Source organism: Methylobacterium jeotgali (genome assembly GCF_022179345.1).
GTDB lineage: Bacteria > Pseudomonadota > Alphaproteobacteria > Rhizobiales > Beijerinckiaceae > Methylobacterium > Methylobacterium jeotgali.
This window is the reverse complement of sequence record NZ_BPQR01000022.1, coordinates 1-111,206: the sequence shown is the minus strand read 5'-3', so window position 1 is coordinate 111,206 and position 111,206 is coordinate 1. Positions and strand designations below refer to the sequence as shown.

The following is a 111,206-nucleotide window of genomic DNA, read 5'->3' as shown; positions in this document are numbered from 1 at the left end:
GACGCGGCGGGTTTCTCTCCGGCGACCGGAGCCCCGGCGTCGAGGGGCCTCGCCTCGTAGCCGGCCGCCGCCACCGCCGCGACGAGATCGGCGACCGCGACGGCGCCTCCGAGCGCGGTGACGCGCACCCGCTCCGCGGCGAGGTTGACGGCGGCCCCGACGACGCCGGGCACCGCGCCGAGCGCCCGCTCGACGCGGCCGGCACAGGAGGCGCAGGTCATGCCCGCGACGGCGAGGTCGTGGGTCTCGGTCGGGACGGCGTAGCCCGCCTCCTCGACAGCGGACGCGATCGCGGCGGCGGGAAGCCCCACAGGCGCGATCAGGCTCGCGCGCTGCGCGGCGAGGTTCACCGCCACCTCCCGCACGCCGGGCAGCCCGGCCAGCGCCCGCTCGATGCGTCCCGCGCAGGCGGCGCAGCTCATGCCCTCGATCGGAAGGCGCAGGCGGCCTGCGTCCTCGGGGGCGGCGGTGTCGTCACGGTCCGGCAGGGCCGAAGGGTCGGGGTCTCGCAACATGCCGCGTGAGATGGAGCTTCCCATCATGGGAAGGTCAAGGGGGTGGGAACCGGCACGGACCGGCGCCGTTTGACGCCGCACGCCCTCGAAGGCGCGACGAGAGAGAGGCGGAGGCGGCATGACGCAGCGGGAGATCAAGGAACCGCGCCCGCCGGAGCTGCTGCCGCCGTGGCGGAGAGAGGCCCGTGTCGCCCTGCAGCAGGAGGCCCGCGCCTTCGCCCGCGACACCGTGCTGCCGCTCGCCGACCGGCTCGACCGGGAGAAGGCCGAGATGCCCCGCTCGCTGATCGAGGCGATGGCGGAAAAGGGCTGGTTCGGCATCACCATCCCCAGGGAGCATGGCGGCCTCGGGCTCGGCGTATTCGAGTATTGCCTCGTCTCGGAGGAGCTCGCCCGGGCCTGGCTTTCGGTCGGCAGCATCCTCGCCCGCGGGCAGGGGCTCGGCACGCAGACTCTGGACGAGGAGCGCCGCCGCACGCTTCTCGCCAAGTCCGCCCGCGGAAAATGGATCGGCGCCATCGCGCTGTCCGAGCCCGGCGCCGGCTCCGACCTCGCCGGCGTCGAGACGCGGGCCGTGCGCGAGGGCGACGCCTGGGTGCTCACGGGCACCAAGCGCTGGGCGGGCTTCGCGCTCGCGGCCGACTTCGTCGAGGTCCTCGCCCGCACCCGCGACCCGGAGCCCGGAGAACCGCGCTCGGCGGGGCTCGAGCCCTTCCTCGTGGTCAAGGAGCCCGGCACCTTCCCCGTCGGCATGACCGGGCACCCGATCGACAAGATCGGCTATCACGGCTTCCTCACCTGGCAGCTCGAACTCGACGGGGTGCGGGTGCCCGAGAGCGACCGCCTCACCGGGCTCTACGGCGACGAGGGCGCGGACGCGGATTCCGGCGGCTTCGCCTCGGTGCAGCGGGGCCTCAACATCGCCCGCGTCCATACCGCGGCCCGCGCCGTCGGCGTCGCCCGCGCGGCGGTCGAGGACACCCAGGCCTACCTTCAGGAGCGGGAGCAGTTCGGCCACCCGATCGGCGACTTCCAGGCTCTGCGCTTCGCGCTGGCCGACATGGCGGCGGAGGTGGCTCAAGCCCGCGCCTTCTGGCAGCAGGTCGCCCACCTGCTCGACCAGGGCGAGCCGGCCGAGAGCGAATCCGCGATGGTGAAGCTGCTCGCCACCGAGATGGCGGTGCGGGTGACGAACCAGGCGATGCAGCTCCACGGCGGCAACGGCTACACCACCGAGCGCCGGGTCGAGCGATACTGGCGCGACGCGCGGCTGACGACGATCTTCGAGGGCACCAGCGAGATCCAGCGCCGCATCGTCAGCGACCGGATGCTGCCGCGCTCCTGAGCCCAAGCCTGCGGCATTCCGGTCGTCACAGACCGGCGAGCCCGCGCAATTTGAACGATCCGCGGAACGGGCTCTGAAAGGTTCGCGCGCAATCTGAATTCAAGGCGCATTCCCGACCGGGACGATGCCGTCACCGAAACCGAACGCCGTCCGCGAGGCGGACCGGCATGCTCGCAGAGGAATCCGCCACCGATGCAGGACCGCCGAGCCGCGCCGCGCCATCGCGTCGACGAGAGCGCCGTCATCGCCGTCGACGAGCACCGCTCGATCGCCTGTCTCGTCTACGATATCTCCGCCAGCGGGGTGCGGCTGACCATGCCCGACACCTCGGACGTGCCGGAGACCTTCCTCCTCTCCTCCCGCCATCTCGCCGACGCCCGCGTCTGCGTGGCGGTCTGGCGCACGGCCGAGGAGATCGGCGCCGCCTTCGAGCGGCCGGCCGCCTAAGGATCGCGGCCCTTACCGGGGCCTTGCGAGCACCCGGTAGAACCCGTCAGGATCGTCGCCCCCGCCGGCCCGCGCGGCGGCGAGCGCCGCGACGATGCGGGGCGCCACCGGCAGGCGGTAGTGCAGGGCGTCCCAGTAGTTGGCGTCCCGCGTCGTGACCGGGGAGGGGACACGGAAATCGACCACGCCCGCCCCCCGCGCCCGGCCGATCGCGGCGACCCGTGCCTTGCAGTCGGCCTCGCGGGCGGCCCGCTTCGAGCCCGGCACGGGCTGCGCGGCGACGTGCACGGGCATGAAGGCGACGAGGCGCAGCGTCTCTTCCGGCAGCGCGGCGAGCAGCTCGTCGAGCCAGCCGAGCGCCGGCATGGCCTCGCCCTGCGGCGCGGCCTCCGTCTCGGCCGGCGGAGCGTCCTCGACGGCGCTGCCGCCGCCATGGATATGGGCGGCCGCGCGGGCGGCGTCGTAGGCCGCCTCCGGCGGCGTGAAGACGCCGTAGCCGTCCGCCCGCAGCCGGGGCTTCTCGAGTCCGAGCCGGGCGAGCAGCACGCGGCCCGCCACGGTCAGCGCCTGCCAGTTCGCCTGGCGCAGCACGCCGAAGGAGGGATCCGGCTCGTAGAGCCAGGGCGGGAAGGGGCGGAACGTCGTGCGCCGCCGGTCGGCGTCGGCGTCGCACCAGGTGGCGTCGAGGGCGAACAGCACCGCCTTCGCCGGGCCCTGCCGCAGGAAGAGCCGGGCGAGGCTCGCCTGCTCCCAGGGCGTCGCGGCGTTCATGGCGAGGTTGGCGAAGCGGTGCTCGAAGGCCGCGTCGAGGTCGCGCGGATCGAGCAGGCGCGCGGTGGAGGTGCCGAACACCGCCGCGTCGTAGGCGCCCGAGCGCACCACCTGGGGGTACATGAAGCGCTGGTTGCCATCCATGAGCGGGCCCGGCATCCGCCCCGGCGCCGCCCGCAGGCCATAGGGATCGAGCAGCGCGATCCCCGCCACCGCCGCGAGTCCGAGAACGAGCGCGAGCCCGAGGAACCCCGCGCAGAAGCACCGCCAGGCATCGCTCCCCGGCGCCCCGGCGCGAGCCGGGTGCTCCGGGGCGGACAGGACCGAACGAGGCAGGCCGGGCGCAGGCATCGCCGACGGCTATAGGCCCGCAGCCGCCGGAACGGGAGGGCCCGCGCGCCCCTCCGCCCCGCCTCCGCGGCGCCCGCGCGCGATTGACCGCGGCAGGCCGCTCACCTATGCCAGCCCCGCCGTCCGGACGCGCCCAGAGCGCTTCCCCACCGGCACTCCGCCGGCTCCCGGCGCGAGCGCGTAGCTCAGTTGGTAGAGCAACGGACTTTTAATCTGTAGGTCCTGGGTTCGAGTCCCAGCGCGCTCACCAATCCTTTCAATGACTTAGCTCATACGCGAGAAATCGTATCAGGAGTCGTGTCCGCATTGCGTCCGCATTTCATGAGAGGATTACACTGAGGCTCGTTTGGAACAGGACGTTATGGGGCGCGCTTCTCCGGTTCAGGCGCGCCTCCCATGGCCTCCTTCCGCGCGGCAGATAGGGACGGCAGCGCGAAGGTCCCTTGAAGGCTCGATAGGGTGTTGGCTGGCCCATAGAGGGTGAGCCGGCTGCCATCTCTGAGAGCGAATCGGAACCTACCAGCCTCCGGGGGTACGAAAGGCTTCAGCCACTCGCCGTAGGTCCCAGCCGGGATCACCAAGCAGTCCTTCGTGCTGTCGACCCACCGACGATCCTGCTGCTTGAAGGCGTCGATCGCCTCCTTTGCCAGCCACGGCGTCGCGCACGCCGGCATCTCGGCCACGGTTAGAATGAGGGGGTAGCCCGACGCCGTCAGGATCGCATCGCTCATGTCCAATCGGAGGCCGAAATCATAGGCCAGTTTGGGCTGCGCATCGTAAGGCGCAGGCATGATGTAGGCCCAGGGCGAAACGGGCTCGACCGATCCGGCGGTTGGCTTTCCCGTCGGCTCGTTGCCCGCTGCTGAACGACCGTTCGATCCACTACCGCCTTCGGGAGGTATCAAAGTTCCCAGCGACGCTAGCGCGATGATCGCGGCCAAGGTGCCGAGAACCCAGTGACGAGTGGCCATGTAGCTACTGTTCCGACCGGCAGGCCAAGCCGAGTTACGATAGTGGCCCTTCTTCGTATTGAGATTACGGAAGGTTGCAAGTGAATTACCGTACACCGCAAACCCGTAAGTATCTTCCATGAACGATGCGTGGCGTTGGTTCTAGAGCAGCCCTTGGAGGGCTGAATGGCCGATCTGCGCATACGCTTCGGGCGATTGGTGGCGGCTCACCGGCGGCGGCTCAGCCTGACGCAAGAGGCTCTTGCCGAGCGAGCCGGCATCAGTGTGGACATGGTCTCGAAGATAGAGGTCGGGGCCACTGGGGCACGCTTCCCGATGATCGAGCGCCTTGCGGAGGCTCTTTCGATCGATCCCGCCGAACTCTTCACCACGGAAGTAAGCGGCGGGCGCCTGCGTGACGAGCGCTTCAGCGCCATCACGACCCAGCTCGCACGCCTGCCGAATCATGATCTGATCTGGATACAGGGCGTGATCGACGCTGCGCTCCGCCCGCGTGGATAACCAACGCAATCGAACTGGGTCAAAAACTGCTCATTATCGTGCAATTAACTGCACAGAAGCAGATCTGGCGTAAGGGAACGCTAGAAGCCCGCTGTACGAATCTTAGCGTGACCCTGAGCGCTCACCCTTCACACGCCATTGGCGAGCGAGCGATAGTCCGAGCGATCCATGAGCTAGACAGCCCCGCCTCGGACCTTCCTGCATGCCCCATCCGACACTCTCGCCGGAACAACTTATTGAGGTCGTTGTGGATCTGGCACGAGAGCCTAGACGCTTCTACGAGTTGGCCCTCCGGCTCCGCGAGCTCCACGATCAGGATCAGGCTGCCTTCAATGCGGCTATCCGAGACCGTTCGATCCGTCGAAGGCGGGCGTACGAGCTTCTGCGAATCGCGAACGCTTTTGCCGACGCGGGTTTGGCGGTGGAGCGGTTGGAGGCGATCGGCTGGACCAAGCTTGCCCTCGTCGCCAAGCGTCTTTCCGACCTTGAATCGAAGGGTGAGGGCGGGATGCAGATCGAAAGTTACATCGATCTGGCAGAAAGGCACACGGTTCACGAACTCCCTGCCCGCCTCGCGATGATGGTTGAGCCTCTGAACACCCGGCTTGTATCACTCTGGCTGACTCCAGAGGAGTACGAGGTGTATCGAGTGAGCATGATCGCGCATGGTGCTACGGCGCATGGCAAGGGGCTCAGCGGCCAGGAAGCTGCCCTCATGAAGCTCCTCAGCGAGGCAAGTTCAAAGACCTGAATTGACCCTTTGCGGTCCTCGTGTATCGCAAAATCGAAGGTCTGCTTTACATTCCTAAGCCGGCACTATTCACGGCGACAGGAACTCGACGGGCGGTCGGATCGCGGAGCGGGATCAAGCCTTTTGACCGGTCAATTGCTCGACTTGGATAAAGTGCCCCCTCAGCCAATCGCGCAGGTACCGCCGGAAGGCGGCCGTCCTTGGGGCGTAGTGGATCAAGCGCCGCAACCATTCGAGCCAGTCCTCTCGCCGGCCCCGGAGGAATGCTTCGAACACCAAGCCCGTCGCCGCTTTCCTTCTCAGGATGGGTAGGTCGCCGTCGTAGTCCCAAACTGCCTTGAGGAACTCGACGACCACCATGAGGTGGGAGGTCATCTCCGCGCCGCTCCCCCCGATATACCTCAGGGCAGCCTTGAGGCGGTACAGCCGGTCGTCGTCCTGCCGGCAGATCTCATGGAGGGCATCGCCCTTGAGCGACACGAAGGAATGCTGACGGACCGCCAGCCCGACCACGGCCGTGCCATAGGCGGCCATAGGCAGCACACCAGTCTCGGCCGCGGTCATCAAGACCACCTGCATCCAGACGCCTTCGCACCCGGTCGCCGCCGTGGCCCAGGAACGGTAGCGTGCATCGTCCGAGAGCAGGGGCACACCGTGCTCTTGCGCGAGGAAGGCTGCGTCGAGGAAGCTCGAACCGGCCATCTCAAGCATGGTGTCGGCGACTTCGGACGTCTTGTCCGGAACCAGGACCGAGTGAATCTCGCACGCTGCGACGATCTTGTCCCGCCCCGCCTCAAGCACCGCGATCTGAGAGCGGAGGAAGTCGTCGTCGACCTCATCGCGGTAGAATTGGCCCTCATGCCAGGACATCGTCATCTGGCGATGGCCGATGCCCTGACGCTGCTTCTCGATCATGCGCTCGATCATGTGGATGCAGGATGCAGGAGCGTGCAGCGTTCCGAACCAAGACCTCAGCCTCGGCAGCAGGTCCATCTCCGCGGCGACCCACGCCGTATAGGGATCCAAGACCGCGCCGCGCCCGCGCGCCGCCAGGGCCATAGCGCAGGCCGCCTCTCGTTCTTTGCCGTCGCCCGTGCAGGTGGTGACGTCTGCGCCGAGCGTCCTCACGTACTGCGCAAAGCCGACCGGATCGCCCCCGAGCGCACGGGCCACCACTGTCAGTGGCAGATGCTGATCGACGTAGAGCCTGGCGGTTCGCTCGTTATGCTCCGCAGACCTTCGCACCATCGCCAGCGCCGCCGAGACGTCACCTTCCGGCATGGTGAACCGCGACAGTCCCGGCGTGCCGGGGAACCGGATCTCGAACTCGTCGATGATCTGATGGTGGAGCTGAAGGTACTTTCCGTGGACCGACGCGACCGTCCAGGTCTCGGGGTCGGCTCCCATTTTCGGGATCTCGAACGTATCGCCCTGTCGCTTGCCTGTGACGAGCCTCGCGATGGGGCTGCCCGGCGTCTCAACCGGAATGCCGAAGAACTCGGGTCCTTCGTCGATGGCAAAGGACCGACGTGCCCCCATAGGTCCTTCGAGCGCGACGAACGCGCCCAGGCCGGCCTCCTTCATCCGGAAGCCCGGTCCCCCATTCCGGAGAAGCCCGAGGCCGACGTACCCCAGGGAGACATCGGCGCGGTCGGGGTGCTTCCTGACGAGGTCATAAGCCGCTGCGTAAGCGTCCTCTCGATTCCCGGCCGCGGCGACCTGCGCGATCAGCATCATCGCATGCTCGGGCGCTCCCTTCATGCGTTCGAGCGGTACCGACCTCAGGAGCTTGCGAGCGGCCTTCGCCTGACCGGAGCGCCGCATCGCCTCGACAAGACGCAACGTCACGTAGGTATCGTCTTCCTCGGCGGCGCGCAGGCGACGCAGCAGGGCAAGCGCATCGGGCACCTTGTCGAGATCGAGCAAGACGCTGGCATGGGCCCGCGCCATCTCATGGCTCGACCGGACCGTCGCCGGCAGGCTCTCGAAGAAACGTAGGTTCCTGGGACGATGAGGCCGCTCGTTCGCGTGCGCGATGGCGAGCCACGCGTTCTCCCGCTCGTATCCCTGGGCCGGCACGTGGCCGTCCAGCAGCTCGATGATATCGGACGGGGTGCCGAGATCACGGGCGAGGCTTGCCACCATCAGCCGGCCGGCCATGTGCGTGTCGGCATCTACGCAAGCGAGCGCGTCCCTATAGGCGCGCTCGGCCAACGCGACGTTGCCGGTCTCGGTCGCGACGCGAGAAACGAGCACGAGCGCTCGCGGGCTATGGGCGAATTCGGTCACGAGATCTTCGAGGACTGGCGCGTCCGCCGATCGTGCTCTCACCTCCGCCAAGCGGCATATGGCGTCGACCACCGGTCGCTCGAAGTCCGGAACGTTCGCGACCGAGAAGCGCTCGGCTGCCAGATCCCATCGTCCGTCCTGCACGTGGATGTAGCCGGCATGGAAGGCCAAATTGGCGTCGTTGGGAAGGCGGTCGATCAGGCGGCGCCCGAGTTCCATATCGCCGTACGAGAGTGCGACCATGACTGCGTTCAGAAGCACATCGTGCTCCGCGAAACCGGCATCCGCAATCCGCGTCGCCCTCTCGACCGCCCTCTCGCCATCGTTGAGGATGTGGTGGGCGATCATGGCACCCACGAGCGCCTCGACGCCATTCTCGAAGCGGCTCCGCAGGCTGAACTGTCTGGCCGTCCAATGCGCGTCGAGCACCTCGACGGCGAACTGAAGCCGCCGACGCTGGTCCTCGGTCGGCAGGTGGGTACGCTGTACGCGCTCGTCGCGGCTGATCTCGTCGAGATCCGCGAGGGCGAAAACGAACGCCAGATGCTTCGAACTCGGGAACAGTTCCAAGCCCCGCCGGGCCAACCCCCACCATACAGGGCGGTCTTCGCGCCCGCGATGGAAGGCAATTTCCCCGGCGGCCACCTCTTCGCACCCGCGGATGCCTTCCGGGACATCGGCGAGTGGATGTTCGATCTCGGGGAGTTGGACGGCAAACTGAGGCAGGTAGGAGGCGAGGGTCTTGTTCGTCGGGTCCCGTCGCAACTCCTCAGCAGCATAGTCATAAGCGGCGCGCGCCTTGCCGCGCACGAAATAGGCGAGCGCGCGGTTTGCCACGGCACGCTGGTCCGTGGGTGCCTCGTCGAAAGCATCGAGCAGCCACCGACTGGCGCTCTCGCCGTCGTCGAGCGCGAGGTGCCGATGACCGATGTTCGCTTTCACGCGGAAGCGGATCGCGCCGCTGGCGGAGACCGGAAGCTCCTCAAGCAGTTCCTGGAACCCCCGTAGGGCCACGTTCGGATCAACCTCGGCGGCTTGGTCACGGAGCCGGTCGATCCGCTTGTCGAAAAACTCTTCTAGCGGGTCCGACGACGGCGGTCCGTCGCTCGGGGTGATGATAGATATGCTGGGCGGTGCACCGACCCGCATCTTCTCCGCGACCAACGTAGCGAAGACATCAAGATCGACTGCCACCGACGCGTAGGTCGGCGAGCTGCCGGGCAAAGCGAAGAAGGTATCGCGCCCGGAACTTGAATTGATCGAGGTGTTATTGACGACCTGTTCGGACGTTCGATGCGGCGCGCCGTGTGGATTCCACGGCGCGCCACTCAGTTTCCCGAGCGGTTGCCCGGATCCATCTTGACGTTGCTGAACGTGAAGTCGCCGTCCGACCGGGATCGGACGCCGATTTCCCGTGCATCCTCGACGTTGTCGATCAGCACGCTGCCGCCGACGTCGAGGTCCAGCGCGATCCTCGCGTGCGCGATGGTTTCGCGGGCGGCCCCGTCCTGGCGCATCGCGTCCAAGAAGGTCTGCAACACAGGCTGAAGCTCCTCGGCCTCGTCAGGCCGGAGGTCAGGAATGGCCAGCGCCAGTTCCGCCTTGCCTTCGTCCCGGGTCTCGGCAGCCTCCAACTTCTGCGTCGCCTTGGCCGCGCGGCGCCCGAACAGGTCTCCAACCTTCCCCTTCAGGGCCTGATAGGCGTCCTTGGTCATCTCCTTCACGGTCGCATCGGCGACCAGCCTGCCCCCTGCGATCAGGGCCGTACTCAGCAGCGACACGTCTAGCGACATCGGGCGTGATCCATCCCAAAACTAAGAACAAAATAGGCACGAATCACTTTGGCGGAAAGCCCTGGACGTCCTGATGGGGTGGCGTCGAGAAACGTGTGGCGTAATCGCGCTTTGCTTCACGCTGCTGACGTACCTCGACATCCATGGCCAATGCCAGACGGCGGAAGGCATCTGAGTTGCCTTGGCTCCGGTACCATTGCTACCACTAGGTGGCCGCAAGCCCGCGCTTCCCGAACCTCGCGAGAGGATGCGCTCCGGCGTCGCCATGCACCGCCGTCGCGAACGTCGTTCAGCGGCCGGTTGAGACAGGCGGTGCCTGATTTCGTGCGAGCCTCGCACGCCGGACACCGCCTGATTTTGCTTCAGCCGAATCACAACATGTTGTGGCCGCCCAGGTTCATACGGACTGCAAGTCTGTCCGACTTTGGCTCAAGAGCCAAACTATGTGCGGCCAAAAATGATGGTCCGCAAATGGCGTGAAGCTGCAACAGTTATCTACGGTGATCGATCGCGATTTGGCTTGGAGACTCACAACAAGATACCGGCCGGATTTTCAACGAATATTTCGCCAATTCTTATGTAGTGGGCAAGCATGGCATCTGATGCGTGTCCGGTTTGCGCTCGAATCTTCCACGACGGCACTCCTATCTGAGCGGCACTCGTCGCGAAGCCGGCCCTCAGGCTGTGACCGGAGTAGGAGTTTGGATCGATGCCGACGGCAGCAACCCGCCGTTTGACGATCACCGACACGGCCTCCCCTGACAGCCTCTCCGCACCCACGCTCCCGCCGCGCGTGATCGGCGAGAACAGCGGCCCGCGCGTTCTGCAGGATAGCGTGATCCATCGATCGAGCGCCTGAACAGGGCCGTGACGGGTCCGACCATGTGGGATGCCGACGCGGCGTCCCTCTCCAGCCTGATCCGTCTTCGATCGGCGAAGGTGGATGACGATGCCCTGACGCACGGGCTCGATGTCGGCATGGTCCAGCCCGACCAGCTCAGAACGGCGGAACCCGCCCGCGAAGCCGATCAGCAAGAGGGCACGGTCCCGGACATCCCTCGTGGCCGTACCCATCCCGTCGAGGACTGCAAACAGTTCCTCCCGTAGGAGGGGCTTGGCCTCCTTGCGAGGAACGCTCCTCGATCGGCGAATGCCCCTGAGTGTCGCCCGCACGATCTCATCGCTGACGGGCGTCGGCGCTCCGATCGCCGCATGCGCCTTTGTGATGCTCGCCAAGCGCCGCTTTAATGTGGCGATGCGGAGCGTCCCGGCACAATCAGCAAGGTAGCGTGCGACTGTCTCGGCGGAGGAGGGGATCACCCCACCCCAGCCGGCGAAGTGATCAATATCAGAAAGGTAGGCTCTCCGGGTGTTCGGAGAGAGGCTGAGCCGGACGAATTTGGAGACCTGATCAGGTGCAGTCATGCAATTAATTGCACGGACCTGTGTGCAATTATCGTCAATGGCCAAGCTTCGATCGGCCGGCTGGGAAGGCTCCGATAAGAGAGGGTTATCCGGGGTAATCGCGACGGGGACGCGCATCAGCGTGTCTCCCCGCCTGCCATCGACGCGGCGTACAGGCGGCCACGGATCTCGTTGAGGTGATCGAGGTTCGCCCGGATCGCATCGACCAGTGGCACCACTCCCGCTTGAGGCACGCCCTCGCGCATAAGGTCGTTCTCCATGCCGAGGGCTTCGAGCGCCTCCGACTGGTCCCAGGTGAGCCGACGCGTGATCGGAGTGGCATCGGCGTAGAAGGCCGCGACCCACGCCGTCTGGCGGTGGCGGAATTCGGGGACGTGGTGCTCCAGGCAGGTCCGCACCGCCTCGTTCTCCCGAGACAGGAGCGTGATCGCGCGCTTGCCGATGCGGGTGTGCTTGTCGAAGGCATAGGCGGGGATCTCGCCCAGCATCGGCGAAGGGGCGGTGTGGGTCTCGCGAACGCTGGGGTGCTCGCCACCAAAGGCCGACAGCCAGATCAAGGGCACCATCAAGGTGATGGGCTCGCGTGTGCGAAGGGCCGCCGTGCGGGTCACTGCTGCGAGCCGGTCCGGGACGCCGAGCAGCCGGAAGGCGTTGATGAGCCCTGACAGGTCACCCCGACCGACGCGCTTCTCGCCGGTCCACTCGATCCCTGAGGCATACCATGCCGCGGTGGCCCGAACCGGCAGAGGCACACTCTCGTCCATGACCATGCCGATGCGATCGGCGACCGTCCGGCTCCCGATGGTCTCGCGGGCCTCCTCCAGCGAGGGATGATTGCGAGCCGAGCAGATCAGGTAGTCCGACGAGCGGTCCTTCGTTGCCAGTGCCAGACGACGGGCCAACCAGACAGCGACCTGGGCGTCGGAACCGGCTTTGGCGCGCAGGTCCTTGTCCGTCCCGAAGGCGACCACATCAGCGAGCGCTTCGACGCAACCCGCCCCGACGTCCTCGAAGGCGATGACCATGAAGCGGCGCCAGATGGTCGAGCCTCGCAGATCGAGGAGGGTGAGCGCGGCCCGAGCAGCGAGATCGGCATCCCCCCGGCGGATGGCCTTCTGCAGGAGGCTGCTGACGAGCCAGTGATCAACGGCGAGAGGTCGAACCGCATCTGAGGCAGAAGAGCCCACCAACGGCAGGGCATGAGGGATCATGAGTGATGTCACGATGTTCTCCCGGCATAGGCGGGGAGAACCGGACCATCCGATCCCTAGATCGATACTAACTTGTTGCCCTGGTTATGCAATTTTTGCTCTCAACACACCTGGAAGCGGATGTGGCAGCCTTGGACGGCAATGACCGAGAAGGATGGCTTCCTGCCGTTCAGCTTCTGGACAGTAAGCGCATGGAAGCGGACCTCGCTTGCCGGCCCGCATGCCCGCTCTCAGCGCTTCACAAAGCCGATGTCGGCGGCCACCGCGCTCAGCCGATCCGGCTCGCGCTCCTTCCGCTCGCTGTAGCGGTCGACCAAGTCATCGGCCCGCTCGCGGGTCAGGAGCGTGAACTTCATCAGCTCCTCGCACACGTCCACGACCCGGTCGTAGAGCGGCCCCGGCTTCATCCGGCCGGCGTCGTCGAACTCCTTGTAGGCCATCGGCACGGACGACTGGTTCGGGATGGTGATCATCCGCATCCAGCGGCCGAGCAGGCGCAGGCTGTTCACCGCGTTGAAGCTCTGCGAGCCGCCGGAGACCTGCATCACGGCAAGGGTGCGCCCCTGGGTCGGCCGGACAGAGCCCTCGGACAGGGGCAGCCAGTCGATCTGGCTCTTCATCACGCCGGTCATGTTGCCGTGCCGCTCGGGGCTGACCCAGACCTGCCCCTCGGACCAGATCGACAGCTCCCGCAGCTCCTGCACCTTCGGGTGGTCGGCGGTGCTGTCGTCCGGCAACGGCAGGCCGTGCGCATCGTAGATCCGCACCTCGCCGCCCATCGCCTCCAGCAGGCGCGCCGCCTCGTGGGCCAGGAAGCGGCTGAACGAGCGCTCGCGCAGGGAGCCGTAGAGGATCAGGAACCGGGGCGCGTGGGTGAACGGCGCTGCCGCCCGCACGCCTTCGCGGGTCGGCACCACGAAGTGCGCCGGGCTCAGGTTCGGCAGGCCATCGGCGAAGGGCAGGGCGGGCTTGTCCAAGGGGCGGCTTTCTAATACGTTCAAGCAGTAATTTGAAGATTGTATCGCAAATGCACGAACCGCAAGCCCTCGCAGCGTTCGCGGCCCTCGCGCAGGAGCATCGCCTGCGCCTGGTGCGATCGCTCGTGACCGCCGGGCCGGACGGCATGGCCTCGGGCGTGCTGGCCGAGGCGGTCGGCGTCTCGGCCGCCATCGTGTCCCATCACCTCAAGGAACTGAGCCACGCCGGGCTGGTCGCCTCGCGGCGCGAAGGCCGCTCGATCATCTACAGCGCCGCCTACCCGGTGCTGTCCGACCTGATCGCCTTCCTCATGCGCGACTGCTGCCAGGGCCGCCCGGAAGTCTGTGCCCCGGCGATGGCGGCGCTGGCCACGTGCTGCCCCCCAAACGGAGAGACCGCCCATGCCTGAGCCGTTCGATGTCGTGATCTACCACAATCCCGAGTGCGGCACGTCCCGCAACACCCTGGCGATGATCCGCAACGCCGGCGTCGAGCCGCATGTGGTCGAGTACCTGAAGACCCCGCCGAGCCGGGCGCTGCTGGTGCAGCTCCTCGCCCGCGCCGGCCTGGGCACCCGCGACGTGCTGCGGGAGAAGGGAACGCCATTCGCTGAGCTAGGCTTGGGCGACCCGGCGCTGACCGATGCGCAGCTTCTGGACGCCATCGAGGCGCACCCGATCCTCATCAACCGCCCGCTGGTCGTCTCGCCCAAGGGCGTGCGCCTGTGCCGGCCGTCCGAAGCCGTGCTGGACCTCCTGCCGGTGCAGCAGGGCGAGTTCGTCAAGGAGGACGGCGAGCGGGTGGTGGACGAGCACGGCCGCCGCGTCGCCACCGCCTGAGCCGCACGCCTGCCAACAAGAAGAAACCGCCCGGATGCTCGCCCTCGCCCTCTTCTTCGTCACCCTCGTGTTCGTCATCTGGCAGCCCAAGGGCCTGGGGATCGGGTGGAGCGCCCTGGCCGGCGCGGGCGTCGCCCTCGCCACGGGCGTGATCCATCCGGGCGACATCCCGGTGGTCTGGCACATCGTCTGGGACGCCACCTTCACGTTCGTGGCGCTCATCGTCATCTCGCTGCTGCTGGACGAGGCCGGGTTCTTCCATTGGGCCGCCCTGCACATCGCCCGTTGGGGCGGCGGCCGGGGCCGGCGGCTGTTCCCACTGGTGATCCTGCTCGGCGCGGCCATCGCCGCCGTGTTTGCCAACGACGGCGCGGCGCTGCTGCTCACCCCCATCGTGCTGGCAATCCTGCTCCGGCTCGACTTCAAGCCGGCGGCGTCCCTGGCCTTCATCGTCGCCTGCGGGTTCGTGGCCGACTCGACCTCCCTGCCGCTGGTGATCTCCAACCTCGTCAACATCGTCTCGGCGAACTTCTTCGACGTGACGTTTGGACGGTACGCGGCCGTGATGGTGCCGGTGAACCTCGTCTCCCTGGCGGCGACCCTGCTGGTGCTGTGGGCCTACTTCCGGCGCGACGTGCCGGCGGCCTACCCCGTGGAGGCCCTGGAACGCCCGGCCGAGGCCATCCGCGACCCGCTGGTGTTCCGGGCGGCGTTCCCGCTGCTGGGCGTGCTCCTGCTCGCCTACCTCGTGACCGCGCCGTTCGGGGTGCCGGTGTCGGCCGTCACCTGTGCCGGCGCGGCGGTGCTCCTGCTGCTCGCCAACCGGGGTGGGACCATCCCGATCCGCAAGGTGCTGACCGGAGCCCCCTGGCAGATCGTCCTGTTCAGCCTCGGCATGTACCTGGTGGTCTACGGCCTCCGGAACGCCGGCCTGACTGACGAGCTGGCGAAGAGCCTGACCTGGCTCGCCTTGCACGGCCCGTGGGTCGCCACCGTCGGCACCGGCTTCGCCGCCGCGATCCTGTCGTCCGTCATGAACAACATGCCGAGCGTCCTGATCGGGGCGCTCTCGATCCAGCAGGCGCCGGACCTGTCGCCGCTGACCCACGAGCTGATGCTCTACGCCAACGTGATCGGCTGCGACCTCGGGCCGAAGTTCACGCCGATCGGCAGCCTCGCCACGCTGCTCTGGTTGCACGTCCTCGACAGCAAGGGCCAGAGGATCACCTGGGGCCAGTACATGAAGGTCGGGCTGGTCATCACCCCGCCGGTGCTGCTGGTCACGCTGCTGGCGCTCGCAGCCTGGCTGCCGCTGCTCGGAACCCGGTAGGCGGCCCGTGTCCGAGGCCCGGCGCTGGCCGGTGATCTCCGCCCTCGGCGTGGTGCAGATCCTTACCTGGGGATCGTCCTTCTATCTGCCGGCGGTCCTCGCCGGCCCTGTCGCGGAAAGCACAAGCTGGCCGCTTGCCGGGGTGGTCGGCGGCCTGTCCCTGGGCCTGCTGGTCGCCGCGTTCGCCTCGCCGCATGTCGGCGCCGCGATCCACCGTCACGGCGGCCGCCCGGTGCTGGCGCTGGCGGCACTCCTGCTCGCGGCCGGGCTGACCATGCTAGCCCTCGCCCCGGTCCTGCCGGTCTACCTCGCCGGCTGGCTGCTGCTCGGCCTCGGTATGGGCTGCGGGCTGTACGATCCGGCGTTCGCCACTCTCGGCCGGCTCTACGGCGCGGAAGCGCGGCCGGCGATCACGTCGCTGACCCTGTGGGGCGGGTTCGCGAGCACCGTGTGCTGGCCCCTCTCGGCGTTCCTGGTCGCGCATGTCGGGTGGCGTGGCGCCTGCCTGGCCTACGCAGGACTGCACCTCGCGGTCACCCTCCCACTGGTGCTGCTGCTGATCCCGACGGCCCCTGCGCTGCCGGCGGCGACGGGTCACCACCCGGCCGACACCGGACCGCTGTCCGGCGCGGAAAGGCGGGCGTTCCTCCTGTTCGCCGGGGTGCTGATCCTCGGCGGCGCGATCATGTCGCTGGTGTCGGTGCACCTGCTGACGCTCCTGCAGGCGCGGGGCGTCGCGCTGGCGTCGGCCGTCTCCTACGGGGCGCTGATCGGTCCGGCACAGGTCGGCGCCCGCATTGTGGAGATGTCGTTCAAGGGCCAGCACCATCCGTTGTGGACGCTGACCGCCGCCCTGGGTCTGGTCGCCCTCGGCTTGGTGCTGCTCGCCTTTGGCCTCCCCGGTGTGGGGGTCTGGCTGGTGCTCTACGGCGGCGGCAACGGGATCTATTCGATTGCGCGAGGGACGGTGCCCCTGGCCCTGTTTGGCCCCGTGCGCTACCCGCTTGTGGTCGGCCGCTTGGCCCGGCCGGGGCTGATCGCGCAGGCGCTCGCCCCGCCAGCCGGCGCGTTCGTGCTAACCCACGCCAGCCCGAATGCCCTGTGGTGGCTGTTGCTCGCCCTAAGCCTCGCCAACCTCGGCCTCGTCGGATCGCTCTGGCGGGCGCGATAGCTGATCTTACCGCGTCATTCGCCCCGACCTCTGATCTGAGCCTTCCGCTGGCGAGTGGCGAACGACCGCTTTCAGGAAGGCCAAGCGCCTCTCCGAAAGTCCGGCATGGGTCGATAGCAGGCGATGATGCGAGGTCCGCTTCCGTGCTAGCCCTCGGCACAGAAACTAGGCGCTTCCCCGCCATTAGTGCAATTAATTGCACGATCAGATGCGACAGTTTCGAGGGGTCGGTAGACCCGTGTGGAAGGCATTCACATAATTTCAGGCCTGGCGCCGCCTCACAAGCTGGTCGATGTCCGTCCCCAACACCAACGCGATGCGATCGAGGACGGCAATGGTGGGATTCCGCTTCCCGCGCTCGACGCCGCTGAGATAGGTCTGATGGACCTGAGCCAGATGCGCGAGTTCCTCCTGCGAGAGGCCGCGCTCCCGCCGGGCGTTCTGCAGATTCAGGCCGACACGGACCCGCACATCCATGAGGCCATGGGCGCGAGCGGACCGATTGCCTCCATAGACTATGAGTCATAAACGTCAGCGCCGATCACGACGACGCGGGCTGTTGACGGAGCGTCGTTCTGGAGGACGCCCAACATGTCACTCGCCTCCCGACATGCTGTCCCGACGCTGCTTCGTGATGAGGGTCCCGCCCAGCCCCTCCAGCGGGTCATGCTCGGAAAGGACGTGGAGAGCGGAGACCGGCGCGAGGCCTTCATCCAGGACCTGATCCACCGCCATCCCGAGGTCATCCCCATCACGGAGATCGAGCCCGCCTTCTCGCCGCTCATCTCGATCTGCCGCGAGCTGCCCACCTCGGCAGGCTTCCTCGACAACCTCTGGCTGACCCCGAGCGGAGGCATCGTCCTCGGTGAGGCCAAGCTCTTCCGGAACCCGGAGGCGCGGCGGGAGGTGATCGCGCAGGCCCTCGACTACGCCCGCGCCATCGGGTCATGGCATTACGACGACCTGGAGCAAGCCGCTCGAAAAGCGGCCCGGCGTCCCGATCTCTGTCTCTGGGACATGGTCCGGGACAGTTCCGACCTCGATGAGGCGTCCTTCGTTGACGCCGTCGAACGGCGACTGCGTCAGAGCCGGTTCCTCGTGCTGATCATCGGTGATGGAATCCAGGAAGGCGTCGAGGCGCTGACCAACCACCTTCAGCTCCACGCAGGCCTGCATGTGGGCTTGGCCCTCGTCGATCTCTCGATCTGGAATATCGGAGAGGGGCTTCTCGTTGTCCCCCGCATCCCCCTTCGTACGTTGCTCGTCGAGCGCGGGATCGTCCTCTTCGCACCCGACGCGGGGGTACAGATTCAAGCGCCGACCCGGATGGGCACCGCCGAGAAGGGTACCTCACCGAAACCCTACACAGCCTCGGAGCCGGAGTTCTACGAGCAGCTCGACCAGCGTCGCCCCGGTCTTTCCGCCAAGCTGCGGCCCTTCCTCGACGGCTTGGTCGAGCTCGGCGTGACCCCTGAGTTTCGGCGATCGGTCGTCCTTCGCTGGCAGGCAGGGCCCGACATCACGGGCTCCCTCGGCTACGTCGACATCGATGGCCGGGGTTGGTTCGGAGATGCCTGGAACACGGCAGTGAGGCTTGGGCAACGGGAGGCCGGAGACCACTACCTTCAGACCCTCGCGGGCTTGATCGGCGGCTCTGTGCGTCGGTACGACAAGAGCGCTCCCCGCGTGCTCGGCCCGGATGGCAAGGTCGTGGATGTCGATCCGCTTCTGGACCGGGCTCCCGCATGGCAGAAAGCCATGACCCAGCTCGTCACGACCTTAACCGAGGTATCGTAGGCGCCCCTTCGGTTCCGGATGTGACCTTAATTGCAGTACGGCGAAGCTTGCCGCTGAACGCACTCAGCGGTCTCAAGGCTTGAAGGCTGTGAGACGGGATTCCTCTACGATCTCCTGCCAGTGCTCCCAGAGATCAGCGGGTTGCCACCAGGGCTGGGGGTGGGACTTGAGATAGGCTCGGTACTTGAGCCGTCGCTCCTTGGGGAGCAGCGCAAGGGCTGCCGTTAGGCCTCTCACCTGAACGCTGTCCCCGAACATGGCCCATTCCCAGGTTTTCATACCGGGCGCTGGCGGCGGGAGGGGCTTCGTCATCACAAGGCCCGCAAAGGGGTTGGCGAGCTTGGCGAGGTCAGCCAGGCCGTGGAACTCGGGGTTCCTGAGCCGACGTTCAATGCGGATTTTGGTCGGACCTGTCCATTTTTGCTTCTTCGTCAGACGTTTGGCTTTGACGTTGTAGATAGAGGTCTGATTTCCCTTCTTCCCGAGATGGATGGTTTGAGCATGCCCATCGACACCCCAAGTCGTGCTGGTGAGGCCTTGCTTAGGGAGACACAGTAAATCTCCGATCCTTACGCCCGTGACATCCACCGCAACATCGATGCGTGTGACATGCCCATTAGTCACCACGTACTCCCAGCCATCCGGTACGACGCTATCCATGTAAGCGCCGAATTCAACGAAACCATCCTCCCCTAGCTTGCGCGGGTTGAACTCCAGACGGATCAGCTCTGCCTTTCCGTTGTGGCCACGGTACTGGATCAGAGGGCGAGCAGCGGTGCTATCTAGGTGGACGAACCTTGCGTCCTGGTACCCCTTGGATGCCTCAGGACCTGCCTTATTGAAGGTCCCCTTGTCATAGAAGGCAACCCATAGGGCGTTGTGGATGTCTACGGCCTCGGCTTCACTGGCAGGCTTCACCACAATGCTGATCTTGTCGATGAAGGGGTCTGACACCGTGATGGGTGCAGCAACCTTCCCCTCTAGCAATTCGGGTGACAGGATGGTTTTCGACCCAGTTTCTTTCTTGTTAGAAGCGCCTTTGGGGACGATCTTGACCGGCATCCTGCCTAACCCTGCGTTGCCACGCCCGACCGACCATAACGGTCGGAACAGCTCGAAGCGGATGGGCAATCTGGACCTTACCGTTAGGCACGGTGTTGCCCCATCAACGCTGTCGGTCTTGTAGGCGAGGGTGCTTCTCCTCCTGAGCCAAGAGCCATGTCTCAATGGCACTCACGCGGTAGCGGACCTGACGGCCGATGAGGATCCGCGGTGGTCCGACGCGGAGAAGATGCCAACGGTCGAGCGTTCGTGCGGACACTCCCAGCAGTCGCGCTGCCGCGCTTCGGTCCACGAGTTCGGAGAACAGTTCTCTTTGCTGAAGAACACCAATCTGCACCATGACCATCGCCTCTTTGACCACATCGAATGGCCGTCGGGCGTTGGACACGGAGGGCCAGCCCGACGGGATTACCCGTCGTCGCCGTAGCCCTCCTTGGCTTCGGTCGAGAAATGCACAACATCGTGCGGCTAAGCCCGACGTCCGGCAGTCACTCAACCAGTGGCGTGAACATAAGCTGAGATTATGCCTCCGCTTTGTCAACCCATGTCCTAAAAAATGTACCAAGCGGCACCAGATGCCTGCTCTTGACTGTGCAATTAATTGCACAAAGTTGAAATTGCATGGGCTGACTGAAAGCGTATCTCGGTCTCAGTTGGACTGGTGGCCGGGCACACCCATCATGCTACTGCCAAGGCGCTCCACTGCAGCGCGCTGAGGCTCATCGAACAGGTGGGCATATCGCATTGTCGTCTGCGCCTGCGTGTGGCCAAGCAGGCTCCCGATCAGCGGTAGATTGGCCCCGTCCGACACAAGCGTGGACGCGAATGTATGACGAAGATCATGGAGGCGCACGCCGTCGATCTGGGCGTCCTGGCAGACTGAGGCCCAGAAGCGCTTGATGTCGGTGATAGAGGTCTCGCAGTCGCGCCCTGGGAAAACCACGGTGGAGCTTGGTGCGTCGGCGCGGCGCTCCCGTAGCATCTCGAGAGCCGGGCTTGAGAGCGGCACACGATGCAGTCGACGCTGCTTCGTGCTGGCCGAAGGCTTGGTCCACACGCCTTCGACGAGATCGAACTGCGCCCAGGTAGCAGACAACACTTCCATGCGCCGCGCTCCAGTGAGCAGCAGGAGCACAGCATCGGCAGCTGTACGGTTCGAGTGCTCGACGAGCTGTCTGAGCAGACGCTGAAGTTCGTATGCAGTCAGATACCGCTGCCGTGCCTCCTCTGGGTTTCGCCTGACGCCCTTGGCGGGGTTGGTAGTGACGATCTCCCACTTGAGGGCAAGGGAGAACATCTTGGACAGGAGCGCAAGCACGCGATTGGCGCGGTAGGGGGTCAACTGCGACAGGGTCCGGTGTAGGTCCTCAACGTCAGCGTATCTGACGCTGGCCGCTTTGGCGCTGCCGAGCCGAGGCAGGATGATTGTGCGTAGGATGCTCTTGTCGTCCCGCTGCGACGCAGGGCTCTTACTCGGTAGATGGCGCTCCTCATACAGGGCGGCCAACTCGCGCATGGAAAGGGCAGCTCTATCCTCATGCCGACGAGCCATGGGATCTTCGCCGACATCGATCCGCCGCTTCAGCGTTTCCGCCCGCTTGCGAGCGGCTGCCGCCGACCACTCCGGGTAGCGCCCAATGGTCAGGCGTCTTTCGGTGCCACCTGCTCGGTAATTGAGAATGAAAGCACGTGCACCTGCCGCAGTGACGCGCAGTCCGAAGCCCTTGAGGTCCGCATCATATGTGATGGTCTGACCGGATGGAGGTAGAGGAGCACCCTTCGCGAACGTCTCAGTGATCCGTCTTGCGAATGTAGCCATGTCCGCACTGTGTCCGCACAGAAAGGAGTAGCGAGTGACTTTCTATGGCTATCTATGTCGGCGCCCGTCGATGAGAAAGCCGTTTTCTGTCAAAACTTTAATGCCTAACTCTTTGCCGAGCAAGGGATGGCAAGTTTATCCGTCTACGTCCTTTTAATCTGTAGGTCCTGGGTTCGAGTCCCAGCGCGCTCACCATCTAACCTATTGCAGATGTTAGACGATTTTTGTCGGTGCGCAGGCTTACATCCACGCCGCCGATTGCTCGTAAGCACCTCGTAAGCAGTTGCTCGCCTTTCCCCTCACCACACACTCTTTCACGGTGTCGCCCCACCGACGATCCGGCTGTTTGAAAGCGTCGATCGCCTCTTTCGCGAGCCATGGTGTCGCGCACGCCGGCATCTCGGCGACGGTCAGGATCAGGGGCAGCCTGACGCTGTCAGGGGGGCATCGCTCATGTCCGATCGGACGCCGAAATCCAAGGCCAGTTTGGGCTGGGCATCGTAGGGCGCCAGCATGATTTTGATCCGCCCCCACGGGAGTGGTCCGCCCTTTAGTATGGCTTTCGAGCTCGGAGGACGGGTCGATGTCGAGGAAGCGGCCCAAGCCCTGAGGAGATTGTCGCCAAGCTGCGATAAGCGGACGTGCTGATCGGCCAAGGTATGAGGGTGGCGGAACCGGACCATCCGATCCCTGGATCGAAACTAACTTGTTGCCAATATTAGGCAATTTTAGATCGCAATAAAACTTCGTTCCGCGGTTCATCCGCCTGCCTGCAACAGCTCGGCTTGCCGACGTCACCGAGGCTCCGCCTTGCGCCCGACGTGGGGCGGCATCGAGAAGGCGAGGGTATAACGGAATCCGTCGGGGTCGTAGGCGAGCTCGGTCTCGGCATCGAGGTTGTGCCTCATCATCTCGTCGAGCACCTGCGTGCCGAATCCGCGATGGGACGGCGGGGCGACGCCGGTCAGGCCCGTCTCCTTCCAAAGAATCCGCAGGATCGGGTCCGGTGCACCGTCTTCGAGACGCCAGGACACGTCGATGCGACCCTCCGAGCCCGTTCCGGCGCCGTGCTCGACTGCGTTGACCGCGAGCTCGTGGATGGCGAGCCCGAGGGTCTGCGCCGTTCGGGTCTGGAGCAGGATATCGGGGCCGCTCAGCCGCAGCCGCTGCCCTTCGTGCAGGGTATAGGTCACGAGTTCGTCCGCGAAGGCGGTGTGAAGGTCGACCTCGCCGCTGCGGTCGATGGCGCCGTGCATGCGCACGAGGGACAGGAGCCGATCTTCGAGATGGGCCGCATAGACCGCGGCCTCGGGACGAAATCCGGCCGAGCGCCGGATGATCTCGCGCAGCAGCCCGAGCGTTGCGCGCAGCCGATGGCGCAGCTCGGCCGGCGCGTCGTGCCGTTCGAGCAGCCGGCGCAACCGGGCGTTGTCGGCCTCGAGCCAGGCATTGCGTGCCGCCATGGCGGTCGGGGTCTCGGCTGGCATCATGGCATCCTCGCTGCCGGATGGTCGGCCCGCACATCCCTCCAACCGCTGCGAGCGAACGGCGTTCAGCCGTTGCAATCCTTACGCTGATCCAGGTGGAAGTAGACAGGATCGAAGACGGCGAGGTTGCGCAGTGCTTCAGGGTCGCGGATCGTGAGCTGCTTGCGCTGCAGCTCGATGAGCCCGGCCGCGCGCAATTCCATGAGCGTCCGGTTGATGTGTACGGCCGTGAGGCCCATCGCGTCGGCGAGCTGGCTCTGGATCAGCGGCAGCTCGAAGCCGGTCTCGTCCGCAAGGCCAACGAGGGCGAGGCGCAGACGAAGCTCGCAGATGAAGTGGGCCAGACGCTCCGCCGCGAGGCGACGGCCGAAGCTCACGGTCTGCTCGTGCTGCATCGCGCTCTGGAGGAGCATGTCCCACCAGAGCGCCTCCTCGATACGGGCGTTGGCGCGGGCCAGCGCGCGCATCTCGTCCGGCCGTATGCGCGCGTAGCGAATGGCGGTGATGGCGCCTAGCGAGTGATCCATGAAGTGGGGCAGGATGCCGTAGGGCTCGCAGAGATCGCCCGGCAGGAACAGGGCAATGATCTGGCGACGGCCGTCGTCGAGTTGCTTGTAGCGGCAGGCCCAGCCCTCGAGGATCAGGGTCAGGGTATGGGGCGGATCGCCCTCCATCAGGATGTCATGGTGCGCTTGCGCGACATGAACGGGCCGCGCCAGCTGGTCGAGGAGCAGAGCGTCCTCTTCGGTCAGGCACGCGCCATGGCGCAGCTTCTGCACAAACGGGCTGGTCATTGGCCCGCTTGTCGACATCGGCAGTGAATTCGATGCAATAACCTATGTGAATTTCGTTTCCCGCAGCACCTTGGCTCAGCCCGTTCGAGGTCAATGGTCGCCAAGTTCGCCATGACACATATGTCCCGTTCCGCTCCATATTGCCATATCAACTGTGCCTAAGTCTGTAGCCGGAACAAGCATCGCGGCGTTGCTGTTTGCCCCGCAACGGCCTGGACGGTAACACCTATTCATGAGCAACCGGGACATCATCGTGATCGGCGGCTCGGCCGGCTCGCTCCCGCCCCTGCGCGCCATCCTCGGGAGCCTGCCGGCGGACCTGCCGGCCGCGGTCCTCGTCGTCCTGCACATGCCCAGCCAGGGCTCGGGGATCGTCGCGACCCTGGCCGGAAGCGGAAGCGCGCTGCCCGTGCGTCAGGCGGAGGACGGCATGGCCATCGAGCCGGGCCGCATCTACACCGCCGCCCCCGACCACCACCTTCTCATCCACGACCGTCAGATCGTGCTGGGGCACGGTCCGCGCGAGAACCTGACGCGTCCCGCCATCGATCCCCTGTTCCGCGCCGCGGCGGTGAATCACGGGCCGCGGGTCATCGGCGTGATCCTGAGCGGCCTTCTCTCCGACGGGGCGGCGGGCCTCAACGCGGTCCAGCGCTGCGGCGGCTTCACGCTGGTCCAGGACCCTGCCGACGCCGCCTCCCCCGACATGCCGCGGCGCGCGATGGAGGCGACGATGGTCGACCTCTGCGTTCCGGGAGCCAAGATCGGCCCGACCCTCGTCGACCTCGCGCACGAGCGCCCCGGCGCGCAGGTCCCGGTTCCGCCCGAGCTCTCCCTCGAGATCGACATCGCCGCCGGCGGCCGGATCAACACGGCGGTCCTGAGCCGCTTCGCGCAGCCCGCGGCGCTCACCTGCCCGAGCTGCGGCGGCGTCCTGTCCCGCGTCAAGGTCGGCGAGCCGCTCCGCTTCCGCTGCCAGGTCGGTCACGCCTTCACCGCCGACGTCCTCGCCTCCGAGCAGGAGAGCCGGGTCGACGAGGCGATCCGCGTCGCGCTGCGCATCATCGAGGAGCGCGCCGAGCTCGTGCATCGCATGGCCGAGGACGGCCGCCACAGCGGCCGCCGCGCCGTGGCGGAGATGTACGACGCGCGGGCCATGGAGTACCGGGAGTACGCCGACACCCTCCGCCGCGCGGTGCTCCGCTCCATAGCGCCGAAGGCGCCCGTGGAGGATAAGGAGGACTAGCGGGACGGTCCAGGGACGGCGATCACGCGGCGCAAGGGATCGGCGGAGAACGAGAGTGGCAAAGAAGCCGGGCCAGGACGACCACGGCAGCGCCGCGGCCATCGTCGCCCTCTGCGCCTCCGGTGCGAGCACGCGCTCCCTCGAAGCGCTTCTCCGACTCCTTCCGGCCAACGGCGAGGCCGCCGTCATCATCGTCCTCCAGCATCGCGAGGCTCTCGACGAGCGTCACTTCGGTCTGGCGCTGCGGGAGGCTGGCCACGCGCTGACGCCGATCACCGAGGGCGAGCCGGCCGAGCCCGGGCACCTCTACCTGCCCGACGCCAACATCATCCTGTCGATCGAGGCGGGTCGCTTTCGGCAGGAGACGGCGCAGCAGAGCGTGGGAGAGCGCGGCACGATCGACAGCTTCCTGATCTCGCTGGCCAAGAACGAGAACACCCGCAGCCTCGCCGTCATCCTCTCGGGCACGGCGAGCGACGGCACCCTCGGCCTCAAGGCCATCAAGGAGGCTGGAGGACTCGCACTCGCCGAGGCGACGGCGGAGAGCCGGAGCGGCGAGCTGGCCACCAGTCACGACCCGGCCGCGCTCGCGGACGCGATCCTCACCGTCGAGGAGCTGGCCGAGCGGATCGAGGCCTATGTGGCCGGCATCACCGGCCGCGAGACCGGGCGGTCTGCCCGTATCACCGAGAACGACATCTCGGCCGTCCTCGCTCCGATCTCGGCGACCCTGCGCAACCGCACGGGCCACGACTTCCACGGCTACAAGCCGGGCACCTTCATCCGGCGCATCCAGCGTCGCATGCACGTCGTGCAGACGGAGGACGTTCAGGCCTATCTCGAGATCCTGCGCAGCAGGTCCGAGGAAGCGCAGCAGCTCTTCAACGACCTGCTGATCGGCGTCACGAGCTTCTTCCGCGATCCCGAGGAGTTCACGCGGCTCGAGCGGGAGGTGCTTCCGACGCTCTTCTCCGGGAAGGGTCGGGGCGATCAGGTGCGGATCTGGGTCATCGGCTGCTCGACGGGCGAGGAGGCCTACTCCCTCGGGATCCTCCTGCGCGAGCACATGGCCACCCTCGACGTGGTGCCGCAGATCCAGATCTTCGCCACCGACCTCGACGGCCGCGCCCTCGCGGCGGCGCGCGCCGCCCGCTACCCGGAGGGCATCGCCGGCGACCTCTCGCCCGAACGCCTGGCCCGCTGGTTCGTGCGCGAGGGCAACACCTACTGCGTCGTCAAGGAACTGCGGGAGATGTGCATCTTCTCGCAGCACTCGATCATCAAGGACGCGCCCTTCTCGCGGATCGACCTCGTATCGTGCCGCAACCTGCTGATCTACCTCGACACCGACCTGCAGGATCAGGTCATGCCGCTCCTGCACTTCGCGCTCAAGCCGAACGGCATCCTGTTTCTCGGCAACTCGGAGAACGCCTCGCGGCACACCAAGCTCTTCGCCTCGATCGGCGGACGCTCGCGCATCTTCCGCCGCCTCGAGACCAGCCAGCGCGTCCTTCCGAACTTTCCCCTGACCACCGCCATCCCGAATCCTTCGGGCACGCCGAGCGTCGGCGCCACAAGCCCGCTCATCATGGCCACCGGGCTGACGCGCCGGGCCGAGCGTTTCGCCGAGCGTTTCGCCCCGGCCTACGTGATCATCGACGAGGACTACAACGTCCTGCACTTCTCGGGGCGCACGGGGCGGTTCATCGATCCGGCCGGCGGCGCGGCGAGCCTCAACCTGCTTCAGCTCGCGCATCCGGACATGCGGACCTCGGTCCGCTCGGCGCTGGCGAAGGCCGCCGAGGGCGGATCAACGGTGCAGGTCGACGGCCTGCGCGTCGGCCAGAACGGCCACAGCCTCGCCGTCGACCTCGTCGTCGAGCCGATCCAGGCCGCGGGGGGGCAGCCCGGCGGCTTCTTCGTTCTTTTCCGCGACGGCGCCCGGCTGCCATCGGAGAGCGGACTTGTCGGCCCCTCTGACCGGCACGAGCGCACGCAGCGGCTCGAGGCCGAGCTGCGCAGCACCCGCGACAAGCTCCAGGCGACCAACGAGGAACTCGAGACCACCAACGAGGAGCTGAAGGCCTCGAACGAGGAGTATCAGGCCCTCAACGAAGAGCTGCAGGCGGCCAACGAGGAGCTTCAGACCTCCAAGGAGGAGCTGCAGTCGATCAACGAGGAGCTGACGACGGTCAACGGCGAGCTCGGCCACCGCGTCCACGAGCTTGCGCGGGCCAACAGCGATCTGAAGAACCTCATCGAAAGCACGCAGATCGCGACCGTGTTCCTCGACAACGACCTCAAGGTGGTGAGCTTCACACCGGCCGCCGCCGAGATCTTCCACCTGATCGGGTCCGACGAGGGCCGGCCCATCGGCCACATCAAGGCCCGCGTCTCCTACGACGAGCTGGCCGAGGACGCGCGACGGGTGCTGCGCACCCTGGCGCCGGCGGAGCGCGAGGTCGAGAACGCGGAGACCGGGGCCCGCTACATGGTCCGCGTGCTGCCCTACCGCAGCGTCGACAACTACATCGCCGGCGTCGTGGTGACCTTCGTCGACGTAACGGCGCGCCTCCAGGCGGAGGCGGCGCTGCGCGCCAGCGAGGTGCGGCAGCGGGCCCTGATCGAGGGCGTGCCGCAGCTCGTCTGGCGGGCGGTGGACGGCGGGCACTGGACCTGGGCCAGCCCGCAATGGATCGCCTACACCGGCCTGTCCGAGGAGGAGAGCCGCGGCACGGGCTGGCTCAAGGCCCTCCATCCCGACGACCGCGAGACGGCGGTCGCGTTCTGGCAGGACGCGCAGAGCACCGGCCGCCTGGAGATGGAGGGCCGCATCTGCCACGCGCCGGAGGGGCGCTATCGCTGGTTCCAGACGCGGGCGACGGCGTTGCGCGACGATCAAGGGCGCCTGCTGGAGTGGCTCGGCACCTCGACGGACATCGACGACCTGCGCAAGCTCCAGGAACGCCAGCAGGTCATGGTCGCCGAGCTGCAGCACCGGACCCGCAACCTGATCGCCGTCGTCCGCTCCATCGCGCGCCAGACGATGGACGCCAGCGATGGCCTGGAGGAGTTCCGGACCGCCTTCAACGAGCGCCTCGCCGCACTCTCGCGCGTCCAGGGCCTGCTCTCCCGCTCGGGCCAGGAGCGGATCACGCTCGGCGGCCTGGTGCGCTCGGAGCTCGATGCGTTGGGTGCCGGCGGCATGGCCGAGCGCATCCAGGTCGACGGGCCCGAGGTGACATTGCGAAACTCGACCGTCCAGACCCTGGCGCTGGCGATCCACGAGCTGGCCACCAACGCCCGCAAGTACGGGGCACTCGCGGCTGCGCACGGGCAGCTCTTCGTGACATGGACCGTCGAGGAGGACGAGGGCCGCCGCCTCATCCTGGAATGGGTCGAGGAGGGCATCGAGCGCCCCCGCGAGGAGCATGGCTCGGCCAAAAAGTCCGGCGGGTATGGGCGCGAGCTGATCGAGCGGGCGCTGCCTTACGCGTTGGGGGCTCGAACAAGCTTCGAACTGGAGGACGCGCGTCTGCGTTGTGTCCTCGACCTGCCGCTGGACAAGCGGGGTGCGGAGGCACGATAGCGATGGGAACGGCCAACCTGACAGGCCGGCGGATCCTGGTCGTCGAGGACGAGTACTTCATCGCCGACGAGATGCGGTCCGATTTCGAGAGCGCGGGCGCGCAGGTGCTCGGCCCGGCCGCTTCGGTTGAGGAAGCGCTTCATCTCCTGGAACTCTCGCCCGAGATCGACGCGGCGGTGCTCGACATCAACCTGCGCGGCGAGATGGCCTATCCCGTCGCGCAAGCCCTGCAGGTCCGGGGCATCCCGTTCGTCTTCGCCACCGGGTACGACGCTCAGCACGTTCCCGCGCCGTTCAGCGGCGTCCCGCATTGCGAGAAGCCCGTCGAGCCGTTCAAGGTGGCCAGAGCCCTGTTCGGCTGTCCTGCTGAGGGTGGATAGCTATCAAGAAACTAGTCTCAGACAGCGGCCGTTGCCGGACGAGATGATGTGCGGGGTTACGCGAGGCCAGCCGAGAGGATGCGGGTGCCTCGGCGGATTGATGCCGACAGCGGATCGGCGAGGTGGCCCCACCGAAATAGCACCACTACCAGATGTTGTGCAATTAATCGCAAGTAGCGAGTTATGCCTTGTGGTGAGGCCTAGCATAGCCCTGCAACGGATCCACCTCGCTTTTAGGCTGAGCGCCGTCTGACGAGTTGCTCGATGTCCATCTCGAGGACGGATGCGATCCGGTCGAGGGCGGCGATTGTCGGGCTGCGCTTCCCGCGATCGACGCCGCTGAGATAGGTCTGGTGGACCTGAGCCGGATGCGCGAGTTCCTCCTGCGAGAGGCCGCGCTCCCGCTGGGCGTTCCGCAGGCTCAAGGCGATCCCGACCCGCGCATTCATCGAGTCATGGATGCGTGCCGCCGCCCAAGAGTGCCGAACATTTGAGCATTGCTTGCCGTCCGTTGCGCCGTTTCCGCGGGAACGGAGCTTCACCGTGGCTGTTCTGATCCGAATAGGGTGCGGCGCGGACACGAGACCATGATCATTCGAACCGGATACACGATTGCCCTGGACACGGTCCGGCCGACGCCGATGAACCTGCTACTGAGTGTCCACCCCTCACGGGAAGCGGACCTCGCGACGCCGGAGATCATCGCCTTCGACCCGCCGGTGGAGGCGCACCATCACATCGACGGGTTCGGCAACCGCTGCACGCGCATCGTGGCGCCGGCCGGCGGCATCACGATGTCCGCCGATTTCCTGATCCGCGATTCCGGCCTGCACGACCCCGTGGTGCCGCAGGCCCGGCAGTTCCCGGTGGAGGCGCTGCCCGACGACGTGCTCGTCTTCCTCATGGGCAGCCGCTACTGCGACACCGACAAGCTCTCCGGCCTCGCCTGGTCGCAGTTCGGGGGCACCCCGGAGGGCTGGGCCCGCGTCCAGGCCATCGTCGACTACGTGCACCGGCGGCTGCGCTTCGACTACCAGCAGGCCGACGCCACCCGCTCCGCCTTCGAGGCCCACGAGCAGCGGGTCGGCGTCTGCCGGGACTTCGCGCATCTCTCGATCGCGCTGTGCCGCTGCATGAACATCCCGGCGCGCTACTGCACGGGCTATCTCGGCGACATCGGCATCGCGCCGCTGCCCGACCCGATGGACTTCTCGGCTTGGTTCGAGGTCTATCTCGACGGGCGCTGGTACGCCTTCGACGCCCGGCACAACGAGCCGCGGATCGGCCGCATCCCCATGGCGCGCGGGCGCGACGCCACCGACTGCGCGCTCACCACGAGCTTCGGCCCGGCCCCGCTCCGGCTCTTCGAGGTCCATACCGACGAGGTCGTCGAGACGCCGGCCCCCGCCCTGACGCGGGCGGCATGAGGCGGAGGCTCACGACGACACGTCGTCGTGGGCGAGCGCGATCTGGATGAGCTCGGCGAGGCTGCCCGCGCCGAGCTTGCGCCGCATGCTTGAGCCGGCGTTGACCACGGTCCGGTAGCTCAGGCTCAGGCTGTCGGCGATGGAATCATAGGACCGCCCGCGGCTCAGGAGCGACAGGATCTGCAGTTCGCGGGCGTTGAGCCGCGCGAGCGGCGCCGGCCGGGCGCCGGCGTTGAGCATCGCGACCTCGGTGGCGAGCCGGTGGTCGAGATAGACCTCGCCCGCCCGCACCCGCGTCAGCGCCTCGACGAAATCGGGCCCGCGGGCATCCTTGAGCACGTAGCCGAGCGCCCCGCTCTCCAGGGCCCGCGAGACGATCACGGGGTCGTCGTGCATGCTGAAGGCGAGGATGCGCGTCGCCGGCTCCAGCGCCCGCACCCGCCGGATCAGCGACAGGCCCGAGAGACCGTCGTCGCCGAAGCCGAGATCGGTGACGACGAGCCCGGGGCGGTGCTTGTGGAAGCTGCGGTAGCCGGAGACCACGTCCCGCGCCTCGTGCAGCACCGCGATGCCGGCGGCCTCGGCGAGCTGGCGGAAGCCCTGGAGCACCACCGGGTGGTCATCGACGATCAGGAGCTGCCCCGGACCCATGGCCTGAACGTCCCGGCCCGCGCCGGCGGTCATGGCCGCGCCTCCGGGGTGTTCTTCTCGCCGAGCCGGGCCAGCGCGGCGGCATGGTCGGCGCCTTGCGCGCGGGCGTTGAAGTAGTGCTGGCACATCTCGCCGTAGAGGCTCTTGTGCCGCCCGCGCCGGGCCGCGATGGCGCCGAACCCGTCGAGGAGCGCGGTGTAGGGCTCCTGCCGGCCGATCTCGCCGAGCATCTGGCCGAGCTGCACCGTGCGGTTGGCCATCATGCGCTGGTCCTCGATGAAGCCCTCCTGCGCGGTCTTCAGGGAAGCGGCCATCGCCCGCGCGGCCGGATCGTCCGCCGGCAGGGCATGGCCCGCCTCGCGGCCGGCGAGCCACCGGGCCGGATCGGTGCCGTCCGTCGGGTTGAGCCAGGCCGGGAGATCGGTCTCCGAGGTCGTGGCGACGACCGAGCCCTCGCCCCCGGCGCGCTTCTCGCCCTCGTCGTCGCGGCCGCAGGCGGCGAGCGCCAGCACGAGGCAGAGGACGGCTGCGGCCCTCACGGTCGATCCTCCGCCACGGCGAGGCTGCGCGGACCCTCGGCGACGGGGATGCGTCCCGTCTCGCGCAAGGATGCGAGGTCGATCACGGAGACGTCGTCGCTGAACCAGTTCGCCACGTAGGCGCGCCCGCCCGCCACCGCGATCCCCTCCGGATAGCCGCCGACCTTCACCGTCGCGACGACCTCGAGAGCGGCCGTATCGACCACCGAGACGGTGCCGGCATACTGGTTGGTGACGAGCACGCGGGCGCCGTCCGCGGTGACGGCCACGCCGTAGGGCGAGGGGCCGACGGGCACCCGGGCCAGCGCCTTCAGGGTGGCGGTGTCGATTACGCTGAGATCGTCGCTGCGCACGTTCGCGACGTAGAGGCGCCGCCCGTCCGGCGAAAGCCCGAGGGCGAAGGGGCCTTCGCCGACCGGCACGGTGCCGATCCTCTCCATCCGGGCAGCGTCGAGGACGCTCACCTGCCGGCTCTCCCGGTCGGCGACGTAGAGCCGCCCGTCCGGCCCGAGCACGAGGTTGGCCGGGTCGCGGCCCACCCCCGCCTCACCCCGCACCGAGCCGGTGGCGGCCTCGACGCTGAGAACGCGCGCGCCCGACCAGTCGCCGACATAGAGCGTGCGCCCGTCCCGGCTCACCGCGAGGCCGAAGGCCTGGCCGGGAACGGGGATGCGGCGGGGCTCAGCCCCGCTCACGCCGCCTTCGAGCACGCTGATCGAGCGCCCGTCCGGATGGCTCGCGCAGACGACCCCGCCGCCGGCCGCCACCACCGCCGGGTTCGGGGGCAACGCCACCTTCGCGCTGAGGGTGCCGCTTCCAGCGTCGATCGCCGCGACCTGCGCCCCGCCCTGGCTCGCGACGTAGACCGTCGCCGCCCGCGCCGGGACGCCGGCGAGGCTCGCCGCGAGGAGCAGGGCGGCGGCGCGACGCATCGGCGCTACCTGCCTCCCTCGACGGCGGCCTTGAGGCCCTTCAGTCCGTTGGAGAAGTACCTGTTCATCGCCGTCCGGCCGGCCTCGTCGCTCAGGGCCTCCTCCGGCTCGTTGCCGGTGTCGCCCCGGTAGAAGCGGCCCTGCCAGGAGACCTTGCTGCCTGCGCCGTCGGGGCTGACCGTGATCGTGGCGGAGTAGGAGGAGACCGGCAGCGCCTTCAGGTCCGGATCGGACATCCGGTAGGAATAGGTGCGCGCGTCGCCCTTCCACTCGTCGAGCCCCTCGACGAGGGTGCCGCCGGACTTGAGCGTCACCTTGCGGGTGCCGCCGGAGGCGTTACCGCCCGAGGCCTCGACCCCGGCGACGTCCGGGTGCCACTTCCCGATCCCGCCGAAGTCGCCGACCACCTTCCAGACCGCGTCCGGGGGCGCGGCGACGGTGACCGACTGGTCGACCTTCTGCGGCGTCGGCCCGTGGGCCAGGGCGACCGTCGCGGCGGCAGTAGCCGCGAGCGAGAAGGCGAGGGCGGTCAGGGTCGAGCGCATCACGATGTCCTGGTGCTGAGGGTTGGCACGGCCGCGCGCCGGGATCGGGCGGGGCGGCGGCGCCCGAGGGAGCGCAGGGGCGCGGCGAGGTACGCGCCGAGGGCGAGGAGGAGAGCGAGGCCGCCGAGGAACGGGCGCGGATCGAGGGAGCCCGGGACCGGCCGCGGGGTCGCGGCGGCGGTGAGCGGAGCGGCGAGCCCGTCCGGACCGTCGAGATGGCTGTAGGCGAGGCCGGTGGCGGCGGCGAGCGCCCTCAGATGCGGCTCGCGCACGGAGGAGAGGTGCTCGGTGCCCTTGGCCGCGGCGCCGCCGAAGGGCGCGTTGCGGGGGTTGTAGCCCTCGCGCGATTCCGCGTCGGCGGGCGGCGGGCCGAAGCGGTTCTCCTGCTGGACGTCGCTCTCGCCGAGGAAGCCGGCCTCGCGGCCCCGGTCGTTGTATTTCGGGATCGGCGAGAGCCCGTAGCCGCCGGCCCCCACGATCAGCCCGCGCACGGCGCCCGGCTTGCCGTCGAAGGCGGGCGTCTGGCCGGCGGGGAGAGGCGGCGTCTCCTGCCCGTCCGAGAGGAACAGGAGGTCCGTGCTGATCTCGGCGGCGAGCTCGATGGAGCGGATGAGCCCCGCCGACACGTGGCTGTCGCCCTCCCAGGCCATGCGCCAGTCGAGCGCGGCCAGGGCCCCGTCGAGGGGCGCGAAGTCGGCGCAGACCTCGATGGGCGCGAAGAGCAGGAAGGGCCGCCGGTCCGTGAACAGCCCCAGGGCGAAGCGCGAGCCGCAGGGCAGCTCGGCCACGAGCCGGCGGAGCGCCAGCTTGGCGACGTCGAGGCGGCTCGCGGGTGCACCGTCGAGCGTGTAGTCGCGCACGTTCATGCTGCCGGTGATGTCGACGACCGCGAGCAGGGCGACGCCCTGGCGCTGGAGTGGGATCGGCCGGGCCAGGAGCGCGGCGAGGCAGAGCAAGAGGGCGCCGAGCAGCGCCAGCGTCCGGGGCGCGCGCAGGTTGCGGGCGAGAGGGAACGGCACGCTCACGGGCCGCCCCTCGGCTGGCCGGGGATGTCGGTCCAGATCTGCTTCGGCTCGGCCTTCAGCTCGTCGCCGCTCTTGCGGTCGAACTCGGGATAGTCGCGGATCAGGCGCGAGGCCACGTCGAGGTTGAACTTGGCATCCCAGTCGTCGGGCCGGGCCTCCAGTGCGCGGCGGTAGTCCTGGCGGGCGAGCGTCACCTGCGGCCCCGCCCGGTCGAGGTCGCTGCGGGAGAGGAGATCGAAGGCGAGCCGCATCCGGGCGTTGGCGACCATGGCCCGGGCGCGCCCGGTCTCGCGGACGGCGCCGCGCCGCTCTAGGGCCTCGACCAGCGGCTCCGCCTCGTCCTGGCGGGAGCGGGTCGCGAGGAAGCGCACCCGGGCGAGCAGCAGCGCCGGGTCGGCCTCCGCCGAGACGGCGACATCGCGGCCAGCGTCGAGGGCGGCCATGGTCTCGTTGACCCGGCTCGCGCGCCAGGCGGAGACACCGAAGGCGAGGGCGACCGCGACGAGCACGATCGGCAGGGCGAGCAGCACCTGCGGACGGGCGCGCCGCCAAGCGCCGGCGAGCGCGCCCGAGAGGCGGCTGCGCAGGGCCACGGGGGCGGGAGCGGCGAACGCGGCGCGTCTCATGCGGCCCGCCTGTCCGACGCGCGCGGCCGGGCGTCGACGCCGGCGGGCGTCTCACGCGCGGGCGAAGCCGACACGGGACGAAGCGAGAAATCCGCCTCCGCGAGCTTGCCCAGCGTCAGGACGAGGAGCCCGAGGGCCGCGAGCGCGTAGGCGAGAGCCGAGAGGTCCTTGCGGAGCCGCACCTCGGTGTAGGGGATCGGGTCGCGCTCGAGCGCCTCGATCTGCTGCACGGCGTAGGCGACCGCCTCGGCGCCCTCCGCCTCGAAGACCCGGTAGGGCACGCCGAGGCTCTTGAAGAACAGGTCGAGATGGCGCTCGGGAGCGGCCTGGGGCGTGTCCTCGCCGACGGGCTTGTCCTGGATCGAGGGCGAGCCCTTGGTGCGCAGGAACAGCCAGTAGAGGTTCGGCCTCAGCTTGGCGAAGGCGGCGCGGAGCTGGCCCTGGATGCGCGGATCGATCACCGCCGCCCCGTCCGAGACGAGGAGCAGCACCCGCGACACGCCGGGTCGCTCGGCTCCGAACTGCGAGAGCCCCATGCCGAGCCCGCGGGCGACGTTGGTGTAGTCGAGCCCCGGCCGGTCGATGGCGGCGATGGCCGCGCGCACGGCGTCCTGCCGGTCGGTCATCGGCACCACCAGCATCGGCGCCGTGGAGAAGGCGGTGACGGCGAACTGGTCGTGGGCACGGTTGCCGACGAAGTCGCGCAGGATGCGGCGGGACGCGGCGGCCTTCGACTCCTCCTCGCCCGAGGGCTGCCGCCCGGCGAAGGTCTCGTTCATGCTCCCCGACCGGTCGATCAGCATCGAGACCTGGGCGCCGATGCCGATGCGGGTGACGCGCTCGCCGCCGCGATAGGGCCCGGCGAGCGCCAGGATCAAGCCGGCGAGGCCGATGATGCCAGCGAGCGTCAGGCCGAGGCCGATCGCCCGGGAGAGCCCGTCCGCCGGGGCGGCGTCGAGGGAGGGCAGGCCGGTCCGCCGGCTCACCTTGAGGCGGAGCGGCAGCAGGGCGAGCGGCAGCAGCCACAGCACCCAGGGCAGGGTGAAGCCGTAGGGACCACCGGGGAGGCCTGAGAGCGCACCCATCGGATCAGGCCGTCCGCTCGGCGGCGGCGAGGCGGCGGAGCGTCGCCTCGGCCTCGGCGAAGGGCCAAGACTCCCGCGCCGCGGCGGTCTGACGGCCGAAGAAGGCCCGGCGGGAGGCGGAAAAGAAGCGGGCGAGCGCCTCTCCCTGCGCCCGGAAGGCCGGGTGGCGGTCGAGGAAGCCCGGCAGGTCGTCGGCGAGCACCCGGCGCCCGTCCGTGCCGTCGAGGCCGCGATGGAGGGCGAGCAGCGTCTGCCGGTAGCCCTCGTCGTCGCCGCGACCGCGGACCGCTTTCAGCCCCCGGAGCGCCGCCGAGAAGGGCCGAGCGGGGCGCTTCGCGAAGAGCCACCAGGCCCGGTCGCGGGCCAGCAGCAGCAGCGCGACGAGGGCGAGGCTGAGGAAGGCCAGCGCCGTCGCGAGGGCCGGCGTCGGATCGAGCCGGGCGACGCGCCCGTCGGGCCGCAGGTAGTCGGCGGGGTCGTCGCGCTTGGCCGGCTGCACCTCCCGCAGGGGTGAGACGCCGAGGCTCCAGCCCGGCACCTGGGCCTTGGTCGTGGTGACGCCACCCCGGGTGTCGCTGGCGAGCGTCACGGTGAAGCCCGGCACCTCCAGGCTGCGGGCGTCGAGGGCGGCGTAGAAGTTCTGGTAGGTGAGGCGCAGGCGGGTGCGGGCGGCGCCCCCGACGTTCGCCTCCTCGACGGCGACCTCGCGCAGATCCAGCCAGTAGGTCACGGGGCCGGGGCTCGGCAGCGAGGCCCGCTGCACCCGGAAGCCGGGATCGGCCAGGATGTCGACCTGCGTCTCGACGAGATCGCCGAGGAAGTAGCCGAAGGCGCGGGGCGCGCGGACCTCGACGAAGCGCACCTGCGCCCAGGCGAGTCCCGGCGCCAGCAGGGCCAGGAGAAGAGCGGCGATGAGGCGGCGGCCGCGCATCACGTCGTCATTATGTGGCGGCTCAGCGCGTCCGCGTCGAAGCGGTCGGCGAGGCGGAAGGGCGAGCGGGCGTAGGGGGCGGCCCGGCGGCGCAGCGCGGCGACGCGCTCGGCCTCCCGCTCGATCCAGCGGCGGCGCAGCGACGGGCGCAGGAACACGAGGCGTCGGCCGGCCCCTTCGAGGTCGTCGAGCTCCACGAGGCCCCAGGCGGGCAGGCCTTCGGCCTCGGCGCTGTCGGCGAGCAGCACCGGCACCACGTCGTGGAGCGCCAGCGCCCGGAAGGCCTCCTCGATCAGCGTGTCCGGCCAGCGGAAATCGGAGACGAGGAACACGAGCTTCGGGCGGCCCGCGAGGAGGCGGGCCGCCTCCAGCACGCCTCCGGCGCCGCGCCCTTCGGCCGGAACCTCCGCCACCCGTCCCGCCACGGCGAGCGCCGCGGCGCGGCGGCGGGTGGCGGGCAGGAACAGATCCTCGCGCAACCTCTCGTCGCAGCCCATCAGGCCGAAGGCGTCGCCGATCCGGGTCGCGGCCCCGGCGAGCCCCTCGCAGAGCTGGCCCGCGAGCCGCATCCGGTCGCCGGCGCCGCGAAAGCGCATGGAGGCGGAAAGGTCGAGGATCACCCAGCATTCCAGCGCGGTGCGCGCCTCGAAGCGGCGGACCTGGAGGCCCTCGAAAGGGTCGTGGAGCGAGGCGCGCAGGTCGATGCGCCGCGCGTCCGGCAGGCGCAGAAACGGCACCTGATCGCGGAAGGTGCCGGTGCCGCCGGCATCCCTCCCGCGATGCACCCCGACCCGGCTGCCGCCGGGCCGCCAGCGTGGGAGGTAGACGATCTCGCCGCCGCCCTCGGCCGTCACGGGGTCGGCACCGTCTCGAACACGGCCCGGCACAGCTCCGGCACGATCTGCGCGCGGCGCATCTCGTGGACGGGCTCCAGGAAGACGCGGTGCGCCATCACCTCGGGGAAGACCGCGCGCACGTCCTCGGGCACCAGCCACTCGCGGCCCTCGAGCCAGGCGCGCACCCGCGCCGCCCGCACCAGGAAGGCGACGCCGCGGGGCGAGGCGCCGCCCTGCACGAGGGCCTCCATGTCGATGCCCGGAAGGCGGATGCCGGCGGCGGCCGGGCGCAGCAGCGCCTCCCAGAGGGCGACGACGTAGGCCTCGATCTCCGGCGCGGCCGAGATCGCGTGCTGGATGGCGCCCGCGATGCTGCCGATGCGGGCATGGTCGAGGACACCCGGCGCGACCTCCTCGATCAGCCGGTCGGTGTCGTGGAAGCGCGGATCGAAGACGAGGGCGCGCCGGGCCTCGGGCTCCCGCGGCGCCTCCATCCCGATCTCCATGAGGAAGCGATCGCGGGCGGCGGCCGGCAGCTCGAAGGTCTCCTCGCGCTCGACCCGGTTGCGGTCGGCGAAGACCTGGAGATTCGGGAACCGGTACTCCCGGTTGAAGGCCTGGACGCTGCGCTCGGCCATCAGGCGCAGGAGCAGGGCGTGGACCTGCGGGCGCGCCCGGTTGATCTCGTTGAAGAAGAAGACCGAGAGGTCTTCGGACTCCCGCAGGACGGGGCCCGGCTCGACGCGGGGCCGGCCGTCCTCGGCGAGGTAGGTGTGGTAGATGAGGTCGGTCGGCATCATGTCGACCGTGCCCTCGACGCGCTCGTAGGCGCCCCCGAGGGCGCGGGCCACCGCCCGGAGCAGCGTCGTCTTGCCGACGCCGACATCGCCCTCGAGCATGACGTGGCCCCGGCCGAAGACGGCGAGGGTCACGAGGCGGATGACCCGCTCCTGGCCGACCACCGCCTTGGCGACCTCCGCCTCGAAGCGGAGGGCGGCCTCGCGCCAGTCGGTCAGCATCTTGTCGCCGGGACGAGGGGTGCTCATGCCTGTAGCCTTCGCGAGACCGGCGCGCGCCCGGAGGCGGCGCGCCGGACCGGGTGGCGGACGTTACTTCGAGGAGATCTTGGTGATGTCGTATTCGAACTTGCCGGTCTTCTTGAAGTTCTCGACGCGCTGCCTGTTGCGCTCTTCCATCTGCTTGATGGACTCGGACTGCTTGTTGAGCTCCTTGGGATCGTGCTTGGGATCGTACTTGGAGCCGGCGATCTTCTCGGGGAAGCCGGGCTTCGGCTCCCAGCAGTTGCCGGGCGCCTTGCACTTGGTGCCGTCGTAGGCCGAAGCCGGGCCCGCGACGAGGGCGCCGGCGGCGAGCGCGGCGGCGACGATGAACATCCGCATGGTTTCCTCCATCTCCTTGCAAGACTCGGGCGGTTGTCTCGCCCCTTGACCGCACCCTTCGGGCGCGATGCGCTTCTCCCGAAGGCTCATTCCTCCAGCGGCTTGCACCGGCCCTTGGCGTCCTTGGGAAAGACCTCGCCCTGCTTGTAGGGCTTGTAATTCTTCTTCTGCTCGTCGTTGAGCCAGACGGCGTCCTGCACCGGGCCTGTGTAGAGGTGCCGGATCCAGGCGATGATCTGCAGCGTCTCGTCAGGGGTCAGGCTCTCGCTGTGCGGGCCCATCATGCCGTTGGCGCCGCCCCAGATGGTCGCAAAGAGGCCGGTGTCCTCGGTGTTGGAGGGATAGGTCCAGTAGTTGTCGTTGAGGCCCGGTCCGAGCTTGCCCTCCGCGAGGTGGCCGTGACAGCCCGAGCAGGAGGTCGCGAACAGGCTCTCGCCGTTCCGGAGGCAGGACTTGTCGTCGATGTAGAGATTCTTGCCGGTCTGGAGGAAGGTCTTCACGGCCTCGGTGTCCCGGCCGCCCTCCTTGCCCTGCGAGACGTCGAGCGTTTCGCCCGTGACCGTGTTGCGCAGGACGATCCCGGTCTGAGGCCCGCTCGTGGGCTGAGCCAGGGCGGCCAGCGCGGCGGTGCCCGCGGCAAGGGCGATCGCCGCCCGGATGCCGATCTTCTTGAGACTCATGACGTCGGACCTGTGTTCTTGCTCCTGGTGCCTGGTCCCGGAGCCGCGGCGAGGCGGCCTCCGGCGGAGCGGCGCGGATCGCCGCTCTGGTGAGAGGGTCAGTTCGAGACCGGCAGGACCGGCACGCCTTCCTGCTTCAGGATCTCGTCGATGCGCGGCTTCGCCTTGACGAGCGCCGCGTCGATCTGGGTCTTGAGGGCGGTGTCGTCGCGGCGCAGGCCCATGGCCTGGTCGAAGCTCTGGGGCAGCCTGCGGCCGTCGCTGCGCACGGTGTCGTCCGGCACCGGCGTGACGCGCAGCGGCGTCGAAGCGTCCTTCACGTAGCGGGCGACGTCGGGGGCGAAGGCCACGGCGACGTCGGCCTTGCCGTTGACGACCTCGCTGACCATCCGCGCGGGGTCGATCTGGGTGTACTGGTTGCGCGGCGCCCGGAAGTTCACCAGCGAGTAGAGGTAGGCCATGTCCTCCTCGTAGCGGCCGATGTCCTTGAGCATGGCCTCGCCGGGGGTGCCGAAGCCGACGACCATGTGGTCGACCTGCTTGAGGCGCGGGTCGGCCCAGGACCTCACGTCGAGGTCGCGGTCGGCGCGGGTGATGAAGACGTAGCCGCTGCGGTAGTAGGGCTTCGAGACGAGCACGCGCGGATCGTCGGAATCGAGCCCGACCACCACGTCGCAGATCTTCTTCTCGAGGCCGTCGCGGACGAGGTAGATCGCGGGCTTCCCGATCCAGACGAACTGGGGCTTGCGGCCCATCGCCTCGGCGACGGCGGCGGCGACCCTGTTCTCGAGGCCCGAGCCGTCCTTCATCGAGAGCGGCGGCTGCTCGGCGGCGCAGATGCGCAGGACCGAGGGGTCGGAGGGGGTTTCGGGGACGGCCTTGGCCGCTTCCCTGGCGGGCTCCTGGGCGAGGGCGGCCGGCGCCCACAGGCAGGCGAGAGCCGCGAGGGCCGCGGCGGTGCGGCGTCGTCCGGTCACGAACGGCATGGGGATCGCTTCCTCCGGGGGGATCGTTCGGCGCCTGCGGGCTGGCGTGCCCGGGGAGCCCTCGGGCTCCGGCGCTCTCGCGGGACGTCGTTTCGGGTGCTCTTCGGAGAGGGGAGCACCGCCGCCTGGGCGGCGGGGCTCCCGATCGTCGGGCCGCCTCAGCGGGAGGCGCGCTTCTCGTACTCGCCGACGTTCGGATCGTCGTAGGGGCCCTTCCCGTCGAGGGAGAAGACCATCACGCCGCCGCCCATCTGGGTGTAGTTGGCGAGCTTCTTGAAGGCGCCGACCGCGCCGAGACCGGCGGTCGGATCCTGGAGGTCGAACACCAGGCCCACGCCCGGCCAGCCGCCGACGCCGTAGTAGATGGCGACGTACTGCGTGCCCTTGTGGGAGTAGGTCATCGGGTAGCCGATGGCGCCCGACGGCAGCTTGAACTTCCAGAGAAGATCGCCCGTGTCGGAGTCGCGGGCCTTCAGGTAGCCGTCGAGCGTCCCGTAGAACACCAGGTCGCCGGCGGTGGCCATCGTCCCGCCCCACACGGCGAAACGCTCCATCTTGTCCCACTTATACTCGCCGGTCACGGCGTTGTACGCCTTGATCTGGCCGAGGCCCTCGTAGTTCTGCCGGTCGCCCTTGGGGCCCGGATACATGTTCAGCGTGGCGCCCACGAAGAACTGACCCGCCCGGTAGGGCAGCATGAAGGGCTCCCAATCCATGCAGATGTGGTTGATGCCCATGAAGAAGAGCTCACGCTTCGGATCGTACGAGTCGTGGCCCTGGTTGTGGTAGCCCATCGCCGAGGGGCAGATGTCCTTGGCGAGGTGGTCCATCCGGGTGCCGTACTCCGGATCGCGGACCGGCAGGCCCGACTTCAGGTCGACCGACTTGAACACGTTGACGGTGTCGTCGAGCTTGTTGGCCGAGACCAGCGTGCCGTCGGTGCGGTCGAGGGTGTAGACGATGCCGTTGCGGTCCGGATGGGTGAGGAGCTTCCTCGGCTTCCCGTCCTTGTCCTTCTGGTCGGAGAGCATCATCACGTTGACGCCGGCGTAGTCCCACTCGTCGTGGGGCGTCTTCTGGTAGCCGAACTTGGCCTCGCCGGTGTCGGCGTCTCGGCCGAAGATGGTCATGGTCCACTTGTTGTCGCCCGGACGCATGGTCTCGTTCCACGGCGCCGGGTTGCCGGTGCCGAAGTAGATCAGGTTCGTGCCGGGATCGTAGGCGTACCAGCCCCAGTTCGTGCCGCCGCCGATCTTCCAGGCGTCGCCCTCCCAGGTCGCCGTGCCGAGGCCCTTCTGGCCGTAATGGGCGTTCTTGATGTTGAAGTCGGAGGCCAGCAGCAGGTCGGAATCCGGACCCGTGGCGTAGGCGCGCCAGACCTGGGCGCCGGTCTTCACGTCGTAGGCGGTGAGGTAGCCGCGCACGCCGAGCTCGGCGCCGGACGAGCCGATGATGACCTTGTCCTTGACGACGTAGGGGGCGATCGTGAGCGTCGAGCCGACCTTGATGTCGGAGTTCTCGACCTTCCACACGGTCTCGCCGGTCTCGGCGTTGAGCGCCGCGACGTGGCCGTCGAGCTGGGTCTTGAGGATCAGCGACGGGGTCTTACCGTCGCCCGGCCAGTAGGCGAGGCCGCGGTTGACGAGATCGCAGCAGGCGACGGCGCGGGCGGCCGGGTTCTGCTTGGGCTTGTCCTGCCAGAGGATATGGCCCGGATCGTCGAGGCCCAGCGCGAAGGTGTTGTTCGGGAACGAGGTGTGGATGTACATCTTACCGTCGACGACGAGCGGCGCACCCTCGTGACCGTTCAGCAGGCCGGTGGAGAAGGTCCACGACGCCTTGAGCTGCTTCACGTTCGACTTGTTGATCTGCTTCAGCTCGCTGTAGTTGTTCGAGTCGTAGTTCTTACCGGGCATCACCCAGTTTTCGTCCTTCTTGGACAGCTCCACGAGCTTGTCGTTGGCGGCAGCCATGCTCGCCATGCCGATCGGGGCGAGCGCCATGATCGCCAACGTCGACACCGATGTTACGAATCTGCTCATCCTTAGCGTCTCCTCGCCTGACCGCCGCGCCTTTCGGCCTCGCGGTGCCTGATGCAGCTATTCCCTTCGGAGGTTGGGACGTCAGCGAGCCTTCTCAGAGGGCATGTGAGAAATCCCTAAGTATTAACTTAGAAATCTCTGCCTTATGAAAGACTTATTAGCTTCCCTCTCCCTCGTATTTCTAGCCATCACTTCGCCACGATGTCTTCTGCGCATCCGATATTTTTCTATGGGATGATCAGGCAAGGAGGATGCACGTTCTCCCGGCTGCGCCGTCGGCGCACTTGACCGGCCCGGCCGGCGGAACGACCCTGTTTCCCGGCAAGGCGGCATACCGCCGCGCCGGCGACGGGGCTTGGCCGATGGTGGAGCAGGACGCGCCGCGCGGGCGCAGGCGGACGGGATCGCGCGAGAGAGCCGGCGCGGCGCTCGCGGCGCTGCTCGCGATGGCCCCCGCGCCCGGCATCGCGCGCGACGTCGACGCGACGGGCGCCCTCTATCCCAGGGACGGCCGGCGCGACCTCACCGGCGCCGATCTCGACCGCTTCAAGGGGGCCGGCGTGCTCTGGTGCCGGCGTGCGGACGGGGTGCCGCAGAAGGCCGCGGCGGCCTGGCTGATCGGGTCGCCCTCCGTGGTCGCGCTCAACGCGCACAACTTCCGCAGCCGCCGCCTCGAGACGACGCGCCGCGTCGAGGACTGCTACTTCCAGATCGGCGGCCGGAACTACGACTTTGTCCCCGCCAGCCTGAGGCTCGGCACCGAACCCGGGGCGACGCAGCTCCACATCACCGACGACTGGGCGATCCTGCGGCTCGCCGGGCCCGCCGACGCGCCGCCCCAGCCACTCCCCGCCGCGCCAGACCTGCCGACCGGGGACGCGAGCGTGCCCGTCACCATGGTCTCGCCCGCCGGGCACGAGAACTACCGGGGGCCGAGCAGCCTCGAGACCTGCGCGATCCGGCGCATCGACCCGCCGACCGAGGGGGCGACGCGGCGCGCCCGGCACGATTGCAACGACGGCTACGGCGGCTCCGGCTCGGGCCTGTTCGACGCGTCGGGCCGGCTCGTGGCCATGCAGAGCGCCTCGCTCTCCATGAACTCGCGCAACCCCTTCGACATCGAGTCCCACTACGGCTCGGCGCTGCTGATCGAGGGCGCCTTCCTCGAGGCCCTGCGGCAGGAGGCCGACGCGGGCCCGGCGGCCGGGGTCCGCTGACGGAACCGGTCAGGCGATCCTCGGACCGCCCCGCTCCAGGATTTCCAGGGCGCGCAGCACCGCCATCCCCGCGGCCCCGGCATCGGTCTCGCCCTCCGGCGTCACCGGATGGACGGAGACGGCCTCCACCGAATCGCCGGAGAGCGGACCGATCACCACCCGCAGCACCGGTCCCTCGGGGCCGGCCTCGTCCCTGACGAGCCCGACGAGGTGCCCCGCCGCCTCGCCGAACACCTGCAGGGGCCGGAAGGACGACGCCCGCTCCGGTCCCGCGGCGGGTGCCGCGGGACCGGGCGGTCGCTTCGTCCCGAAGACCGGGCGGATGACGTTGTCCGACATGACGCGAAGACTAGCCCCGCGAGGCCGCCGCGGTCGAGTCGGGAGGCCGCCGCGATGGTCGTCCTGGGGCCGGCGGCGGACTTGACAGGCGCGGCCCGAGCCCGTTGCTGAGGCGCCCGGCCCGGAGAGCCTTTCCATGCGCAGTCTCGCAACGCTCGGATTCGCCGCGGTCCTCGGGCTCTCGCCCGTCGCGGCCGCGGCGCAGTCGGCGCCGAATCTCGCGGCGCTGCGCGGGCTCTCGCCCATCGCGCGCCTCGCGGAGACGGCGGAGGGGAGGGCGGCGCTCGACGCCAACCTCGCCGTGACCGGCGGCATCCAGGCCGGCACGCTCGCCCAGCCGCTGCTGCTGCCGCTGCCCGAGCAGCGGGCGCTCGCGCTCAAGGACTGCTTCATCACCGACGGCAACGCGACCCAGCTCGCCGACGGCCTCGGCACGCGCCTCGCCGAGGCCTACCAGGCGAAGGCTCGCTACACCGAGCCCAAGAGCTTCACGAGCCTGTCCCCGGCGCTCGCCGATCTCATCGGCTACACAAACGACGTCGCCAAGTCGGACTCGAACGCCGGCAAGTACTTCTTCGCCAACGCCACCACCAACGGCAAGGTGCCGGTCTCGGCCGAGGCCGCCGCGCTCCTCGCCGTGGGCGTCACGGACCCGTTCGGCCGCGCCTACGGCCGCCCCGCCGGAACGCCGGGCAGCGACGCCTACGGCAACGCCCGGCCCTTCCAGACCCTGGCCTCGCTCGCCGCCTGGCGGGGCGAGGACTATTTCGGGCGCCCCTCGCACAGCCTCGACTGGCTGCGGGGGCCCGGCCAGAACCTCGTCGACAGCCCCTCGTACCCCAGCGGCCACACCACCTACGGCACCACCGAGGCGGTGCTGCTCGCGCTGCTCGTGCCCGAGCGCTACGGGCAGATGGTGGCTCGGGCGGCCGAGTACGGCAACGACCGCGTCCTCGTCGGCGCGCACTACGCCATGGACGTGATCGGCGGCCGGGCGGTGGCGCTGCACGCGCTGGCGCATCTGCTCGCCAACGACCCCGCCTATGTCGGGCCGACCCGCTCCAACCCGGCGGTCCACAACGAGACCACGCAGGGCCAGGGCGCGGAGAAGCACGTCACCATCGACGACTACCCGGCGGCCCTGCGCGCTGCCCGCGACGAGCTGCGCGCGGCGCTCGCGGAATCCTGCGGCGGCACCATCGCCGAATGCGCCGCCAGCGACACCGGCCGCTTCCGGGATGCGGGTGCCAACGCGGCGTTCGTCGCCGCGACGCAGACCTACGGCCTGCCCGTGGTGCATCCCGACCGCGCGGCGGAGCGGCCAGATGTCGGCCGCGCCGCGCCGGAGGCCGGATATCTGCTCACCATGGCGTTTCCTGCCCTGAGCCTCGCGGAGGCCAACGCCATCCTCACCGAGACGCTCGGCCCCGGCGGCGGCTTCCTCGACGACGGCTCCGCCTTCGGGATCTATTCGCGCCTCGACCTCTCCGCCGCCGCGGGCAAGGCGGCCGCGATGGCGGCAGGGCGTTAGTCCTACGAGCGTAGCCGACGGCGGGCGGGCACCGCGCTCGGGTCCGGCTCGCCGGGGGCGGTCTCGGCGCCGAGCGCCGGCACCGCGAGGATCGGCGCCCCGCGCAGGTCCCGCCGGATCACCACGGCCCCGCGCTCCTCCAGGTAGGCGAGCACCCGCCGGGCGCGTCCGGCCGAGCTGGTGCCGTAGGCCGCCGCCAGCACCGCGTCGCTGGGGCAGGGAGCGCCGGCGAGCGCCGCGCGGGCGACGAGCAGGAACAGCCCGGCGAGATCGTCGGGCAGCGCCTCCGCCATGGCCTGCGCCCGTTCCCAGTCCGGCCCCTCGGCCTCGCCCCCGGCGAGCCCGGCACGCGCCAGCGCCAACCGGCGGCGGAACTCAGGCAGGCTCATGGCCTCGCCCCGGACCTGCCGGGCCCGGCAGCGCACGGTGAAGTCCTGGTAGAGGGTCGCCGGGGTGCAGGTGGCGGCATCCGCGTCCGCGAGCACGGCCTCTAGGATATCGGCCATCGCCGCCTCACGCTCCGCCGGGTCCAGGGGCTCGGGCTCCGGCAGATCCTCGCGGACCGGCGGGCGGTAGCTCGCGAGCTGCACCAGCACGTCGCCCGCCGGCGCCCGCGGCTTCGGGCGGGGCGCAAGCGGCCGCAGCGGCGCCTCGGCGGGGGCGGCGAGCACCAGGGCGCGGATGTCGGCGCTCGGCTCCGGCAAGGGCATCAGGCCCGGCCCGGCGCCGCGGCTCACCGTCTCTGTGGGGCCGACGGCGATGGTCAACGGCCGGCGCGACAGGGCGGGCCCGAGCCCGACGAAGCGGCCGCGGGGCAGGTCGCGAAAGGTCTCGGCCTGGCGCCGCTCCATGCCGAGAAGATCGGCGGCCCGGGCCATGTCGATGTCGAGGAAGGTGCGGCCCATCAGGAAGTTCGAGGCCTCCGCCGCGACGTTCTTGGCGAGCTTGGCGAGGCGCTGCGTGGCGATGATACCGGCGAGCCCGCGCTTGCGGCCCCGGCACATCAGGTTGGTCATGGCGCCGAGCGACAGCCTGCGGGCCTCGTCGGAGACCTCGCCCGCCGCGGCCGGCGCGAAGAGCTGCGCCTCGTCGACGACGACGAGCACCGGGTACCAGTGCTCGCGCTCGGCATCGAACAGCCCGCCGAGGAAGGCGGCCGCCGCCCGCATCTGCCCCTCGGGGTCGAGCCCTTCGAGGGAGAGCACCGCCGAGACCCGGTGCTCACGCACCCGCGCGGCGATGGCCTGAAGGGCGGCATCATCCCCATCCGCCTCGACGACCACGTGCCCGTAGCGGTCGGAGAGGGAGACGAAATCGCCTTCGGGATCGATCACCACCTGCTGCACGAGGCCGGCGCTCTGCTCGAGCAGGCGACGCAGCAGGTGCGACTTGCCGGAACCGGAATTGCCCTGGACGAGGAGGCGCGTGGCCAGCAGCTCCACGAGGTCGAGCCCGGCCGCCGCCTCACCCGCCCGCCCGAGATCGATCTCGTAACCCATCCGCTCGGACCCTCCAGGCCGGGGGTCTAACACGGGCGGGCGCCGGCCCGTTCACTCTGGCGGCCGCCCGTCCACAGGACGCGGGCCGGCCTCGGACGCCTCGCGCGCGTCTGCGATGCGCAAGCCGCGGTTCACGGCACCCGCCCGGCGTCCTATCTCGACGGTCCGCTCCTTGCTGCGGCGCAGCAAGACCGATTCCCGCGTGGCGCTCCTGCGCCCGACCATCGAGCCCGGAGCGTCCGATGCCCGAGACCCGCGAAGCCCGACCCGCCCTCGCGCCCGACCGCTTGGGGAGGGCCGGCCGATGAGCGGCGCCTGCCTGCGCGAGGACGCGCTCGCGGATGGCGGCGTCCCGGCCGCGCCCGCCGCCGCCCACCATCCGGCGCTGGTGCTGCTGGCTCTCGCCATGGGCGGCTTCTCCATCGGCACCACCGAGTTCGCGGCGATGAGCCTGCTGCCGGGCTTCTCCCGCGACCTCGGCCTCGACGCGCCGACCGCCGGGCACGTGATCAGCGCCTACGCGCTCGGCGTCGTGGTCGGCGCGCCCGTCATCGCGGTGCTGGGCGCGCGGCTCGCCCGGCGCACGCTGCTCATCGGGCTGATGGTGCTGTTCGCACTCGGCAACGGCCTCACCGCGCTGGCGCCGGACTACCCTTCGATGCTCGCCTTCCGCTTCCTGGCGGGGCTGCCGCACGGGGCCTATTTCGGGGTCGCCGCGCTGGTGGCCGCCTCCCTCGTCCCCCGCGAGCGACGGACGCAGGCGGTCTCGCGGGTGATCGCGGGGCTCACCGTCGCCACCGTCGTCGGCGTGCCGCTGGCCAACGCCGTCGGGCAGCTTGTCGGCTGGCGCTGGAGCTTCGCCCTGGTGGCAGGGCTCGCGACGCTCACCGCCGTCCTGGTGCGGCTGTTCGCGCCCCTCGGCGCCCCGGCGGTCGGCGCCAGCGCCCTGCGGGAGCTCGGCGCGCTCGCCCGCGGCCAGGTCTGGCTGACCCTCGCCATCGGCGCGATCGGCTTCGGCGGTCTGTTCTCCGTCTACACCTACCTCGCCTCGACCATGACCGAGGTCACGCACGCCTCGCCCGCCACGGTGCCCCTGATCCTCGCCGTGTTCGGCCTCGGGCTGACGGCGGGCAACCTCGTCTGCGCCTGGGCGGCGGACCGGGCCCTGATGCCGGCCGCCGGCCTCACCCTGGTCTGGACGGCGATCGCGCTGGCGCTCTATCCGTCCGCAACGGCGAGCCTGTGGACGCTGGCGCCGGTCGTGTTCCTGATCGGCTGCGGGGGCGGGCTCGCGACGATCCTCCAGACGCGGCTGATGGACGTCGCCGAGGACGCGCAGACGCTGGCGGCCGCGCTCAACCACTCCGCCTTCAACTTCGCCAACGCGCTGGGCCCCTGGCTCGCGGGCCTCGCGCTCGCCGCCGGCTACGGCCTGCCCGCCACGGGCTGGGTCGGCGTCGCCCTGGCGCTCGCCGGGCTCGCGATCTGGGGGGTGTCGCTGCTCGCCGACCGCCGGGCGCGGGGCTGAGAGCCGCGCTGGGCGGCCTACGACACCGCGCCGAGCTTCTGCTCCAGGGTCTGGTCCTTGTCGCGGCGGGAGCCGAAGGTCATCGTGTAGAAGACCCGCGCGACGCCGGCCTCCGCCAGCCGCGCCTCGCACCGCTCGATCAGGGCGCAGATCTCCGACAGCTCGCCCTCGATGTTGGTGCCGTTGGCGTGCATCTCGGCCTTGAGCGGGCTCGCCTCGATCACCGCCTTGATCTCGCGCACGTAGCGGGAGACGGACGGGCCGTCCGTGCCCATGGGCACGATGCACAGGTCGGCCAGCACCTTCATTCCGCTCTCCTCGATCTCGGATCGAACGTATCATATCAGCGTGCCTTTGCTTCGATGCCATCGAAGCAAAGGCGTTCCGCCCACGAGGGCGGGCGCCCATCCGGGCTTGCCTTGCGCCCTCGAACGAGCCCGTTCGAGGGCGCCAAGGTCTCATGCGCGGCGGGAGGGAACGCCCTCAGCGATAGTCGGCGGGGTCGAGCCCGTGGCGGGTCAGCTTGTCGTAGAGGGTCTTGCGGGGGGTGCCCAGCGCCTCCGCCGCGGCGCGCACGTCGCCGCCGGCGGCGATCAGCTCGTCGCGGATCAGGCCGCGCTCGAACCGGTCGACCTGCTCGGCGAGGCTGGCGGGCGCGGCCCGCGCCGCGGCGGAGGCCTCCTGCGGACCGAAGCCGAGGGCGCAGCGCTCGGCGAAGTGGCCGAGCTCGCGCACGTTGCCGGGCCAGGCATGGCGGGCGAGGTGGTCGCGGATCGCCTCCGTCACCGGCGGCGGCTCCCGGTTGAAGCGGGCGGCGGCCTTGCCGAGGAAGTGCTGGAACAGGAAGCCGATATCCTCCCGCCGGTCGCGCAGGGGCGGGATCGCCACGGTGACGACGTTGAGCCGGTGGTAGAGGTCGTCGCGGAATCCGCCCTCGGCCACCGTGAGGCCGAGATCGACCTTGGTGGCGGCCACCACCCGCATGTCGACGGCGCGGGTCTCGTTGCTGCCGAGCGGCTCCACCGCCCGCTCCTGGAGCACCCGCAGCAGCTTCACCTGGAGGCCGAGGGGCATGCTCTCGATCTCGTCGAGGAACAGCGTCCCGCCCTGCGCGTGCTCGATGCGTCCGACCCGCCGCTTGAGGGCGCCGGTGAAGGCGCCGGCCTCGTGGCCGAACAGCTCGCTCTCGGCCATGCTGTCGGGCAGCGCGCCGCAGTTCATCGCCACGAAGTTGCGCGCCGCGCGCCGGCTCCAGCGGTGGAGGGCGGCCGCCACCACCTCCTTGCCCGCCCCGGTCTCGCCCTGGATCAGCACGTCGACATCCGCGCTGGCGAGGTCGCGCACCAGGCGGCGCAGAGCCACGATCTCCGGGGAGAGGCCGAGGAAGGCCGGGTCCTCGTCCAGCGCCGCGTCGAGGTCGGCGCGCAAGCGGCGGTTCTCGAGGACGAGCCGTCGGCGCTCCAGCGCCCGGCGCACGGAGGCGAGCAGCGCCTCGGCGGGGTAGGGCTTGGCGAGGAAGTCGCAGGCGCCCTCGCGCATGGCGCCAACCGCCATGCGGATGTCGCCGTGGCCGGTGATGAGGATCACCGGCAGGTCGGGGTCGAGGGCGCGCAGGCGCTCGAACAGGGCGCGCCCGTCCATGCCGGGCAGGCGTACGTCGCTGACGACGAGGCCCGGCGGGTCGGCGAGGATCGCGGCCAGCGCCGGCTCCGCGGCGGCGAAGGTCTCGACCTGGAAGCCGTCGAGCTCCAGGCTCTGGCGATTGGCCCGGCGCACGTCCTCCTCGTCGTCGACGAAGACGACCCGCTCGGGCCCCGCCGCCGGTTCGCCGCCGCTCATGCCGCCTCCGTCGCCGCCGGCTCGGGCCCCGCAGGAAGGTCGGCGCGGGCGAGCTCCATCCGGAACACGCTGCCGCCGCCCTCGGCCGCCCGCACGCTCAGGGAGCCGCCGCACTCCTCCACGATGCCGCGGGCGATGGCGAGGCCGAGGCCGAGCCCGTCGGACTTCGTCGTGAAGAACGGGTCGAAGATCTGCGCCCGGACCGCCTCGGGGATGCCGGGGCCGTTGTCGCGGACCTCGACGGCGACGCGCTGGGGCGCATCCGCCTCGACCTCGACCTCGACGCGGGCGCCCGATCGGCCCTCGACGGCGTCGAGGGCGTTCTGGAGGAGGTTGACGAGGACCTGCTCCAGGCGCTGGCCCTCGCCGAGCACGGAGAGGTCGGCAGGGGCGCCGGCGACGTCGAGCACCGTGCCCGAGCCGCCGGCGCGGTAGGCGACCATCTCCAGGCTGTTGCGCAGGATCTCGGCGAGCGCCACCGGCTCGCGGCGTCCGGAGGCGCGCCGGGCGAAGCCCTTGAGCTGGCGGGTGAGGGTGCCGATCCGGTCGGTAAGGCGGCCGATGGCCGAGACGTTCTCGGCGGCCTCCTCGGCCCGGCCCCGTCCGACGAGGATTGCGGCGTTGTCGGCGTAGGAGCGGATGGCGGCGAGCGGCTGGTTGATCTCGTGGGCGAGGCTCGCCGCGAACTGGCCCAGCGCCGCGAGCCGGCCGGCCTGGGACAGCTCGCGCCCGAGGCGCTCGCGCTCGGCCTCGGAGCGGCGGCGCTCCTCCATCTCGGCGCGCAGCTGCCGGTTGGCGTCGCTCAGCGCCTGGGTCCGCTCGCGGACCCGCGCCTCCAGCTCCTCCCGGCGGGCGGCGGCCTCGGCGAGCCGGGCCCGCGTCCGCGAGCGGCGCCCGGCCAGCGTCGCGAGCCCCGTGCAGGCGAGCCCCGTGGCCAGCAGCGCGATGATCCCGCCCTGGCGGCGCTCGCGCTCGACCGCGGCCGCGACGGGGGTCAGGGTGGAGAGCCGCCAGTCGGTGCCCGGCACCGGCGCCTCGCGCAGGAGCATCGCCCGCTCCGGCCCGCCGTCGCGGGCGCGCACGAGGTCGGCGCCCTCGGAGAGGGGGGCGAACGGCATCGCCTCCAGGGGGGCCGCGCCGAACTCGAGGCTCTCGCGGATCCGTGACTGCTCCTCCGCCGGCACAGGGCGCAGGGTGCGGAAGCGCCACTCGGGCGCGCTGGTGACAAGGACGATGCCGCGCGGGTCGGAGACGAAGACCTGCTCGCCGGCCGCCCGCCAGGCCGCTTCGATCCCGTCGAACTCGATCTTGATGACCACGACCCCGCCCCCTCCGGCGAGGCGCCGGGAGAGGTAGAAGCCCGGCCGGCCGCTCACGGTGCCGAGCGCGAACTGGGAGCCCGCGCCCTCGCTCATCGCCTGCCGGAAGTAGGGACGGAACGCGTAGTCGCGGCCGACGAAGGTCCCGTCCTCGCCGGCGTTGCTCGCCGCCACGGTGATGCCGTTCGTGCCGATCACGTAGATCACCGCCGAGCCCGTCGCCCGCGCGATCTGCCGCAGGCGGCCGTCGACCTCCTCGACGAGGCGCGCGGGCGCGCCGGGGGCGAGCATCGCGGCGATCTCCGGATCGGCGGCGAGCGCCAGCGGCAGGGCGCTCTGCGCCTGCATCTCGGCGCGCAGCACCCCCGCCTGGAGGTCGACGGCGCTCTGGGCCGTGCGGCGCAGGTCCGCCAGCGCCCAGCCCTGCGCGAGGTGGCTGCCGGCCAGCGCCGCCAGCACCATCGCCACGAAGCTCCCGATGAGAAGGGCGCCGCGCCGGCTTCCGCCGCCGGCGGGAGGCGCCACCGCATCCGCGCTCATGCGCGCGGGCCCCGTGCGGATTTCCGGAACGGGGCGGGGCCGCGCGTGCGGTCCGCCGCACGACCCTGCCGGGAAGGCCGCGGAGGATGCCGGAAAAACACCTTTCTTGCCAACGAGTTGCCGATCTTTCGCCGGGCCGTGCGATTTGGCACGCGGGTTGCCGAGGGGACCATCGAGCACGGCCGCGCCCTCACCGGGGAACGGCAGCACGACCAAGACCAAGAGAGGACGGCCGAGCGAGCCCGAAGGGCCGCCGCGGCCGAGCCGACACCCGATCGTTCCTCGTCAGGGAGATACGCCATGGCCGCCATACCCTCGCCCCTCACGGTGCCGCACGCGCCGCCGAAGCCCAAGCCTCTCTACCGCACCCTGTACTTCCAGGTCCTTGTCGCGGTGGCGATCGGCATCCTGCTCGGCCACTTCTACCCGCAGCTCGGCGCGGACATGAAGCCGCTCGGCGACGCCTTCATCAAGCTCGTCAAGATGATCATCGCGCCGGTGATCTTCCTCACCGTGGTCTCCGGCATCGCCGGCATGACGAACCTCGAGAAGGTCGGCCGGGTCGGCGCCAAGGCGCTCATCTACTTCCTCACCTTCTCGACGCTGGCGCTCATCGTCGGCCTCATCGTGGCCAACGTGCTCCAGCCGGGCAACGGCCTGCACATCGATCCGAAGTCCCTCGATCCGAAGGCGGTCGCCACCTACGCCGGCAAGGCGAAGGAGCAGTCGATCGTCGACTTCCTGATGAACATCATCCCGGCCACCGCGGTCGGCGCGTTCTCGGGCGGCGAGATCCTGCAGGTGCTGTTCTTCTCGGTGCTGTTCGGCTTCGGCCTCGCCTTCATGGGCGAGCGCGGCAAGCCGGTCCTCGACCTCATCAAGGTCCTGACCGAGGCGATCTTCGGCATCGTCAACATCATCATGAAGGTCGCCCCCATCGGCGCCTTCGGCGCGATGGCCTTCACGATCGGCAAGTACGGGATCAGCTCGCTCGCCAACCTCGCCTACCTCGTCGCCGCCTTCTACCTGACCTCGGCGATCTTCGTGCTCGTCGTGCTCGGTGCCGTCGCCCGCTACAACGGCTTCTCGGTCCTCAAGCTCATCCGCTACATCAAGGAGGAGCTGCTGCTCGTGCTCGGCACGTCGTCCTCGGAGTCGGCGCTGCCCTCGCTCATCGACAAGATGGAGAAGGCCGGCTGCTCGCGCCCCGTGGTGGGCCTCGTCGTGCCGACCGGCTACTCGTTCAACCTCGACGGCACCAACATCTACATGACGATGGCGGCGCTGTTCATCGCCCAGGCCACCGACACCCCGCTCTCGCTCGGCGAGCAGGGGCTGCTGCTCCTCGTCGCCATGCTCTCCTCGAAGGGCGCGGCCGGCGTCACCGGCTCGGGCTTCATCACGCTGGCCGCCACCCTCGCCGTGGTGCCCTCGGTGCCCGTCGTCGGCATGGCGCTGATCCTGGGCATCGACCGCTTCATGTCGGAGTGCCGGGCGCTCACGAACTTCATCGGCAACGCGGTCGCCTGCATCGTCGTCGCCCGCTGGGAGGGCGAGGTCGACGAGGCGCGGCTCAAGGCGGCCCTCGGCGGCGAGCCGCTGCCGGCCCCCGCCCCGGCGCTGCACCCGGCGGAGTGATCCGCGCCGCCTTCCCGCGAGGGCAGGCGTGACGAAGCGAGGCCCCGGCATCCCCCGATGCCGGGGCTTTCGCGTTCACGGACCTCGCGCGGACCTCGCGGAAGCGGGCGCGGCGGGCTATGGCTCGGGCCGCGAGCCGGGCCTTCCGCGCCGGCCGGAGAGTGAGCCCGTGCGCGCCGACGAATTCCTCGCCGCCCTCGCCGACCTGCCCGTCGCGGGCCTCGACGCGCTCGCCGGGCAGGGCGGCCTCGTCGTCGTCGCCCCCCACCCGGACGACGAGAGCCTCGGCTGCGGCGGCCTGATGGTGCAGGCCCTTCGCGCCGGCCGCGCCGTGCGCGTCGTCATCCTCAGCGACGGCTGCGGCTCGCACCCGAACTCGCAGGCGTACCCGGCCGAGCGCCTGCGGGCGCAGCGGGAGGCCGAGACCCTGAGGGCCGTGGCCGAGCTCGGGCTCGATCCCGCCTGCGTCACCTTCCTGCGCCTGCCCGACGGCGCGGTGCCCCACGAGGGCGCCCCCGCCCAGGCCGTCGCGGAGCGCATCGCCGGGATCGCCGAAGCCTGCGGGGCCGGCGCCGTGCTCACCACCTGGGGCGGCGATCCGCATTGCGACCACAAGGGCGCCGCCGCGATCGTCGCGCTCGCCCGCCCGCTCCTGAAGGATGCCCGGACCTTCGCCTACCCGATCTGGGGCTGGGTGCTTCCGCCGGAGACCGAGGTCGGGCTGGCCCCGAGCGGCATCCGTCTCGACGTGCGGGGAGAGCGCGCCGCGAAGCGCCGGGCCGTCTACGCCCACACCTCGCAGACCACGGGCCTCATCGACGACCCGCCGGGCTTCCGCCTGGAGGAGGCGATCATCGATCGCCTCTGCGGCCCCTACGAGTGGTACGTCGAGACGAACGCCGAGACGGACGCGGGGACCCGTCCGTGAGCGGGGTCAGCGTCCTCACCCTGAACAAGGGCCGGCGCCCGCATCTCGACAACCTGCTCGCCGGCCTCGCCCGCGGCGCGCCCCCGGACGAGTGCGTCGTGGTCGAGATGGGCGGCGACGAGAGCCCGCTGCCCGCGCTGCCCTTCCCGGTGCGCCGGGTGATGCTCCCGGCCGAGGGGCTGGCGCTCGCGGGCGCTCGCAACGCCGCCCGCCGCGCCGCCACCGGCGAAACGCTGATCTTCCTCGACGTCGACTGCATCCCCTCCCGCACCCTGGTGACGGGCCTCGCCGAGGCGGCACGGGCCCGCGACGGGCTGATCTGCTGCGAGATCCTCTACCTGCCGGCCGGCGCCGCCGAGGGCGCCTGGACGGAGGCCGGGCTCGAAGCCCTCGGCCAGACGCACCCGGTCCGCAGCTTCCCGGCGGAGGGGCTCGCCGAGATCGACAATGCCGGCCTGTTCTGGTCGCTCGCCTTCGCGGTGCGCGCGGCGAGCTTCGACCGGATCGGCGGCTTCGACGAGGATTTCTCCGGCTACGGCGGAGAGGACACCGACCTCGCCTTCCGGGCAGCGGCGGCCGGCCTGCCGCTCCTGTTCGCGGGGGGGATGCGGGCCTTCCACCAGCACCACGCCTCCTGCGATCCGCCGCTCCAGCACTTCTCCGACATCGTGCGCAACAGCCGCCGCTTCCACGCCCGGCACGGCTTCTGGCCGATGTCCGGCTGGCTCGACGCCTTCGCCGGCCTCGGCCTGATCGCGCCGGACCGGGCGCGGGACCTCACCGTCCTGCGGGCGCCGACGCCCGAGGAGATCGCCGCGGCGCGGCTGGCGCCGGAGCGGGTGTTCTAGCCCCGCGCCTCCAGTCGCGCGGCGGCCGCCTCGATGGCGGCGGCGGTGCGGGGGATCGCGTCCGGGTCGGCGAGCCGGGCGAGGGGGGTCGGGTCGAGGGCGAGCGCGCGGGAGACGAGGTCCGGCCAGGCGTCCGGCGCCGGCCAGCCGTCATGCCGACCCTCATGGACGACGGCGGCGCCGAGGCGGGCCAGCGCCTCGGCTTTCAGGGCCTGCTCGCCGAAGGCGCGGGGCTCGGGCAGGCAGAGGAAGCGCTTGGCCGCCCCCGCCACCGCCGCGAGCGTGCCGTCGCCGCAGGCGCCGACCACGAGGGAGGCGGGGGCGAGCCGGACGAGCACGTCGGCGACGAACCCGTGCAGGTGGAGATTGTCCGGCACCGGACCCTCTCCCTCGACGGTGCCGAGCACGTGCCAGGCCCGCTCCGGCACGGCGCGGGCGGCAGCGGCGAGGTCTGCGAGGGGGCGGGGCGCCCCGCCGCTGCCGAGCAGCACGACGATGCGCCCGTCCTCCGGCGCGGCGGACGGGGCGGCGCGCGCGGCAAGGAGCCCGGCATAGACGGTCTTGGCGCGGACCCAGTCCGGCGTCGCCGGGTCCTCCAGCGCCTCGGGGAAGGGCGCGATCAGGCCGCTCGCGGCGCGGAACGCCTCGAGATGGGGCGGATCGTCCCGGCGGCCGGCGAGCCGCACCACCAGGGTCGGGAGCGAGAGGAGACGGGCGAAGAGCGCCACCTCCACGGACACGTCGACCACGAGGAGCGCCGGGTTCGTCCGCGCCGCCCACGCCGCGATGCGGGCCGTGCGGGCGCGCAGGCCCGGATGGTTCAGGGGCGCGTAGTGCAGGGCGAGCGGCCGCTCCGCCTCGCCGTCGACGCCCCCGAAACCGGGATCGCCATGCCCGATCGGCCGGTCGTCCGGCAGGTCGAGGACGAGATCGGCCGGGTGGCCGGGATCGCGGCCGTGAAAGGTGCCGATCAGGGTGCAGGGCCGCGACAGCGAAGCCGCGACGCGCCGGGCGCGGTCGAGATGGCCGGCGCCCTGATGATGGACGTACCAGCCGATGCCGCCCCTCACGCGGCCCGCTCCGGCGCGGCCAGCATCGCGTCGAGGCCGGCCAGCGCCTCCTCCAGGGGCACGAAGGCCGGCGGGGCGGAACGGGCCTCGACGAGCCGGTTCGCCCGCTCGACGAAGGCGATGTCGTTGGGGCAGGTCTCGAGCCGCAGCGCGGCGATCTCCTCGGGGCCGAGGCCCAGCGCCGCGAGCCCGCGTGTCAGGCCCTCACCGCCCTCCCGCCAGAGCCGGCGCAGACCGGCGCGGCGGCGGACGAGGGCGAGCCAGTGGGCGGGCTCGGGCAGGGCGTAGGTCTCGGCACCGGCGACGACCGCGGACCGCCGGGCCATCTCGCGAGCCATCCCGCCTTCGGCGCGGCCGAGCGCCCGGTCGGAGGCCAGCACCTGGACGGCGGGACAGTGGCGCAGCCGGCCGCCGGCCTCGACGACCCGCGCGACGAGGGCGTTGTCCTCGCCGCCCGGCAGCGGCGGCAGGCCGCCCACCGCCCGGTAGGTCGAGGCGCGCAGGCTCAGGCTCGCGCCGGTATGGCTGCCGTGGCGGGGCGCCGGGTCGTGGGCTTGCGGATCGTACAGCTCCTCGAGCCCGCGCACGCACGACCAGTAGCGCTCGATCGCGGCGTCGAGGCGGTCCTGCGCCGCCGGCCGCCCGGCGTCCGGATCGATCATCAGCCGGCCGCCGACGATCTCGGCGTGTTCGAGGGCGGCGCGGTTGGCGGCGACCCAGCCCGGTGGCACCCGCGCGTCGGCATCGGTGGTGAGCAGGATTCCGTCGCCGCCGAACGCCTCGGCGAGCCCCGCGCCGGCATCGAGAGCGGCCCGGCGGGCGGTGCCGACATGGGCCTCGCTCGGGCCGTATTCGGCCTCGACGAGGCGGATGTCGAGGGCGGGCAGGGCGAGCGCGCGCACCGCGTCGGCGGTGCCGTCGCGGCAATTGTTGGCGAGCACCACGACCGGCAGCGGCGCCCCGGCGTCGAAGCCGTCTTGGAGGGCGAGCGAGCGCAGCAGGCGCGGCAGGCGCTCGGCCTCGTCGCGGGCCGGCACGCAGACGACGGCCGGCAGGGGCCCAGGCATCGCTAGCTCCCGGCGAGACCGGCGACGCGGCCGAGGCGCGGCGGCACCGGCACGGGGGCGGAGAGCATCTCCGTGTAGAGCGCCTCGTAGCGGTCGGTCATGGCCTCGGCGTCGAACAGGGTCTGCGCTCGATGGCGGCAGGCGCGGCGGTCGAGGCCGACGGCCTCGGTCAGAGCGCGGGCGAGGTCGTCCACGTCATCGGCCGCCGCAAGGCGTCCGCAGGCGTCGTTGAGGATGTCCGGCAGCGCGCCCCGGCGGAAGCCCGCCACCGGCGTGCCGCAGGCGAGCGCCTCGGCGACGACGAGCCCGAACGGCTCCTCCCAGCGCGGCGTCACCAGGGCGGCGCGGGCCGAGCGCAGGCGCCGGGCAAGCTCCGGCTGGGCGAGGTGCCCGAGATAGGTGACGCCGGGGCCGAGGCGGGGGGCGATCTCCCGCTCCCAGTAGGCGGCGTTGTGGCGCGGCCCCGCGAAGGCGATCGGCAGCCCGGCGCGGCGCGCCGCATCGATGGCGAGGTGCGGTCCCTTCTCCGGGACGATGCGCCCGCTCCAGAAGGCGTCGATCTCCGGCTCTCCGCTCGTGCGGGCGGCGAAGGCGGAGAGATCGATGCCGTTGCTGACGATGTGGGGGCCGTCGATGATGCCCCGCCACTGGCGCGTGAGCGCCCGCGAGACGGCGGCGTAGACCATGTCGGGACGGGCCGCGTTCACACCCTCGACCAGGGAGTCGAAGGGCGGGGTGTGCAGCACCGTGATGACCGGGGCAGGCACCCGGCCGCTGCGGGCGAGGGGCAGGGCATGGAGGCTGTTGTTGTGGACGACGTCGAAGCCGCCGCGCTCGACCGCGTCCATAATCCGCTCGTAGGCCGCCTGCTCGTTGGGCTCGATGGCCGCGTCCCTGACGGGGTCGCCGCAGAAGTCGCCCGTCGGCGGGCAGACCTCGACGGGCCGCAGCCGCGCATCGGTGCCCTCCGCCGCGAACAGCGTCACGTCGTGGCCCCTGGCCTGGAGCGTTCGGGTGAGGAGGTGGGTGTGCATCTCGAGCCCGCCGGCGAAGGGCTCGCCGAGGGCGTATTTGAGGTGTCCGATGAGTGCGATCTTCACGGATGCGTTTCCGAGGCGAGACCTCCGCGGGCCTGCCATGCCGAGTGCGTTCTAAATTCAGCTTTCGTTCCACAACGAAGGCTGAACGAATCTGCGTTCGGCCCACGTCGCGGATCGGGAAACTCCGGGACGGCCACAGGTATCCGCGCCTCACCGATATCCACAGCCGGCGATCGAAGCTCAGGCGCGCCCCGCCGGGCGCCGCCAGCCCAGCAGGACCCAGGTCCAGACGGCGGCGAGCATTCCGGCGAGGGCGAACCAGGTCAGCGCGTAGACGAGGTGGCTGTTGGGAAAGCGCACCACGGTGAGCCCGCCGACGGGCTCGTCCGCCCGCGCGCCGGGCCGCGCATCGGCGTCGACGAAGTAGGGGGCGAGGTCGGAGAGGCGCCGCGCCGCGCCGATGGCGGCGACGTCGCGAGAGTACCAGCGGCCGGCGGCCGGATCGTTCGCGCGCAGGAAGGCGCCGCCGGGCTCGCTCACCCGCAGCAGGCCGGTGACCCGGGTCTCGCCGGGTTCGGGCGGGGCAGGGGTGCGGCCGGCGGCGGCGAAGCCGCGGTTGACGAGCACGGTGCCGATGTCGGTCCGCAGCGGGGTCATCACCCAGAAGCCGCCGCCGAGCTCCGTCACCGCCTGGACCAGGGTGTCGCGCCCGTCGAGATAGGTGCCGGTGAGGACGACGCGGCGGTAGGCGTCGCGCTCGGCCGTCACGGAGGGCCATTCCGCCGGGCCGGGCGGCGGTGCCGGGTCGGCGTGGATGCGGGCCTCGACGCGCTCGATAAGGTCGAGCTTCCAGGCCCGGCGCTCCACCTGCCAGACCCCGAGCCCGGCGAGCCCGGCGACGCAGGCGAGCACCACGAGCGTGGCGAGGACGCGCACGGCGCGGCGGGGCGCCGCGCCGAGGCTGGTGTCAGTGGGCGTGGTGATGGCCGCTCGGCGGCGCGATGGCCGGGACGCCCCGCGCGTTGTCCGGCGCTGCGCCGCTCGCGGCGGGCGCCGCATGGTCCATGTGCGGCATCATGTTGGTGTTGAGGTGGTGCATCACCCACAGCGAGCCGGCGAGCGTGATGATCACCAGCGTCAGGGTGAAGACCAGCGCCAGGAACGTCCATCCGTTCTCGGACTTCGTGTTCATGTGCAGGAAGTAGATCATGTGGACCACGATCTGCACGACGGCGAAGGCCATGATGACGAGGCCGGTGACCTGAGCGTCGCCGAGCACGTTGCCCATCACCAGCCAGAACGGGATCGCGGTGAGGATCACCGAGAGCACGAAGCCGGTCATGTAGCTGCGGAAGCTGCCGTGGGACTGGCCGCCGGAGTCGTGATCGTGCGCGCCGTGGTGCCCGGCGTGCGAGGCGGCGTGGCCCTCGGCGCTCATTGGAGCACTCCCATCAGGTAGACGAAGGTGAAGACGCCGATCCAGACCACGTCGAGGAAGTGCCAGAACATCGACAGGCACATCAGCCGGCGGCGGTTGTCGGGGACGAGCCCGCGCTGGACCACCTGCACCATCAGCACGACGAGCCAGAGGATGCCGAGGCTCACGTGCAGGCCGTGGGTGCCGACCAGGGTGAAGAAGGCCGACAGGAAGGCGCTGCGCTGCGGGCCGGCGCCCTCGTGGATGAGGTGGTGGAACTCGTAGAGCTCCAGCCCGACGAAGGCGACGCCGAACAGGCCCGTCACCGCCAGCCAGAGCAGGGTCGTGCTCTGGCGGTCCTTCTCCATCGCCAGCATCGCGAAGCCGTAGGTGATGGAGGAGAGGAGCAGCATGCTGGTGTTGAGCGCCACCAGCGGCAGGTCGAACAGGTCCTTGGGAGAGGGGCCCGCCGCGTAGCTGCGGCCGAGCACGCCGTAGGTGGCGAACAGGACCGCGAAGATGAGGCAGTCGCTCATCAGGTAGAGCCAGAAGCCGAGCGCGGTGCTCTGGCCGGTGTGGTCGTGCTCCTCGGCGTGGAAGGCGTCCTCGGCCGCGCCGACCGCCGGGCTCATGGTGTTGGCAGCCATCGGCTCAGACCCGTCCCGCCAGGAGCGCGGTGCGCTCGTCCTCGGCCCGCACCACCGTCTCCGCGGGGATGGTGAAGTCGCGGTGATAGTTGAAGGTATGGGCGATCGTCACGACGAGCATGGCGAGGAAGCTCAGGCCCGCGAGCCACCAGATGTACCAGATCATCCCGAAGGAGAAGACCACGCTGAGCGCGCCCAGGATCACGCCGGTGCCGGTGTTGCTCGGCATGTGGATCGGCCTGAAACCCGTGAGCGGGCGGCTGTAGCCGCGCTTCTTCATGTCCGACCAGGCGTCGTGGTCGCGCACCAGCGGCGTGAAGGCGAAGTTGTACTCGGCGGGCGGCGAGGAGGTCGACCACTCGAGCGTGCGCCCGTTCCACGGGTCGCCCGTGGTGTCGCGCAGCTCCTCCCGGCGCCGGATGCTGACGGCGAGTTGCACGATGAAGGACAGGATACCAAGCAGGATCAGGAAGGCGCCGAAGGCCGCGATCACGAACCAGATCTGGAGGGACGGGTCGTCGAAGCGGTTGAGGCGGCGCGTCACGCCCATCAGGCCGAGCACGTAGAGCGGCGTGAAGGCGAACCAGTAGCCGGTGAGCCAGAACCAGAAGCTCATCTTGCCCCAGAACGGGTCGAGCCTGAAGCCGAAGGCCTTCGGGAACCAGTAGGTGACGCCGGCCATCAGCCCGAAGACCACGCCGCCGATGATGACGTTGTGGAAGTGGGCGATCAGGAACAGCGAGTTGTGAAGCACGAAGTCGGCCGGGGGCACGGCGAGCAGCACGCCGGTCATGCCGCCGACGACGAAGGTGACCATGAAGCCGATCGTCCACAGCATCGGCACCTCGAAGGTGATGCGCCCGCGGAACATCGTGAACAGCCAGTTGAAGATCTTCGCCCCCGTCGGGATCGAGATGATCATCGTCGTGATGCCGAAGAACGAGTTCACGCTGGCCCCCGACCCCATCGTGAAGAAGTGGTGCAGCCAGACGAGGTAGGAGAGGATCGTGATGACGACGGTCGCGTAGACCATTGAGGCGTAGCCGAAGAGCCGCTTGCCCGAGTACGTCGAGACCACCTCCGAGAAGATGCCGAAGGCCGGCAGGATGAGGATGTAGACCTCCGGATGACCCCAAATCCAGATGAGGTTCACGTACATCATCGGGTTGCCGCCGAGGTCGTTCGAGAAGAAGTGCGTGCCGACGTAGCGGTCGAGCGACAGCAGCGCGAGAACGGCCGTGAGGACGGGGAAGGCGGCGACGATGAGGATGTTCGTGCACAGCGCCGTCCAGGTGAAGACGGGCATCTTCATCATGGTCATGCCGGGCGCGCGCATCTTCACGATGGTCGCGATGAGGTTGATGCCTGAGAGCAGCGTGCCGATGCCCGCGATCTGCAGTGCCCAGATGTAGTAGTCGACGCCGACGCCGGGGGAGCCGGCGGGCCCGGAGAGCGGCGGGTAGGCGAGCCAGCCCGTGCGGGCGAACTCGCCCACGAACAGCGAGAGCATCACGGTGACGGCGCCGCTCACCGTCATCCAGAACGAGAAGTTGTTGAGGAACGGGAAGGCCACGTCGCGGGCGCCGATCTGGAGCGGCACGACGTAGTTCATCAGGCCCGTCACGAACGGCATCGCCATGAAGAAGATCATGATCACGCCGTGGGCGGTGAAGATCTGGTCATAGTGGTGGGAGGGCAGGTAGCCCTCACTGCCTCCGAAGGCGATCGCCTGCTGGGCGCGCATCATGATCGCGTCGGCGAAGCCCCGCAGGAGCATCACCAGCGCCAGGATCACGTACATGATGCCGATCTTCTTGTGGTCGACGCTGGTCAGCCAGTCGCGCCACAGCGGCCCCCAGAACCGGAAGTAGGTAATCGCCCCGAGCACCGCGATCCCGCCCAGGGCAACGGCGGCGAAGGTCACGAGCAGGATCGGCTCGTGATAGGGGATCGCCTCAAGCGTGAGGCGCCCGAAGATCAGCTTCTGAAGGTCCGTGTCGGCGAACATGGGGTCGGTCCCGTGACAGGGGCGCCGCGGCTCTCGGACGGCGCGCTCCGGATCAGCTCACTGGTTCAGTTGGGTGGGAGCGGGTCCGCCCTGACCGGCGGGCGGCGCGCCCTCGTTCTCCCGGCCTCCGGCGGCCGGGCCGTGGTCGTGCCCGCCCGAGGAGCCTTTCGGGCTCGATCCCTCGGGCCTTTCCTCGCCGCTGCGGGCCGGCCGTCCGGAGGCCGGCGTCGTGGCCGAGGGCGCCTCGGAGCCCTGAAGCTCGTGGCGGTTGTCGTACTCCAGCCGCTCGCGGTTGGCGTGGCTTTCCTTGCCGGCGCCGCCCTTGGCGTCGATGGCCATCATCTCGTTCATGCACATCTTGCCGGGGATGGCGCACATGTTGAGGATCGCCTGGAACAGCCCCGGCTCGTAGCCGGCGTAGAGGCGCGCCGGCTCCGCCTCGCTCGGCCGCTCGAGCTTCAGGTACTCCTCCCGCGAGAGGGTCGAGCCCTTGGCCTTGGCGTCCGCGACCCACTTGCCGAATTCGTCCGGCGAGAGGCCGAGGAACTTGAAGTTCATCCGCGCGAAGCCGGAGCCGCTGTAGTTCGCCGAGAAGCCCTCGTAGGTGCCCGGCTTGTTGATCACCGCGTGCAGGCGGGTCTGCATGCCCGCCATCGCGTAGACTTGGCCCGCCAGCGCCGGGATGAAGAACGAGTTCATCATCGTCGCGGAGGTGATCTTGAAGTCGATCGGCACGTCGACGGGCGCGGCGAGCTCGTTGACCGTGGCGATGCCTTGCTCGGGGTAGAAGAACAGCCACTTCCAGTCGAGCGCCACCACCTCGACCTGGAGCCGCTTGGTGCCGGCCGGGATCGGCCGCGACGCGTCGAGGCGCGCGATCGGCCGGTAGGGGTCCAGCGTGTGGGTGCTGATCCAGGTGAGCGCGCCGAGCGCGATGATGATGACGAGGGGCGCCGCCCAGATCACCACCTCGAGCTGCGTCGAGTGGTGCCAGTCGGGATCGTAGACGGCCGACTCGTTCGAGCGGCGGTAGCGCCAGGCGAAGAACAGCGTCAGCGCGATCACCGGCACGATGATGAGCAGCATCAGCCCCGTCGAGGCGATGATGAGGTTGCGCTGCTGGAGGGCGACGTCGCCGGAGGGCTGCAGCAGCACCATGTTGCAGCCCCCGAGGAGGCCGAGGAGAGGCAGCAGCGCCAGCAGGCGCAACGACTTGAGGCTCATCATCGATCTGCATGCAGCGCCGGGCGGGCTGCCCGGAAGCGCGAAGGCAGGCGCTCCGTGCGTCCCGGACGGCGCGGTGGCAAGTGCCGGTTTCTTAAGCCAGCCGCGCGCCGGGAGCATAGCCTCGTTTCACAGGGCCCGAAAGCACTGGCAAGACGCAGGACGATAAGGCATTTTGAGCCGGTGCCGGACCCGCCTCGCGCCGGGTTCGACGCCGTGCTGCCTTTTGCCGCAGTGCAACAAGCGCCGCGAACGGGTCTCGGTGGCTCGTGGCCCGCCCCGGTGCCGCCGCCCCCGATCCGCAGCGCGAACCTTCGCCGAGCGAGCCCCGCGATGAGCACAGACCACGCCCTGCCCCACTCGACCGACCTGGAGCGCGACGCGCGCGCCGTCTCGCGCGATCACAAGGTCGATCCGAGCGAGATCGCCATGGGCGTGATCATCGGCCGGACCTCGGAGTTCTTCGACTTCTTCGTGTTCGGCATCGCCTCGGTGCTGGTGTTCCCGAAGGTGTTCTTCCCCTTCGTCGAGCCGCTCACCGGTACGCTCTACGCCTTCGCCCTGTTCTCCCTGGCCTTCGTCGCCCGCCCGATCGGCTCGGCGATCTTCATGGAGATCGACCGGCGCCACGGCCGCGGCGTCAAGCTGACGATCGCCCTGTTCCTGCTCGGGGGCTCGACGGCGGCCGTGAGCTTCCTGCCCGGCTACGCCACGCTCGGCGCGGTCTCGATCTGGCTGCTCGCCGCCTTCCGGTTCTCGCAGGGGCTCGCGCTCGGCGGCGCCTGGGACGGGCTCGCCTCGCTGCTCTCCATGAACGCCCCCGAGAACCGGCGCGGCTGGTACGCGATGATCCCGCAGCTCGGCGCGCCGATCGGCTTCATGCTGGCGAGCGCGCTGTTCTCGTTCTTCCTCGTCAACCTGACGCAGGAGGACTTCTACGATTTCGGCTGGCGCTACCCGTTCTACGTGGCCTTCGCGATCAACGTCGTGGCGCTGTTCGCGCGGCTGCGGCTCGTGGCCACCGACGAGTTCGCCAACCTCCTCAAGACCCGCGAGCTGCAGCCGGTGCCGGTGTTCTCGGTGCTGCGCACCCACACCCGCGACATCCTCATCGGCGCCTTCGTGCCGCTCGGCAGCTACGCCCTGTTCCACCTCGTCACGATCTTCCCGATCTCGTGGATCACCCTGTTCACGCAGCGCTCGGCGGGCGAGTTCCTGATGGTGCAATTCGCCGGCGCCATCATCGCGGCGGGCGCCATGGTCTCCTCGGGGCTGATCGCCGACCAGATCGGCCGGCGCACGATGCTTGCGATATCCGCGGGCCTCGTGGCGCTGTTCGCGCTGGGCAGCACCCTGGCGCCGCTCCTGTTCGGGGACAGCGCCGCCGGCCAGACCATCTACGTCGTGGTCGGGTTCGGCTTGCTCGGCCTCTCCTACGGCCAGACCGCCGGGGCGGTCGCCTCGAACTTCGGCACGCACTACCGCTATACCGGCTCGGCGCTCACCTCGGATCTCGCCTGGCTGATCGGGGCCGGCTTCGCGCCGCTGGTGGCGCTCAGCGTCTCGAGCGAGTTCGGGCTCGCCTGGGTCGGCGTCTACCTGCTCTCGGGCGCGATCTGCACGCTGGCGGCGCTTGGCTACAACAAGCTCGAGAACAGCCGCGCCTGAGCGGCCTCGCCCCATCGGGGGGTGCTTCAGAAGAAGCGCTCCTTGACGACGATCGTGTCGCCCGGCCGCACCGGGTAGGTCATCGGCACGATGCCGTTGACGAAGCCCTGCGGGCCCTGGCGGGTCAGGACGGCGTAGTCCCGGGCCGCCCGCGGGCCGAAGCCCGCCGCGATCGCCACCGCCGTTTCGACGGTCATGCCGCTGACATAGGGGTACTGGCCCGAGGTCGTGACCTCGCCGAGGATGTAGAACGGCCGGTAGGCGTCGACCTCGACCGTGACGTGGGGCTCGCGCACGTAGCCGGCGGCGAGCTTGCCCTCGATGATGCGCGCGGCCTCGCCCGTGCTCTGGCCGCCGATCGCCACCGTGCCGATGAGCGGCATGGCGATGCGGCCGGCGCCGTCGACGGCGTAGATGTTCGAGAGGTTGTCCTGTCCGAACACGATCACGCGCAGGCGGTCGCCCGCCGCGAGGGTGTAGCGCGCGCCGATCGAGCCGGTGCCCGTCGCGTCGAGCTCCGCCGTCCGGTAGTCCGGGCGCAGGCAGCCGCCGAGGGCGAGGCTCGAGGCGAGGGCAAGACAGAGGAGCCGCCGGTTCATCGCACGATCCACCGCGATTATGGGTTGTCCCCCGCTCTAGACCGCCATGGTTAAGAAACCCTCACGTCCCGAAAGGGCGCGTCCGGGTGGTTGTGCGTCTTAACCGTCGAGCAACCTTAACGATGTCTCATCACGCCCGAGGCGGATTCCGTGCCGCCTGCGTGCCGAGACCATCATCATGCCCCGCCTCACGCGCCCCGCGCCCTTCTCCGCCGCCGCGCCCGGCCCTGCCGGGGGCCGTCCGAAGGCCGCCCGCCAGGGCGCGAAGGGCCTCGCGGCGGGCGCCCTCGGGCGGACCCTGCTCCGGTCCTGGGCGCGCATCCTGCTTCCGACGCTCGCCGTGGGCGCCGCGACGCTCGCCGTCGTGCAGGCGCTGCCGCCCCGCTACACCGGCGAGGCGAAGCTGCTTCTGGAGGCCCGCGAGGGCGCCTCCGGCCGCGGCGGCGAGCGCGGCGCGCCCCTCGACGACCAGGCCGTGGCGAGCCAGGCGCAGGTGGCGATGTCCCGCGACCTCGCCCGCGAGGCGGTGCGCCGGCTCAACCTCGTCGGCAACCCGGAGTTCGACGCGAGCGTCGCGGAGCCGGGGCTCCTCGACCGGGCGCTCGCGCTCGCCGGCATCGGCCGCGACCGGCAGGGCCGCTCCGCCGAGGAGCGGGTTCTCGACGCCTATTCCGAGCGGCTTTCCGTGCAGCCCGCCGGGCGCTCGCGGGTGCTGTCGGTGGCCTTCACCTCCCGCGATCCCGAGCTCGCCGCCGCCGGCGCCAACGCTGCGGCCGAGCTCTACCTCGCCTCGCTCCAGGCGACGCGTCTCGATTCCGCGCGCAACGCCACGACCTGGCTCGGCGGCAGCGTCGAGACGCTGCGCAATCGCGCCGCCGAGGCCGAGGCGAAGGCCGAGGCCTACCGGGTCAAGCACGGGCTCGCCGCCGCCGGCGGCGCCGGCCAGCCGCTCACCGGCCAGCAGCTCGCCGACCTCTCGAACCAGCTCGCCCAGGCCCGGACCCAGCGCGCCGACCTGACGGGCCGCGTCAAGGCGATCAAGGAGATGATCAAGGACGGGCGCGCCTTCGAGATCCCGGACGTCGCCGACAACGACCTCATCCGGCGCACGGTGGAGAGCCGCATCGCGCTGCGCGCCCGCCTCGCCCTCGAGTCGCAGACGCTCCTGCCCGCGCACCCGCGCATCAAGGAGCTGACCGCGCAGATCGCCGAGCTCGACGGGCAGATCAAGGCGGCGGCCGAGCGGATCGGGCGCACCCTCGAGAACGACGCCCGCATCGCCGGCGCCCGGGCCGAGAGCCTCCAGGCGGCGGTCGACGGCCAGCGCGACGTCGTCGCCAAGGGCACCGGCAGCGAGGCGCAGCTGCGCGCCCTCGAGCGCGAGGCCAAGGCCCAGCGCGACCAGCTCGAGACCGTCCTCGCCCGCTTGCGCGATGCGGCCATCCGGGACGGGGAGGGCGCTCTGCCGGCGGATGCGCGCCTCGTCTCGCGGGCGGTGGCGCCCCAGCACCCCTCCTTCCCCGACCGGCTGACGACGCTCGCCCTGGCGATGCTCGCCGCCTTCCTGGTCTCGACGGCGCTCGCCCTCGCCGGCCGCCGCCGTCCCGAGCCCGTCGCCCTCCGCACGGAGGAGACCGCCGAGGCGGCCCCGCAGGCCCAGGCCCGGGAGCCCTTCCTGTTCCCCGAGGCCGCGCCCCCGGTCTTCCGCGCCTTCCCCGATCCGGCCGAAGCCGAGGCGGCCCGCATCGCCGCCGAGGCCCCCGCTCCGGTGACGGAGGCCGAGCCCGCCGGCATCGAGACCGCCGCCGCCGAACCCGCTCGCGTGTCCGCGCCGGCGAAGGCCTCCTCGGAGCCCGAGACCGCGCAGGCCGAGGCCGCCGATCCCCTCGCGCTCGCCAGCCTCATCGGCCGCCTGGAGGCCGGTCCCCGCGAGGCGGCGGGCCGCACGGTCCTCGTGGTCGAGCTCACCCCCCGCGATGCGGCGGCCTCCCTCGGCGAGAACCTCGCGCGGACGCTGGCCGAGCGCGGCCCGGCGCTCTGCGTCGACCTCTCGACGCCCGCCCTCGACGGCGACGCGCCGGGGCTCACCGACCTCGTGGCCGGCACCGCCGACTTCGTGGACGCGATCCAGCCGGCCGAGGGCTCGCGGCTGCACCGGATCGGCCGCGGCTTCGTCGAGACCGAGATCCTCGACGAGGAGCCCGAATCCCTGGCGATCTGCCTGGAGGCGATGCCGGAGGCCTACCCCTGGGTCGTCTGCCGCATGGGGGCCCTCGACGAGGCGGTTCTCGAAGCGATCGCCGCCCACATGGACAGCGTGGTGCTCGTCTCCGACGCCCCCGCCGACGACCTGCGCCTCGTCGCCCTCTACGGGGTCGCGGAGGCCGCGGGCGCGGGACAGGTGCTGGTGGCGCGGGGTCCCGGCGCTCCGCGCGCCGCGGCGGCCGAGACCGCGCCCGAGGCGGAGGAGCCGATGCGCCTCAGGCTGTCAGCAGCCTGAGGGCGCCCGTCCCGCGGACGCGCCGCACGAGGCTCACCATCCACGGGCTCGCCTTGATCCGCCGCTTGGCGCGGGTGCGGGCCAGCGAGGCGAGGCCGAAGAGGTGCCCGCGCATCGTCACGGGCACCACCGCGCGCACCATCTCGATGGTCTCGTCGCAGATGCTCGCCTTGTAGCGCGCCTCCCCGACCCCGAGGTCGAAGGCGCGCCGGCCGCGCTCGGCCTGCTCGCGCACGAGGTGGAACAGCAGCAGGTCGCCGGGGCTGTAGCGAGCGACGCTCGCGTCGGCATCGAACGAGGTCATCATGCCGCTGTAGCGGCCGGCATCCACCGCGCCTCCGAAGGTGGCGAGCACCCGCCCGCTCTCGCGGACGACGAGGGCGTGAAGCTCCATGGCGCCCCCCTCCACGGCCTCGGCGAGGAAGCGGCGGACCGCCGGCTTCGCGTAGGGATCGGGCACGCCGAGGCTCGCGAAGCGGGCGCTCTTCTGGGCGTGGAACGCGTCCAGGATCGCGCGGATCCCGGCCTCGCCCGAGGCCCGGCGGTACTCCAGAGGGCCGACCGCCTCGGCGAGGCGCTTCTCCTTGGAGCGCAGCTTCTTGCGGGCGTCGGCGCTGAACACCCGCTTCAGGGTGCTCTCGGGGTCGGGGCCGAGCATGAGGCCGTAGGCGTCGCTCGCCGCGCGCTCGCCGCACTGGGCCAGGGGATTGACCGCCCCGTCCCAGGTCACGGGCTGGTGCGAGAGCACGAACACGTCGATGCAAGCCGCCCGACCGGCGCGGATCATCGCCGCCGCGAGATCGTCGGCGGAGACCGCCGCCGCCTCGCGGGAGGCGAAGAGCGGCATGTGGAAGTTCGCGTGGCCGCCGCCGAAGCCCCGGGCGACCGTCACGCAGCCCTCGCGGGCGACGCTGAGGGGCATGAGCAGGCGGGGCTGCCCGCCGGCGTCGCGGATCGCGAGCACCCGAAGGGCGCCGCGATCCGCGCCCGAGCGCGCGAAGGCCTGGACCCAGTCGAGGCGCTGATAGGGCGTGCCGAGCGGCGCCGGACCGCTCTCGACGAGACGCCAGAGCGCCTCCGCGGAGGCGAGATCCGGCAGGATCTCCGCGGTCAGGAGCCGTGCCGCACCCGCCTCGTAGCCGTAAGCCTGGGCCAGCCCTTCCGCCAACGCCGTCATTCCGCGCCCCATGCGCACCACGCGTCCGCGCGATGCCCCTCGGACTCCTTTAGCGCCCGGGCGGGTAAACCGGAGTGGACGGCGGGGAGCGATCCTTCGGCGTAGGTAACGAAGCGTTTCCGGACGGACCGGGGATTTAGAGCGCTTTCCGAAGAAGCGGACGCCGGTTCGTCGCAAGAAAGCGCGGCAAACCAAGGGGCTAGAGCAGTGACCCGACCCAACGTGGTCGGGCACGGCTCTAATGACGGCGGCGGCGGCGATACGAGCGCGGCGCGTCCTCGCCGACGGCGAAGGCCATCGACTGACGGCCCCGATGCCCCCAGCTCCGGCGCCCGTAGCGGCTGCGGCGGGTCTCGGCGGGAGGCTCCTCGGTGGTGGCGGCCGCCGAGGCCGTGGCGGCGGGCATCGAGGCGGCCCCGCCGCTCCCGCCGTCGCCGCCGGTGATCAGCTTCGCCTCCGGCCCGAACATCGCCAGGCACTGGTTGAAGGCGAGGTCGTTCTTGAGGCTCTCGCAGTCGCCGATGGAGCGCGGCGCGGCGAGAGCGGAGGCGGGAACGAGGGCGAGCGCGAGGAGGACGGGCGCGAGGCGCGACGGGCGGGTCATCGGGCGGGGAGGGTCCGGTCGGAGCGGCGTCGGGGAAGCGCCCGCTTCTCGTCCCCGACTGCGGCGAAATCGAGGGTTGCGGGCCCGCCGTCCCGCCGGGGCGCCGCCTTCAGCGGTCCGGCCGCTCCATCCACTTGATCAGGGGCATCAGCGGGAAGATCCAGGCGATGCCGAGGATGCAGTAGATCACCGTCTGCACGGCCGGCGGCGTCTGCGAGATGCGGCTGTCGGCGAGCGCCATGGCGAGGGGCGCGTAGATCATCACGAAGCCGATGATGGCGAAGGTCCCGATCAGGGTCCGCGTGCGGCGGCGCATGGCTTATGTCCTCTCCGGCGGCCGGGCTAGCGCCCGCCGCCCCCGAAGGCAACGCCCCCCGCGTCACGGACGGCCGTTGCCCCGCCGGCCGCCATTGCCTACCACTCCCGGCCATCCGGAACCGCTCCGCAGAGACCCCGTGACCGCCAGCGCCCTCGAACTCCAGCCTGCCCCCCGCTCCGTGCCGGGCTCCGAACCATCCCGCCGGCCGGTGCGGATCTGGCTCTACACGCTGGCCCTCCTCGTCGTCGGCATGGTGGCGCTCGGCGGCGCCACGCGGCTCACCGGGTCGGGCCTCTCGATCACCGAGTGGCGGCCGGTGACGGGCATGGTGCCCCCGCTCTCGGCCGCCGACTGGGCGGCGGAGTTCGACAAGTACCGCGACACCCCCCAGTACCGTATCCTGAACCAGGGTCTCGGCCTCGCCGACTTCAAGGTGCTCTACTGGTGGGAATGGGCGCACCGGCAGCTCGGCCGCTTCGTCGGGCTGGCCTTCTTCCTGCCCTTCGCCTGGTTCTGGTGGCGGGGCGATCTCTCCCGGCGGCTGCTCCTCGGCCTGCTCGGGCTCGGGCTCCTCGGCGCCCTCCAGGGGACGGTCGGCTGGATCATGGTCGCCTCCGGGCTCCAACCCGGCATGACCGCGGTCGCGCCCCTGAAGCTCGCGATCCACCTGACGCTCGCGAGCCTGATCCTCGCCGGCCTCGTCTGGCTCGCCGCCGGCATCCGGCCCGCCGCCGTGTCGCCGCTCGCTTCCGCGCGGCTGCGTCGGACGGCGCTGGCGCTGCCCGTCCTCGTCCTTCTCCAGATCTTCCTCGGCGGGCTCGTGGCCGGCTCGCGGGCGGGGCTCGTCTACAACACCTGGCCGAGCATGGACGGGATGCTGGTTCCGCCGGCCGACGTGCTCTTCGCAGTCAGGCCGATGATCGAGAACTTCATCGACAACCACGCCCTGGTGCAGCTCAACCACCGGCTCGTCGCCTACCTGCTGCTGGCCGTCGCGCTGCTGCACGCGCTCGACGCGCGCCTGACCCTCGGCGCGGGAGGCGCCGCCCGGCGGGCGGCGGGCATCGCCGGGCTGGCGCTCGCCCAGGCCGGGCTCGGCATCGCGACGCTGCTGCTCGCCGTGCCGCTCCACGCGGCGCTCACCCACCAGGTCTTCGCCATGGCGGTGCTGGTGATGGCCGTCGTCCACGCCCGGCTTGCCTACGGCGTCCGGGCGCCGCTGCGGGGCCGGCCGGAGGCCGCGGTGCCCTTCGGATACGAGGGGCTGGCGGCGCACCACGCCTGAGCGGGACGAGGCGCCTTCACCTTATCGACAGAAAAAGCGGCTGCTGCCTGCGGTGAGTAGTCTCCCCAGGGAACGGCCTTAAGCGGAAGCGTATTACCGTCAGCACGTTACGGGAGGCAGAAATGTTCCTGGACACGGATGGGCGGCCTCTGACGCTGACGTGGCACTACACGCGCCGGGAGATCATGGCCGACGGCGTGATCCACTGCCTGGGCGTCGCGCTGGGCCTGACCGGCGCCGTCGCCCTGGTCGTCACCGCCGCGATGACGCATCTCGGCTGGGAGGCACGGGCCTCGGTGGCGATCTACGCCGCAGCGATGGTCTCGATGCTCGCCGTCTCCGCGATCTACAACCTCCACCCGGTGAGCCCGCGCAAGTGGCTGCTGCGGCGCGCCGACCACGCCCTGATCTACCTGATGATCGCGGCGACCTACACGCCCCTCGTCGCCCTGGTCGGGACCGGGCCGATGGCGGCGGCGCTGCTGGCCTTCATCTGGATCGTCGCCGGGATCGGCATCGCGGTGAAGCTGTTCTTGCCCGGCCGCTTCGACCGGCTCTCGATCGGGCTCTACCTGCTGCTCGGCTGGAGCGGCATCTTCGCCTACGAGTCGGTGATCGCCGCCCTCCAGCCGACCGCCCTCTGGCTGCTGGCGCTCGGCGGCGTGCTCTACTCGGTCGGCGTCGTGTTCCACGTCTGGCGGACGCTCCCCTTCCAGAACGCGATCTGGCACGGCTTCGTCCTCGTCGCGACCGCCTGCCACTACGGCACGATCTACGCGAGCCTCCCGAGCCTCACCGGAGCGGCCTGAGCCGGATCCCGGTCACGTCGCCGGACTCCGCGTCAGCGCGCAGGCTTGGCGATCCACGGGTTGATGACTCGCATCGGCGCAGCCGCCTGCTGCACCACGGCCGGCTCCGCCTTGGCGGGCGCGGCCTGCTTGGGCACGATCCGGTTGACCCGGCCCGCCACCCGCCGGGCCTCGGCCGCGGGCAGGGCGCCGCGGGGGGCGACCATGGCCGCGAGCAGCGCCCGGGTCTTGCGGCTGACCATCGAGGAACTGTCGGCGGCCTCGAAGTCGCGCATCGTCCGCTTGCCGCCGGCCGAGCCGGTGTAGACCCGCGCGCCGGTCTTCAGGATGACGATGTCGCCCGGCCGCAGGGTCTCGTCCCGGAGGAGGGCGGCGGCGGCGCCGTTCTTCATGTCGAGGGGCTTCTGACGGTCGCCGATGCGCAGGCTGAGGGGCTCCGAGACGTTGAGCGCCGCGTAGCGGTGGCGCGGGCGGCTCGCCGAGCGCAGGCGGCGGCGATACTGCTCCTGGAAGGCGGGCGCGGCCGACGGCGGCGCCTCGACCTGGCGGGGCGGCGCGCCGAAGAGCTGGTCGAACAGGCCGCCGAGTCCGGCGCCCTGGGCCCGGACGCCGACCGAGGGCAGCACGACGAGGCATCCCCCGAGGAGGGCGGCGACGCCCGCGCGCAGGGCGATGGACCGCGCGTCGAGGCGCATCGGCAGACGCATGGGCATGGGATCCCCCCGGAATTGACGGATGCCGTGCGGCCAAGCCGCGGCTCTCGGGGGCCTTAACGAACGCTCAGGATTGAGGGTTCCCGGTCCTGTATACCAGATGCACCGCCGTCGGGATCAGCCCCGCCCCGCCTCGTCGCCCTCGCCGATGCAGTCGAGGGCGCGCTCGACGGCGCCCACCGCATCGAGGAGGTTCTGCACCGTACACTCGACCTCGCGGGGCGGGCGGCCCATGGCGGCGGCCCGGGCGCTGAGATCCTCGAGACGCTCCAGCACGTCGAGGAGATCGCCCGCGACGGAGACGACCTCGCAGCGGGCGAGGCGCACGGGCTCGGGCCGGCGGAAGGGAAGCACGTTGCTCATCGGGGCCAGTCTTGGCCGATTGCCCGGCGGGCCGCCAGAGCGGCGGGGCCGGAACCGGCTGAATCGCCCGTCCCGCCCACGGAAACGCGCCGAAGTGGTGTGTTTTCCGTGGCCCGGCGACATCACTCTGCATGCAACGCGTTAGAATGTCCTTCGCATCTTCATCGGCGCTCGACGCGATAAGCCGAGCGAGGCCAACGCGATACATCGGATTTCTGCGATGCAGGATCACGAGACCGTCGCGCACCCCGCGCTTGACGGGAGCAGGGGCCCGGCAGCACCACCGGCCGGGACCGAACGAGAGCCCTTGAATCCATGCGCCCGATCCGCTTCGCCGCCGCCGTCGCCCTCCTTGGCCTGCTCGCCGCCTGCGCGGGGGCCGACAAGTATGACTCCCGCAGCGGCTACGCCGAGCAGTTCAGCGCCGACGCCTTCCGGCGTTCCTCCGACACCAACGGCACCCAGACCCGCCGCGACGTGAACCGCGCCTACACGGCACCGAGCCTGCCCTCGATCGGCAACCGCGGCATCTGAGCCCGTCTGGCCTCGCCCCGATCTCGTCGGGGCCGAGGCGGCTTCCGATCCCGCCTCAGCGCCTGGCGAGCGCGTCGGCGAAGGCGGCGACGCGGTTGCGGGCGTAGGTCGGCAGGCCGGCGCTGATCGACGAGCCGGTGTTGAAGCTCGAATTGCCCATCAGCACCTGTGCCGGGAGCAGGTTCTTGAGCACCGGCACGCGGGCGTACTCGGCCTTGCGGTCGAGCACGTCGGCCTTGACCGCGAGCGCCATGGAGACGCTCACCACCGCGCGCTGCGGATCGCCCGGCACCGGCTGGACCACGGCAAGGAAGGTGCCAAAACGCAAGATCTGGTTCACCCAGAAGATCGTCTGCCTGAGGGCGCCCGTCACCGGCGTCGCGACGCCCGTGAACTCGGAGAGCCCGGCGGCCTCGGCGGGTGGCAGCACCCGCAGCTCGCTCTGGAAGGAGACGAACTCGGCGATCTTCTTCCGATCGCCCTCCTCAAGCTTGTTGGCGAGGCGCACGCCGAGCGGCAGCTTGCCCTCGAGGTCGTAGCGGGACTCGATGCAGAGCCCCTCCGCGCACCAGGGCCGGTCGGGCCGGCGGGCGAAGGCGGCCGCCGGGTCCTTGGTCGGCGTGACCTCGGCGGGGTTGAGAACCCGGTGCTTGATCGCCGGATCCATGGCCTGGACGAAGGCGAGGTTGGCGAAGGCGTTGAGGTCGATGCCCTCCGCAGGCCTCGCCACCACGAAGCGGGCCTTGGCGACGTAGACCTTGAGCGCCTCGTGCCGGGGCTTCGAGACCCCGTTCACGGTGGTCGTATAGTCGGGCTCCTTGTAGCCCGCGAAGGGGGTCAGCGCCGCGGCCTCGGCCGGGCGCAGGCGCGCCCAGTCCTTGAACGGGGTCAGTCCGCTCTCCGGGTTCTCGGGCTTGTCGCGATAGTCGGTGAAGACGATGGCGCCGGGCTTGAGGGTCGCGGGATCGACGGCCTCGACCGCGGGCACGTCGCGCACCCGTCCCGTCGCGGCGGCAGGCGCCGCCTCGGTCTGCTTCATGCCCTCGGCGGCGAGCGAAGGGCCGGCGAGGGCGGGAAAGAGGGCGAGCGCCAGGAGCGCGCCCACCGAGGAGAAGGGTCGGATCGGCGCAGGGGACGGCAGCGTCACGTCGCGGGCCTCGTCACGAGAGGGAAGGATCGGGCAGGGGAGAGCGGGAGAAGACCGCGTCAGTAGCGCGGCTCGTCGCCGAACAGGTAGTCCGGGTCGCGCCGCCGCGGCCGGGCGATGGGCTCTTCCTCGCCGAAGGGCGAGACGTTGCTGCCGGGCCAGGGCCGGTAGCCGTCCCCGTCCGCTTGGCGCCGCCGGGGCGGGACGGCGCGGCGCTCGCCGAACGGGTCGAGGAAGTCGGCCTCGGGACCGCGCTCGCGGGTCATGTTGCCGTAATAGTCCCCCGCCACGTCCGCTCCGTCCTCGGAGCCGCCGAAGGCGGCGTCGCCGTCGCCGGCATCGGGCCGCATGGCGTAGAGGGTCTCGCGGGGCAGGAGGCGGAACTGCGTGTCGGCCACGCGCCCGTCGGGTCCCGCGCGGAAATGCTCGACCCTCCCGCCGGCGCCGATCTCGCCGCTGCGCGGATCGATCGCGCGGTCGACGATGAAGCGCCGCGTCTCGGGGGAGGGGCCGGCGAGCGGGGTCCTCGGCACCCCGTTCGCCCAGGCGGCCTGGAGGATGCTCCCGGCGATCGGCACGGCGAGGTGGCCGCCGGTCTGGCCGCGGCCCAGCGTCCGGCGGGTACCGTCGGCGTTGTCGTAGCCGACCCAGACCACCACCGTGACCTCGTTGGTGAAGCCCGCGAACCAGGCGTCGTTCTCGTTCTCGGAGGTGCCGGTCTTGCCCGCCACGTACGCCGAGACCTTCGAGAGCGCGGCGGCGGTGCCATGCTGCGTCACGCCCTGGAGCATGGTCTTGAGCTGGTAGAAGGCGACTCCGTCCGCAGACCCGATCCGCACGGGCGCGCGGGCGGCGCGGGTGTAGACGGGCTTGCCATCCCGCTCGACGGATTCGAGGGCGTAGGGGGCCGGCCGCGCGCCCTCGTTGGCCACCGCCGCGTAGAAGCCGGCGAGATCGATCATGCGCACCGGCTGGGCGCCGAGCACGAACGGGTAGTAGGGCTCGCAGGCGGCGTAGATCTGCGCCTCCAGCGCGATGTCGCAGACCCGCTGCAGGCTCGCGGGGGCCTTCTCCGAGATGCCGCCCTGGAGGAGGCGGGCGGTGACGAGGTTCTTCGAGAACTCGAGACCGCGGCGCAGCGTCGTCGGGCCGGCGCCGCCGCCATCGTAGTTCTTCGGTGACCAAGAATCCCCGGCCCCGCCGATCGGCGGCAGGGTGACGGCGGCATCCATCACCAGGGTGTTGGGCTGGAGCCCGGCGTTGAGCGCAGCGAGGTAGGTCAGCGGCTTCAGGGTGGAGCCCGGCTGGCGCACCGACTGGGTGACCCGGTTGAGCTGGCTCGCCGGGTAGGAGAAACCGCCGCTCATCGCCAGGATGCGCCCGGTGCGGTTCTCCATCACCAGCGCTGCCCCCTGCACGGTGGGCTTGACCCGGATCTCGGCGCGCAAGGCGCCGCGGCCCTCGCGCAGCTTCACGCGCACCGCGTCGTAGAGCTGGAGCTTGCCCCGCGCGATACCGGGATCGAGGATGGCGGTGCGCCCGTCCGCGAGCCCGACCTTCACGGGCCCGCGCCCAGCCTCGATCACCACGGCCAGCGGCCAGCGCACGTCGTAGAAGACGGGCCGGGCGCTCTCCAGCGCCCGCTGCCAGGCCGGCTTCGGGCCGCGGGGGGCTTCGGGCTTGGCCGCGGCCTGCGCCTTGCGGGCGGCCTTCGCGGTCTTGGCGGAAGGCTTGCCCTCGGGCGGGAGCGCCGCGAGAGCCGGCGCGGCCTCGGCGCCGGTGACGGTGGGCGCAGCCTGGGGTGAGGCCTCGGGGGCGGAGACAGCGGTCTGCAGCCGGCGCACGCTCTCGGCAAGGTTCAGCTCCGGCCCCGAAAAGGTCTGGCGGCCGGTGGCGCGCTCGTAGTTGGCGAGCCCGTCCTGGAGCAGGCCCTCGACGGCGCGCTGGAGCCCGGCGTTGAAGGTCGAGCGCACGGTGAAGGACGAGGCGGTCAGCGAGTCGAGCCCGGCCAGGGAGCGCGCCTCGCGGGCGATGTAGTCGACGGCGTAGAGGCCGCCGTCGCGCCTTGCGCTCTCGGCGGGCTTGAGGCCGAGATCGGCCTTCACCGCCTCGGCCATCTCGGCGTCCGTGATCGCGCCCTCCTCTTTGAGGCGGGCGAGAACGTAGGCGCGGCGCTCTCGGGCGCGCTCCGGCTGGCGGTCGGGGCTGTAGTAGTTCGGGCCCTTGGGCATGCCGGCCAGCAGCGCCGCCTCGGGCAGGGTCAGCGCGCCGACCGATTTCCCGAAGTAGCTGCGCGCGGCCATCTCGATGCCGTAGGCGCCGCGGCCGAGATAGATGCCGTTGAGGTAGAGCCCGAGGATCTGATCCTTCGAGAGCAGCCGCTCCAGGCGGGCGGCGACGATCATCTCGCGGATCTTGCGCTCGTAGGTGACGTCGTCGCCCACCGAGAGGTTCTTGACGACCTGCTGCGTGATGGTCGAGCCGCCCTGCGGGCGGCCCGGCGAGGCGAGGTTACCGATGAAGGCGCGGATCACGCCGCGCTCGTCGATGCCGTGATGGCTCTCGAAGCGCTTGTCCTCGGCCGCGATGAAGGCCTTGCGCACCAGCGGCGGCACGCTCTCGATCGGCACGCTGAGGCGCCGTCCGTTGGCCTCGAAGGTCTCGGAGAAGGGCTTGCCGGCATTGTCGAGGATGAGGCTCGCGCCGGGCAGCTTGATGTCGCGCAAGCTTTCCGCCGAGGGCAGGTCGGCGGCGGCCTTGTTGTAGAAGGCGATCACGGCAGCCGCGTCGAAGGGGGAGCTCGCCGGGTTCTCGCCCTTGCAGAACTGACGGTAGCTCGTGTTCAGCTCTCCGATGTCGAGCCCGTGCAGGATCTTCGGGGCGTTCGCGCCCGCGACGGCGGTCGGGTCCTCCATCGCCGTCGAGATCAGGTCGTCGAGGTTGATGTCCTCGATGTCGAAGGCCTTGCGCATGTGGGCGCAGCCCTCGCGCAGGATGCGCACCACCTCCGGCCCGTCCTTCCCCGGGTCGAAGCTGGTCCTCACCGCCTCCGGATGGGTCGTCACCTGGCTCAGCGTCAGCGCGGTGGCGAAGAGCTTGATCAGGATGGTGTTCATCGAGACGGGGGCACCGGACGGGACGCGGGGAAACCCGGCGGGCCCTCAGGAGGCGCCCGCCCGCCTGAACATGCGGTGCACAACGCGGCTGTTTTAAGTCGCGCGGCGAGTCCCCCGGCGGCTCAGCCCTTGATCGTGAAGGGCTGGTCGAAGCTCGTGACCTTGCCGGCGTTCGTGTCGCGGATCGTGTAGGTGAGCACGTAGTCGCCGGGCTCGATGCCCGTGAGGTTGAGGCTGAGGTTGAGGAAGAAGGGCTGCTGCCGGCCGGTGGTGCCGACGGAGACCTTGTTGAACTCCTGCTGGCCGGCGAGCACCTTGCCGGCGGCGGTCTTGACCAGGAAGTCCATGGACAGGGCGATGGTGAAGCCGCCCTCCGGCGCGGGCTTGAGGCCGTAGCCCAGAGGCTCCGCGTAGGTGCGCAGCACCTCGCCCTTCGCGAACACGCTGTCGGGCTTCCTCTGCACGTCGCCGAAGGACTCGGCCTTCCTCGACACGAAGGCGACGTTGCGCTGCCCGAAGGGCAGGCGGTCCTTGACCGCGAGCACCGCCCTCTCCAGCGCCTCGAGGTCGGCGACGCTGGCGGACCCTTGGGGAACCGGCACGCAGGTCCCCGCGCTCGTCTCCCCGCCCCGGGCGGCCGCCCGGGCCGCCGCGCCGAGATCGCCCTGCTGCGCGAGCGCGCCGCCTGCGGTGAGCGCCGCCAGCGCCAGTCCCGCGATCACCCTGCCCACCATGCCGCGCTCCTCCTCTCGACGGACTCCGCAAGCCGCGAGCCTTGCCGATTCCCGACCCCGCGGCAGGAAGCGGGGCGGGAGGCTGCGGGTCAAGCCGAATGGGCCGACAACCTTGGCGGCACGCTTTGGCACGCTGCCGCGTTGAGGCGGCGCCGCCCGTACCCAGGGCGGTGCCGGGGCCCGCCGATGATCACCGACCTCTGGTACAAGAACGCCGTCCTCTACTGCCTGTCGGTGCGGACCTTCATGGACGCCAACGGCGACGGGATCGGCGACTTCGCCGGGCTCGAGCGGCGGCTCGACTATCTCCAGGGGCTCGGCGTCACGGCCGTCTGGCTGATGCCCTTCCAACCGTCGCCGAAGCGCGACGGCGGCTACGACATCTCCGACTACTACGGCGTCGACCCGGACTACGGCTCGCTCGGCGACTTCGTCGCCTTCACCCACGCCGCGCGGCAGCGGGGGCTGAGGGTGCTCATCGACCTCGTGGTCAACCACACCTCCGACCGTCACCCCTGGTTCCAGTCGGCCCGCAGCGACCCGGACTCGCCCTATCGCGACTGGTACGTCTGGTCGAAGGAGCGGCCGGCGAACTACGACGAGGGCATGGTCTTCCCCGGCGTCCAGAAGACGACCTGGACCTACGACGCGCAGGCCAAGGCCTGGTACTTCCACCGCTTCTTCGACTTCCAGCCCGACCTCAACACCGCGAACCCCGCGGTGAGGGCCGAGATCCTCAAGATCATGGGCTTCTGGCTGGAGCTCGGCGTCTCGGGCTTCCGCATGGACGCGGTGCCGTTCGTGATCGCGCAGAAGGGCGCCGACGTGAAGGGCGAACCGCGCGAACAGTTCGACATGCTGCGCGACTTCCGCGAGTTCCTGCAGTGGCGCCGGGGCGACGCCATCATCCTGGCCGAGGCCAACATCCTGCCGAAGCAGGACCTCGACTATTTCGGCGACGACGCCGACCGGATGAACATGATGTTCAACTTCCAGGTCAACCAGGCGACGTTCTACGCGCTCGCGGCCGCCGATTCCCGGCCGCTCGCCAAGGCGATCGAGAAGACGAAGCCCCGACCGCTCTCCTGCCAGTGGGCGACCTTCCTGCGGAACCACGACGAGCTCGATCTCGGGCGCCTCACGGAGAAGCAGCGTCAGGCGGTCTTCGCGGCCTTCGGGCCGGACACCTCGATGCAGCTCTACGACCGGGGCATCCGCCGCCGCTTCGCGCCGATGCTGTCGGGCGATCCGCGCCGGCTGCGGCTCGCCTACGCGCTGATGTTCGCGCTGCCCGGCACGCCGGTGGTGCGCTACGGCGACGAGATCGGCATGGGCGACGACCTCGCCCTGAAGGAGCGCGAGTGCGCCCGCACGCCGATGCAGTGGACGCCCGAGGCGAATGGCGGCTTCACGAAGGCGGAGAGGCCCGTGATGCCGGTGATCGGCGAGGGCCCCTACGGCTTCACCCACGTCAACGTCGCCGATCAGCGCCACGACCCGGACTCGCTGCTGTCGTGGATGCAGAGCATCATCCGCCAGCGCAAGGAGGCGCCGGAGATCGGCTGGGGCGAGGTCACGCCGGTCGAGACCGGGGATCACGCGGTGCTGGCGCTGCGCTACGACTGGCGGGGCAATTCCGTGCTCTGCCTGCACAACCTCGCCCCGGAGCCGCTGGAGATCGTCCTGCGCACCGGTGTCGAGGGCCCGGAGAACGCGGTGATGGTCGACCTCCTCACCGGACGGCGCAGCGAGGCGGGAGAGGACGGCCGCCACCGCGTCTTCATGGAAGGCTACGGCTACCACTGGTTCCGGGTCGGCGGCCTCGACGCGCTGCTGCGGCGGACGCAGACCTGACCGCGGGGCGGAGCCGCTCGACGGGTCGGGACGGCGGGCGTAAGGCTTCCCCGCCGGGCGTGCCGCGACCGGCCGGAGACGAACCGTGCCCGACCTCGCCGTCCTTCTCGCCTTCGCTCTCGTCGCCCTCGGCCTGGTGCTGACGCCGGGGCCGAACATGATCTACCTGATCTCCCGCGCGGTCTCGCAAGGGCGGCGGGCGGCGCTGGTCTCGCTCGGCGGCGTGGCGCTCGGCTTCGTCATCTACATGCTCTGCGCGGCCTTCGGCATCACCGTGCTTCTGCTCGCCGTGCCCTACGCCTACGACGCGCTGCGCCTCGGCGGCGCCCTGTACCTGCTCTGGCTCGCCTGGAGCGCGGTGCGGCCGGGGGGCCGCTCGCCCTTCGCGCTGCGCGACCTCAAGCCCGACGGCACCCGGCGCCTGTTCCTGATGGGGCTGCTCACGAGCCTCCTCAACCCGAAGGTCGCGGTGCTCTACCTCTCGCTGCTGCCGCAGTTCATCGCGCCGGATCACGGCAGCGTCCTCTCGCAGGCGCTCGTCCTCGGCTCGGTGCAGATCGCGGTGAGCGTCGCCGTCAACGCGATGATCGCCATGGGCGCGGGCTCCATCGCCCGGTTCCTGCGGGAGCGGCCGTTCTGGAGCACGCTGCAGCGCTGGCTGACGGCCACCGTGCTCGCCGCCTTCGCGGTGCGCATGGCCACCGACGCACAGCGCTGAGGAATGCCTCGGGTCCCCTCGGCGCGCGATCCGGGCTAGAGAGCGTCGACGGACGCCTCTTTCGAGACCAACCCGGAGCCCCAATGCCCGCCACGCCCCGCGCCGGGATCGTCCCGGTCACGCCCTTCCAGCAGAACTGCACCCTGATCTGGGACGACGCCACCAAGGTCGGCGCCGTGGTCGATCCGGGGGGCGACCTCGACCGCATCGAGGAGGCGATCCGGGGGCAGGGGATCACGGTCGAGAAGATCCTGCTCACCCACGGCCATATCGACCATGCCGGCGGGGCCGCCGAGCTGAAGGAGCGCCTCGGCGGCGTGCCGATCGAGGGCCCCCACGAGGCCGACCGCTTCCTCCTCGACGCGCTCGCCGAGACCGGCGCCGGCTACGGCATCCCCGATGCCCGCCCCGTCACGCCGGACCGCTGGCTCGACGAGGGCGACGCGGTGACCGTCGGGGGCTTGAGCTTCGACATCCTGCACGCGCCCGGCCACTCGCCGGGCAGCGTCGTGTTCGTGAGCCGGGACGCCCGCTTCGCGCTCGTGGGCGACGTGATCTTCAAGGGCTCCGTCGGGCGCACCGATCTCCCCGGCGGCAACCACGCCCAGCTCATCCGCGCCATCCGCGAGAAGGTGCTGCCGCTCGGCGACGACGTCGCCTTCATCCCCGGCCACGGCCCCACCGGCGTGCTCGGCGAGGAGCGCGAGACGAACCCGTTCCTCCAGGATTGACGGCCTTCCGGCCCCCGCGATTTGCGCCGGGCGGAGGCCTCTGGCAAACCGCTCGGGAAGGGGTGTTTTCCGGGCCTGCCGAGGGCCCGGAAACGATGCAATTTCAACGCGGAACGCCTATATCAGGTGCACGTGACGAATCGGGCCTCAGGCCACCATCCGGCGCCCCTCCTCCGAGGCGCGCTCGCCTGACGTAAGCCCTCAGGGAACTCCATGTCCGACATCCCCCAGACCGAGCCCACCGACGCCTACGGCGCGGAGTCGATCCGCGTGCTCAAGGGGCTCGACGCCGTGCGCAAGCGCCCCGGCATGTATATCGGCGATACCGACGACGGCTCGGGCCTCCACCACATGGTCTACGAGGTGGTCGACAACGCCATCGACGAGGCGCTCGCGGGCCACGCCGACCTCGTCACCGTGACCCTCAACGCCGACGGCTCCTGCACGGTCACCGACAACGGCCGCGGCATCCCCGTGGACATCCACAAGGAGGAGGGCGTCTCGGCGGCCGAGGTCATCATGACCCAGCTCCACGCCGGCGGTAAGTTCGACCAGAACTCCTACAAGGTCTCCGGCGGCCTCCACGGCGTCGGCGTCTCGGTCGTCAACGCGCTGTCCGTGAGCCTGAAGCTGCGCATCTGGCGCAACGGCCAGGAGCACGCGATGGAGTTCCGCCACGGCGACGCGGTGGCCCCTCTCAAGGTGGTCGGCGACGGCGGCGGCCGGCGCGGCACCGAGGTCACGTTCCTGCCCTCGCCCGAGACCTTCTCCCTCGTCGAGTTCGACTATCCGACCCTGGAGAAGCGCCTGAGGGAGCTCGCCTTCCTCAACTCCGGCGTGCGCATCGTGCTCACCGACGCGCGCCACGCAGAGCACAAGCGCGAGGAGCTCTGCTACGAGGGCGGCATCGAGGCCTTCGTGCGCTACCTCGACCGCTCCCGCAAACCCATCGAGGGCGTCGCCAAACCGATCTACGTGCGCTCCGAGCGCGACGGCATCCGCGTCGAGTGCGCGCTCTGGTGGAACGACGCGTACAACGAGACCGTGCTGCCCTTCACCAACAACATCCCCCAGCGGGACGGCGGCACCCACATGGCGGGCTTCCGCGCGGCGCTGACCCGGCAGATCACCGGCTACGCGGAATCCTCCGGCATCGCCAAGCGCGAGAAGGTCTCGCTCACCGGCGAGGATTGCCGCGAGGGGCTCACGGCCGTCATCTCCGTGCAGGTGCCCGACCCGAAGTTCTCCTCACAGACGAAGGACAAGCTCGTCTCCTCCGAGGTGCGCCCGGCCGTCGAGAACGTCCTCAACGAGGGCCTCTCGAACTGGCTGGAGGAGAACCCGCAGCCGGCCCGCTCGGTGATCGCCAAGGTGGTGCTCGCGGCCTCCGCCCGCGAGGCCGCCCGCAAGGCCCGCGAGACCGTGACCCGGAAAGGCGCCCTCGACATCGCCTCGCTGCCCGGAAAGCTCGCCGACTGCCAGGAGCGCGACCCGACGAAGTGCGAGATCCTGCTGGTGGAGGGCGATTCCGCCGGCGGCTCGGCCAAGCAGGGTCGGGACCGCACCTTCCAGGCGGTCCTGCCGCTGCGCGGAAAGATCCTCAACGTCGAGCGGGTGCGCGCCGACCGGATGCTGTCCTCGGCCGAGATCGGCACGCTCATCACCGCGCTCGGCGCCGGGATCGGCCGCTCCTCGACGGACCGGGAGGGCTTCAACCCGGAGAAGCTGCGCTACCACCGCATCATCATCATGACCGATGCGGACGTGGACGGCTCGCACATCCGCACCCTGCTGCTGACGTTCTTCTTCCGCCAGATGCCGGAGCTGATCGAGCGCGGGCACCTCTACATCGCCCAGCCGCCCCTCTACAAAGCCGAGCGCGGCCGCAAGGTGCTCTACCTCAAGGACGAACGGGCGCTCGAGGACTACCTCGTGGACCAGGGCATCGAGGGGGCCGTGCTCCGGCTCGCCTCGGGCACCGAGTTCGCGGGCGAGCAGCTGCGCGCCCTCGTCGACGAGGCCCGCGCCTTCCGCTCGACGCTGCAATCGCTCCACACCCGCTACGACCGGGCCGTGGTCGAGCAGGCGGTGATCGCGGGCGCGCTCCGCTCCGACGCTGCCGAGAACCCGGCGGAGGCCGAGGTGCTCGCCGACATGACGGCCAAGCGCCTCGACGCCATCGCCGACGAGATCGAGCGCGGCTGGACGGGCGAGGCCTCCGAGGGCGGCTACGTGCTCAGCCGGACGCTGCGCAGCGTGCGCCAGGTCGCGACGCTCGACGCCGGTCTCGTGGCTTCGCAGGAGGCGCGCCGGCTGGCGGGCTTCGCCGACAACCTGCGCGACGTCTACGGCGAGCCCGCCACGCTCGTGCGCAAGAACGACGAGAGCGTGCTGCACGGGCCCGTGGGCCTGTTCGAGTCCGTGATGGCCTTCGGCCGCAAGGGCCTCCAGCTTCAGCGCTACAAGGGCCTCGGCGAGATGACCGCCCAGCAGCTCTGGGAGACGACGCTGGACCGCGACGTGCGCTCGCTCCTTCAGGTGAAGGTCAAGGACACGACCGACGCCGACGACCTCTTCGTCAAGCTGATGGGCGACGTGGTCGAGCCCCGCCGGGAGTTCATCCAGGAGAACGCCCTGCTCGTGGCCAACCTCGACGTGTAGCTGGCCGGGACTGTAATTTCTCAGTAAAATATGTCCCGGGAAGCGAATTATGTGGACCGATTTACTGAGAAGCCTGACCTCGCCGGCGTATCGGCAGGTTTTCAGGTTGGGAGAGCATTGATTCAGAGATGCTCTCCGCTGTCAACATCAAGCTTTCGTCAGTGCCCTTTGGTGACCGAGATCCAACGCTTTGAGGTCGGTTACCTGCTGAGCGCCATGGCCGCCCTAGCCGTCGGGGTACGGACCGCTTAGGTTCGGAGTGGGTAATGAAGACGGGGTTCCATCCGGCGTTGGTCGTCGCGGCGGGTGCCAGAGCGGGCAAACACCCCCGCAACGTCGACCGGGCGTTGGAGGACGCCCAAGCCCTCATGGGGCCGCCCCCCTTCGGTTATGATTAAGCCGCCCGGCTCCTGAAAGGACTGCCTAATAGTAAGTGCTGGCGCTCAGAACAGCATCCAGCCGGTTCTGCAGCCGCTCCGGCAGTACGGACTTCCAATCCACCATCGCGGGCGTACCGACCAAGCCGACGATGGCAGCTACGGCCGCCTCACACTCGCCGGCGTCCATCTCCGTAACCATGGCGTAGATGTCCGGCGAGCGTGGAAGACCCTTCATCCCCGCAATGCCCGATACCTGAACGGTGGCAAACGTGGCTTGGGTAGCGAGGTCGCCGCCCTCCGTGGCTAGCAGCGGGATGGACGAGTAGAAATCGTCGAGCCTCAACTCGACCCCGATGGCCGCTAGCCGAAGGACGGCGTCCGGTCCTTGTAGGAGTTCGTAGTGCCATCCGTCTCCCTGACGGTGGAAGAATCCGACCCGGCGTTGGTCCTGCGCGACATGGACGAAATGCATGAGGTCGTGCAGCGTCTGGTATTCGAGCCATTTCCCGCCGCGGTCGTACCGTTCGGTCGCGGGGGGCAGAACCTCCACGATGACGGTCGCCGAACGGACGCTGTTGGTCTCCGGATCCGGTTCGACGGTATCCCCGCAGGCGACGAAGACATCCGGGTAGACGCGTGCCGTTCCCGCTTGGAGCCGCATCGTCTGACGTAATGACGCGCACGGCCCGCCGGGGGGAGGCGGTCGGCAATCAGGTTATCGAGGCACCGGGTCAAGGCATGGTGGGCGATGGAGCCGCCGACCAGCATGCGGACAACCTGCCCGTCGATGTACTCCAGCCGCTCCCCTTCCTCCGCCGCTTCGCAGAGGCGTTCGTACTCATCCAGCCCGATGAAGTCGTCGCGTAATGCAGCGGGCATGCTTTGGCACTATAGGTTCCCCCTCATCATACGCTTGGACGTGGCGATCCGGAAGCTTTGGGCAAGGCACGGTGGCCGTTCGGCGCTCGCACGGGAACGTCCGGGTCAGCGCGACGCCTGTGCTCCCTCTGTCGGATGCTGACCGGCCCTTTGCGGGAGGAGGACGATGAGCGCGACGATGAAGGCCGCGATCACGGCGGAGGCGAGCGGCCGGCTCAGGTTCAACCCGCCGTCGGCGACCGGCTTGTCGAGGAAATCGCCCACCGTGGCCCCGAGCGGGCGGGTCAGGATGAACGCCGCCCAGAAGAGCGTGACGCGCGAAACCGAGGTCCGGTAGTAAAGGGCGACGACGACCGCGAGCGCCGCCGCGAAGACGAGGGCGCCGCCCTCGTAGCCGAGGCCGCCGGTGTCCGCGAGCCAGTCGCCGAGCGCGGTGCCCAACGTCTGCGAGAAGGTGATCGCCCCCCAATAGAACGCTTCGACCCGGGGGGTCGAAACCGTGTTCACCGACACGGTGCCCTCGGTCGCGTACCAGAGCCCGAGCACGGCCGCGAGGCAAACGAGGAGCAGGGTCGACCCGCCGGTGTACCCGATGCCGAGCGAGCGGTCGGCGAAGTCCGCCATCGTCGTACCGAAGGTGGTCGAGGCGACGATCGTGGACCAGTACAGGACCGGGTGGAACCGCTTCGACATGACCTGGGCGACCACGAGCGCGACCAGCAGCACGGCGAACAGGGCGGTACCGGCGAGGTAGCCCCAATTGAGGGTCATGGTGACGGTATCGCCGCCGGTCTCCCCGAGCGTCGTGGCCAGGATCTTGATGATCCAAAAGCCCAGCGTGACCTCCGGCACCTTGCTCAGAGCGCGTTCGTAACGGTCGTCCATCGGACCTGCTCCTTCTTCGAGGGGAAACCTCACGGCGCGTCGGCGCAGGCCGCCCGGCGACCGGCACGCTGCGGGATGAGGAGGACGAGCCCGGCCATGACGAGCGCGAGCACGCCGGAGATCGTGATGTCGTCGATGCCCAGGCCGCCGGAAGCGACTGGCTTGTCGAGCGAGTTGGCGAGGGTGGCGCCGAGCGGCCGCGTCAGGACGAACGCCGTCCAGAACAGCATCGGCCTGGAAACGCGCGTTCGCAGTTGGAGGGCCGTGACCACGACCAGCGCGACGAGGATGAGGAGCGCGCTCCCGTTGTACCCGAGTCCGCTGCTGTCGGCCATCCAGTCGCCCAACGCGGTGCCGAGCGTCTGGGAGAACATGACCGTGGCCCAATAGAAACCTTCGGCCCGCGGGGACCGTACCGTCTCCACGGCGACCGTGCCGAGCGTGCGCTTCCACAGGATCAGGGTCGCGACGACCAATCCGAGCAACACCAGGGACCCGCCCGCGTAGCCGATGCCGAGGGACCGGTCGCAGAAGTCGGCGAGGGTCGTGCCTGCGAGCGTCGTCGCGGTGACCACGGCCCAGTACAGGAGCGGCTGGAAGCGGTCCGCCCGGACCTGTGCGGCGAGCAGCACCGCCAGGGCGGCCCCGAAGATCGCCGTGCCGGCGAGATAGCCGAGACCGAGCGTCAACGTGACCGCGTTGCCGCCGACCTCGCCCAACGTCGTGGCCACGATCTTGATGGCCCAGAACCCGGCGGTGGCTTCTGGCACTTTGGCGGGTTCGACGTGTCCGGGTCGCTCGATCGGTTGCATCGGGCTGCCGTGGGAAAGCGAGGGCTGGCTCACGCGGTGTGGGTCTGGTCGATGATGGCGAGCAGGTCGTCGACCGCGCGACGGCAGGCGGCCGGATCGGGGTTCGAAGCCCGCAACGCGTCGAGGGTGCGGTCGATGGCCTTGTCCACGACGTGCCAGTCGGCGGCGGCTCGCGGCTTCAGGCCGGCCTCGGACGCGTCCCAGGACAATTCCAGGTCCTTGATGCGCGTCTTGGCGGCGGCGAGGTCGCCCCGGTCGGTCATCGCCTTTACGTCGACGACGATGGTCCGGAACTTGGAGAGGTCGCCGAGCTTCGAGGCCGCCATCGCCTTGGGCGTCGCTCCGACGGCGGCGTCCTGCATCGCCTGCAGGCCCAGGGGGGCGGCCGTGGCGCCGATGACCGTCGCGGCGATGGCGGCGAGGAGGATGTTTCGCATGGTCATTCGCTCCGTGTCGTGCGGCGTTGGAAGGACTGGAGGATGGGGATGCGGGAGGCGGCGGACGGTCAGGCCCGCCGCTGTCCGGCCGGCTCGCCAGGGCGTCCGGAGACGAGGCTCAGGGACGTCACCAGGGCGACGATGACGGCGAAGAAGGCGAGGCTGGTGGAGGCCGTGCCGAAGCCGAGGCCGCCGTATTCCCGTGCCTGCGACAGCAGATCGCCCAGCGATGCGCCGAGGGGGCGCGTGACGATGTAGGCGAGCCAGAAGATCGTCACCGGGTTCGTGCCGAGGCGCCAGGCGAGGGCGAGGGCGGCCAGCATCGTGCCGAAGATGACGACGCCGAGATTGAAGCCGAGCCCCAGCGCCTCGGTAGCCAGGTCGCCCGCGGCCGTGCCGAGCGCGAAGGTCAGGAGGATGGCGAGCCAGTAGAACGCCTCGCGGCGCCGGGTCACGATGGCGTGGATCGAGAGCGTCCGCTCGGTCGCGTACCAAAGGGCGAACACGGTGGCGAGGGCGGCCGCGAACACGCCGGTGCTGACGAAGAGGCTCACGCCGAGCTTGTCGGTCAGGATGTCGGTAACCTGCGTGCCGACCACGCTGACGAGGACGACGGTCGACCAATAGGTCCAGGGCAAGTAGCGCCACTCGCGCACCTGCAGGGCGAGGACGGCCGCGAGGAGGCCGGCCGTGAGGGTGGCGGTGACGGCGGCACCCAGGCCGACGTTCACCGCGAGGTAGTCCGCGCCGGTCTCGCCGACGGTCGTGGACAGTATCTTGATGACCCAGAAGACCGCGGTGACCTCCGGTACCTTGTTCAAGATCTGGCGCTGGATCTCGCTCATCCCCGTCTCCCGTCCGTCATGGTCGGGCACCGTGATAGCGAGCCATAATGAGGGCAGAATGAGCTTCGTCCAAAGGAGCCGCAGGCTCGGCCTCAGGCCGGCAGTCTGACGGTTGCGAGGGTCCCCTGCCCGTCACGTCGGTTTTCGACCGTCAGGCCGAGGTCGTTGCGCTCCGCGATGCGGCGGGCGATGGCGAGCCCGAGCCCTGTGCCTTCGACTTCCGGTGGCGCGGCCCGGAAGAAGCGGTCGAACAGGCGGCCCTCGCTTCCCGGCGGCAGCCCGCAGCCGGTGTCCCGAACCGTGACGACGCACGCACCGTCCCGGTTCAGCAGACGGACGTCGACCTGGCCTCCGGACGGCGTGTAGCGCAGGGCGTTGTCGACGAGGTTGGCGAACAGGACGCGGACCTCGTCCTCCGACGCGTGAAGCGTCGCGGGTGTCTCGATATGCACGCCCAGGTCGATGTCCTTGCGCTCGGCGAGCACGACGTGGTCGGCGACGCAGTCGAGCAGGAGCTGGCCGAGGTCGACGGATGCAGGACGCGCCTCGGCACCGTCGTCGAGCCGGGCGAGACGGAGCAGTTGATCCACCAGCCGGTTCGCCCTCCGGAGGCCGTCCGCCAGCGCCGTACGCCGCGCGTCGCTCCCGCCACCGGCAGGCCCGCCGAGGGAGTCGAGTTGGATCTGCATCGCGGCGAGCGGCGTACGCAGTTCGTGCGCCGCGTCGGCGACGAACCGCTTCTGGGCGGCCAGAGCGGCCTGCAGGCGAAGGATGAGCCCGTTCATGGCCTCGACGAGGGGCGCCACCTCCGTCGGCACGCCGCGCGTCGGCAAGGGGCCTTGGGCGGCGGCGCCGCGCCCGGCGAGGTCATGCACCAAGCCGTCGAGCCGCCCGAGCGCCCGGTTCATCGCCCAGCCGACGACGATCCACGACAGCGGGACGAGGAGCAGCAGGGGGGCCACGGCACCGAGCGCCGCATTGCGTGCGAACTCCGCCCTCACGACGTCGCGCTGGGCGACCCGGACCGTCGTTGTGCCGTTGGCGGTCGTGTATGTGCGCCAGAGCTCGCCGCCCATGACGACGTTCGCATATCCCGTGCGGCCGGGGTGGCGGACGTCGACGCCGCGGTCGTCGCGCAGGACCTGCCCGTCCTTCCAGATGGTGACGGCGAGTTGGTCCTCCGGGTCCTGGTCGGCGGCGGGCGGCGCGTCCGCGTCCGTTAGCCCGGGACCGGCGTTGAGGGCGACTTGCCGCAACTGCCCGTCGAGGAAATCGGCCGCCTCGATCCGCGCGAGGGCATAGGCCGCGACCATCGCGGCCAAGCCGATTCCGGCGAGCAGGGCGGTCATCCAGACGAGCGTCGTGCGGCGCAGGGAGGCGGCCCTCATGGCTTGGGTACCATCCAACCTGCGCCGCGGACATTCAGGATCACGCCCTTGCCGACCTTTCGACGGACCGTGAGGATCAGGGCGTCCACCGCGTTGCTCTCGACCTCCTCGCCCCACCCGTAGATGCGTTCCTCGATCTGCGCACGAGAGAGGATGCGCCCCGGTCGCTCCATCAGGGCGTGCATGAGGGCGTATTCGCGCGCCGACAGGACCGCGACGGTCCCGGCGTGGGACAGGACGTGGCTTTCCGTGTCGAGTTCGGTCTCGGCGGCCACGAGCCGCGCGCTCGCCCGCCCGGCCCGACGGCGCAGGATGGCCCGCATCCTGGCGAGCAGCTCGCGCATCTCGAACGGCTTGACCAGGTAATCGTCCGCCCCGAGGTCGAGGCCTGCGACGCGGCTTTCGAGGCCGTCCCGCGCCGTGATGATGAGCACCGACGTGTCGATCCCGGCCGCCCGGGCGGATCGAAGCACCCGAAGTCCGTCCCCGCCCGGCAGGCCGAGGTCGAGCAGCGCGAGCGCGTGGCCGCCGTTGAGCAGGGCCGTCTCGGCCTCGCCGCCGTCGCGGACCCAATCGACGGAATAGCCCTCGGCCGAGAGGCCGTTCGACAGCCCTTCGCCGATCATCCGGTCGTCCTCGATCAACAGCACGCGCATCGGTCGGTCCGTCCGGTTTCGAGCCCTCGCCCTGGACTGCGCCGCGACGCATCCCTTCCCGCCGGCTTCATCCTCGATAGGCGACGAGCACGGCCCCGGCGGCGATGAGGGCGACGCCGAGCCAATTCGGTGGAGATAGACGTTCGCCGAGGAAGACGACCCCGAAGACGGCCACCAGCACGACGCTGAGCTTGTCGACCGGGGCCACGCGGCTGGCCTCGCCGAGCTTGAGGGCGCGGAAGTAGCAGATCCATGAGCCGCCCGTGGCGAGGCCCGAGAGCACCAGGAACACGTAGGTCCTGGCCGAGACCGACCCGACCGGTACCCACTGGACCGTGCCGACCAGGATGGCGCCGAGGGCGCAGAGTATGACGACCGTGCGGATGAAGGTGGCGAAGTCGGAATTGACGTTCTCGATGCCGACCTTGGCGAAGATCGCGGTCAACGCCGCGAAGGCGGCAGAAAGCAGCGCCCACAGCTGCCAGGATCCGAGCAACGTCCTCATGCCGTGTTCCCCTCGATGCGGACCTGCCGCGACGCAATCCTCACGGCCCCCGACAGACCATCGGATGAGGGATGTCCGGCACCCGACGCCCCCCCCTGAGCGTCGCCGTTCCAACGCTCGCCGTGTGGTTCCTAATTCGCCCTGGACGGCCATTGCCGATGCAGGTCGTCGATGACGAAAGCATGCTCGTGCCGGCCCTGACCGATCCCCCGCACGTGGGGGTGGGACGGGTCGAGGTCCGCGTGGGCATGTGCGACGACGTCCGGGTCGGATGCAGGCCAAAGCATGGCCGCCGCCGCGACGCCCGCGACGGTCAGGGCGCCGAGTGCCGCCAGGGTCGCGGGCATCCCGACGGCAGCGCCGAGGCAGCCCGCCAGCGGGTAAGTGAGGAGCCACGACGCGTGCGAGAGCGCGAACTGGGCGGCGGAGTAGCCGATCCCAAGGACGAGCCAGGTCCCGAGCAGTACGGGCCAGCCGATGGCCCCGCACCAGGTCAGGGCAGCGACCCCGACGAGGACGACTCCGAGGAAGGCGGCGGACGGCAGCATCACACCCCTGTCGGACAGGCGGTCCAGGACCCGCGGTAGGACCAGGGCGGCGGCCATCGAGCCCGCGCCGAAGGGTCCAAGGGCAAGGGCGACGTCGTGCTGGGGGCGTCCGAGCAGGGCCTGGACGATTACCACGGTATTGACGATGACCATGGCGCCGGCCGCCGCGACGGCGAAATTCAGGGCGAGCAACCCGCGCAGGCGCGGTGTCGCCAGGAAGATCCGCCATGCCCAGTTGGCACTCGATACGGAGACGCCTAAGCCTCAGTGACGGGCCGGGCACCGAGCACAGAAAAGGCGACAGGCGCGTCAGGTCCGCGGGACCTCTGCTCTCCGTCACCAACACTCGATAACTGATAAATGGTCTCATCGGATTTCAACCAAGAGATCTACGCAAATCTTGGACGAATGCCTTCGCGAGCGCCGGCGCCTCGGCCACCACCTCTTCGTAGAACTTGGTCCCCACGGGGCCTGCCTGGGAATAATCCGGGGTCAACTCACCGATTGTCGCCGCGATCTCTGCGAAAACCTCTTCCCGTTCAGGTGCTGAAAGTTTTTGCATGAGAAGGGTCATCATGGCGATGGTCGATGTTCTCAGAACCGCAAGCATCGCCGTTGTCGTCACGGCAAAATGGTGCGTTTGTAGATCATTCATTGAAAACACCTTGCATAGTCAAGCATCATTACTCAGGCATCACTTCATGAGGTGCTTGAAGTATTGGAGAAACAATACGGCCAGAGGCAATCCGATACAGATCGCTATCATCATTCGATCCGCGGCTTTGCGGACGTATGGCCTGACCCGTCGCTTGCGCCGAGGATTTGGCGCCCACTCGCTCTGCAGCCGCGCCGATTTCTTGCTCATGCCGGATGCTCGCCGTCACACGGGCAGGCGCGCGGCCTCGGCCGAAAGCGCCTCGTCCTCGACCTGGACGGTGACGTGCTCGATGCCGTGTCGCTCCTTCACCAGACGCCGGACCGCGCGGATGAGGTCGGGTCCGGCGGCGACGTCGTCCATGACCACGTGGCCGCTCATCGCGTCGAAGCCGGAGGTCAGCGTCCAGGCATGAAGGTCGTAGGCGCGCCGCACGCCAGGCATCGCCTCGATCTCCGTTCGTAGCGCGGCAAGATCGACACCCAGAGGCGTTCCCTCCAGCAGGATGTGAAGCGCCTCGCTCAACAGGCGCCAGGTGCGCGGCACGATGAACAGGCCGATGCCGGCGCCGACCAGCGGATCGACCCATCGCCAGCCCGTCGCCATCACCACGAGGGCCGCGGCGATGACGCCGACCGAACCCAGCATGTCGGAGAAGACCTCGAAGTAGGCGCCCTTGACGTTGAGGCTTTCCGACGATCCGCCCGCGAGGAGTCTCATGCTGGCGAGGTTCACCCCGAGGCCGACGAACGCGACCAGCATCATCGGCCAGCCGAGGATCTCGGTCGGCTCGAAGAAGCGCCGGTAGGCCTCGTACAGGATGTAGGCCGTCACCCCGAGCAGCACGACGGCGTTGGCGAGGGCCGCCAGGATCTCGAAGCGCATGTAGCCGAAGCTCTTGCCCGGCGACGGCGCCTTGGCCGCGTAGTGGATGGCGAGCAGCGACAGCGCGAGGCCGCCGGCATCCGTGACCATGTGGGCGGCATCGGCCAGCAGCGCGAGGCTGCCGGTGAGCAGGCCGCCGACGACCTCCGCGGCCATGTAGGTCAGCGTCAGGGCGAGCGCCCAGGCTAGGCGCCCCTTGTTCCTGCCCGCCGCCGAGCCCGCGGGTATGCCGCCGCCGTGCGAATGCCCGTGGCCGCCGCCGTGCGCGTGTCCGTGTCCCATGTCGCTCCCAGTCTTTCGTTGCCGTCCCGGACCGGCCGCCTCAGGGGCCGGAGGAGCCGATGAGCTCGGCCACGTGCGCGCCGGCGGGGTGTCCGGTCGCGGCGAGGTGGGCGGCCGAGCAGGCCGCGTAGCCGGGACCGAACGCCGCCATGACGAGCTCGTGCCGCCCGTCCGGAGCCTCGCGGCTGGCCAGGAGAGCCCGACCGCCGGGCCAGAGCTCGGAATCGGCCGATGGCCCCGGTGTCGGCTCGCCGTAGCGGCGCACCCCTTCGTCGTGGATGGCGCGGCGCACGCGCGCGAGTTCCTCGCCCGCCAGGGGGAGCCCCACCCAGACGACCTCCTGCAGACCCTCCTCGCGGCAGACCACCAGCACGACCTCGGCCGTTGCCGACCCGACGGCCGGCCGCCAGCCACGCGGGTAGTACAGCGCGGTCAGGTTGGCCTCGCGGTCGGCCTTGAGCGGGCGCGGCACGTCGGCGACGGGCCCCCACGCGAGGCCGAACGGAGCCTCGCCGACGCCTCCGTCCGCGCCCGGAGCCGCACCCGTCAGCGCGAGGAAGGCGAAAGGAGCCGCCAACCAGGTTGGGACGCGTCGCATCTCGTCTACTCCGCCGCCTTGAGGTGTCGTGGCCCCGGCTCCCGCGGCCGCTCCGCGACCTTCGGGACGACAACCTTGCCGAACCGGGCGTACAGGGCCGGCAGCACGATCAGGGTCAGCAGGGTGGCGCTGATCAGGCCACCGATGACCACGGTGGCGAGCGGCCGCTGGATCTCGGCGCCGGTCTCGGTGGCGATGGCCATGGGCACGAAGCCGAGCGAGGCGACCAGCGCCGTCATCGCCACCGGCCGCAACCGGGTCATGGCGCCCTCCAGGATGGCCTCGCGCTTCGGCCGGCCCTCCGCCACGAGCTGCTTGATGAAGGTCAGCATGACGAGGCCGTTGAGGACCGCAACGCCCGAGAGCGCGATGAACCCGACCGCCGCCGGTACCGAGACCGGCATGCCGCGCAGCCAAAGCGCGAAGATGCCCCCGGTGAGGGCAAGCGGCACCGCGCTGAACACCAGCAGCGCGTCCCGCGGCGAGCCCAGGGCCGAGTACAGCAACAGGAAGATCAGGAAGAAGCAGACCGGTACCACCACCATCAGCCGCCGCTTGGCCGAGGCGAGGTTCTCGAACTGCCCGCCCCAGGTGAGGTAGGAACCTGGCGGCAGCTGCACCTGGCTTCCAACCTTCGCCTGCGCCTCCGCGACGAGCGAGCCGATGTCCCGCCCGCGCACGTTGGCCGTGACCACGACCCGCCGCTTGCCGTTCTCGCGCGAGATCTGGTTCGGTCCCTCGGTGACCGAAAAGCTCGCCACCTGCTTGAGCAGGACCGAGCTCGCCCGGCCGTTCGGGCCCGCCGGCAGCGGCACCGGGATGTTCTCCAGGGCCTCCCGGTCCTCGCGGACCTTGTCGGTCAGGCGCACGACGATGGGGAAGCGACGGTCGCCCTCGAACACGACGCCGGCGTCCCGTCCCCCGATGGCCGCGCCGATGACCTCCTGGATCGCCCCGGTGCTCAGGCCGTAGCGCGCCGCCTCGGCCTTGTTGATCTTGATCTCCAGGAACGGCAGGCCCGCCGTCTGCTCGACCTTGACGTCCTCGGCGCCGTCGATGCCCTTCAGGACCGCCGCGACCTGGTTGGCCGCCTTCAGCATCGGCTCGAACTCGTCGCCGAACACCTTCACGGCGAGGTCGCCCCGGGTGCCGGCGAGCAGCTCGTTGAAGCGCAGCTGGATCGGCTGGGAGAACTCGTAGACGTTGCCGGCGAGCGCCCCGACCGCCTTCTCGATCTGCTCCTGCAACTCGGCCTTGGACAGGCTCGGCTCGGGCCACTCCTCCTGGGGTTTCAGGATGACGAAGGTGTCTGAGGAGTTCGGCGGCATCGGGTCGGAGGCGACCTCGGCGGTGCCGGTCTTCGAGAAGACGTAGGCCACCTGCGGGAATTTCGAGACCACCTTCTCGACCTTGAGCTGCATCGCCTGCGACTGGGTGAGGGAGGTCGATGGGATTCGGGTGGCGTTGAGGGCGATGCTCTTCTCGTCGAGCTGCGGGATGAACTCGGTCCCGAGGCGGGTGAACAGGATGCCCGCCCCGACGAGCAGCAGGAGCGCCGCGCCGACGAAGACGAACGGCGCCCGGACCGCCGCGCCGAGCACCGGGCGGTAAGCGGCCTTGAGCGCCCGGATGATGAGGTTGTCCTTCTCCGTGACCTTGCCGGTGATGACGATGGCGATGAGCGCCGGCACGAAGGTCAGCGACAGCACGAAGGCCGCCACGAGCGCGATGATCACGGTCAGCGCCATCGGCTCGAACATCTTGCCCTCGACCCCCGTGAAGGTCAGGAGCGGGACGTAGACCAAGATGATGATCGCCTGCCCGTAGAGCGACGGCTTGATCATCTCCTCGGCTGAGGCGCGGACCGTCTGGAGGCGCTCCTCGGTGTCGAGCCCCCTGCCCAGCTCCTGCTGCTTCTCTGCGAGGTGGCGCAGGGCGTTCTCGGTGATGATCACCGCCCCGTCGACGATCAGCCCGAAATCGAGGGCGCCGAGGCTCATCAAGTTGGCCGAGATCTTCGCCTCGACCATGCCGGTCATGGTCATCAGCATGGCGACCGGGATGACCAGGGCCGTGATGATGGCGGCCCGGATGTTGCCGAGCAGCAGGAACAGGATGACGATGACGAGAGCCGCGCCCTCGGACAGGTTCTTCACCACCGTCTTCACGGTCGCCTCGACGAGCCGGGTCCGGTCGAGGACGGTCTGGACCTCGACGCCGGGCGGCAGGCTCTTGCGGATCTGTTCCATGCGCGCGTCGACCGCGGCAGCCACCGTGCGGCTGTTCTCGCCGATCAGCATCAGGGCGGTGCCGACGACGACCTCCTGGCCGTCCTCGCTGCCCGAGCCCGTGCGCAGGTCGCGCCCGATGCGGACCTCGGCGATGTCCTTGATCCGCACCGGCACGCCGCCCCGGGTGGCGACGACCACGTCGCCGATCTCGTCCATGCTCTCCAGGCGGCCGGCGGCGCGCACGACGTAGCCCTCGCCGTTGTCCTCCAGGTAGCGGGCGCCCTGGTTGGCGTTGTTGGCCTCCAGCGCCCGGGCGACGTCCGAGAAGGACAGGTCGAGGGACGCGAGCCGCGTCGGGTCGGGCTGGACGTGGTACTGCTTCTCGAAGCCGCCGATGCCGTCGACCCCGGCCACGCCGGACACGGTCTTGACTAGGGGGCGGATGATCCAGTCCTGGACGGTGCGCAGGTAGGCGGTCTGCTCCAGCTCGGTCTTCAGGCGCTGGCCCTCGGGGGTCAGGTAGCTGCCATCGGGCTGCCAGCCGGGCTTGCCCGCCTTCGAGACCGTGCGCTCGCCGGGCTTCGCGTAATGGATCGACCACATGTAGATCTCGCCCAGCCCGGTCGAGATCGGCCCCATGCTGGGCTCGGTGCCGGGCGGCAGGTCCCGCCTCACCTGCGCGAGGCGCTCGGCGACCTGCTGGCGGGCGAAGTAGATGTCGAGCTTCTCCGCGAAGACCGCGGTGACCTGCGAGAAGCCGTTGCGCGAGAGCGAGCGGGTGTATTCGAGCCCCTTGATGCCCGCGAGCGCGGTCTCGACCGGGTAGGTGACCTGCTTCTCGATGTCGACGGGCGAGAGCGACGGCGCCGTCGTGTTGATCTGCACCTGGTTGTTGGTGATGTCGGGCACCGCGTCTATCGGCAGCTTGGTGACCGAGTAGCCGCCGAAGCCGGCGGCCAGCAGCGACAGGAGCAGAACCAGCCAGCGCTGGTGCACGGAGAAGTCGAGGATGCGGCTGATCATGTCGGGCTTCCTCAATGGTCGTGGTCGGCTTCGCTCTTCCCGAGCTCGGCCTTGAGGAGGAAGGTGTTGGCCACCGCGATGGTCTCGCCGGGCTTGAGGCCCGAGACGACCTCGAAGCCGTCGTCGTCGGAGCGCCCGAGCTCGACCTCGCGCTTTTCGAAGCCCTCGTCCGTGCGCACGAAGACGACGCGCTTGCCCTCGACGGTCTGGAGCGCCGACTTGGCGACCCGCACCGGCACTTGGTCCGTCGCGGTCTCGACCTCGGCGGTGACGTAGGTGCCGGGCCTCCAGGCCATGTCCTTGTTGGGCAGCGAGACCACGACCCGGGCGGACCGGGTGTCGGCGTTCAGCAGCGGGCTGACGAACACCACCTTGCCCTGCTCGCTGCGGCCGCCGCGGTTCACGGTGACCCGCGCGCCCTCCCGGACCTCGGCGAGGTCGGAGGTGGGGACCGCGAGCTCGATCCAGACGGTCGAGAGGTCGGCGACGGTGTAGACGTCGGCAGGGTCGCCCTCCTTGCCCACCGCCGTGCCGACATCGACCTTGCGCTCCACGATGCGGCCGGCGATGGGCGCCCGCAGCTCGTACTGGCGCAGCGTCGAGGCGTTCGGCGTCGCCTCGTCGCGTTTCTGCGCGGCGGCGACCTCGGCGGCGTTCAGGCCCAGCGCCGAGAGCTTCTGGCGGGCGAGGTCGACGCGCAGCTGGTTCTCCTGGAACACGGCCTTGGCGTTGTCGAACGCCGCCTGGGATGCCGCCGCCGACGCCAAGAGTTTCTGCTGGCGCTCGAAGTTGATCTTCTGGAGGTCGGACTGGACCATCGCGGTGAGGTACTCGCTCTTGGCGTCGGCGACTTCCCGGCTGTCGAGGAGGGCGACCACCTCGCCCTTCCTGACGTCGTCGCCCAGGCGCTTGCGCATCTCGGACACCGTGCCGACGACGCGGGCGGGGACGCGGGCGATCCGGTCGGTATCGGGCGTGATGGTGCCGGGCACCAGGACGTGTCGCGAGAGCGTCCCGCCCTCGGCCTTGGCGACGCCGATGTCCTGCCCCTCGACCTGCTCGGCCGTCATCTTGACGTGGCCTTCCTCGCCCTCCGCCTCGGAATGCTCGTGCTCGCCGTGAGCGTGGGCTCCCTCGGCCTTCGGCGCGGCGGCCTTGCCGTGGTCGTGGCCGTCGCCTTCGGCATGGTCGGCCTCATCCTTCGGCGCCTTCCCGCCAGGGGGCGGGCCGGCGGCGAAGGTGAGGATGGCCGGCGGCAGCCCGGCCGATGTCAGGAGGCCGCGGACGAACGCGGATATGGCGGGGACGGCGGCGCCGACGACGATGCCGGCGGCCACGAGGACCGCGGTGATGAGGATGCGCATGAGACCTGCTCGGCCGGGATCGGGCGCCGTTCGGACGGACGCGGCAGTCCCGCTTCTGTGGCGTGAGGAGTGGCCCGGAGCGCGGGCTCCGGGTTCGGGACGCGCCTCTGCGGCGTCACCTCAGGCGCGGGGGGGCCTCGGCAGGCGGTCCGGCGAGACGGAGGAAACCGTCTGGCTCAAATGCGCATAGGCCAGCCGGGCGACCCCGAAGACCGGCTCCGAGAAGTCCGCCACGGCGGGTGCCGCCTGGTGGCAGCCACAATGGAGGTGGCAGGCCATGCCGGGGTCGGTCGCGCCGGTGTCGGGCGCGGCCTCAATGCTCGCGATCTCCGTGACGTGCCTGCCGCCGCCATCGTGGTACGCGACGTCGGCGGCGAGGCCGGCGGCGGGCGCGACGAGGGACAGGGCGAGGGCGAGCGCGAGCAGGCGTGCGGCGAACGCCCACCATCCCCGTGCCGCCCACCTGCGGCTATGCCCGCGTCCTGAACCCATCTCCGGCCTTATGCGCGATTTATCCCGGATCGGACAAGGCATCGTCCTGGCCTCTTGAACCCGGTCTGAACAGATTTTGTGGCCGCCATGCAAGGTCAGCCGCGGTCACGACGCGAAAGCGGCCAAGCCGTTTCTCGCTCGGCCGAGACGAATACCGGGCGAGGAAAATCCGGGAACGGTTTCGCGGGGGGCCGCATTCCCGGCCGACCGCGAAACATGGAGATCCTTGGATGAAGATCATGTTCGCCGCCGCCGCCGCGGCCGCCCTGGCCCTCGCGCCGGTCGGTGCGCTCGCCCAGCACGTGGACGTCGGCCCCGGCGGAGTCGGGGTTCACGGCGACGGCCACCGCCGCGATGTCGACCATACGCACACCACCGTCGAGGAGAACCATCGCGACCGGCCGGTCGTGCACGAACATCATGACGACCATCACGAGAAGACCGTCGTGGAAGAGCACCGCCACTGAGCGGCTGACATCGCGACGGGGCCGGGCCGGGGGCAGCGACGTCCGGCCCGGCCCCTCGCATTTCGAGGACGTCGGCGAACCTGGGGTGACGGCTTCCTGAACGACGGTCTCAGAACCTGTTCAACGGCCGCCGCGCAAACCGCCGCAATAGGAATCCCCGGAGGAGACAGCGATGCGACGGCACCTAGCAGGCTTGATGGCGGCGGCCATCCTCCTCGCGCCGGCCGCGGCCTCGGCCCAGTATTACGAGCGCGGCTACGGCTACGGCGAGCGGCGGCCGCACGACCATGTCGATGTCTACCGCCACGGCAACCATGACGACGTCGTGGTCCGGCACCATCACCCGCGCCGCGAGGATTACGGGCCGGGCCGGTTCGAGCGGCACCATCACCATCACGACTTCGACGACTGAGGTCGCCGCCTGGCGTCGAGAAGAGGTCGCCCGCACCGGCTCGCGCCGGTGCGGGCGCATCACGACGCGCGAGGGGTCGGCGCATCGTGAACGACGTGCCGAGCAGGCTCGGCGAGCGCGTAGCCGATCACCGCGGCCAGGAGCGCGAAGACGACGAGCAGGGGCAGCATCCGCATGTCCGCGCCTCCCGCCCCCGCGGCCTGCCCGGCGAGCTCACTTCTTGCCGGGCTTGTCGTGGCTGTGCCCGTGGGCATGCCCGTCGTTGTCCGAATGCGCCGGCTTGCCGTCGGGCCGCTTCTCACGGGCCTCGCTGACGCGCGGGTCGTCGCGATGGGCCGGGCCGCCCGACACGCCACCGGTGTTCGGGACGGCGCGCTCGGGGTTCGAGGCATTGCCGTGGCTGTCCACGGCGAAGGCGGACCCCGTGGCCGCGGCCAGCATCCCGGCGGCGAGGACGGCGGCGAGCGTGCGCTTCATCTGTCGGTCTCCTGTTCGGCGCCGACCGCGTCGGCCGCTTCGAAGTCCGAGATAGCCAAGCCGTTTGTCTCCGGGACGCCGCGTTCGTGACGAAGTGTGTCAGCCGCCGCGCCCAGCCCGGGGCACGCGGATCTCGGCCCGCAATCCGCCCTCCGGCCTCGTGGTCAGGATGAGCGTGCCTCCCTCCGCTTCCACGGCCCGCCGCGCGATGGTCAGGCCGAGTCCGGTCCCGCCGGTGTTTCGGTTGCGCGACCCCTCCAGGCGGGTGAAGGGCTCGAAGGCGCAGGCGACGTCGCATGCCGGGATGCCGGGCCCGTCGTCGTCGATGCGCAAGACCAGCGCTGTCTCTTCGGCCGCCAGGGCGATGCGCACCCGCGCGCCGTAGCGCACGCCGTTGTCCACGAGGTTCTCCAGCGCCCGCCGGAAGGCGACTGGGCGCACCGTCGCCAGGGCCCGGCCGGGTCCTCCGTATGCGACCGCCCGGCCGGCATCCGCGGAGGCGTCGGCGACCCCCATCAAAATGCTCGCGACGTTGGTGACCTGCCGCGGCTCCGGGTCGGCGTCGCCCCCCAGGTAGGCCAGCGTCGCGTCGACCATCGCCTGCATGTCGTCGAGGTCGGAGGCCATGGCGCGGCGCCCGGCCGGGTCCTCGACGTGGTCGAGGCGCAGGCGGAGCCGGGTGATGGGCGTTCGCAGGTCGTGGGACACGGCGGCGAGCGCCTGCGTCCGCTCGCCGACCAGCCGGTGGATGCGCTCCTGCATCGCGTTGAGGGCACGGCCGATCCCTCGGGTCTCGTCGGGACCAATCTCGGGAACCCGGACGGGGGCGCCGTGGCCGATCCGTCCGGTGGCCCGGGTCAGCTCCCGCAAGGGGCCGGCGATCCGATGCATCAGGACGACCGCGGCCACCCCGACGAGGATGGCCATGGCGGTGGCGAGCGAGGCCCAGGGCGCGACGGGGACGAGGCTCGGGGCGTGCGCGGACCGGAAGGTCAGCGCGCTCCCGTCCGGAAGCGGGATGATCCCGCGCAGGTCCTGCCGGTGGAGCGGCTCGTCCGGCGCCTCCAGGTTCAGGGCGAGCCCCGCCCCGAGGACCGGTTCGAGGGCGAGGAGGCGGTCGCGCAGGTCCCGGAGCGCGGGATCGGTCGCCCCCGGGGGGCGAGCCGGCGCTGGGGCGTCCCAGCCGATCTCGAAATGGTTCGACGAGAGGGCCTCGGCCTCGTCAGCCCGCTCCTCCGGCGGGCGCCGCGACACGGCCTCGCGCGCGATGACGAGTTGGCGGGCGACCTCGGTGGCGAAGGCCTCGTCGGCGGCGGCCGCCGCCGAGAGGCGGTAGATCGCCAGCGCGCCGCCATGGACGAGGAGCACGGCCAGGAGCAGGACGACGACGGTGCGCCCCTCCAGGCTGCGGGCGAGGCCGAGGACGCCCCTCATGCCCGCTCGACCTTGGCGGCCAGCATGTAGCCGGTGCCCCGCACCGTCTTGATGACGGCGGCCGTCCCCGCGGGCGGTTCGAGCTTGCGCCGCAGCCGGCTGACCAGGGTGTCGACGCTGCGGTCCGACGGCGCGGAGAGGCGCCCGCGGCCCATCTCCAGGATCTGCTCGCGGCCGAGCACCCGGCCCGGGTGTTCCAGGAACACCAGCAGCAGGTCGTGCTCGGCGCCCGACAGGTCGACGGCGGCGCCTTCGGGATCGGTCAGGGCGCGGCTGCGCAGGTCGAGCCGCCAGCCGGCGAAGGCGAGGGATTCCGGCCGCGACGCCGCGCTCGGCACCGGCGCGAGCGCCGACCGGCGGAGCACCGCCCGGATCCGGGCGAGGAGTTCTGGGCGCCCGAACGGCTTGGCGACGTAGTCGTCGGCGCCCAGTTCCAGGCCGAGCACCCGGTCCGCCTCCTCGTTGCGGGCGCTCAGCATGATGACCGGGACGGTGCCCTTCGCCCGCAGGGCCCTGAGCAGGTCGAACCCGGACGCGCCCGGCAGCATGACGTCGAGGAGGACGAGGTCAACCGGCGTGTCGGGCAGGAGCGACCACATCTCGGCGCCGCCGCGGCAGCCCGTGACCCGGAAGCCGCTCTCCCGCAGGATGCGGCCGACGAGCACGCGCATGCCGTCGTCGTCCTCGACGAGCAGGATGTGGGCCTCGTCCGGGAGGGACCTGGTTTCGCCCGCGGCAAGCATTCCGGATACAGCCTAGCCGATCATCCCGTCGAGCAGGAGCAGCAGCAGGAAGCCCGCGAAGAACATCGCCGTCACCCAGGGGCGGTCCTCGGTCTCGTGCGCCTCGATGAGGAGTTCCTCGGTCACGAGGTACAGCAAGGCGATCAGGCCGAAGGAGAGGAAGCCGGCCTGGACGGCGGCGGGCAGCGAGCCGACGGGCCCGCCGAGCAGGGCTCCGAGCGGGAGCAGCAGCACGAGGGCGGCCGTCAGGCCGACCACCTTGCCCTTCGACGCGCCGCCCTCGCCGAGTTCGTTCGCCACGGTTAGTCCCAGGAACAGCACCTCGATGGTCAGCGCGACGGTGAGCAGGATGCCGGCCTTCGCCCCGGCCGCGAAGGCGATGCCGAGGACGAGGCCGTCCACCAGGATGTCGATGCCGGTGACCGACATCAGCCCGGCCGGCCCCTTCACCCGCTTCTCCAGGATACGGACGAGGAGCATCGCGGCGACGCCGAGCGCGCCCCCGACCAGCATGGCCCAGGGCGATCCGGCATGCTTGACGTCGGGCAGGATCTCGCCCGCGGCCGCCGCGAAGACGACGCCCGCGGCGAAGTGCTGGATGGCGCTGACCAGGACGGGGCCCGGCCGCAGGTTGACCGCCACCGCCGCGCCGACGACGGCGGCCGCGGCGGGGATCAGGGTATAGGACCAGGCTTGCATGCCGCGCTCAGACCACGTGGTCCGGAGCCAGGGCGCAGGCGGTGGCCTCGCTCGTCTCCACCTGGAGGGTCGTGTGGCTGATGCCGAACCGCTCCCTGATGCCGGTGGCCGCCGCCATCAGGAAGGCGTCGTCGGGACGGCCGCCGGGCATGAGGAGGTGCGCCGTGAGGCAGGTGTCCGTGGTGCTCATCGCCCAGATGTGCAGGTCGTGCAGGGCCGCGACGCCGGGCAGCCCTTCGAGGTGGCGGCGTACGGCGACCGGGTCGATGCCCGGCGGGACGGCGGCGAGGGACAGCGTAAGACTGTCTCGCAGGAGCCCCCACGTGCTCCAGACGATGACGGCCACGATGGCGAGGCTCACCACCGGATCGAGCCACGTCCATCCGGTGTAGAGGATGACGAGGCCGGCGATGACCACCCCGGCCGAGACGGCGGCGTCGGCCGCCATGTGCAGGAACGCCCCGCGGATGTTGATGTCGCCCTTGGCCCCGGAGGCGAACAGCCACGCGGTGATGCCGTTCACCAGGATGCCGATTGCGGCCACGACCATCACGGTCTTGCCTGCGACCGGGACGGGCTCACCGAACCTCTGGATCGCCTCCCACGCGATGGCGCCGACGGCGACCAGCAGGAACACGGCGTTGAAAAGGGCCGCCAGGATCGACGAGGCCTTCATCCCATAGGTAAACCGCGCGCTCGGGGCCCGCCTGGCCAGCACCGTCGCGATCCAGGCCACGATGAGGCCGAGCACGTCCGAGAGGTTGTGGCCGGCATCGGCGAGCAGGGCCACCGAGTTCGCCAGGACCCCGTAGGTCGCCTCGACGGCCACGAAGCCGACGTTGAGCGCGATGCCGATGGCGAATGCCGTCCCGAAGCTTGCGGGGGCATGGCTGTGCCCTGGCCCATGGGAATGCCCGGCATGGTCGTGACCCGCCTCGCCGTCGTGGTCATGCGATCCGTGATCATGTCCTGCGCGTGCGTCGTGTGATGTCATGGTCGTCCCTGTATCCGTCTTGGTCTGTACGCGGATCGGTGCGCGCCTTATCCGGACGCCGCGGTTCGCGTCGTGACGGCGCCTTCGCGATACTCCGCCCAGGCCTGCCGCAGGATCTGCACCGACGAGGTCAGGAAGATGCCGGCCATCACCGCCGCGACGGCGAGGTCGGGCCAGGCCGACGCGGAACCCCAGACACCGAGCGCAGCCACCATCACCACGACGTTGCCGATGGCGTCGTTGCGCGAGCACAGCCAGACCGAGCGCACGTTGGCGTCGCCGTCCTTGTAGGGGCGCAGCAGCAGTACCGAGCCGAGGTTGGCTGCCAGGGCCATCAGCCCGATGACGCCCATGACCTCGGCCTTGGGCACCCCGAGCACCAGGACGTGGTAGGCAGTCGAGCCAAAGACCCAGACTGCCATCACGCTGAGGGACAGCCCCTTGGCGAGCGCCGCCGTGGCCCGAGCCCTGAGGGACGCTCCGATGACCGCGAGGCTCAGGCCGTAGGTGACCGTGTCGCCCAGGAAGTCGAGGGCGTCGGCCTGGAGCGCCTGCGAGCCGGCAAGGTGCCCGGCGGCCATCTCGGTCAGGAACATGGCGCCGTTGACGGCGATGACCGTCCACAGCACGCGCTTGTAGCGCGGGTCGACCCCGTCGAAGACGGGCACGCCCCCAGAGCAGCCGCAGGCATCCCCCGTGCCGCAATCGCCCCCCGCGACGACCTGCGGCGGCGCCGCCGGATGCGCACGTTCCGCCCTCGATGCCTGACAGCCAACGGTCGAGCCGCAGCACTCCTTGGCCATGACGCCTCCTTTCCAAGTCGTGGACGACTGCCTACTTCCTCCAGCGACTAGAGGAGCAAGCGGAAAAATGGAGCTGTCGATAGGCGAGCTGTCGCGGCGTACCGGCGTGCTCGCCACGACCATCCGCTACTACGAGACGGCCGACTTGATGCCGCCGCCGCCGCGGACGGAAGGCGGCCGCCGCCGCTATGGGCGGGCTGACATCGAGCGCCTGGCCTTCATCCGCCACGCGCGCGAGCTCGGCTTCGAGGTGGACGCCATCCGTGAGTTACTGGCGCTGGCCGCCCAGCCCGACCGCTCCTGCGCCGAGGTCGACAAGATCGCCCGGCGTCACATGGCCGAGGTCGAGCGCCGCATCGAGCGGCTCATGGCCCTGAAGGGCGAGCTCGCCCGCATGACCGACGCGTGCGGCCAAGGCCGGGTCGGCGAGTGCCGTGTCATCGAGGTCCTCTCGGACCATGCCTGCTGCGAGGATGAGGGCCACCGCGCTACCCGGAGCCGGCGTCCCACAAGGCCGGAAGCGAAGCAGGGAGCCCGGCCCCGGAGCGCATCGTCGTCGACATTCGATCAGGAAGACGACATGATATTTCGGGAGGGCCGGGCTCAGCCGTGATTGGGACTTCCGAACATTCGAGGTTTGAAGCAACCGAATGCCAGGACCGCTTCCTGTAACCGCTCTGGTTCGCGGCCGGAGCGGACCGACGGTGGGGGCCTCTGGGTCTACCGAGGATGCAGGCGTCGGATGGGTGCTCCGAAGCTCACTCGGCGGGGTCGATCATATCGAGCACCGGGCATCCAGGAGCCGCCCCACCGGGGCACTGCTCGATGGTTTCGGCCAGGAGACGTTCGAGCCTTGACAGGTCCGCGATCTTCGCACGCACCCGGTCAAGGTGGTGCCTCGCGATCCCCTGTCCCTCGCGGCAGGTTGCCTTACCAGGCCGACGCAGTTCGAGCAGCGCCCGAACCTCGTTCGGCGTGAAGCCAAGTTCGCGTCCGCGACGGATGAAGGCCAGGGTGCGCTCGTGCTCGACGCCGTAGGACCGATGGCCACCCTCGGTGCGCGGGGGCGAAGGGAGTAGGCCGACCTTCTCGAAGTACCGGATGTTCTCGATGTTGACGCCGGTCCGCAGCGACAATTGACCGATGGTCAGGGCCCCGCTTCGCGCCCCCTTAGCCGTACCCATGAAGATCGCCCTTGATCCTGTAGTGGCTACAGGATGCAGGGTAGCCGAGGATCACGATGGATACGAGACATGACCCTCGATCAGACACCGCCTGCCGAACGACCCGTCCACGAACCGGCCGCGGTCAGCGTTGGCAGCATCGCTGCGCTCGGCGCCATCACGGGGCTCGGTGCCCTGGCGGCCTCGTCGTGCTGCGTGCTGCCCATAGTCTTGGGCGGCCTCGGGATCGGTGCTGGGGTCTTCACGGTCCTCGGCGTGCTCGCCTCTCTTCGCACGCCGCTGATGCTCGTCAGCGTCCTGGCGGTCATCGCCGGCTGGTTCTTCTACGCGCGGCGGCGACGGGCTGCTTGCGGGCCGGATGGATCATGCCCAGCTCCGCGTCGGTCATCCGCCCCCCTGGTGCTTCTCAGCCTCGCCACGCTGTTCATCGCCGCCGCTGCGGCCGGGAGCTACTTTGAGCCCGCCCTGATCAAGATGCTGCGGACAGCCTGATGAAGCTGATCTCGATCCTGACCTGTCCGCATTGTGGGCACCGGGCTTCGGAAACGATGCCGACCGACGCCTGCCAGTTCTTCTACGAATGCCCTGGCTGCGGCACTCTGCTCCGCCCGAAGAAGGGCGATTGCTGTGTATTCTGCTCGTACGGCGATGTCCCGTGCCCGCCGATCCAGGAAGCTCAGGAACGAAATGAACCGGCGAGCTGCTGCAAGGGCTGAGCAGCCATACTGTTTAGCTCCATCACGCCCACCCGGTGAGTGGCGCTGCGCCAAAACCGAGGTCGGCTTGCGCAAACCCATCCGAACGCCGTGCGGGTCGCCTGATGCAAAGCGTCCCAGTCTGGCGCGCTAAGGACAAAAACACTGCCGGCGCAGCAGCCAGAAACCTGCCCAGAATCGTAGGATTGTGAACGTGGCGCACGCGCGCCCCATGGCAGCCAGCGGCGGCGCGACTATCGACGGATGCCGCGCGTGCACGAACCGCAGCCTGCGCACCTCGTCCTCGGCGTAAACCCGAAGGCCCGACACCGACCGGGTCGGTGTCGGGATCAGGCCCGTCCGCACGTAGTAGCGGATCATCTTGGGCGAGATCCCGCAGGCGCGTGCCACCTCCCCGATCCTCATCGCCCCACTCCTAGTTCCGTCGAGGCACGTCGGCGCACCCGGATGAGTCTGGACGCCGCGACCGACCCGGCCCCGCGACCGCTTCGCTCGGCTCGAACGCCGGTGTGATCCGGAGCGTGCTCGCATCGCCGCCGGCCGAGCCGCGCCGGACGGCCTTAGGGCACGCGACGTCGCCGTGGCCGGAAGCACCGACGGTGGAGCCCCGAGGGCCGCGGTCGCCTTCGCTACCGGGGGCGGCCGCGCCAGGACCTCGTATGGTGCGGGCCCCGGGAGGCGGAGCGGGGGGAGGCCGCGGTCGGGGAACGGCACAGGTTGGGCGCCCGTCGGCTAGGCCGCCTCCCGTGCCGAAACCGACCTCGTGATGCCTGGCTGAACGGCAGCCGGAAGGTCGACGGCCCGCGTGACCTCGGCGAAGCGCGCCGCCGCGTCCGACCAATCCTGGGCGAAATCGAACAGCTCCCTGAGGGCGGGCGCGATCTCCTTGTAGGCCGCGAGCGCCGCCACCAGGGCGCCGAGCGTGAGGCGGCCTTGCACGACGAGATAGCCGCCGATCAGGAAGAAGAAGAACGGCGTGAGGTTGGACGTGTAATTGTACAGGCTCTTGATGCCGCCCTTCATGTCGTTGATGGCGACGCGGAGCCGCTCAAGCTCCTCGACGTGCGCCATGTGGCGCCGCAACGACGAGGCGGATGCATCGCGCTCCGCCGCGGAAGGGGCGAGGCCCGGACGCCCGGCGACCTCGGGCGTGGTGACGAGGGCGCCCAGCGTCCGCGTGGCGAGGACGCGCTGCCGGACCTTCGCGTTCAGACGCCTTTGGAGGCGCGGCAGGACCGTAAGCTGCACCGGCAGCATGATCAGCGCGGCGAAGGCAAGGGCGACGTCCTGGAGCAGGAGGAAGGCGACGCTCGTGACCAGCACGCCCCCCTGCACGATGGGGACCGCGACGAGGCTGCCGCCGAAGTAGCCGATGGGCTCGACTTCCTGGACCGCCACGGCGGAGAGCGTCGTGCGGCGTTCGACCGAGCGCTCCGTCCGCACGCGCCGCAGGACGGCCAGGCGCAGGCGTCGCACGACCCGCTCGTTGACGCGTCCGCGGACCCGGTTCGCCGCGTACTTCAGGAGGCCGTTCACGGTGAGGACGGCGAGGTAGCCGGCGCACAGGGCGAACAGGAGTTCCGTGCGGCCGAGGGGGAGTCCCAGGAACGTCATGCCGGGATGCCCGTCGCCCCGCGCGTCGTCGAGCGTGTGGTTGACGATGTGCTTGGGTATCTCAAGGGTCAGCCAGGCGGCCGGCAGCGTGGCGAGAGACAGGAAGACCAAGCGGACCTGGATGCCCGCCGTGGCACCCAGGACGTATGCCTCCAGGCGCCGTCCCGGCCGGAGCGCGAAGCCGCGATGCCGACGGCCACGGGACGGGGCGTCCCGCAGGGCATCGGTGGCTCCCGCCGCGGCGACAGCATCCGCCGTCCGCCGACGGCGGCGCAGCGCGGCGCGGCCGACGAGCCACGCGGTCCACACAGGCGCCACGACGAAGACGAGGAGGGCATCGGCGACGATCCACCAGTGGCCGTGTGGGTAGTCGAGGCCCGTGAGCCTGTGGGCGAGGGCGTGGATGGCTTCGATTGCCGTCACGGGGCGGATCGGTCCGAATGTCCGGGAGGGGAGGGCGCGCTTCGCGGCCCGGCGTGATTGATGGGCTCAGTCGGCATCCGGCGGCTCCGCCTCTCGTGCGTCCACCTCCGACTGGATGCCGTCCCCTGGGTGAGCGCCGTAGCCCTCGTCCCGCGGCGTGGCGCGCGCGCCGCGACCCACGGCCCCCGCCCGCGGTTCGAATCGGACGGTTCGGAACGTCCCGAAGGCGAACTGGCGTCTCGTGCGGATCGAACAGGGTCTGAAGCCCGCCCGTTCGACCGCCTTGAGGGAGGCGGCGTTGTCGGCGTCGACGAAGGCCACCAAGTGTCCCTTGCCCAGTGACCGGGCGCGTTCGGCGATCAGGTACACGGCGGCGGCCATGGCGCCCAGGCCGCGGAAGCCCTTCGGCGTGAAGGCGTTCTCCAGCATGGCCTCGTCGGCTGCCAGAACCGGCAGGGCCCCGGACCGACGGACCGCGTCGCCGTAACCCGGGTCGGTGAGCCACTGGACGTGGCACGGGCGGCCCGACCTGACCTCTTCGAGCACGTAGCAGCGGCTCGGCAGGACGCCGTGCGCG

The 111,206-nt window shown here is 70.3% G+C and carries 106 protein-coding genes, 1 tRNA gene and 2 pseudogenes (1 of these 109 running past the window's edge); 34 read left to right on the top strand and 75 right to left on the bottom strand.

From position 1 onward, the window contains the following. Positions 1-542: the 5' portion of a heavy metal translocating P-type ATPase gene (locus MFF04_RS07240; protein WP_283206349.1), read on the bottom strand. It extends 1,966 nt beyond the left edge of the window; only the first 542 of its 2,508 coding nucleotides appear in the window; it begins with the start codon at positions 540-542; its stop codon lies beyond the left edge, outside the window. A 91-nt stretch (positions 543-633) separates the two neighbouring features. On the opposite strand from MFF04_RS07240, the gene MFF04_RS07235 reads away from it, so the two are divergent. After that, positions 634-1,860, top strand: coding sequence for an acyl-CoA dehydrogenase family protein (locus tag MFF04_RS07235; RefSeq protein WP_238274753.1), 1,227 nt, complete (start codon positions 634-636; stop codon positions 1,858-1,860). 192 nt (positions 1,861-2,052) lie between these two features. After that, positions 2,053-2,307 carry a PilZ domain-containing protein gene (locus MFF04_RS07230; protein WP_238274752.1) on the top strand — a complete coding sequence of 85 codons (255 nt, stop codon included), beginning with the start codon at positions 2,053-2,055 and terminating at the stop codon, positions 2,305-2,307. Between the two features lie 12 nt (positions 2,308-2,319). Here MFF04_RS07230 and MFF04_RS07225 read toward each other — a convergent pair whose 3' ends face one another. After that, entirely contained in the window at positions 2,320-3,429 is a 1,110-nt protein-coding gene (locus tag MFF04_RS07225) for a hypothetical protein (protein ID WP_373319979.1), read from the bottom strand. A gap of 174 nt (positions 3,430-3,603) precedes the next feature. Here MFF04_RS07225 and MFF04_RS07220 point away from each other — a divergent pair. Beyond that, positions 3,604-3,679 (top strand) — tRNA-Lys (locus MFF04_RS07220). A gap of 109 nt (positions 3,680-3,788) precedes the next feature. Here MFF04_RS07220 and MFF04_RS07215 read toward each other — a convergent pair. Continuing rightward, a complete protein-coding gene (locus tag MFF04_RS07215) occupies positions 3,789-4,400 on the bottom strand; it encodes a hypothetical protein (protein ID WP_238274751.1) in 612 nt (203 codons plus the stop codon). A 165-nt stretch (positions 4,401-4,565) separates the two neighbouring features. Between MFF04_RS07215 and MFF04_RS07210 the strand changes: the two genes are divergently transcribed. Continuing rightward, positions 4,566-4,901, top strand: coding sequence for a helix-turn-helix domain-containing protein (locus MFF04_RS07210; protein ID WP_238274750.1), 336 nt, complete (start codon positions 4,566-4,568; stop codon positions 4,899-4,901). A gap of 202 nt (positions 4,902-5,103) precedes the next feature. Continuing rightward, complete coding sequence (locus tag MFF04_RS07205; protein WP_238274749.1) at positions 5,104-5,652, top strand: hypothetical protein; 549 nt, start codon at positions 5,104-5,106, stop codon at positions 5,650-5,652. Between the two features lie 114 nt (positions 5,653-5,766). On the opposite strand, the gene MFF04_RS07200 is transcribed toward MFF04_RS07205, so the two are convergent. The 5 genes from MFF04_RS07200 to arsH all read right to left on the bottom strand — a co-directional run bounded on the left by MFF04_RS07200 (position 5,767) and on the right by arsH (position 13,347). Continuing rightward, positions 5,767-9,165, bottom strand: a complete 3,399-nt coding sequence (locus MFF04_RS07200) for a PIN domain-containing protein (protein WP_238274748.1) — start codon at positions 9,163-9,165, stop codon at positions 5,767-5,769. A 104-nt stretch (positions 9,166-9,269) separates the two neighbouring features. Next, positions 9,270-9,722 (bottom strand): Het-E N-terminal domain-containing protein, encoded by a 453-nt coding sequence (locus tag MFF04_RS07195; protein ID WP_238274747.1) that lies wholly within the window; start codon positions 9,720-9,722, stop codon positions 9,270-9,272. 540 nt (positions 9,723-10,262) lie between these two features. Then, positions 10,263-11,276, bottom strand: coding sequence for a site-specific integrase (locus MFF04_RS07190; RefSeq protein WP_238274746.1), 1,014 nt, complete (start codon positions 11,274-11,276; stop codon positions 10,263-10,265). After that, the gene (locus MFF04_RS07185; RefSeq protein WP_238274745.1) at positions 11,276-12,382 is read right to left on the bottom strand and encodes a hypothetical protein; all 1,107 of its coding nucleotides are present in this window, start codon (positions 12,380-12,382) and stop codon (positions 11,276-11,278) included. Before MFF04_RS07185 ends, MFF04_RS07190 begins: the two co-directional genes overlap by 1 nt. Positions 12,383-12,600: 218 nt before the next feature. Then, on the bottom strand, positions 12,601-13,347 hold the full coding sequence (gene arsH / locus MFF04_RS07180) for an arsenical resistance protein ArsH (RefSeq protein ID WP_238274744.1): 747 nt from the start codon (positions 13,345-13,347) through the stop codon (positions 12,601-12,603). Positions 13,348-13,397: 50 nt separating this feature from the next. Here arsH and MFF04_RS07175 point away from each other — a divergent pair, with 50 nt between their 5' ends. From MFF04_RS07175 to MFF04_RS07160, 4 genes are read left to right on the top strand one after another with little or no spacing between them, the layout of a single operon-like run. Beyond that, positions 13,398-13,757, top strand: a complete 360-nt coding sequence (locus tag MFF04_RS07175) for an ArsR/SmtB family transcription factor (RefSeq protein ID WP_238274743.1) — start codon at positions 13,398-13,400, stop codon at positions 13,755-13,757. Continuing rightward, entirely contained in the window at positions 13,750-14,187 is a 438-nt protein-coding gene (gene arsC / locus MFF04_RS07170) for an arsenate reductase (glutaredoxin) (protein WP_238274742.1), read from the top strand. Before MFF04_RS07175 ends, arsC begins: the two co-directional genes overlap by 8 nt. 34 nt (positions 14,188-14,221) lie before the next feature. Further along, the gene (locus MFF04_RS07165) at positions 14,222-15,517 is read left to right on the top strand and encodes an arsenic transporter (protein WP_238274741.1); all 1,296 of its coding nucleotides are present in this window, start codon (positions 14,222-14,224) and stop codon (positions 15,515-15,517) included. Positions 15,518-15,524: 7 nt separating this feature from the next. Further along, complete coding sequence (locus tag MFF04_RS07160; RefSeq protein ID WP_238274740.1) at positions 15,525-16,688, top strand: MFS transporter; 1,164 nt, start codon at positions 15,525-15,527, stop codon at positions 16,686-16,688. A gap of 261 nt (positions 16,689-16,949) precedes the next feature. On the opposite strand, the gene MFF04_RS07155 is transcribed toward MFF04_RS07160, so the two are convergent. Next, complete coding sequence (locus tag MFF04_RS07155) at positions 16,950-17,165, bottom strand: helix-turn-helix domain-containing protein (RefSeq protein WP_163584650.1); 216 nt, start codon at positions 17,163-17,165, stop codon at positions 16,950-16,952. Between the two features lie 114 nt (positions 17,166-17,279). On the opposite strand from MFF04_RS07155, the gene MFF04_RS07150 reads away from it, so the two are divergent. Next, positions 17,280-18,485: a hypothetical protein gene (locus tag MFF04_RS07150; protein WP_238274739.1), complete on the top strand. Its 1,206-nt coding sequence runs from the start codon at positions 17,280-17,282 to the stop codon at positions 18,483-18,485. 72 nt (positions 18,486-18,557) lie between these two features. Here the strand turns inward: MFF04_RS07150 and MFF04_RS07145 are convergent, their stop codons facing one another. From MFF04_RS07145 to MFF04_RS07130, 4 genes are all read right to left on the bottom strand, one after another. After that, positions 18,558-19,547, bottom strand: coding sequence for a replication initiation factor domain-containing protein (locus tag MFF04_RS07145; RefSeq protein WP_238274738.1), 990 nt, complete (start codon positions 19,545-19,547; stop codon positions 18,558-18,560). Positions 19,548-20,196: 649 nt separating this feature from the next. Continuing rightward, positions 20,197-21,366: a tyrosine-type recombinase/integrase gene (locus MFF04_RS07140; RefSeq protein WP_238274737.1), complete on the bottom strand. Its 1,170-nt coding sequence runs from the start codon at positions 21,364-21,366 to the stop codon at positions 20,197-20,199. Between the two features lie 794 nt (positions 21,367-22,160). After that, entirely contained in the window at positions 22,161-22,856 is a 696-nt protein-coding gene (locus MFF04_RS07135) for an HWE histidine kinase domain-containing protein (protein ID WP_238274736.1), read from the bottom strand. A gap of 62 nt (positions 22,857-22,918) precedes the next feature. After that, positions 22,919-23,647 (bottom strand): Crp/Fnr family transcriptional regulator, encoded by a 729-nt coding sequence (locus tag MFF04_RS07130; protein ID WP_238274735.1) that lies wholly within the window; start codon positions 23,645-23,647, stop codon positions 22,919-22,921. Positions 23,648-23,879: 232 nt separating this feature from the next. On the opposite strand from MFF04_RS07130, the gene MFF04_RS07125 reads away from it, so the two are divergent. From MFF04_RS07125 to MFF04_RS07115, 3 genes are read left to right on the top strand one after another with little or no spacing between them, the layout of a single operon-like run. Then, positions 23,880-24,893, top strand: a complete 1,014-nt coding sequence (locus MFF04_RS07125; RefSeq protein WP_238274734.1) for a chemotaxis protein CheB — start codon at positions 23,880-23,882, stop codon at positions 24,891-24,893. A gap of 55 nt (positions 24,894-24,948) precedes the next feature. Continuing rightward, on the top strand, positions 24,949-28,482 hold the full coding sequence (locus MFF04_RS07120) for a CheR family methyltransferase (RefSeq protein WP_238274733.1): 3,534 nt from the start codon (positions 24,949-24,951) through the stop codon (positions 28,480-28,482). Positions 28,483-28,484: 2 nt separating this feature from the next. Continuing rightward, entirely contained in the window at positions 28,485-28,862 is a 378-nt protein-coding gene (locus MFF04_RS07115) for a response regulator (protein WP_238274732.1), read from the top strand. Positions 28,863-29,095: 233 nt separating this feature from the next. Here MFF04_RS07115 and MFF04_RS07110 read toward each other — a convergent pair whose 3' ends face one another. After that, positions 29,096-29,287, bottom strand: coding sequence for a helix-turn-helix domain-containing protein (locus MFF04_RS07110; protein ID WP_238274731.1), 192 nt, complete (start codon positions 29,285-29,287; stop codon positions 29,096-29,098). A gap of 162 nt (positions 29,288-29,449) precedes the next feature. Between MFF04_RS07110 and MFF04_RS07105 the strand changes: the two genes are divergently transcribed. Next, entirely contained in the window at positions 29,450-30,289 is an 840-nt protein-coding gene (locus MFF04_RS07105; RefSeq protein ID WP_238274730.1) for a transglutaminase-like domain-containing protein, read from the top strand. A gap of 9 nt (positions 30,290-30,298) precedes the next feature. Here the strand turns inward: MFF04_RS07105 and MFF04_RS07100 are convergent, their stop codons facing one another. The 14 genes from MFF04_RS07100 to MFF04_RS07035 all read right to left on the bottom strand — a co-directional run bounded on the left by MFF04_RS07100 (position 30,299) and on the right by MFF04_RS07035 (position 42,567). Next, positions 30,299-30,973 carry a response regulator transcription factor gene (locus tag MFF04_RS07100; RefSeq protein ID WP_238274729.1) on the bottom strand — a complete coding sequence of 225 codons (675 nt, stop codon included), beginning with the start codon at positions 30,971-30,973 and terminating at the stop codon, positions 30,299-30,301. Then, the gene (locus MFF04_RS07095; protein WP_238274728.1) at positions 30,970-31,479 is read right to left on the bottom strand and encodes an MxaH protein; all 510 of its coding nucleotides are present in this window, start codon (positions 31,477-31,479) and stop codon (positions 30,970-30,972) included. Before MFF04_RS07095 ends, MFF04_RS07100 begins: the two co-directional genes overlap by 4 nt. Continuing rightward, positions 31,476-32,411: a YncE family protein gene (locus tag MFF04_RS07090; protein WP_238274727.1), complete on the bottom strand. Its 936-nt coding sequence runs from the start codon at positions 32,409-32,411 to the stop codon at positions 31,476-31,478. Before MFF04_RS07090 ends, MFF04_RS07095 begins: the two co-directional genes overlap by 4 nt. A 5-nt stretch (positions 32,412-32,416) precedes the next feature. After that, on the bottom strand, positions 32,417-32,956 hold the full coding sequence (locus tag MFF04_RS07085; protein WP_238274726.1) for an SRPBCC family protein: 540 nt from the start codon (positions 32,954-32,956) through the stop codon (positions 32,417-32,419). Next, positions 32,956-33,981 carry a vWA domain-containing protein gene (locus tag MFF04_RS07080; RefSeq protein WP_238274725.1) on the bottom strand — a complete coding sequence of 342 codons (1,026 nt, stop codon included), beginning with the start codon at positions 33,979-33,981 and terminating at the stop codon, positions 32,956-32,958. The genes MFF04_RS07085 and MFF04_RS07080 overlap by 1 nt, the downstream gene beginning before the upstream one ends. Continuing rightward, positions 33,978-34,607, bottom strand: coding sequence for an MxaK protein (locus MFF04_RS07075; RefSeq protein ID WP_238274724.1), 630 nt, complete (start codon positions 34,605-34,607; stop codon positions 33,978-33,980). The genes MFF04_RS07080 and MFF04_RS07075 overlap by 4 nt, the downstream gene beginning before the upstream one ends. Next, the gene (locus MFF04_RS07070; protein ID WP_238274723.1) at positions 34,604-35,692 is read right to left on the bottom strand and encodes a vWA domain-containing protein; all 1,089 of its coding nucleotides are present in this window, start codon (positions 35,690-35,692) and stop codon (positions 34,604-34,606) included. Before MFF04_RS07070 ends, MFF04_RS07075 begins: the two co-directional genes overlap by 4 nt. A 4-nt stretch (positions 35,693-35,696) precedes the next feature. Next, a complete protein-coding gene (locus MFF04_RS07065) occupies positions 35,697-36,623 on the bottom strand; it encodes a nonribosomal peptide synthetase MxaA (RefSeq protein WP_238274722.1) in 927 nt (308 codons plus the stop codon). Next, a complete protein-coding gene (locus MFF04_RS07060; RefSeq protein WP_238274721.1) occupies positions 36,623-37,477 on the bottom strand; it encodes a DUF58 domain-containing protein in 855 nt (284 codons plus the stop codon). Before MFF04_RS07060 ends, MFF04_RS07065 begins: the two co-directional genes overlap by 1 nt. After that, on the bottom strand, positions 37,474-38,505 hold the full coding sequence (locus MFF04_RS07055) for an AAA family ATPase (protein ID WP_238274720.1): 1,032 nt from the start codon (positions 38,503-38,505) through the stop codon (positions 37,474-37,476). The genes MFF04_RS07060 and MFF04_RS07055 overlap by 4 nt, the downstream gene beginning before the upstream one ends. 63 nt (positions 38,506-38,568) lie before the next feature. After that, complete coding sequence (locus MFF04_RS07050; protein WP_238274719.1) at positions 38,569-38,859, bottom strand: methanol dehydrogenase [cytochrome c] subunit; 291 nt, start codon at positions 38,857-38,859, stop codon at positions 38,569-38,571. Between the two features lie 86 nt (positions 38,860-38,945). Next, positions 38,946-39,539: a cytochrome c(L), periplasmic gene (gene moxG / locus MFF04_RS07045; protein ID WP_238274718.1), complete on the bottom strand. Its 594-nt coding sequence runs from the start codon at positions 39,537-39,539 to the stop codon at positions 38,946-38,948. Positions 39,540-39,637: 98 nt separating this feature from the next. After that, on the bottom strand, positions 39,638-40,525 hold the full coding sequence (gene moxJ, locus MFF04_RS07040) for a methanol oxidation system protein MoxJ (RefSeq protein ID WP_238274717.1): 888 nt from the start codon (positions 40,523-40,525) through the stop codon (positions 39,638-39,640). A 158-nt stretch (positions 40,526-40,683) separates the two neighbouring features. After that, positions 40,684-42,567 (bottom strand): methanol/ethanol family PQQ-dependent dehydrogenase, encoded by a 1,884-nt coding sequence (locus tag MFF04_RS07035; RefSeq protein WP_238274716.1) that lies wholly within the window; start codon positions 42,565-42,567, stop codon positions 40,684-40,686. A 446-nt stretch (positions 42,568-43,013) separates the two neighbouring features. Between MFF04_RS07035 and MFF04_RS07030 the strand changes: the two genes are divergently transcribed. Then, complete coding sequence (locus MFF04_RS07030) at positions 43,014-43,784, top strand: trypsin-like peptidase domain-containing protein (protein WP_238274769.1); 771 nt, start codon at positions 43,014-43,016, stop codon at positions 43,782-43,784. A gap of 9 nt (positions 43,785-43,793) precedes the next feature. Here the strand turns inward: MFF04_RS07030 and MFF04_RS07025 are convergent, their stop codons facing one another. Next, positions 43,794-44,123, bottom strand: a complete 330-nt coding sequence (locus MFF04_RS07025) for a hypothetical protein (RefSeq protein WP_238274715.1) — start codon at positions 44,121-44,123, stop codon at positions 43,794-43,796. A gap of 136 nt (positions 44,124-44,259) precedes the next feature. On the opposite strand from MFF04_RS07025, the gene MFF04_RS07020 reads away from it, so the two are divergent. Beyond that, positions 44,260-45,654, top strand: a complete 1,395-nt coding sequence (locus tag MFF04_RS07020; RefSeq protein ID WP_238274714.1) for a phosphatase PAP2 family protein — start codon at positions 44,260-44,262, stop codon at positions 45,652-45,654. 2 nt (positions 45,655-45,656) lie between these two features. Here MFF04_RS07020 and MFF04_RS07015 read toward each other — a convergent pair whose 3' ends face one another. Beyond that, the gene (locus MFF04_RS07015) at positions 45,657-47,153 is read right to left on the bottom strand and encodes a helicase HerA domain-containing protein (RefSeq protein WP_238274713.1); all 1,497 of its coding nucleotides are present in this window, start codon (positions 47,151-47,153) and stop codon (positions 45,657-45,659) included. 304 nt (positions 47,154-47,457) lie between these two features. On the opposite strand from MFF04_RS07015, the gene MFF04_RS07010 reads away from it, so the two are divergent. Continuing rightward, positions 47,458-48,681 carry an MFS transporter gene (locus MFF04_RS07010; protein ID WP_238274712.1) on the top strand — a complete coding sequence of 408 codons (1,224 nt, stop codon included), beginning with the start codon at positions 47,458-47,460 and terminating at the stop codon, positions 48,679-48,681. Positions 48,682-48,698: 17 nt separating this feature from the next. On the opposite strand, the gene MFF04_RS07005 is transcribed toward MFF04_RS07010, so the two are convergent. From MFF04_RS07005 to MFF04_RS06995, 3 genes are all read right to left on the bottom strand, one after another. Further along, a complete protein-coding gene (locus MFF04_RS07005) occupies positions 48,699-48,989 on the bottom strand; it encodes an MTH1187 family thiamine-binding protein (protein WP_238274711.1) in 291 nt (96 codons plus the stop codon). Between the two features lie 175 nt (positions 48,990-49,164). Further along, entirely contained in the window at positions 49,165-50,520 is a 1,356-nt protein-coding gene (locus MFF04_RS07000) for a sigma-54-dependent transcriptional regulator (RefSeq protein ID WP_238274710.1), read from the bottom strand. After that, positions 50,517-52,379, bottom strand: a complete 1,863-nt coding sequence (locus tag MFF04_RS06995) for a sensor histidine kinase (RefSeq protein WP_238274709.1) — start codon at positions 52,377-52,379, stop codon at positions 50,517-50,519. Before MFF04_RS06995 ends, MFF04_RS07000 begins: the two co-directional genes overlap by 4 nt. 300 nt (positions 52,380-52,679) lie before the next feature. On the opposite strand from MFF04_RS06995, the gene MFF04_RS06990 reads away from it, so the two are divergent. The 3 genes from MFF04_RS06990 to MFF04_RS06980 all read left to right on the top strand — a co-directional run bounded on the left by MFF04_RS06990 (position 52,680) and on the right by MFF04_RS06980 (position 55,793). Continuing rightward, positions 52,680-54,017 carry a dicarboxylate/amino acid:cation symporter gene (locus MFF04_RS06990; RefSeq protein ID WP_238274708.1) on the top strand — a complete coding sequence of 446 codons (1,338 nt, stop codon included), beginning with the start codon at positions 52,680-52,682 and terminating at the stop codon, positions 54,015-54,017. Positions 54,018-54,186: 169 nt separating this feature from the next. Beyond that, the gene (locus tag MFF04_RS06985) at positions 54,187-54,945 is read left to right on the top strand and encodes a PIG-L deacetylase family protein (RefSeq protein WP_238274707.1); all 759 of its coding nucleotides are present in this window, start codon (positions 54,187-54,189) and stop codon (positions 54,943-54,945) included. Next, positions 54,942-55,793 carry a glycosyltransferase family 2 protein gene (locus MFF04_RS06980; protein WP_238274706.1) on the top strand — a complete coding sequence of 284 codons (852 nt, stop codon included), beginning with the start codon at positions 54,942-54,944 and terminating at the stop codon, positions 55,791-55,793. Before MFF04_RS06985 ends, MFF04_RS06980 begins: the two co-directional genes overlap by 4 nt. On the opposite strand, the gene MFF04_RS06975 is transcribed toward MFF04_RS06980, so the two are convergent. From MFF04_RS06975 to cyoA, 8 genes and pseudogenes are all read right to left on the bottom strand, one after another. Next, positions 55,790-56,863, bottom strand: coding sequence for a glycosyltransferase (locus tag MFF04_RS06975; protein ID WP_238274705.1), 1,074 nt, complete (start codon positions 56,861-56,863; stop codon positions 55,790-55,792). The two genes, MFF04_RS06980 and MFF04_RS06975, sit on opposite strands and share 4 nt — an antisense overlap. After that, positions 56,860-57,930 (bottom strand): glycosyltransferase, encoded by a 1,071-nt coding sequence (locus tag MFF04_RS06970; protein ID WP_238274704.1) that lies wholly within the window; start codon positions 57,928-57,930, stop codon positions 56,860-56,862. The genes MFF04_RS06975 and MFF04_RS06970 overlap by 4 nt, the downstream gene beginning before the upstream one ends. Before the next feature lie 2 nt (positions 57,931-57,932). Then, positions 57,933-59,030: a glycosyltransferase gene (locus MFF04_RS06965; protein WP_238274703.1), complete on the bottom strand. Its 1,098-nt coding sequence runs from the start codon at positions 59,028-59,030 to the stop codon at positions 57,933-57,935. Between the two features lie 180 nt (positions 59,031-59,210). Continuing rightward, positions 59,211-59,906 (bottom strand): SURF1 family protein, encoded by a 696-nt coding sequence (locus tag MFF04_RS06960; protein ID WP_238274702.1) that lies wholly within the window; start codon positions 59,904-59,906, stop codon positions 59,211-59,213. A 115-nt stretch (positions 59,907-60,021) separates the two neighbouring features. Further along, positions 60,022-60,408, bottom strand: a pseudogene (gene cyoD / locus MFF04_RS06955) (cytochrome o ubiquinol oxidase subunit IV); the annotation flags it as partial. After that, positions 60,405-61,019, bottom strand: coding sequence for a cytochrome o ubiquinol oxidase subunit III (gene cyoC, locus MFF04_RS06950; RefSeq protein WP_373319980.1), 615 nt, complete (start codon positions 61,017-61,019; stop codon positions 60,405-60,407). The pseudogene cyoD and the gene cyoC, both read right to left, overlap by 4 nt. 19 nt (positions 61,020-61,038) lie before the next feature. Then, positions 61,039-63,042 carry a cytochrome o ubiquinol oxidase subunit I gene (cyoB, locus tag MFF04_RS06945; protein WP_238274699.1) on the bottom strand — a complete coding sequence of 668 codons (2,004 nt, stop codon included), beginning with the start codon at positions 63,040-63,042 and terminating at the stop codon, positions 61,039-61,041. Positions 63,043-63,099: 57 nt separating this feature from the next. Beyond that, on the bottom strand, positions 63,100-64,269 hold the full coding sequence (cyoA, locus tag MFF04_RS06940; protein WP_238274698.1) for a ubiquinol oxidase subunit II: 1,170 nt from the start codon (positions 64,267-64,269) through the stop codon (positions 63,100-63,102). 330 nt (positions 64,270-64,599) lie between these two features. On the opposite strand from cyoA, the gene MFF04_RS06935 reads away from it, so the two are divergent. Continuing rightward, positions 64,600-65,934, top strand: a complete 1,335-nt coding sequence (locus MFF04_RS06935) for an MFS transporter (RefSeq protein ID WP_238274697.1) — start codon at positions 64,600-64,602, stop codon at positions 65,932-65,934. Between the two features lie 26 nt (positions 65,935-65,960). Here MFF04_RS06935 and MFF04_RS06930 read toward each other — a convergent pair whose 3' ends face one another. Then, the gene (locus MFF04_RS06930; protein WP_238274696.1) at positions 65,961-66,533 is read right to left on the bottom strand and encodes a polysaccharide biosynthesis/export family protein; all 573 of its coding nucleotides are present in this window, start codon (positions 66,531-66,533) and stop codon (positions 65,961-65,963) included. 178 nt (positions 66,534-66,711) lie between these two features. On the opposite strand from MFF04_RS06930, the gene MFF04_RS06925 reads away from it, so the two are divergent. Next, a complete protein-coding gene (locus MFF04_RS06925; protein ID WP_238274695.1) occupies positions 66,712-69,033 on the top strand; it encodes an exopolysaccharide transport family protein in 2,322 nt (773 codons plus the stop codon). Here the strand turns inward: MFF04_RS06925 and MFF04_RS06920 are convergent. The 3 genes from MFF04_RS06920 to MFF04_RS06910 all read right to left on the bottom strand — a co-directional run bounded on the left by MFF04_RS06920 (position 69,014) and on the right by MFF04_RS06910 (position 71,130). Then, complete coding sequence (locus tag MFF04_RS06920) at positions 69,014-70,210, bottom strand: GNAT family N-acetyltransferase (RefSeq protein WP_238274694.1); 1,197 nt, start codon at positions 70,208-70,210, stop codon at positions 69,014-69,016. The two genes, MFF04_RS06925 and MFF04_RS06920, sit on opposite strands and share 20 nt — an antisense overlap. Before the next feature lie 238 nt (positions 70,211-70,448). Then, positions 70,449-70,814: a hypothetical protein gene (locus tag MFF04_RS06915; RefSeq protein ID WP_238274693.1), complete on the bottom strand. Its 366-nt coding sequence runs from the start codon at positions 70,812-70,814 to the stop codon at positions 70,449-70,451. Between the two features lie 109 nt (positions 70,815-70,923). Continuing rightward, a complete protein-coding gene (locus MFF04_RS06910; protein WP_238274692.1) occupies positions 70,924-71,130 on the bottom strand; it encodes a DUF2842 domain-containing protein in 207 nt (68 codons plus the stop codon). 139 nt (positions 71,131-71,269) lie between these two features. Between MFF04_RS06910 and MFF04_RS06905 the strand changes: the two genes are divergently transcribed. After that, positions 71,270-72,418, top strand: coding sequence for a COX15/CtaA family protein (locus tag MFF04_RS06905; RefSeq protein ID WP_373319976.1), 1,149 nt, complete (start codon positions 71,270-71,272; stop codon positions 72,416-72,418). A gap of 122 nt (positions 72,419-72,540) precedes the next feature. Continuing rightward, complete coding sequence (gene trhA, locus MFF04_RS06900) at positions 72,541-73,227, top strand: PAQR family membrane homeostasis protein TrhA (protein WP_238274691.1); 687 nt, start codon at positions 72,541-72,543, stop codon at positions 73,225-73,227. 32 nt (positions 73,228-73,259) lie between these two features. On the opposite strand, the gene MFF04_RS06895 is transcribed toward trhA, so the two are convergent. Together MFF04_RS06895 and MFF04_RS06890 are read right to left on the bottom strand one after the other, a co-directional pair. Further along, on the bottom strand, positions 73,260-73,934 hold the full coding sequence (locus tag MFF04_RS06895; protein ID WP_238274690.1) for a hypothetical protein: 675 nt from the start codon (positions 73,932-73,934) through the stop codon (positions 73,260-73,262). 123 nt (positions 73,935-74,057) lie between these two features. After that, positions 74,058-74,303, bottom strand: coding sequence for a hypothetical protein (locus MFF04_RS06890; protein ID WP_238274689.1), 246 nt, complete (start codon positions 74,301-74,303; stop codon positions 74,058-74,060). A 315-nt stretch (positions 74,304-74,618) separates the two neighbouring features. Here MFF04_RS06890 and MFF04_RS06885 point away from each other — a divergent pair, with 315 nt between their 5' ends. Beyond that, positions 74,619-74,837, top strand: coding sequence for a hypothetical protein (locus MFF04_RS06885; RefSeq protein WP_238274688.1), 219 nt, complete (start codon positions 74,619-74,621; stop codon positions 74,835-74,837). 55 nt (positions 74,838-74,892) lie between these two features. Here the strand turns inward: MFF04_RS06885 and MFF04_RS06880 are convergent, their stop codons facing one another. The 3 genes from MFF04_RS06880 to MFF04_RS06870 form a co-directional block, all read right to left on the bottom strand. Then, the gene (locus MFF04_RS06880) at positions 74,893-75,876 is read right to left on the bottom strand and encodes a hypothetical protein (protein WP_238274767.1); all 984 of its coding nucleotides are present in this window, start codon (positions 75,874-75,876) and stop codon (positions 74,893-74,895) included. 167 nt (positions 75,877-76,043) lie between these two features. Further along, on the bottom strand, positions 76,044-79,100 hold the full coding sequence (locus MFF04_RS06875; protein WP_238274687.1) for a penicillin-binding protein 1A: 3,057 nt from the start codon (positions 79,098-79,100) through the stop codon (positions 76,044-76,046). Between the two features lie 122 nt (positions 79,101-79,222). Further along, complete coding sequence (locus MFF04_RS06870; protein WP_238274686.1) at positions 79,223-79,834, bottom strand: hypothetical protein; 612 nt, start codon at positions 79,832-79,834, stop codon at positions 79,223-79,225. A 186-nt stretch (positions 79,835-80,020) separates the two neighbouring features. On the opposite strand from MFF04_RS06870, the gene MFF04_RS06865 reads away from it, so the two are divergent. From MFF04_RS06865 to gyrB, 4 genes are all read left to right on the top strand, one after another. After that, complete coding sequence (locus MFF04_RS06865) at positions 80,021-81,688, top strand: alpha-amylase family protein (RefSeq protein ID WP_238274685.1); 1,668 nt, start codon at positions 80,021-80,023, stop codon at positions 81,686-81,688. A gap of 85 nt (positions 81,689-81,773) precedes the next feature. Beyond that, positions 81,774-82,406 carry a LysE family translocator gene (locus tag MFF04_RS06860; protein ID WP_238274684.1) on the top strand — a complete coding sequence of 211 codons (633 nt, stop codon included), beginning with the start codon at positions 81,774-81,776 and terminating at the stop codon, positions 82,404-82,406. A gap of 83 nt (positions 82,407-82,489) precedes the next feature. Next, the gene (locus MFF04_RS06855; RefSeq protein WP_238274683.1) at positions 82,490-83,137 is read left to right on the top strand and encodes an MBL fold metallo-hydrolase; all 648 of its coding nucleotides are present in this window, start codon (positions 82,490-82,492) and stop codon (positions 83,135-83,137) included. A gap of 213 nt (positions 83,138-83,350) precedes the next feature. After that, entirely contained in the window at positions 83,351-85,798 is a 2,448-nt protein-coding gene (gene gyrB / locus MFF04_RS06850) for a DNA topoisomerase (ATP-hydrolyzing) subunit B (RefSeq protein WP_238274682.1), read from the top strand. A 423-nt stretch (positions 85,799-86,221) separates the two neighbouring features. Here the strand turns inward: gyrB and MFF04_RS06845 are convergent. The 15 genes and pseudogenes from MFF04_RS06845 to MFF04_RS06775 form a co-directional block, all read right to left on the bottom strand. Further along, positions 86,222-86,848, bottom strand: a pseudogene (locus MFF04_RS06845) (Uma2 family endonuclease); the annotation flags it as partial. Positions 86,849-87,162: 314 nt separating this feature from the next. Further along, entirely contained in the window at positions 87,163-87,942 is a 780-nt protein-coding gene (locus MFF04_RS06840) for a COG4705 family protein (protein ID WP_050733497.1), read from the bottom strand. A gap of 29 nt (positions 87,943-87,971) precedes the next feature. Next, on the bottom strand, positions 87,972-88,754 hold the full coding sequence (locus MFF04_RS06835; protein ID WP_238274766.1) for a COG4705 family protein: 783 nt from the start codon (positions 88,752-88,754) through the stop codon (positions 87,972-87,974). Positions 88,755-88,783: 29 nt separating this feature from the next. Then, positions 88,784-89,191 carry a hypothetical protein gene (locus MFF04_RS06830; protein WP_050733520.1) on the bottom strand — a complete coding sequence of 136 codons (408 nt, stop codon included), beginning with the start codon at positions 89,189-89,191 and terminating at the stop codon, positions 88,784-88,786. Between the two features lie 68 nt (positions 89,192-89,259). Then, positions 89,260-90,036, bottom strand: coding sequence for a COG4705 family protein (locus MFF04_RS06825; protein WP_050733499.1), 777 nt, complete (start codon positions 90,034-90,036; stop codon positions 89,260-89,262). Positions 90,037-90,128: 92 nt separating this feature from the next. Beyond that, positions 90,129-91,424 carry a sensor histidine kinase gene (locus MFF04_RS06820; RefSeq protein ID WP_007563921.1) on the bottom strand — a complete coding sequence of 432 codons (1,296 nt, stop codon included), beginning with the start codon at positions 91,422-91,424 and terminating at the stop codon, positions 90,129-90,131. Further along, the gene (locus MFF04_RS06815) at positions 91,421-92,080 is read right to left on the bottom strand and encodes a response regulator transcription factor (protein ID WP_050733500.1); all 660 of its coding nucleotides are present in this window, start codon (positions 92,078-92,080) and stop codon (positions 91,421-91,423) included. Before MFF04_RS06815 ends, MFF04_RS06820 begins: the two co-directional genes overlap by 4 nt. A gap of 67 nt (positions 92,081-92,147) precedes the next feature. Then, entirely contained in the window at positions 92,148-92,585 is a 438-nt protein-coding gene (locus MFF04_RS06810; protein WP_050733501.1) for an EamA family transporter, read from the bottom strand. A gap of 131 nt (positions 92,586-92,716) precedes the next feature. Then, positions 92,717-93,325, bottom strand: coding sequence for an MFS transporter (locus MFF04_RS06805; RefSeq protein ID WP_007563927.1), 609 nt, complete (start codon positions 93,323-93,325; stop codon positions 92,717-92,719). 184 nt (positions 93,326-93,509) lie between these two features. After that, positions 93,510-93,788, bottom strand: a complete 279-nt coding sequence (locus MFF04_RS06800) for a hypothetical protein (RefSeq protein WP_238274681.1) — start codon at positions 93,786-93,788, stop codon at positions 93,510-93,512. 225 nt (positions 93,789-94,013) lie between these two features. Next, positions 94,014-94,955 carry a cation diffusion facilitator family transporter gene (locus tag MFF04_RS06795; protein ID WP_007563931.1) on the bottom strand — a complete coding sequence of 314 codons (942 nt, stop codon included), beginning with the start codon at positions 94,953-94,955 and terminating at the stop codon, positions 94,014-94,016. 40 nt (positions 94,956-94,995) lie between these two features. Next, complete coding sequence (locus MFF04_RS06790) at positions 94,996-95,553, bottom strand: hypothetical protein (protein WP_007563933.1); 558 nt, start codon at positions 95,551-95,553, stop codon at positions 94,996-94,998. A 5-nt stretch (positions 95,554-95,558) separates the two neighbouring features. Further along, positions 95,559-98,807, bottom strand: a complete 3,249-nt coding sequence (locus MFF04_RS06785) for an efflux RND transporter permease subunit (protein WP_007563935.1) — start codon at positions 98,805-98,807, stop codon at positions 95,559-95,561. An 11-nt stretch (positions 98,808-98,818) separates the two neighbouring features. Next, positions 98,819-100,171: an efflux RND transporter periplasmic adaptor subunit gene (locus MFF04_RS06780; RefSeq protein WP_007563937.1), complete on the bottom strand. Its 1,353-nt coding sequence runs from the start codon at positions 100,169-100,171 to the stop codon at positions 98,819-98,821. A gap of 120 nt (positions 100,172-100,291) precedes the next feature. Next, positions 100,292-100,663 carry a hypothetical protein gene (locus tag MFF04_RS06775; protein ID WP_039902985.1) on the bottom strand — a complete coding sequence of 124 codons (372 nt, stop codon included), beginning with the start codon at positions 100,661-100,663 and terminating at the stop codon, positions 100,292-100,294. 230 nt (positions 100,664-100,893) lie between these two features. On the opposite strand from MFF04_RS06775, the gene MFF04_RS06770 reads away from it, so the two are divergent. Further along, positions 100,894-101,130, top strand: coding sequence for a hypothetical protein (locus tag MFF04_RS06770; protein WP_007563940.1), 237 nt, complete (start codon positions 100,894-100,896; stop codon positions 101,128-101,130). A 172-nt stretch (positions 101,131-101,302) separates the two neighbouring features. Continuing rightward, a complete protein-coding gene (locus tag MFF04_RS06765) occupies positions 101,303-101,542 on the top strand; it encodes a hypothetical protein (RefSeq protein WP_007563942.1) in 240 nt (79 codons plus the stop codon). Between the two features lie 213 nt (positions 101,543-101,755). Here the strand turns inward: MFF04_RS06765 and MFF04_RS06760 are convergent, their stop codons facing one another. The 6 genes from MFF04_RS06760 to MFF04_RS06735 all read right to left on the bottom strand — a co-directional run bounded on the left by MFF04_RS06760 (position 101,756) and on the right by MFF04_RS06735 (position 106,692). After that, the gene (locus tag MFF04_RS06760; RefSeq protein WP_007563945.1) at positions 101,756-102,019 is read right to left on the bottom strand and encodes a hypothetical protein; all 264 of its coding nucleotides are present in this window, start codon (positions 102,017-102,019) and stop codon (positions 101,756-101,758) included. A gap of 99 nt (positions 102,020-102,118) precedes the next feature. After that, positions 102,119-103,453: an ATP-binding protein gene (locus tag MFF04_RS06755; RefSeq protein WP_007563947.1), complete on the bottom strand. Its 1,335-nt coding sequence runs from the start codon at positions 103,451-103,453 to the stop codon at positions 102,119-102,121. Continuing rightward, positions 103,450-104,196 carry a response regulator transcription factor gene (locus tag MFF04_RS06750; RefSeq protein WP_007563949.1) on the bottom strand — a complete coding sequence of 249 codons (747 nt, stop codon included), beginning with the start codon at positions 104,194-104,196 and terminating at the stop codon, positions 103,450-103,452. Before MFF04_RS06750 ends, MFF04_RS06755 begins: the two co-directional genes overlap by 4 nt. Before the next feature lie 12 nt (positions 104,197-104,208). Further along, positions 104,209-104,895, bottom strand: a complete 687-nt coding sequence (locus MFF04_RS06745; protein ID WP_007563950.1) for a ZIP family metal transporter — start codon at positions 104,893-104,895, stop codon at positions 104,209-104,211. Positions 104,896-104,902: 7 nt separating this feature from the next. Next, positions 104,903-105,889 (bottom strand): cation diffusion facilitator family transporter, encoded by a 987-nt coding sequence (locus MFF04_RS06740; protein WP_050735097.1) that lies wholly within the window; start codon positions 105,887-105,889, stop codon positions 104,903-104,905. A gap of 47 nt (positions 105,890-105,936) precedes the next feature. Further along, positions 105,937-106,692: a cation efflux transmembrane domain-containing protein gene (locus MFF04_RS06735; protein ID WP_050735098.1), complete on the bottom strand. Its 756-nt coding sequence runs from the start codon at positions 106,690-106,692 to the stop codon at positions 105,937-105,939. A gap of 67 nt (positions 106,693-106,759) precedes the next feature. Here MFF04_RS06735 and MFF04_RS06730 point away from each other — a divergent pair, with 67 nt between their 5' ends. Next, positions 106,760-107,305 carry a MerR family transcriptional regulator gene (locus MFF04_RS06730; protein ID WP_007563954.1) on the top strand — a complete coding sequence of 182 codons (546 nt, stop codon included), beginning with the start codon at positions 106,760-106,762 and terminating at the stop codon, positions 107,303-107,305. Positions 107,306-107,450: 145 nt separating this feature from the next. Here MFF04_RS06730 and MFF04_RS06725 read toward each other — a convergent pair whose 3' ends face one another. Beyond that, positions 107,451-107,876: a MerR family transcriptional regulator gene (locus tag MFF04_RS06725; RefSeq protein ID WP_007563956.1), complete on the bottom strand. Its 426-nt coding sequence runs from the start codon at positions 107,874-107,876 to the stop codon at positions 107,451-107,453. A 69-nt stretch (positions 107,877-107,945) separates the two neighbouring features. On the opposite strand from MFF04_RS06725, the gene MFF04_RS06720 reads away from it, so the two are divergent. Next, positions 107,946-108,368, top strand: coding sequence for a hypothetical protein (locus tag MFF04_RS06720; protein WP_007563959.1), 423 nt, complete (start codon positions 107,946-107,948; stop codon positions 108,366-108,368). After that, complete coding sequence (locus MFF04_RS06715) at positions 108,368-108,592, top strand: GDCCVxC domain-containing (seleno)protein (RefSeq protein ID WP_007563961.1); 225 nt, start codon at positions 108,368-108,370, stop codon at positions 108,590-108,592. The genes MFF04_RS06720 and MFF04_RS06715 overlap by 1 nt, the downstream gene beginning before the upstream one ends. Positions 108,593-108,721: 129 nt before the next feature. Here MFF04_RS06715 and MFF04_RS06710 read toward each other — a convergent pair whose 3' ends face one another. The 3 genes from MFF04_RS06710 to MFF04_RS06700 all read right to left on the bottom strand — a co-directional run. Next, positions 108,722-108,997, bottom strand: coding sequence for a MerR family DNA-binding transcriptional regulator (locus tag MFF04_RS06710; RefSeq protein WP_007563962.1), 276 nt, complete (start codon positions 108,995-108,997; stop codon positions 108,722-108,724). Positions 108,998-109,324: 327 nt separating this feature from the next. Next, positions 109,325-110,629, bottom strand: a complete 1,305-nt coding sequence (locus MFF04_RS06705; protein WP_007563965.1) for an ABC transporter ATP-binding protein — start codon at positions 110,627-110,629, stop codon at positions 109,325-109,327. Between the two features lie 66 nt (positions 110,630-110,695). Then, positions 110,696-111,206: GNAT family N-acetyltransferase (locus tag MFF04_RS06700; RefSeq protein WP_238274680.1), on the bottom strand; the 511-nt coding region annotated here is incomplete at its 5' end.

Excerpts from the sequence above, each read along its gene's own strand:
- MFF04_RS07025 (WP_238274715.1), bottom strand. The coding sequence starts at position 44,123 with ATGTCGGACAACGTCATCCGCCCGGTCTTCGGGACGAAGCGACCGCCC.
- trhA (WP_238274691.1), top strand. The coding sequence starts at position 72,541 with ATGTTCCTGGACACGGATGGGCGGCCTCTGACGCTGACGTGGCACTAC.
- MFF04_RS06765 (WP_007563942.1), top strand. The coding sequence starts at position 101,303 with ATGCGACGGCACCTAGCAGGCTTGATGGCGGCGGCCATCCTCCTCGCG.
- MFF04_RS06920 (WP_238274694.1), bottom strand. The coding sequence starts at position 70,210 with ATGACGGCGTTGGCGGAAGGGCTGGCCCAGGCTTACGGCTACGAGGCG.
- MFF04_RS07205 (WP_238274749.1), top strand. The coding sequence starts at position 5,104 with ATGCCCCATCCGACACTCTCGCCGGAACAACTTATTGAGGTCGTTGTG.
- MFF04_RS07150 (WP_238274739.1), top strand. The coding sequence starts at position 17,280 with ATGTCACTCGCCTCCCGACATGCTGTCCCGACGCTGCTTCGTGATGAG.
- MFF04_RS07130 (WP_238274735.1), bottom strand. The coding sequence starts at position 23,647 with ATGACCAGCCCGTTTGTGCAGAAGCTGCGCCATGGCGCGTGCCTGACC.
- MFF04_RS07105 (WP_238274730.1), top strand. The coding sequence starts at position 29,450 with ATGATCATTCGAACCGGATACACGATTGCCCTGGACACGGTCCGGCCG.
- MFF04_RS07010 (WP_238274712.1), top strand. The coding sequence starts at position 47,458 with ATGAGCGGCGCCTGCCTGCGCGAGGACGCGCTCGCGGATGGCGGCGTC.
- MFF04_RS06840 (WP_050733497.1), bottom strand. The coding sequence starts at position 87,942 with ATGGACGACCGTTACGAACGCGCTCTGAGCAAGGTGCCGGAGGTCACG.
- MFF04_RS07075 (WP_238274724.1), bottom strand. The coding sequence starts at position 34,607 with ATGAGACGCGCCGCGTTCGCCGCTCCCGCCCCCGTGGCCCTGCGCAGC.
- MFF04_RS06715 (WP_007563961.1), top strand. The coding sequence starts at position 108,368 with ATGAAGCTGATCTCGATCCTGACCTGTCCGCATTGTGGGCACCGGGCT.
- MFF04_RS06830 (WP_050733520.1), bottom strand. The coding sequence starts at position 89,191 with ATGCGAAACATCCTCCTCGCCGCCATCGCCGCGACGGTCATCGGCGCC.
- MFF04_RS06750 (WP_007563949.1), bottom strand. The coding sequence starts at position 104,196 with ATGCTTGCCGCGGGCGAAACCAGGTCCCTCCCGGACGAGGCCCACATC.
- MFF04_RS06870 (WP_238274686.1), bottom strand. The coding sequence starts at position 79,834 with ATGGTGGGCAGGGTGATCGCGGGACTGGCGCTGGCGGCGCTCACCGCA.
- MFF04_RS07030 (WP_238274769.1), top strand. The coding sequence starts at position 43,014 with ATGGCCCCCGCGCCCGGCATCGCGCGCGACGTCGACGCGACGGGCGCC.
- MFF04_RS06740 (WP_050735097.1), bottom strand. The coding sequence starts at position 105,889 with ATGACATCACACGACGCACGCGCAGGACATGATCACGGATCGCATGAC.
- MFF04_RS07000 (WP_238274710.1), bottom strand. The coding sequence starts at position 50,520 with ATGAGCGGCGGCGAACCGGCGGCGGGGCCCGAGCGGGTCGTCTTCGTC.
- MFF04_RS06925 (WP_238274695.1), top strand. The coding sequence starts at position 66,712 with ATGCCCCGCCTCACGCGCCCCGCGCCCTTCTCCGCCGCCGCGCCCGGC.
- moxG (WP_238274718.1), bottom strand. The coding sequence starts at position 39,539 with ATGAGTCTCAAGAAGATCGGCATCCGGGCGGCGATCGCCCTTGCCGCG.
- MFF04_RS07090 (WP_238274727.1), bottom strand. The coding sequence starts at position 32,411 with ATGCGTCGCGCCGCCGCCCTGCTCCTCGCGGCGAGCCTCGCCGGCGTC.
- MFF04_RS06815 (WP_050733500.1), bottom strand. The coding sequence starts at position 92,080 with ATGCGCGTGCTGTTGATCGAGGACGACCGGATGATCGGCGAAGGGCTG.
- MFF04_RS07175 (WP_238274743.1), top strand. The coding sequence starts at position 13,398 with ATGCACGAACCGCAAGCCCTCGCAGCGTTCGCGGCCCTCGCGCAGGAG.
- MFF04_RS07215 (WP_238274751.1), bottom strand. The coding sequence starts at position 4,400 with ATGGCCACTCGTCACTGGGTTCTCGGCACCTTGGCCGCGATCATCGCG.
- MFF04_RS06810 (WP_050733501.1), bottom strand. The coding sequence starts at position 92,585 with ATGAGGACGTTGCTCGGATCCTGGCAGCTGTGGGCGCTGCTTTCTGCC.
- MFF04_RS07065 (WP_238274722.1), bottom strand. The coding sequence starts at position 36,623 with ATGCGCGGCCGCCGCCTCATCGCCGCTCTTCTCCTGGCCCTGCTGGCG.
- MFF04_RS06800 (WP_238274681.1), bottom strand. The coding sequence starts at position 93,788 with ATGAATGATCTACAAACGCACCATTTTGCCGTGACGACAACGGCGATG.
- MFF04_RS06770 (WP_007563940.1), top strand. The coding sequence starts at position 100,894 with ATGAAGATCATGTTCGCCGCCGCCGCCGCGGCCGCCCTGGCCCTCGCG.
- MFF04_RS07035 (WP_238274716.1), bottom strand. The coding sequence starts at position 42,567 with ATGAGCAGATTCGTAACATCGGTGTCGACGTTGGCGATCATGGCGCTC.
- MFF04_RS06835 (WP_238274766.1), bottom strand. The coding sequence starts at position 88,754 with ATGCAACCGATCGAGCGACCCGGACACGTCGAACCCGCCAAAGTGCCA.
- gyrB (WP_238274682.1), top strand. The coding sequence starts at position 83,351 with ATGTCCGACATCCCCCAGACCGAGCCCACCGACGCCTACGGCGCGGAG.
- cyoB (WP_238274699.1), bottom strand. The coding sequence starts at position 63,042 with ATGTTCGCCGACACGGACCTTCAGAAGCTGATCTTCGGGCGCCTCACG.
- MFF04_RS06820 (WP_007563921.1), bottom strand. The coding sequence starts at position 91,424 with ATGAGGGCCGCCTCCCTGCGCCGCACGACGCTCGTCTGGATGACCGCC.
- MFF04_RS07005 (WP_238274711.1), bottom strand. The coding sequence starts at position 48,989 with ATGAAGGTGCTGGCCGACCTGTGCATCGTGCCCATGGGCACGGACGGC.
- MFF04_RS06720 (WP_007563959.1), top strand. The coding sequence starts at position 107,946 with ATGACCCTCGATCAGACACCGCCTGCCGAACGACCCGTCCACGAACCG.
- MFF04_RS06865 (WP_238274685.1), top strand. The coding sequence starts at position 80,021 with ATGATCACCGACCTCTGGTACAAGAACGCCGTCCTCTACTGCCTGTCG.
- MFF04_RS07070 (WP_238274723.1), bottom strand. The coding sequence starts at position 35,692 with ATGGGTGCGCTCTCAGGCCTCCCCGGTGGTCCCTACGGCTTCACCCTG.
- MFF04_RS07235 (WP_238274753.1), top strand. The coding sequence starts at position 634 with ATGACGCAGCGGGAGATCAAGGAACCGCGCCCGCCGGAGCTGCTGCCG.
- cyoA (WP_238274698.1), bottom strand. The coding sequence starts at position 64,269 with ATGATGAGCCTCAAGTCGTTGCGCCTGCTGGCGCTGCTGCCTCTCCTC.
- MFF04_RS06710 (WP_007563962.1), bottom strand. The coding sequence starts at position 108,997 with ATGAGGATCGGGGAGGTGGCACGCGCCTGCGGGATCTCGCCCAAGATG.
- MFF04_RS06875 (WP_238274687.1), bottom strand. The coding sequence starts at position 79,100 with ATGAACACCATCCTGATCAAGCTCTTCGCCACCGCGCTGACGCTGAGC.
- MFF04_RS06880 (WP_238274767.1), bottom strand. The coding sequence starts at position 75,876 with ATGAAGCAGACCGAGGCGGCGCCTGCCGCCGCGACGGGACGGGTGCGC.
- MFF04_RS07140 (WP_238274737.1), bottom strand. The coding sequence starts at position 21,366 with ATGGCTACATTCGCAAGACGGATCACTGAGACGTTCGCGAAGGGTGCT.
- MFF04_RS06825 (WP_050733499.1), bottom strand. The coding sequence starts at position 90,036 with ATGAGCGAGATCCAGCGCCAGATCTTGAACAAGGTACCGGAGGTCACC.
- MFF04_RS06970 (WP_238274704.1), bottom strand. The coding sequence starts at position 57,930 with ATGCCTGGGCCCCTGCCGGCCGTCGTCTGCGTGCCGGCCCGCGACGAG.
- MFF04_RS06785 (WP_007563935.1), bottom strand. The coding sequence starts at position 98,807 with ATGATCAGCCGCATCCTCGACTTCTCCGTGCACCAGCGCTGGCTGGTT.
- cyoC (WP_373319980.1), bottom strand. The coding sequence starts at position 61,019 with ATGAGCCCGGCGGTCGGCGCGGCCGAGGACGCCTTCCACGCCGAGGAG.
- MFF04_RS07230 (WP_238274752.1), top strand. The coding sequence starts at position 2,053 with ATGCAGGACCGCCGAGCCGCGCCGCGCCATCGCGTCGACGAGAGCGCC.
- MFF04_RS07210 (WP_238274750.1), top strand. The coding sequence starts at position 4,566 with ATGGCCGATCTGCGCATACGCTTCGGGCGATTGGTGGCGGCTCACCGG.
- MFF04_RS07115 (WP_238274732.1), top strand. The coding sequence starts at position 28,485 with ATGGGAACGGCCAACCTGACAGGCCGGCGGATCCTGGTCGTCGAGGAC.
- MFF04_RS06735 (WP_050735098.1), bottom strand. The coding sequence starts at position 106,692 with ATGGCCAAGGAGTGCTGCGGCTCGACCGTTGGCTGTCAGGCATCGAGG.
- MFF04_RS07165 (WP_238274741.1), top strand. The coding sequence starts at position 14,222 with ATGCTCGCCCTCGCCCTCTTCTTCGTCACCCTCGTGTTCGTCATCTGG.
- MFF04_RS06935 (WP_238274697.1), top strand. The coding sequence starts at position 64,600 with ATGAGCACAGACCACGCCCTGCCCCACTCGACCGACCTGGAGCGCGAC.
- MFF04_RS07015 (WP_238274713.1), bottom strand. The coding sequence starts at position 47,153 with ATGGGTTACGAGATCGATCTCGGGCGGGCGGGTGAGGCGGCGGCCGGG.
- MFF04_RS07020 (WP_238274714.1), top strand. The coding sequence starts at position 44,260 with ATGCGCAGTCTCGCAACGCTCGGATTCGCCGCGGTCCTCGGGCTCTCG.
- MFF04_RS07055 (WP_238274720.1), bottom strand. The coding sequence starts at position 38,505 with ATGAGCACCCCTCGTCCCGGCGACAAGATGCTGACCGACTGGCGCGAG.
- MFF04_RS06885 (WP_238274688.1), top strand. The coding sequence starts at position 74,619 with ATGCGCCCGATCCGCTTCGCCGCCGCCGTCGCCCTCCTTGGCCTGCTC.
- MFF04_RS07135 (WP_238274736.1), bottom strand. The coding sequence starts at position 22,856 with ATGATGCCAGCCGAGACCCCGACCGCCATGGCGGCACGCAATGCCTGG.
- MFF04_RS07190 (WP_238274746.1), bottom strand. The coding sequence starts at position 11,276 with ATGCGCGTCCCCGTCGCGATTACCCCGGATAACCCTCTCTTATCGGAG.
- MFF04_RS06890 (WP_238274689.1), bottom strand. The coding sequence starts at position 74,303 with ATGAGCAACGTGCTTCCCTTCCGCCGGCCCGAGCCCGTGCGCCTCGCC.
- MFF04_RS06775 (WP_039902985.1), bottom strand. The coding sequence starts at position 100,663 with ATGGGTTCAGGACGCGGGCATAGCCGCAGGTGGGCGGCACGGGGATGG.
- MFF04_RS07085 (WP_238274726.1), bottom strand. The coding sequence starts at position 32,956 with ATGCGCTCGACCCTGACCGCCCTCGCCTTCTCGCTCGCGGCTACTGCC.
- MFF04_RS07125 (WP_238274734.1), top strand. The coding sequence starts at position 23,880 with ATGAGCAACCGGGACATCATCGTGATCGGCGGCTCGGCCGGCTCGCTC.
- MFF04_RS06795 (WP_007563931.1), bottom strand. The coding sequence starts at position 94,955 with ATGGGACACGGACACGCGCACGGCGGCGGCCACGGGCATTCGCACGGC.
- arsC (WP_238274742.1), top strand. The coding sequence starts at position 13,750 with ATGCCTGAGCCGTTCGATGTCGTGATCTACCACAATCCCGAGTGCGGC.
- MFF04_RS06755 (WP_007563947.1), bottom strand. The coding sequence starts at position 103,453 with ATGAGGGGCGTCCTCGGCCTCGCCCGCAGCCTGGAGGGGCGCACCGTC.
- MFF04_RS07050 (WP_238274719.1), bottom strand. The coding sequence starts at position 38,859 with ATGCGGATGTTCATCGTCGCCGCCGCGCTCGCCGCCGGCGCCCTCGTC.
- MFF04_RS06855 (WP_238274683.1), top strand. The coding sequence starts at position 82,490 with ATGCCCGCCACGCCCCGCGCCGGGATCGTCCCGGTCACGCCCTTCCAG.
- MFF04_RS06930 (WP_238274696.1), bottom strand. The coding sequence starts at position 66,533 with ATGAACCGGCGGCTCCTCTGTCTTGCCCTCGCCTCGAGCCTCGCCCTC.
- MFF04_RS06725 (WP_007563956.1), bottom strand. The coding sequence starts at position 107,876 with ATGGGTACGGCTAAGGGGGCGCGAAGCGGGGCCCTGACCATCGGTCAA.
- MFF04_RS06995 (WP_238274709.1), bottom strand. The coding sequence starts at position 52,379 with ATGAGCGCGGATGCGGTGGCGCCTCCCGCCGGCGGCGGAAGCCGGCGC.
- MFF04_RS06910 (WP_238274692.1), bottom strand. The coding sequence starts at position 71,130 with ATGCGCCGCCGCACGCGGACCCTGATCGGGACCTTCGCCATCATCGGC.
- MFF04_RS07225 (WP_373319979.1), bottom strand. The coding sequence starts at position 3,429 with ATGCCTGCGCCCGGCCTGCCTCGTTCGGTCCTGTCCGCCCCGGAGCAC.
- MFF04_RS06915 (WP_238274693.1), bottom strand. The coding sequence starts at position 70,814 with ATGACCCGCCCGTCGCGCCTCGCGCCCGTCCTCCTCGCGCTCGCCCTC.
- MFF04_RS07155 (WP_163584650.1), bottom strand. The coding sequence starts at position 17,165 with ATGGATGTGCGGGTCCGTGTCGGCCTGAATCTGCAGAACGCCCGGCGG.
- MFF04_RS06730 (WP_007563954.1), top strand. The coding sequence starts at position 106,760 with ATGGAGCTGTCGATAGGCGAGCTGTCGCGGCGTACCGGCGTGCTCGCC.
- MFF04_RS07145 (WP_238274738.1), bottom strand. The coding sequence starts at position 19,547 with ATGCCGGTCAAGATCGTCCCCAAAGGCGCTTCTAACAAGAAAGAAACT.
- MFF04_RS06760 (WP_007563945.1), bottom strand. The coding sequence starts at position 102,019 with ATGAAGCGCACGCTCGCCGCCGTCCTCGCCGCCGGGATGCTGGCCGCG.
- MFF04_RS07100 (WP_238274729.1), bottom strand. The coding sequence starts at position 30,973 with ATGACCGCCGGCGCGGGCCGGGACGTTCAGGCCATGGGTCCGGGGCAG.
- MFF04_RS06790 (WP_007563933.1), bottom strand. The coding sequence starts at position 95,553 with ATGCGACGCGTCCCAACCTGGTTGGCGGCTCCTTTCGCCTTCCTCGCG.
- MFF04_RS06745 (WP_007563950.1), bottom strand. The coding sequence starts at position 104,895 with ATGCAAGCCTGGTCCTATACCCTGATCCCCGCCGCGGCCGCCGTCGTC.
- MFF04_RS06780 (WP_007563937.1), bottom strand. The coding sequence starts at position 100,171 with ATGCGCATCCTCATCACCGCGGTCCTCGTGGCCGCCGGCATCGTCGTC.
- MFF04_RS06895 (WP_238274690.1), bottom strand. The coding sequence starts at position 73,934 with ATGCGTCTGCCGATGCGCCTCGACGCGCGGTCCATCGCCCTGCGCGCG.
- moxJ (WP_238274717.1), bottom strand. The coding sequence starts at position 40,525 with ATGCCGTTCGTGACCGGACGACGCCGCACCGCCGCGGCCCTCGCGGCT.
- MFF04_RS06990 (WP_238274708.1), top strand. The coding sequence starts at position 52,680 with ATGGCCGCCATACCCTCGCCCCTCACGGTGCCGCACGCGCCGCCGAAG.